The sequence below is a fragment of the Nocardiopsis sp. LOL_012 genome (genome assembly GCF_048060475.1).
Classification (GTDB): Bacteria; Actinomycetota; Actinomycetes; order Streptosporangiales; family Streptosporangiaceae; genus Nocardiopsis.
Genome location: NZ_JBHMIV010000008.1, coordinates 1 through 113,027 on the forward strand (window position 1 = coordinate 1; position 113,027 = coordinate 113,027).

The 113,027-nt window shown below is 70.8% G+C and carries 104 protein-coding genes and 2 pseudogenes (1 of these 106 running past the window's edge); 29 read left to right on the plus strand and 77 right to left on the minus strand.

Going from position 1 to position 113,027, the window contains the following annotated elements; translation table 11 throughout:
* Window positions 1–247: pseudogene (locus tag ACFHWE_RS07030) on the minus strand (GDSL family lipase); the annotation flags it as partial.
* Between the two features lie 27 nt (window positions 248–274).
* Window positions 275–1,075: a fumarylacetoacetate hydrolase family protein gene (locus tag ACFHWE_RS07035; protein WP_416599797.1), complete on the minus strand. Its 801-nt coding sequence runs from the start codon at window positions 1,073–1,075 to the stop codon at window positions 275–277.
* A gap of 249 nt (window positions 1,076–1,324) precedes the next feature.
* Here ACFHWE_RS07035 and ACFHWE_RS07040 point away from each other — a divergent pair, with 249 nt between their 5' ends.
* Window positions 1,325–2,212 carry a DUF3152 domain-containing protein gene (locus ACFHWE_RS07040; RefSeq protein ID WP_416599922.1) on the plus strand — a complete coding sequence of 296 codons (888 nt, stop codon included), beginning with the start codon at window positions 1,325–1,327 and terminating at the stop codon, window positions 2,210–2,212.
* A 66-nt stretch (window positions 2,213–2,278) separates the two neighbouring features.
* Here ACFHWE_RS07040 and cimA read toward each other — a convergent pair whose 3' ends face one another.
* From cimA to gatB, 15 genes are all read right to left on the minus strand, one after another.
* Window positions 2,279–3,889: a citramalate synthase gene (cimA, locus tag ACFHWE_RS07045; RefSeq protein ID WP_416599798.1), complete on the minus strand. Its 1,611-nt coding sequence runs from the start codon at window positions 3,887–3,889 to the stop codon at window positions 2,279–2,281.
* A 323-nt stretch (window positions 3,890–4,212) separates the two neighbouring features.
* Window positions 4,213–5,328: a branched-chain amino acid aminotransferase gene (locus ACFHWE_RS07050; protein WP_416599799.1), complete on the minus strand. Its 1,116-nt coding sequence runs from the start codon at window positions 5,326–5,328 to the stop codon at window positions 4,213–4,215.
* 198 nt (window positions 5,329–5,526) lie between these two features.
* Window positions 5,527–6,591, minus strand: coding sequence for a 3-isopropylmalate dehydrogenase (locus ACFHWE_RS07055; protein ID WP_416599800.1), 1,065 nt, complete (start codon window positions 6,589–6,591; stop codon window positions 5,527–5,529).
* 661 nt (window positions 6,592–7,252) lie between these two features.
* Window positions 7,253–8,842 (minus strand): phosphoglycerate dehydrogenase, encoded by a 1,590-nt coding sequence (serA, locus tag ACFHWE_RS07060; protein WP_416599801.1) that lies wholly within the window; start codon window positions 8,840–8,842, stop codon window positions 7,253–7,255.
* 195 nt (window positions 8,843–9,037) lie between these two features.
* Complete coding sequence (gene ilvC, locus ACFHWE_RS07065) at window positions 9,038–10,033, minus strand: ketol-acid reductoisomerase (protein ID WP_416599802.1); 996 nt, start codon at window positions 10,031–10,033, stop codon at window positions 9,038–9,040.
* Between the two features lie 70 nt (window positions 10,034–10,103).
* Window positions 10,104–10,628, minus strand: a complete 525-nt coding sequence (gene ilvN, locus ACFHWE_RS07070) for an acetolactate synthase small subunit (RefSeq protein WP_416599803.1) — start codon at window positions 10,626–10,628, stop codon at window positions 10,104–10,106.
* Window positions 10,629–10,645: 17 nt separating this feature from the next.
* Window positions 10,646–12,421, minus strand: coding sequence for an acetolactate synthase large subunit (locus ACFHWE_RS07075; protein ID WP_416599923.1), 1,776 nt, complete (start codon window positions 12,419–12,421; stop codon window positions 10,646–10,648).
* A 445-nt stretch (window positions 12,422–12,866) separates the two neighbouring features.
* The gene (locus ACFHWE_RS07080; protein ID WP_416599804.1) at window positions 12,867–13,103 is read right to left on the minus strand and encodes a DUF397 domain-containing protein; all 237 of its coding nucleotides are present in this window, start codon (window positions 13,101–13,103) and stop codon (window positions 12,867–12,869) included.
* Complete coding sequence (locus tag ACFHWE_RS07085; protein ID WP_416599805.1) at window positions 13,100–13,948, minus strand: helix-turn-helix domain-containing protein; 849 nt, start codon at window positions 13,946–13,948, stop codon at window positions 13,100–13,102. The genes ACFHWE_RS07080 and ACFHWE_RS07085 overlap by 4 nt, the downstream gene beginning before the upstream one ends.
* A gap of 459 nt (window positions 13,949–14,407) precedes the next feature.
* A complete protein-coding gene (locus tag ACFHWE_RS07090; RefSeq protein ID WP_416599806.1) occupies window positions 14,408–14,974 on the minus strand; it encodes a hypothetical protein in 567 nt (188 codons plus the stop codon).
* A 167-nt stretch (window positions 14,975–15,141) separates the two neighbouring features.
* The gene (locus ACFHWE_RS07095) at window positions 15,142–16,431 is read right to left on the minus strand and encodes a hypothetical protein (protein ID WP_416599807.1); all 1,290 of its coding nucleotides are present in this window, start codon (window positions 16,429–16,431) and stop codon (window positions 15,142–15,144) included.
* A gap of 49 nt (window positions 16,432–16,480) precedes the next feature.
* Window positions 16,481–16,792 (minus strand): DUF6507 family protein, encoded by a 312-nt coding sequence (locus ACFHWE_RS07100; protein WP_416599808.1) that lies wholly within the window; start codon window positions 16,790–16,792, stop codon window positions 16,481–16,483.
* A gap of 35 nt (window positions 16,793–16,827) precedes the next feature.
* Window positions 16,828–17,136, minus strand: a complete 309-nt coding sequence (locus tag ACFHWE_RS07105; protein ID WP_416599809.1) for a hypothetical protein — start codon at window positions 17,134–17,136, stop codon at window positions 16,828–16,830.
* A 228-nt stretch (window positions 17,137–17,364) separates the two neighbouring features.
* The gene (locus ACFHWE_RS07110) at window positions 17,365–20,064 is read right to left on the minus strand and encodes a putative bifunctional diguanylate cyclase/phosphodiesterase (RefSeq protein ID WP_416599810.1); all 2,700 of its coding nucleotides are present in this window, start codon (window positions 20,062–20,064) and stop codon (window positions 17,365–17,367) included.
* Window positions 20,065–20,283: 219 nt separating this feature from the next.
* Window positions 20,284–21,780, minus strand: coding sequence for an Asp-tRNA(Asn)/Glu-tRNA(Gln) amidotransferase subunit GatB (gene gatB / locus ACFHWE_RS07115; protein WP_416599924.1), 1,497 nt, complete (start codon window positions 21,778–21,780; stop codon window positions 20,284–20,286).
* A 276-nt stretch (window positions 21,781–22,056) separates the two neighbouring features.
* On the opposite strand from gatB, the gene ACFHWE_RS07120 reads away from it, so the two are divergent.
* Both ACFHWE_RS07120 and ACFHWE_RS07125 read left to right on the plus strand, forming a co-directional pair.
* On the plus strand, window positions 22,057–23,244 hold the full coding sequence (locus ACFHWE_RS07120) for a Cys-Gln thioester bond-forming surface protein (protein WP_416599811.1): 1,188 nt from the start codon (window positions 22,057–22,059) through the stop codon (window positions 23,242–23,244).
* A 358-nt stretch (window positions 23,245–23,602) separates the two neighbouring features.
* On the plus strand, window positions 23,603–24,802 hold the full coding sequence (locus ACFHWE_RS07125; RefSeq protein ID WP_416599812.1) for a Cys-Gln thioester bond-forming surface protein: 1,200 nt from the start codon (window positions 23,603–23,605) through the stop codon (window positions 24,800–24,802).
* 110 nt (window positions 24,803–24,912) lie between these two features.
* Here ACFHWE_RS07125 and gatA read toward each other — a convergent pair whose 3' ends face one another.
* The 7 genes from gatA to mnmA form a co-directional block, all read right to left on the minus strand.
* Window positions 24,913–26,409, minus strand: a complete 1,497-nt coding sequence (gene gatA / locus ACFHWE_RS07130; RefSeq protein ID WP_416599813.1) for an Asp-tRNA(Asn)/Glu-tRNA(Gln) amidotransferase subunit GatA — start codon at window positions 26,407–26,409, stop codon at window positions 24,913–24,915.
* A 2-nt stretch (window positions 26,410–26,411) separates the two neighbouring features.
* Window positions 26,412–26,711, minus strand: a complete 300-nt coding sequence (gatC, locus tag ACFHWE_RS07135; RefSeq protein ID WP_028646930.1) for an Asp-tRNA(Asn)/Glu-tRNA(Gln) amidotransferase subunit GatC — start codon at window positions 26,709–26,711, stop codon at window positions 26,412–26,414.
* Between the two features lie 95 nt (window positions 26,712–26,806).
* Window positions 26,807–28,846, minus strand: coding sequence for a putative bifunctional diguanylate cyclase/phosphodiesterase (locus ACFHWE_RS07140; RefSeq protein WP_416599814.1), 2,040 nt, complete (start codon window positions 28,844–28,846; stop codon window positions 26,807–26,809).
* A gap of 261 nt (window positions 28,847–29,107) precedes the next feature.
* A complete protein-coding gene (gene ligA, locus ACFHWE_RS07145; RefSeq protein ID WP_416599815.1) occupies window positions 29,108–31,312 on the minus strand; it encodes an NAD-dependent DNA ligase LigA in 2,205 nt (734 codons plus the stop codon).
* Between the two features lie 26 nt (window positions 31,313–31,338).
* Entirely contained in the window at window positions 31,339–32,418 is a 1,080-nt protein-coding gene (locus tag ACFHWE_RS07150; protein ID WP_416599816.1) for a methionine synthase, read from the minus strand.
* A gap of 31 nt (window positions 32,419–32,449) precedes the next feature.
* Entirely contained in the window at window positions 32,450–32,977 is a 528-nt protein-coding gene (locus tag ACFHWE_RS07155) for a DedA family protein (protein ID WP_416599817.1), read from the minus strand.
* A gap of 88 nt (window positions 32,978–33,065) precedes the next feature.
* On the minus strand, window positions 33,066–34,163 hold the full coding sequence (mnmA, locus tag ACFHWE_RS07160; RefSeq protein WP_416599818.1) for a tRNA 2-thiouridine(34) synthase MnmA: 1,098 nt from the start codon (window positions 34,161–34,163) through the stop codon (window positions 33,066–33,068).
* Between the two features lie 88 nt (window positions 34,164–34,251).
* Here mnmA and ACFHWE_RS07165 point away from each other — a divergent pair, with 88 nt between their 5' ends.
* Both ACFHWE_RS07165 and ACFHWE_RS07170 read left to right on the plus strand, forming a co-directional pair.
* Window positions 34,252–35,424, plus strand: coding sequence for a DUF695 domain-containing protein (locus ACFHWE_RS07165; protein WP_416599819.1), 1,173 nt, complete (start codon window positions 34,252–34,254; stop codon window positions 35,422–35,424).
* Window positions 35,425–35,548: 124 nt separating this feature from the next.
* A complete protein-coding gene (locus tag ACFHWE_RS07170) occupies window positions 35,549–37,309 on the plus strand; it encodes a hypothetical protein (RefSeq protein ID WP_416599820.1) in 1,761 nt (586 codons plus the stop codon).
* Here ACFHWE_RS07170 and ACFHWE_RS07175 read toward each other — a convergent pair.
* From ACFHWE_RS07175 to ACFHWE_RS07190, 4 genes are all read right to left on the minus strand, one after another.
* Complete coding sequence (locus ACFHWE_RS07175; protein ID WP_416599821.1) at window positions 37,272–39,401, minus strand: hypothetical protein; 2,130 nt, start codon at window positions 39,399–39,401, stop codon at window positions 37,272–37,274. The genes ACFHWE_RS07170 and ACFHWE_RS07175 overlap by 38 nt on opposite strands.
* 121 nt (window positions 39,402–39,522) lie before the next feature.
* Window positions 39,523–39,918 carry a hypothetical protein gene (locus ACFHWE_RS07180; RefSeq protein WP_416599822.1) on the minus strand — a complete coding sequence of 132 codons (396 nt, stop codon included), beginning with the start codon at window positions 39,916–39,918 and terminating at the stop codon, window positions 39,523–39,525.
* Between the two features lie 92 nt (window positions 39,919–40,010).
* The gene (locus tag ACFHWE_RS07185; RefSeq protein WP_028646938.1) at window positions 40,011–40,352 is read right to left on the minus strand and encodes a hypothetical protein; all 342 of its coding nucleotides are present in this window, start codon (window positions 40,350–40,352) and stop codon (window positions 40,011–40,013) included.
* A gap of 517 nt (window positions 40,353–40,869) precedes the next feature.
* Window positions 40,870–41,703, minus strand: coding sequence for an ion transporter (locus tag ACFHWE_RS07190; RefSeq protein ID WP_416599925.1), 834 nt, complete (start codon window positions 41,701–41,703; stop codon window positions 40,870–40,872).
* Between the two features lie 298 nt (window positions 41,704–42,001).
* On the opposite strand from ACFHWE_RS07190, the gene ACFHWE_RS07195 reads away from it, so the two are divergent.
* Window positions 42,002–42,553 carry a thymidine kinase gene (locus ACFHWE_RS07195; protein WP_416599823.1) on the plus strand — a complete coding sequence of 184 codons (552 nt, stop codon included), beginning with the start codon at window positions 42,002–42,004 and terminating at the stop codon, window positions 42,551–42,553.
* 12 nt (window positions 42,554–42,565) lie between these two features.
* Here ACFHWE_RS07195 and ACFHWE_RS07200 read toward each other — a convergent pair whose 3' ends face one another.
* The 4 genes from ACFHWE_RS07200 to ACFHWE_RS07215 form a co-directional block, all read right to left on the minus strand.
* Complete coding sequence (locus ACFHWE_RS07200) at window positions 42,566–43,339, minus strand: hypothetical protein (RefSeq protein WP_416599824.1); 774 nt, start codon at window positions 43,337–43,339, stop codon at window positions 42,566–42,568.
* On the minus strand, window positions 43,332–44,405 hold the full coding sequence (locus ACFHWE_RS07205; protein ID WP_416599926.1) for an NlpC/P60 family protein: 1,074 nt from the start codon (window positions 44,403–44,405) through the stop codon (window positions 43,332–43,334). Before ACFHWE_RS07205 ends, ACFHWE_RS07200 begins: the two co-directional genes overlap by 8 nt.
* A gap of 123 nt (window positions 44,406–44,528) precedes the next feature.
* Window positions 44,529–45,206 (minus strand): hypothetical protein, encoded by a 678-nt coding sequence (locus ACFHWE_RS07210; protein WP_416599825.1) that lies wholly within the window; start codon window positions 45,204–45,206, stop codon window positions 44,529–44,531.
* Between the two features lie 19 nt (window positions 45,207–45,225).
* The gene (locus ACFHWE_RS07215; protein WP_416599826.1) at window positions 45,226–47,526 is read right to left on the minus strand and encodes a conjugal transfer protein TrbL; all 2,301 of its coding nucleotides are present in this window, start codon (window positions 47,524–47,526) and stop codon (window positions 45,226–45,228) included.
* 631 nt (window positions 47,527–48,157) lie between these two features.
* On the opposite strand from ACFHWE_RS07215, the gene ACFHWE_RS07220 reads away from it, so the two are divergent.
* Complete coding sequence (locus ACFHWE_RS07220) at window positions 48,158–48,841, plus strand: DUF4333 domain-containing protein (RefSeq protein WP_416599827.1); 684 nt, start codon at window positions 48,158–48,160, stop codon at window positions 48,839–48,841.
* 274 nt (window positions 48,842–49,115) lie between these two features.
* Window positions 49,116–50,729, plus strand: coding sequence for a protein kinase domain-containing protein (locus ACFHWE_RS07225; RefSeq protein WP_416599828.1), 1,614 nt, complete (start codon window positions 49,116–49,118; stop codon window positions 50,727–50,729).
* 4 nt (window positions 50,730–50,733) lie between these two features.
* On the opposite strand, the gene ACFHWE_RS07230 is transcribed toward ACFHWE_RS07225, so the two are convergent.
* The gene (locus ACFHWE_RS07230; RefSeq protein WP_416599829.1) at window positions 50,734–51,171 is read right to left on the minus strand and encodes a hypothetical protein; all 438 of its coding nucleotides are present in this window, start codon (window positions 51,169–51,171) and stop codon (window positions 50,734–50,736) included.
* Between the two features lie 366 nt (window positions 51,172–51,537).
* Between ACFHWE_RS07230 and ACFHWE_RS07235 the strand changes: the two genes are divergently transcribed.
* Window positions 51,538–53,730 carry a protein kinase domain-containing protein gene (locus ACFHWE_RS07235; protein ID WP_416599830.1) on the plus strand — a complete coding sequence of 731 codons (2,193 nt, stop codon included), beginning with the start codon at window positions 51,538–51,540 and terminating at the stop codon, window positions 53,728–53,730.
* Between the two features lie 16 nt (window positions 53,731–53,746).
* Here ACFHWE_RS07235 and ACFHWE_RS07240 read toward each other — a convergent pair whose 3' ends face one another.
* The 3 genes from ACFHWE_RS07240 to ACFHWE_RS07250 all read right to left on the minus strand — a co-directional run bounded on the left by ACFHWE_RS07240 (window position 53,747) and on the right by ACFHWE_RS07250 (window position 58,790).
* Complete coding sequence (locus tag ACFHWE_RS07240; RefSeq protein ID WP_416599831.1) at window positions 53,747–55,054, minus strand: DUF6891 domain-containing protein; 1,308 nt, start codon at window positions 55,052–55,054, stop codon at window positions 53,747–53,749.
* A 60-nt stretch (window positions 55,055–55,114) separates the two neighbouring features.
* The gene (locus ACFHWE_RS07245; RefSeq protein WP_416599832.1) at window positions 55,115–56,185 is read right to left on the minus strand and encodes a hypothetical protein; all 1,071 of its coding nucleotides are present in this window, start codon (window positions 56,183–56,185) and stop codon (window positions 55,115–55,117) included.
* Between the two features lie 136 nt (window positions 56,186–56,321).
* On the minus strand, window positions 56,322–58,790 hold the full coding sequence (locus tag ACFHWE_RS07250; RefSeq protein ID WP_416599833.1) for an ATP-binding protein: 2,469 nt from the start codon (window positions 58,788–58,790) through the stop codon (window positions 56,322–56,324).
* Between the two features lie 685 nt (window positions 58,791–59,475).
* Between ACFHWE_RS07250 and thpD the strand changes: the two genes are divergently transcribed.
* Window positions 59,476–60,387 (plus strand): ectoine hydroxylase, encoded by a 912-nt coding sequence (thpD, locus tag ACFHWE_RS07255; protein ID WP_416599834.1) that lies wholly within the window; start codon window positions 59,476–59,478, stop codon window positions 60,385–60,387.
* Window positions 60,388–60,527: 140 nt separating this feature from the next.
* On the opposite strand, the gene ACFHWE_RS07260 is transcribed toward thpD, so the two are convergent.
* From ACFHWE_RS07260 to ACFHWE_RS07270, 3 genes are all read right to left on the minus strand, one after another.
* Window positions 60,528–63,977, minus strand: coding sequence for a TcpE family conjugal transfer membrane protein (locus ACFHWE_RS07260; protein ID WP_416599835.1), 3,450 nt, complete (start codon window positions 63,975–63,977; stop codon window positions 60,528–60,530).
* An 18-nt stretch (window positions 63,978–63,995) separates the two neighbouring features.
* Window positions 63,996–64,316, minus strand: a complete 321-nt coding sequence (locus ACFHWE_RS07265; protein WP_028646948.1) for a hypothetical protein — start codon at window positions 64,314–64,316, stop codon at window positions 63,996–63,998.
* A gap of 71 nt (window positions 64,317–64,387) precedes the next feature.
* A complete protein-coding gene (locus ACFHWE_RS07270; RefSeq protein ID WP_416599836.1) occupies window positions 64,388–65,317 on the minus strand; it encodes a conjugal transfer protein in 930 nt (309 codons plus the stop codon).
* Window positions 65,318–65,720: 403 nt separating this feature from the next.
* On the opposite strand from ACFHWE_RS07270, the gene ACFHWE_RS07275 reads away from it, so the two are divergent.
* Window positions 65,721–66,056, plus strand: a complete 336-nt coding sequence (locus tag ACFHWE_RS07275; RefSeq protein ID WP_416599837.1) for a hypothetical protein — start codon at window positions 65,721–65,723, stop codon at window positions 66,054–66,056.
* A gap of 29 nt (window positions 66,057–66,085) precedes the next feature.
* Here ACFHWE_RS07275 and ACFHWE_RS07280 read toward each other — a convergent pair whose 3' ends face one another.
* On the minus strand, window positions 66,086–66,364 hold the full coding sequence (locus tag ACFHWE_RS07280; RefSeq protein WP_416599838.1) for a type II toxin-antitoxin system Phd/YefM family antitoxin: 279 nt from the start codon (window positions 66,362–66,364) through the stop codon (window positions 66,086–66,088).
* Here ACFHWE_RS07280 and ACFHWE_RS07285 point away from each other — a divergent pair.
* The 4 genes from ACFHWE_RS07285 (at window position 66,363) to ACFHWE_RS07300 (ending at window position 68,210) form a co-directional block, all read left to right on the plus strand.
* The gene (locus ACFHWE_RS07285) at window positions 66,363–66,545 is read left to right on the plus strand and encodes a hypothetical protein (RefSeq protein ID WP_416599839.1); all 183 of its coding nucleotides are present in this window, start codon (window positions 66,363–66,365) and stop codon (window positions 66,543–66,545) included. The genes ACFHWE_RS07280 and ACFHWE_RS07285 overlap by 2 nt on opposite strands.
* A 10-nt stretch (window positions 66,546–66,555) precedes the next feature.
* The gene (locus ACFHWE_RS07290; RefSeq protein ID WP_416599840.1) at window positions 66,556–67,455 is read left to right on the plus strand and encodes a helix-turn-helix domain-containing protein; all 900 of its coding nucleotides are present in this window, start codon (window positions 66,556–66,558) and stop codon (window positions 67,453–67,455) included.
* 126 nt (window positions 67,456–67,581) lie between these two features.
* Complete coding sequence (locus ACFHWE_RS07295) at window positions 67,582–67,800, plus strand: type II toxin-antitoxin system VapB family antitoxin (protein ID WP_416599841.1); 219 nt, start codon at window positions 67,582–67,584, stop codon at window positions 67,798–67,800.
* On the plus strand, window positions 67,797–68,210 hold the full coding sequence (locus tag ACFHWE_RS07300; protein ID WP_416599842.1) for a PIN domain-containing protein: 414 nt from the start codon (window positions 67,797–67,799) through the stop codon (window positions 68,208–68,210). The genes ACFHWE_RS07295 and ACFHWE_RS07300 overlap by 4 nt, the downstream gene beginning before the upstream one ends.
* A gap of 24 nt (window positions 68,211–68,234) precedes the next feature.
* Here ACFHWE_RS07300 and ychF read toward each other — a convergent pair whose 3' ends face one another.
* On the minus strand, window positions 68,235–69,320 hold the full coding sequence (ychF, locus tag ACFHWE_RS07305) for a redox-regulated ATPase YchF (RefSeq protein WP_416599843.1): 1,086 nt from the start codon (window positions 69,318–69,320) through the stop codon (window positions 68,235–68,237).
* A gap of 140 nt (window positions 69,321–69,460) precedes the next feature.
* Here ychF and ACFHWE_RS07310 point away from each other — a divergent pair, with 140 nt between their 5' ends.
* Window positions 69,461–70,765, plus strand: a complete 1,305-nt coding sequence (locus ACFHWE_RS07310) for a DNA recombination protein RmuC (RefSeq protein WP_416599844.1) — start codon at window positions 69,461–69,463, stop codon at window positions 70,763–70,765.
* Window positions 70,766–70,949: 184 nt separating this feature from the next.
* Window positions 70,950–71,480 (plus strand): DUF6542 domain-containing protein, encoded by a 531-nt coding sequence (locus ACFHWE_RS07315; RefSeq protein WP_416599845.1) that lies wholly within the window; start codon window positions 70,950–70,952, stop codon window positions 71,478–71,480.
* Here the strand turns inward: ACFHWE_RS07315 and ACFHWE_RS07320 are convergent.
* The 15 genes from ACFHWE_RS07320 to ACFHWE_RS07390 all read right to left on the minus strand — a co-directional run bounded on the left by ACFHWE_RS07320 (window position 71,477) and on the right by ACFHWE_RS07390 (window position 81,580).
* Entirely contained in the window at window positions 71,477–71,737 is a 261-nt protein-coding gene (locus tag ACFHWE_RS07320; RefSeq protein ID WP_416599846.1) for an exodeoxyribonuclease VII small subunit, read from the minus strand. The two genes, ACFHWE_RS07315 and ACFHWE_RS07320, sit on opposite strands and share 4 nt — an antisense overlap.
* A 1-nt stretch (window position 71,738) precedes the next feature.
* A complete protein-coding gene (gene xseA, locus ACFHWE_RS07325) occupies window positions 71,739–72,965 on the minus strand; it encodes an exodeoxyribonuclease VII large subunit (RefSeq protein ID WP_416599847.1) in 1,227 nt (408 codons plus the stop codon).
* Window positions 72,966–72,976: 11 nt separating this feature from the next.
* The gene (locus tag ACFHWE_RS07330) at window positions 72,977–74,953 is read right to left on the minus strand and encodes a recombinase family protein (RefSeq protein ID WP_416599848.1); all 1,977 of its coding nucleotides are present in this window, start codon (window positions 74,951–74,953) and stop codon (window positions 72,977–72,979) included.
* Window positions 74,954–75,018: 65 nt separating this feature from the next.
* A complete protein-coding gene (locus tag ACFHWE_RS07335; protein WP_416599849.1) occupies window positions 75,019–75,561 on the minus strand; it encodes a hypothetical protein in 543 nt (180 codons plus the stop codon).
* 145 nt (window positions 75,562–75,706) lie between these two features.
* Entirely contained in the window at window positions 75,707–75,961 is a 255-nt protein-coding gene (locus tag ACFHWE_RS07340; protein WP_416599850.1) for a hypothetical protein, read from the minus strand.
* On the minus strand, window positions 75,958–76,113 hold the full coding sequence (locus ACFHWE_RS07345; protein WP_416599851.1) for a hypothetical protein: 156 nt from the start codon (window positions 76,111–76,113) through the stop codon (window positions 75,958–75,960). The genes ACFHWE_RS07340 and ACFHWE_RS07345 overlap by 4 nt, the downstream gene beginning before the upstream one ends.
* Window positions 76,114–76,363: 250 nt before the next feature.
* The gene (locus ACFHWE_RS07350) at window positions 76,364–77,464 is read right to left on the minus strand and encodes a hypothetical protein (protein ID WP_416599852.1); all 1,101 of its coding nucleotides are present in this window, start codon (window positions 77,462–77,464) and stop codon (window positions 76,364–76,366) included.
* A gap of 84 nt (window positions 77,465–77,548) precedes the next feature.
* Window positions 77,549–77,965, minus strand: a complete 417-nt coding sequence (locus tag ACFHWE_RS07355; protein ID WP_416599853.1) for a hypothetical protein — start codon at window positions 77,963–77,965, stop codon at window positions 77,549–77,551.
* An 86-nt stretch (window positions 77,966–78,051) separates the two neighbouring features.
* On the minus strand, window positions 78,052–78,519 hold the full coding sequence (locus ACFHWE_RS07360; RefSeq protein WP_416599854.1) for an NUMOD4 motif-containing HNH endonuclease: 468 nt from the start codon (window positions 78,517–78,519) through the stop codon (window positions 78,052–78,054).
* Complete coding sequence (locus ACFHWE_RS07365; protein ID WP_416599855.1) at window positions 78,516–78,728, minus strand: helix-turn-helix domain-containing protein; 213 nt, start codon at window positions 78,726–78,728, stop codon at window positions 78,516–78,518. Before ACFHWE_RS07365 ends, ACFHWE_RS07360 begins: the two co-directional genes overlap by 4 nt.
* Window positions 78,729–79,000: 272 nt before the next feature.
* Window positions 79,001–79,246 carry a WhiB family transcriptional regulator gene (locus ACFHWE_RS07370; RefSeq protein WP_416599856.1) on the minus strand — a complete coding sequence of 82 codons (246 nt, stop codon included), beginning with the start codon at window positions 79,244–79,246 and terminating at the stop codon, window positions 79,001–79,003.
* 158 nt (window positions 79,247–79,404) lie between these two features.
* Window positions 79,405–80,124, minus strand: a complete 720-nt coding sequence (locus ACFHWE_RS07375) for a HEPN domain-containing protein (protein WP_416599857.1) — start codon at window positions 80,122–80,124, stop codon at window positions 79,405–79,407.
* Between the two features lie 146 nt (window positions 80,125–80,270).
* Window positions 80,271–80,999: a hypothetical protein gene (locus ACFHWE_RS07380; RefSeq protein WP_416599858.1), complete on the minus strand. Its 729-nt coding sequence runs from the start codon at window positions 80,997–80,999 to the stop codon at window positions 80,271–80,273.
* Between the two features lie 81 nt (window positions 81,000–81,080).
* The gene (locus tag ACFHWE_RS07385) at window positions 81,081–81,386 is read right to left on the minus strand and encodes a hypothetical protein (RefSeq protein ID WP_416599859.1); all 306 of its coding nucleotides are present in this window, start codon (window positions 81,384–81,386) and stop codon (window positions 81,081–81,083) included.
* A 44-nt stretch (window positions 81,387–81,430) separates the two neighbouring features.
* Window positions 81,431–81,580, minus strand: a complete 150-nt coding sequence (locus ACFHWE_RS07390) for a hypothetical protein (RefSeq protein ID WP_416599860.1) — start codon at window positions 81,578–81,580, stop codon at window positions 81,431–81,433.
* 203 nt (window positions 81,581–81,783) lie between these two features.
* On the opposite strand from ACFHWE_RS07390, the gene ACFHWE_RS07395 reads away from it, so the two are divergent.
* Window positions 81,784–82,230, plus strand: a complete 447-nt coding sequence (locus tag ACFHWE_RS07395; protein WP_416599861.1) for a DUF4352 domain-containing protein — start codon at window positions 81,784–81,786, stop codon at window positions 82,228–82,230.
* A 182-nt stretch (window positions 82,231–82,412) separates the two neighbouring features.
* Here the strand turns inward: ACFHWE_RS07395 and ACFHWE_RS07400 are convergent, their stop codons facing one another.
* From ACFHWE_RS07400 to ACFHWE_RS07415, 4 genes are all read right to left on the minus strand, one after another.
* Complete coding sequence (locus tag ACFHWE_RS07400) at window positions 82,413–82,715, minus strand: helix-turn-helix domain-containing protein (protein WP_416599862.1); 303 nt, start codon at window positions 82,713–82,715, stop codon at window positions 82,413–82,415.
* A gap of 283 nt (window positions 82,716–82,998) precedes the next feature.
* Window positions 82,999–85,209, minus strand: coding sequence for an AAA family ATPase (locus tag ACFHWE_RS07405; protein WP_416599863.1), 2,211 nt, complete (start codon window positions 85,207–85,209; stop codon window positions 82,999–83,001).
* Between the two features lie 98 nt (window positions 85,210–85,307).
* Window positions 85,308–85,478 (minus strand): hypothetical protein, encoded by a 171-nt coding sequence (locus tag ACFHWE_RS07410; protein WP_416599864.1) that lies wholly within the window; start codon window positions 85,476–85,478, stop codon window positions 85,308–85,310.
* Window positions 85,475–85,696, minus strand: a complete 222-nt coding sequence (locus tag ACFHWE_RS07415; protein ID WP_416599865.1) for a helix-turn-helix domain-containing protein — start codon at window positions 85,694–85,696, stop codon at window positions 85,475–85,477. The genes ACFHWE_RS07410 and ACFHWE_RS07415 overlap by 4 nt, the downstream gene beginning before the upstream one ends.
* Window positions 85,697–86,189: 493 nt before the next feature.
* Between ACFHWE_RS07415 and ACFHWE_RS07420 the strand changes: the two genes are divergently transcribed.
* Window positions 86,190–86,405 carry a hypothetical protein gene (locus tag ACFHWE_RS07420; protein ID WP_416599866.1) on the plus strand — a complete coding sequence of 72 codons (216 nt, stop codon included), beginning with the start codon at window positions 86,190–86,192 and terminating at the stop codon, window positions 86,403–86,405.
* Window positions 86,406–86,661: 256 nt separating this feature from the next.
* On the opposite strand, the gene ACFHWE_RS07425 is transcribed toward ACFHWE_RS07420, so the two are convergent.
* From ACFHWE_RS07425 to ACFHWE_RS07435, 3 genes are read right to left on the minus strand one after another with little or no spacing between them, the layout of a single operon-like run.
* Window positions 86,662–86,877 carry a hypothetical protein gene (locus ACFHWE_RS07425; protein ID WP_416599867.1) on the minus strand — a complete coding sequence of 72 codons (216 nt, stop codon included), beginning with the start codon at window positions 86,875–86,877 and terminating at the stop codon, window positions 86,662–86,664.
* Window positions 86,878–86,887: 10 nt separating this feature from the next.
* Window positions 86,888–87,067, minus strand: coding sequence for a DUF397 domain-containing protein (locus ACFHWE_RS07430; protein ID WP_416599868.1), 180 nt, complete (start codon window positions 87,065–87,067; stop codon window positions 86,888–86,890).
* Entirely contained in the window at window positions 87,064–87,882 is an 819-nt protein-coding gene (locus ACFHWE_RS07435) for a Scr1 family TA system antitoxin-like transcriptional regulator (protein ID WP_416599869.1), read from the minus strand. Before ACFHWE_RS07435 ends, ACFHWE_RS07430 begins: the two co-directional genes overlap by 4 nt.
* A 24-nt stretch (window positions 87,883–87,906) precedes the next feature.
* Here ACFHWE_RS07435 and ACFHWE_RS07440 point away from each other — a divergent pair, with 24 nt between their 5' ends.
* Window positions 87,907–88,200, plus strand: coding sequence for a hypothetical protein (locus tag ACFHWE_RS07440; protein ID WP_416599870.1), 294 nt, complete (start codon window positions 87,907–87,909; stop codon window positions 88,198–88,200).
* Window positions 88,201–88,365: 165 nt separating this feature from the next.
* On the opposite strand, the gene ACFHWE_RS07445 is transcribed toward ACFHWE_RS07440, so the two are convergent.
* Window positions 88,366–88,827, minus strand: a complete 462-nt coding sequence (locus ACFHWE_RS07445; protein ID WP_416599871.1) for a DUF3060 domain-containing protein — start codon at window positions 88,825–88,827, stop codon at window positions 88,366–88,368.
* A 202-nt stretch (window positions 88,828–89,029) separates the two neighbouring features.
* Entirely contained in the window at window positions 89,030–89,668 is a 639-nt protein-coding gene (locus tag ACFHWE_RS07450) for a hypothetical protein (protein WP_416599872.1), read from the minus strand.
* Window positions 89,669–89,965: 297 nt separating this feature from the next.
* On the opposite strand from ACFHWE_RS07450, the gene ACFHWE_RS07455 reads away from it, so the two are divergent.
* On the plus strand, window positions 89,966–90,937 hold the full coding sequence (locus ACFHWE_RS07455; RefSeq protein WP_051415420.1) for a 4-hydroxy-3-methylbut-2-enyl diphosphate reductase: 972 nt from the start codon (window positions 89,966–89,968) through the stop codon (window positions 90,935–90,937).
* Window positions 90,938–90,998: 61 nt separating this feature from the next.
* Here the strand turns inward: ACFHWE_RS07455 and ACFHWE_RS07460 are convergent, their stop codons facing one another.
* A complete protein-coding gene (locus tag ACFHWE_RS07460; RefSeq protein ID WP_416599873.1) occupies window positions 90,999–91,544 on the minus strand; it encodes a DUF4245 domain-containing protein in 546 nt (181 codons plus the stop codon).
* A gap of 315 nt (window positions 91,545–91,859) precedes the next feature.
* Window positions 91,860–92,459: a TetR/AcrR family transcriptional regulator gene (locus ACFHWE_RS07465; RefSeq protein ID WP_416599927.1), complete on the minus strand. Its 600-nt coding sequence runs from the start codon at window positions 92,457–92,459 to the stop codon at window positions 91,860–91,862.
* Between the two features lie 174 nt (window positions 92,460–92,633).
* Between ACFHWE_RS07465 and glpX the strand changes: the two genes are divergently transcribed.
* Together glpX and ACFHWE_RS07475 are read left to right on the plus strand one after the other, a co-directional pair.
* On the plus strand, window positions 92,634–93,653 hold the full coding sequence (gene glpX / locus ACFHWE_RS07470) for a class II fructose-bisphosphatase (RefSeq protein WP_416599874.1): 1,020 nt from the start codon (window positions 92,634–92,636) through the stop codon (window positions 93,651–93,653).
* A gap of 368 nt (window positions 93,654–94,021) precedes the next feature.
* On the plus strand, window positions 94,022–95,485 hold the full coding sequence (locus ACFHWE_RS07475; protein ID WP_416599875.1) for a hypothetical protein: 1,464 nt from the start codon (window positions 94,022–94,024) through the stop codon (window positions 95,483–95,485).
* Window positions 95,486–95,527: 42 nt separating this feature from the next.
* Here ACFHWE_RS07475 and ACFHWE_RS07480 read toward each other — a convergent pair whose 3' ends face one another.
* A complete protein-coding gene (locus ACFHWE_RS07480; RefSeq protein WP_416599876.1) occupies window positions 95,528–96,349 on the minus strand; it encodes an ABC transporter permease in 822 nt (273 codons plus the stop codon).
* Complete coding sequence (locus tag ACFHWE_RS07485) at window positions 96,349–97,281, minus strand: ABC transporter ATP-binding protein (protein WP_416599928.1); 933 nt, start codon at window positions 97,279–97,281, stop codon at window positions 96,349–96,351. Before ACFHWE_RS07485 ends, ACFHWE_RS07480 begins: the two co-directional genes overlap by 1 nt.
* A gap of 197 nt (window positions 97,282–97,478) precedes the next feature.
* Between ACFHWE_RS07485 and ACFHWE_RS07490 the strand changes: the two genes are divergently transcribed.
* Both ACFHWE_RS07490 and ACFHWE_RS07495 read left to right on the plus strand, forming a co-directional pair.
* Window positions 97,479–98,081: a DUF1707 SHOCT-like domain-containing protein gene (locus tag ACFHWE_RS07490; protein WP_416599877.1), complete on the plus strand. Its 603-nt coding sequence runs from the start codon at window positions 97,479–97,481 to the stop codon at window positions 98,079–98,081.
* Window positions 98,082–98,186: 105 nt separating this feature from the next.
* Window positions 98,187–99,578 (plus strand): class II fumarate hydratase, encoded by a 1,392-nt coding sequence (locus ACFHWE_RS07495; RefSeq protein WP_416599878.1) that lies wholly within the window; start codon window positions 98,187–98,189, stop codon window positions 99,576–99,578.
* Between the two features lie 83 nt (window positions 99,579–99,661).
* Here the strand turns inward: ACFHWE_RS07495 and ACFHWE_RS07500 are convergent, their stop codons facing one another.
* The 3 genes from ACFHWE_RS07500 to ACFHWE_RS07510 are packed head-to-tail and all read right to left on the minus strand — an operon-like array spanning window position 99,662 to window position 100,771.
* Entirely contained in the window at window positions 99,662–99,874 is a 213-nt protein-coding gene (locus ACFHWE_RS07500) for a zinc ribbon domain-containing protein (protein ID WP_416599879.1), read from the minus strand.
* A 10-nt stretch (window positions 99,875–99,884) separates the two neighbouring features.
* Window positions 99,885–100,205 (minus strand): transposase, encoded by a 321-nt coding sequence (locus ACFHWE_RS07505; RefSeq protein WP_416599929.1) that lies wholly within the window; start codon window positions 100,203–100,205, stop codon window positions 99,885–99,887.
* Window positions 100,127–100,771, minus strand: coding sequence for an RNA-guided endonuclease InsQ/TnpB family protein (locus ACFHWE_RS07510; RefSeq protein WP_416599880.1), 645 nt, complete (start codon window positions 100,769–100,771; stop codon window positions 100,127–100,129). The genes ACFHWE_RS07505 and ACFHWE_RS07510 overlap by 79 nt, the downstream gene beginning before the upstream one ends.
* Window positions 100,772–100,793: 22 nt before the next feature.
* On the opposite strand from ACFHWE_RS07510, the pseudogene tnpA reads away from it, so the two are divergent.
* Together tnpA and ACFHWE_RS07520 are read left to right on the plus strand one after the other, a co-directional pair.
* Window positions 100,794–101,212, plus strand: a pseudogene (tnpA, locus tag ACFHWE_RS07515) (IS200/IS605 family transposase).
* 245 nt (window positions 101,213–101,457) lie between these two features.
* Entirely contained in the window at window positions 101,458–103,407 is a 1,950-nt protein-coding gene (locus ACFHWE_RS07520) for a serine/threonine-protein kinase (RefSeq protein ID WP_416599881.1), read from the plus strand.
* A gap of 130 nt (window positions 103,408–103,537) precedes the next feature.
* Here the strand turns inward: ACFHWE_RS07520 and ACFHWE_RS07525 are convergent, their stop codons facing one another.
* Entirely contained in the window at window positions 103,538–104,170 is a 633-nt protein-coding gene (locus ACFHWE_RS07525; protein WP_416599882.1) for a lytic transglycosylase domain-containing protein, read from the minus strand.
* Window positions 104,171–104,574: 404 nt separating this feature from the next.
* Here ACFHWE_RS07525 and ACFHWE_RS07530 point away from each other — a divergent pair, with 404 nt between their 5' ends.
* Window positions 104,575–106,857, plus strand: coding sequence for an SCO7613 C-terminal domain-containing membrane protein (locus ACFHWE_RS07530; RefSeq protein ID WP_416599883.1), 2,283 nt, complete (start codon window positions 104,575–104,577; stop codon window positions 106,855–106,857).
* A 39-nt stretch (window positions 106,858–106,896) separates the two neighbouring features.
* On the opposite strand, the gene ACFHWE_RS07535 is transcribed toward ACFHWE_RS07530, so the two are convergent.
* The 3 genes from ACFHWE_RS07535 to ACFHWE_RS07545 form a co-directional block, all read right to left on the minus strand.
* Window positions 106,897–108,282: a PhoH family protein gene (locus ACFHWE_RS07535; protein WP_416599884.1), complete on the minus strand. Its 1,386-nt coding sequence runs from the start codon at window positions 108,280–108,282 to the stop codon at window positions 106,897–106,899.
* 282 nt (window positions 108,283–108,564) lie between these two features.
* Complete coding sequence (locus tag ACFHWE_RS07540) at window positions 108,565–109,326, minus strand: isoprenyl transferase (protein ID WP_416599885.1); 762 nt, start codon at window positions 109,324–109,326, stop codon at window positions 108,565–108,567.
* Window positions 109,327–109,413: 87 nt separating this feature from the next.
* Window positions 109,414–110,025 (minus strand): RNA polymerase sigma factor, encoded by a 612-nt coding sequence (locus tag ACFHWE_RS07545; RefSeq protein ID WP_416599886.1) that lies wholly within the window; start codon window positions 110,023–110,025, stop codon window positions 109,414–109,416.
* A 249-nt stretch (window positions 110,026–110,274) separates the two neighbouring features.
* Between ACFHWE_RS07545 and ACFHWE_RS07550 the strand changes: the two genes are divergently transcribed.
* Entirely contained in the window at window positions 110,275–111,639 is a 1,365-nt protein-coding gene (locus ACFHWE_RS07550; RefSeq protein ID WP_416599887.1) for a serine/threonine-protein kinase, read from the plus strand.
* On the opposite strand, the gene ACFHWE_RS07555 is transcribed toward ACFHWE_RS07550, so the two are convergent.
* Window positions 111,626–113,027, minus strand: the 3' portion of a protein-coding gene (locus ACFHWE_RS07555) for a thioredoxin domain-containing protein (protein WP_416599888.1). It continues 644 nt past the right edge of the window; the window shows 1,402 of its 2,046 coding nt (coding positions 645–2,046); the start codon falls outside the window, past its right edge — the gene reads right to left on this strand; the stop codon is at window positions 111,626–111,628. The genes ACFHWE_RS07550 and ACFHWE_RS07555 overlap by 14 nt on opposite strands.

Below are 113,027 nucleotides of genomic sequence, written 5' to 3' on the forward strand. Positions count from 1 at the left end.
GTGCGGTGCCCGCCAGCCCACCACCACCCTCAGCGGACGGCCTGACGGCCGCAGCCCCCTCTATAGGGAACGGGAAGATCACGTCCTCGGCGGCGGGCGCGGTGTAGGGGCCGACGAAGTCCAGTCCCCGCACGTGCGGGGCGAGGTGGTTCCACAGGTGGTACCGCCAGGTCCGGTCGCCGTCGGCTCCCTGCGTCATGGAGTCGCCGGCGATCATGACGCGTCGGAGTCCGCTCACTGGGCCTCCCTTTCCCCCGGGTGAGGGGCTCGGCGGTCAGTCCTGGGCGACCACGCGGTTCCTGATCGTACCCAGGCCGTCCACGGTCACCGCGACCTCCTGGCCGGGCTCCATCGGCCCCACGCCCGCGGGGGTCCCCGTGAGGACGACGTCGCCGGGGAGGAGCGTCATGAAGGAGGTGACGTACTCGATGATCGCCGGGATGTCGTGGATGAGGTTCGACGTGCTGCCCCGCTGGCGGCTGTGCCCGTCCAGCTCGGTGGTGAGGGTCAGGTTCTGGGCCTCCTCGACACCCATCCCGGTGGTGATCCAGGGGCCCAGGGGGCAGAAGGTGTCGAACCCCTTGGCCCGGGTCCACTGCTTGTCCTTACGCTGGAGGTCGCGGGCGGTCACGTCGTTGGCGACGGTGTAGCCGAAGATCACGTCCTTGGCGCGCTCGCGCGGCACCTGTCGGCAGGGCCGGGAGACGACCAGGGCGAGCTCACCCTCGTAGTGCACCTCCCGGGACAGGGACGGGTGGATGACGGGGTCGTAGGGACCGCACACCGACGTGGAGGGCTTGAGGAAGACGACGGGCTCCTCTGTGGCCTCCCCGGTGACGTCCGCCATCTCCGCTACGTGGTCGGCGTAGTTCTTGCCGATGCACACCACCTTGGTCGGCAGTACCGGGGAGAGCAGCCGGACGTCGGCCAGCTTCGCACGCTCGCCGGTCACCGTGATGTCGCCGATCAGGGGGTGGCCGTTGAGACGGGAGACGTACTCCTCCCCGCCCTCGCCGTCGGACTCCACCAGCCCGAACCCGACGTCGTCCCCTGACGCGAAACGTGCGATGCGCACCCGGTGCCTCCCTCGTCGAACCACTTGCGCATCGAAGGCTATCGGCGCCGCGCCGCGAAGGCACACACGCGGGCGCGAGGCCCCGATCGGGAGCGCCCTGCGCTGGGGAAGCGCACAGCATGGCTTGGTTCCGGGTTGGAACGGGCTCTGGCATGCTGGACCCAGCATCCGATATCGGAGAGGTAACACCCCGTGCCCACATCCTCCTCGCCCCGGAAGGCCGCCCGGGACCGGCGCCGCCGCGGTTCGCTGGGACTCGCGCTCGGCCTGAGCCTGGCCATCGGCGCCGTCATCGCGCTGATGCTCGGGATGCCGGAATCGCAGCACACCCGGCTGTTCCCCCAGGAGACGGGCGCCTCCGGTCCCGCCGCCCAGGAGGTTCCGGCCGCACCGGGCACCGGTGAACCGGCCGAGGACGGGGACTCGGCGGGCACCGCACCGCGGGGCGGTGACGGTCCCGCCGCACCGGACGCCCCGGCCGACGGGACCGATCCGGTCGGGGAGGGGACGCCGACCGCCGGGGGCTCCCCGACCGGGGAGCCTGAGGCGACCACGGACGAGGAGGACAACGTCCTGCTCCGCTCCGTGGAGGAGGAGGTCGACACCGCCGAGGGCGAGTTCCGCACCATGGAGGGTGAGAGCGAGGTCATGGGCGAGGGCCCGCTGCTGACCTACGCCGTCGAGGTCGAGAAGGGGCTGCCCGAGGACCCCGAGGACTTCACCGCGGCCGTCGAGGAGATCCTCGGCGACCCGCGCGGCTGGACCGGTGGCGGGGAGCGGTCGGTGCAGCGCGTGGACTCCGATGACGCCGACATCCGCGTACTCCTGTCCGCACCGGACACGGTGGACCGCCTGTGCGCGCCGCTGGACACCAACGGATTCGTCTCGTGCGCCAACGGCAACCGCGCCGTCATCAACCAGAACCGCTGGGCCACGGGCGTGGACCACTTCGACGGCGACCTGGAAACCTATCGCGTCTACCTCATCAACCACGAGGTGGGCCACACCCTGGGGCACGGGCACGTCTTCTGCCCGAGTCCGGGCGAGCCCGCCCCGGTGATGCAGCAGCAGACCCTGTTCCTCCAGGGGTGCGAGCCCAACGGCTGGGTCCACCCCGACCCCGAAGAGACGGACTAGAGCGGGCCGCCGCTTCCCGAAACACGGAGGGCCGCCTCCCGGGGCGGCCCTCGGTGTCGTCCGGGCTCAGCCCTGCGGGTAGCCCTGCTGGCGCAGGCCGTAGGTGACCGCCTGTTCGAGGGCCACCCACGAGGCGTCGACGACGTTGGCACCGACCCCGACCGTGGTCCACTCCCGCACACCGTCGCTGAAGGTGATGAGGGTGCGTGTGATGGCGTTGGTGCCGGAGGTGCCCTCCAGGATGCGGACCTTGTAGTCGGTCAGCTCCAGCCCCGCCAGCGCCGTGTACACGCCCTCCAGGGCGCTGCGCAGCGCCCGGTCGAGCGCGTTGACCGGACCGTTGCCCTCGGCCGTGGCCAGGACGCGCTCACCCTTGACCTGGAGCTTGACGGTGGCCTCGGTGAGGCTCTCGTACCGGTCGTCCAGCGGTCCGGCGCCGTCTCGGGGCCGACGCTCCGTGATCACCCGCCAGGACTCGGTCCCGAAGTAGCGGACCGGGGCGCCCAACTCCTCCCACAGCAGCAGTTCCAGGGAGGCGTCGGCCGCCTCGAAGCTGTACCCGGAAAGCTCCAGGCCCTTGACCCGGTCCACCACACGGCCGGACAGCTCACGGTCCCCGGACAGGTCCAGTCCCAGCTCCTTGGCCTTGAGTTCGATCGAGGCGCGCCCTGCCATGTCGGACACGAGCATGCGCATACGGTTGCCGACCAGCTCGGGGTCGGTGTGCTGGTACAGGTCCGGGTCCACCTTGATGGCGGAGGCATGCAGCCCGGCCTTGTGCGCGAACGCCGACACCCCGACGTAGGGCTGGTGGGTGTCGGGCGCCAGGTTGACGATCTCGGCGATCGCCGTGGCGACCCGGGTCATCTCGGGCAGACAGCCCTGCGGCAGCACCTCGCGGCCGTGCTTGAGGGTGAGTGCGCCGACCACGGAGAACAGGTTGGCGTTGCCCACGCGCTCGCCGTAGCCGTTGGCGGTGCACTGCACGTGGGTGGCGCCGGCGTCGACGGCGGCGAGGGTGTTGGCCACGGCGCACCCGGTGTCGTCCTGGGCGTGGATGCCCAGGCGGGCGCCGGTGGCGTCGATGACCTCGCTGACGACACGGGTGATGTCGGCGGGGAGCATGCCGCCGTTGGTGTCACACAGGACGACGACGTCCGCGCCCGCTCCGGAGGCCGTGCGGACCACGTCGAGCGCGTGTGCGGGGTCGTGGTGGTAGCCGTCGAAAAAGTGCTCACAGTCGACGAACACCCGCTGCCCGTGCTCGCGCAGATGGGAGACGGTGTCGGCGATCATGGCGAGGTTCTCGTCGGGGGTCGTGCGCAGTGCGCGCTCGACGTGGCGTGAATCGCTCTTGGCGACCAGGACCACGACCGGTGCGCCGCTCTCGCGCAGGGCGGCCACCTGCGGGTCGTCGGCGGCCCGCACACCGGCGCGGCGGGTCGCCCCGAACGCGGTGAGCAGCGCGTGCTTGAGGTCCAGCTCGCGTACGGCCCGCTGGAAGAACTCGGTGTCCTTGGGGTTGGCCCCCGGCCACCCGCCCTCGATGAACCCCACCCCGAAGTCGTCGAGCAACTGGGCGATGGCCAGCTTGTCGGAGACCCGTAGGTTGATCCCCTCGCGCTGGGCTCCGTCGCGCAGCGTGGTGTCGAAGACGTGGAAACTGTCGTCCCTCATCGGTGGAACTCCCCTGGATGCTGTGGTGTGGCAGTCGGCCCCAGCAACGAAAAAGACCCCTCGTGGACACGAGAGGTCAGCGCGCTGGCAGGGTCCGTGGGGCTGCCGGGATACGGACGGGCAGCCGTTCAGCCAGCGCGCCTCACGATAATGAGCACCTGAGACGGCATGGGGACAGTGTGCCACACGAGGTTCGGGTCACCGCACGCCGGGGCAGGAATATCCCACGATCCGAGACAGGCATATCTCACTGCGGACACCGGCGGCTCTGACCACGGGGTGCCCGAGAGCGTCGGACACCCCGCTCCGCGGCCCGCGGCGGCTCAGAAGCGGGTGATCCACCCGTACTTGTCGGCGCGGTGGCCGGTCTGCAGCCCCACCAGTTCCTCGCGCAGGCGCATCGTGACGGGGCCCGGGGTGCCGTCCCCGATCCGGAACTCTCCCTCGTCGCTCTTGACCCGTCCGACCGGGGTGATCACGGCGGCGGTGCCGCAGGCGAACACCTCGGTCATCTCGCCGGACTCGGCGGCCTCACGCCACTCCTCGACGGACAGCGGCCTCTCCTCGGCCTCCAGCCCCAGGTCCGGGGCCAGGCTCAGCAGTGATTCGCGCGTGATGCCCGGCAGCAGCGTGCCGGTCAGGGCGGGGGTGCGCAACCGAGCGTCCTTCCCAGAGCCGAACACGAACCACAGGTTCATGCCGCCCATCTCCTCGACCCAGCGGTGCTCGCGAGCGTCGAGCCAGACCACCTGGTCACAGCCCTGCTGGACCGCCTGGGCCTGGGCCAGGAAGCTCGCGGCGTAGTTGCCGGCGAACTTCGCGGCCCCGGTGCCGCCCGGCGCGGCGCGCGTGTAGTCCTTGGACAGCCACACGGTCACCGGCTTGACGCCGCCGGAGAAGTAGGAGCCGACCGGGGAGGCGATGAGCAGGTAGAGGTAGCTGCGGGAGGGGTTGTTCACCCCCAGGCCGACGTCCGTGGCGATCATGAACGGACGCAGGTACAGGCTGAAGTCGGTCTTGTCGGGCACCCAGGCGCCGTCGTGTTCGAGCAGGAGCCCGATCGACGCGAGGAAGAGGTCCTCGGGCAGGTCGGGCATCGCCATCCGTGCGGCACTCCTGTTGAACCGCGCCGCGTTGGCCTCGGGGCGGAAGGTGGCGAGTGAGCCGTCGGGGTGGCGGTAGGCCTTCAGGCCCTCGAAGATCTCCTGCGCGTAGTGCAGGGATGCGGTGGCCGGGTCCAGGCTCAGGGGCCCGTAGGGTTCGAGCCTGGCGTCGTGCCAGCCCTTGCCCTCGGTGTAGCGGATCGTCACCATGTGGTCGGTGAACACCTGGCCGAACCCGGGATTCTCCAGCAGTGCCTCACGTTCGGCCGGGGTCCTCCGCCGGTCGGAGAGCTGGATGTCGAACGTCAACCCGCTTGTGGTGGTGTTGGTGTCCATGTCGTCGTGGGTCCTCTCGGGTGCATCGGGTCGACGGCGGCGTCGACCCGCTCTCTAGTCTGACGGAAAGAGCGCACCCGTTGCCACGGTGGTGGCCCGGCGGCGGGCGCGCGTCGGTGGTTCCGGGCGCGCCCGCCGGTGTGTCGGATCATGGGCCGCCGGCCGCGCCCGGGGGTGGGCAGGGCCGACCGCCTCGTGTCAGCCCTGCTCGGTTACTCGGGCGGCGAGGTCGTCGCCGATGCGGGTGGTGGAGCGCACCGCGGTGCTCTGGGCCCGGGTCTTGAGGTCCGCGGCGACCGCGGACTCGATCCGGCGGGCCGCCTCGGTCTCGCCGAGGTGGTCGAGCATGGTGGCGACCGACAGGACCGTGGCGGTCGGGTCGGCCTTGCTCTGGCCCGCGATGTCGGGCGCGGAGCCGTGCACGGGCTCGAACATGCTCGGGAAGGTGCCGTCTGGGTTGACGTTGCCGCTGGCGGCCAGGCCGATGCCGCCGGTGATGGCGGCGCCGATGTCGGTGATGATGTCGCCGAAGAGGTTGTCGGTGACCACGACGTCGAAGCGGGCAGGCTGGTTGACGAAGAACATCGCCGCCGCGTCGACGTGGCAGTAGTCGACGGAGACCTGCGGGTAGGCCGCCCCGACCTCCTTGACGGTGCGCTGCCAGAGCTCACCGGCGAAGGTGAGGACGTTGTCCTTGTGGACCAGGGTGAGCCGCTTGCGCGGGCGGGCGGCGGCCTTCTCGAAGGCGTAGCGGACCACGCGCTCGACCCCGAAGCGGGTGTTGACGCTGTCCTGGGTGGCGATCTCGTGCGGGGTGCCCTTGCGGAGCACGCCGCCGGCGCCGGCGTAGGGGCCCTCGGTGCCCTCGCGCACGACCAGCATGTCGATGTCCTCGGGGGACACGCCCGCCAGGGGGCTGTCCACGCCCGGGAAGAGGCGGACGGGGCGCAGGTTCACGTAGTGGTCGAAGTCGAAGCGCAGGCGCAGCAGCAGGCCGCGCTCCAGGACACCGCTGGGGACGCTGGGGTCCCCGACGGCGCCCAGGAGGATCGCCTCGTGTCCGCGCAGTTCCTCCTGCACCGGCTCCGGCAGGGTCTCGCCGGTGCGGTGCCACAGCTTCGCGCCCAGTTCGTACTCGGTGGTCTCGAAGGCGAGGCCGTACCGGGAGGCGGCGGCCTCCAGGACCTTGAGCCCTTCACCGACCACCTCGGGGCCGATCCCGTCTCCGGGGATGACGGCCAGTTTCACCGTGCGCGCTGCCATACGGACTCACTTCGACTCGGATGCGACCTCGCATGTCTCACATAGCGAGATCTGAATGAACAGTGGATGAGACAAGACTAGGGCATGCGCGACGGCGGCCGATCCTGTCCCCCGACCCGGCCATACGAGTGGTCCGCGGGCCGGCACCGTTCAGAACCGCATCGGGTCGCTGTTGTCCCGGCGGTCCAGGGCTGCCTGGAGCGCACGGCGGACCTCGTCCTCGGAGTCGGGCGTGGACGGGTACTCGACCATGTCGTACATGTGATCCTCCGGTTGCGGCCGGTGACGCCGGGCGGCCCGGTCCGTCACGAACGTCGGTGCGAATACGCGGCGCGACCCCGGTACGGGAACGGCGGCGTGAGCCCGAGCGCTCGGGGCGCCGGGCGGTGCGAGCGGCGGTGGCCGCAGAAGGAAGGAGCGGGGCGCCCCGGCGGGATCGCCTGCCGGGTGGCCACCTGTGCGGTAGGGCGGTCGACCCCGGTGCACACAACTCCTAGGACGACAGAATATCGGAAGTCCAACTATACGGCCAGGATTTCTCAGTATCTGAGAAACACGTGTGCCCTCACCGCTCAGCGGCGGTACGCGGAAAGCCCCGGGAGACGGCGAGGGGCGCGGACACCCAGCGGTGTCCGCGCCCCCTGAACCTGCCGTGAGGGGCTCAGACCTCCAGGTCGGTCTGGCGGGTGATGTCGGCGTCGATCTCCGAGGAGATCGAGGACAGCGTGCCGTCGGGCACCGCGGAGTCGACCGTGAGCGCGATCAGCGCCTTGCCGCCCTCGGTGTCCCGGCTGACCTGCATGCCCGCGATGTTGACCCCGGCCTCGCCCAGCAGCGCGCCGACCTTGCCGACGATGCCCGGCCGGTCCTCGTAGGAGAGGAAGACCATGTGCTCGCTGAGGCCGATCTCCATGGTGTAGCCGTTGATCTCCACCAGCTTCTCCAACTGGCGGGGGCCGGTCAGCGTACCCGACGCCGACACGCGCGTGCCGTCGGCCAGGACGCCGCGCACGGTGATGAGGTTGCGCCAGTCGCCGCTCTCCTCGCTGGTGGTGAGGTTGACCTCGACACCGCGCTCCTTGGCGAGCAGCGGCGCGTTCACGAAGGTCACCGTCTCCTCGACCACGTCCGCGAACACGCCCTTGAGCGCGGCCAGCTCCAGGACCTTGACGTCGTGGGCGGCGATCTCGCCACGGACCTCGACGTCGATGCGGCTGGCGATCGCCCCGGCCAGGGAGGTGAACACCCGGCCCAGCTTCTCCGTGAGCGGCAGGCCCGGCTTGATCTCCTCGGCCACACCGGTGCCCTGGACGTTCACCGCGTCGGGCACGAACTCACCGGACAGCGCCAGCTTGACCGAGCGCGCCACCTGCGTGCCCGCCTTCTCCTGCGCCTCGGCGGTGCTGGCACCCAAGTGCGGCGCCACCACCACGTTCTCCAGCTCGAACAGGGGGCTGTCCGTGCAGGGCTCCTTGGCGAACACGTCGATGCCCGCACCGGCCACCCGGCCGTCCTTGAGGGCCCGGTACAGGGCGTCCTCGTCGAGGATGCCGCCGCGCGCGGCGTTGATGATCCGCACGCTGGGCTTCACCTTGCCGAGCGCCTCGTCGCCGATCAGGCCCAGGGTGTCCTTGTTCTTGGGCAGGTGGATGGTGATGAAGTCGCTGCGCTCCAGCAGCTCGTCCAGCGTGGCCAGCTCCACGCCCATCTGCGCGGCACGTGCGGGCTGCACGAACGGGTCGTAGGCGATGACCTTCGTGCCGAACGCCAGCAGGCGCTGGGAGACCAACGCACCGATCCGGCCCAGGCCGACCACTCCGACGACCTTCTCGTACAGCTCCACACCCGTGTACTTGGAGCGCTTCCACTCACCGTTGATCAGCGCGTTGTGGGCGGGGGCGGTGTTGCGCGCGCTGGCCAGCAGCAGGTTGATCGCCTGCTCGGCGGCGCTGATGATATTGGACGTGGGGGCGTTGACCACCAGGACGCCGGCCTTGGTCGCCGCGTCCACGTCCACGTTGTCCAGTCCGACACCGGCACGCGCCACGACCTGGAGACGGTTCGCGGCGGCGACGGCCTCGGCGTCGATCTTGGTGGCGCTGCGCACGATCACGGCGTCGACGTCGGCGATGGCCGACAGCAGTTGGGACCGGTCGGCCCCGTCGGCGCGGCGCACCTCGAAGTCCTCTTCGAGCAGAGCGATTCCGGCGGGCGAGAGTTCTTCCGCGACGAGTACGGCGGGTTTGGACACGAGGGTTCCTTTTCGGGTGGTGCGCGACCCGGTCGAACGGGCGGACGGAGTGGGCCCGGACCGGGTGTGATGGCCGATCAAAAGTCTATCGCCGAGGTAGGGAAGCCCGCTGGCGAGTCGTGGACGAAACCCCCGCCCCGGCCGTGGCCGCGTGTGTCGGGGGGCGGCTGCGCACGCCCCCCGACACGCCCGGGGTCAGGCCTTCAGCCAGCTCATGAGCGGACGCAGCTCGGCGCCCACCTTCTCGATCTTCTCGTTCTGCTCGGCCTCGCGGCGCTTGGTGAAGGTCGGCTGGCCCGCGTCGAACTCGTTCATGAGCTCCTTCGCGTAGCTGCCGTCCTGGATCTCACCCAGGATCTTGCGCATCTCCTCGCGGGTCTGCTCGGTGATCAGGCGCGGGCCGCGGGTGTAGCCGCCGTACTCGGCGTTGTCCGACACCGACCAGTTCATCTTGGAGATACCGCCCTCGTACATGAGGTCGACGATGAGCTTGAGCTCGTGCAGGCACTCGAAGTAGGCGATCTCCGGCTGGTAGCCCGCCTCCACCAGGGTGGCGAAACCGGCCTTGACCAGCTCCTCGGTGCCGCCGCACAGCACGGCCTGCTCACCGAACAGGTCGGTCTCGGTCTCCTCCTTGAACGTGGTCTTGATGACCCCGGCCTTGGTGCCGCCGATGCCCTTGGCCCACGACAGCGCCAAGTCCCAGGCCTGCCCGCTGGCGTCCTTCTCGACCGCGACCAGGCAGGGCACGCCGCGCCCGGCCTCGTACTGGCGGCGCACCAGGTGGCCCGGCCCCTTGGGGGCGACCATGGCCACGTCCACGCCCTCGGGCGGGGTGATGAGGCCATAGCGGATGCTGAAGCCGTGCCCGAAGAACAGGGCGTTGCCCGGCTCCAGGTTGGGCGCGATCTCCGAGGCGTACAGGTCTCGGTGGATGTGGTCGGGGACCAGGATCATCACCACGTCAGCCTCGCGAGCGGCCTCGGCGGGGGTTGTGACCCGCAGCCCCTCCTCCTCGGCCTTCGCGCGGCTCTTCGACCCCTCAGCGAGGCCGATCCGCACGTCGACGCCCGAGTCCCGCAGCGACAGCGCGTGCGCGTGCCCCTGGCTGCCGTAACCGATCACGGCGACCTTCTTGCCCTGGATGAGCGCGAGGTCCGCGGCGTCGTCGTAGTACATCTGTGCTGCCACTTGGCGTTACTCCTTGCTTCTTGCGTTCGTGGCCGGGGGACGGTGCCGAGGTCCCGTCCCCGCGGCCGGCTCAGGCGCTGCGGTCGACGGCACGCAGGGAGCGGTCGGTGATCGAGCGGGGCCCCCGGCCCATGGCCACGACCCCCGACTTGACGAGCTCCCTGATGCCGAACGGCTCCAGGTTCTTGACGAGGGCATCGAGCTTGCCGGGGTCTCCGGTGGCCTCGATGACGACGATGTCCGGGCTGACGTCCACGACGGAGGCGCGGAAGAGCTCGGCGGTCTGGAGCACGTGGGTGCGGCTGTTGGCGTCGGCCTTGACCTTGACGAGCAGGAGCTCGCGCTGGACCGACGCGGGGGTGTCCATCTCCACGATCTTGACGACGTTGACCAGCTTGTTCAACTGTTTGGTCACCTGCTCCAAGGGGTGGAGGTCGCAGTTGACCACGATCGTCATCCGGGACAGGCCCGGGTACTCAGTGGTGCTGACACTGAGCGAGTCGATGTTGAAGCCACGGCGGGAGAACAGGGCCGAGGCGCGCGCGAGGATCCCCGGAGTGTTCTCCACCAGAACGGAAAGCGTGTGACGGCTCATGGCGGGTAGGGCCTCTCCTAGTCCTCGTGCTCCCAGTCCGGCGCCATGTCGCGCGCGTACTGGATGTTGTCGTTGCTGATACCGGGGCCGACCATCGGCCAGACCATGGCGTCGTGGCTCACGGAGAAGTCCACGACGACCGGGACGTCGTTGATCGCCATGGCCTTCTCGATGGTGGCGTCGATGTCCTCGGGACGCTCACAGCGCAGACCGACACAACCGTACGCCTCCGCGAGGCGGACGAAGTCCGGGACCCGGACCTTCTCGTCCTTGGGCGCTGTCTGGAGGTCGGTGTTGGAGTAGCGCTGGTCGTAGTAGAGGGTCTGCCACTGGCGGACCATGCCCAGGTTGCCGTTGTTGACCACGGCGACCTTGATGGGGATGCCCTCGACCGCGCAGGTGGCGAGCTCCTGGTTGGTCATCTGGAAGCAGCCGTCGCCGTCGATCGACCAGACCACACGGTCGGGGTCGCCGACCTTGGCGCCGAGCGCCGCCGGGACGGAGAAGCCCATGGTGCCCAGGCCGCCGGAGTTGACGAAGGCGCCGGGGCGCTCGTAGTCGATGAACTGGGCCGCCCACATCTGGTGCTGGCCGACGCCGGCGACGTAGGTGGCCTCGGGGCCGGCGATCTTGCCCAGGCGCTGGATGACGCCCTGCGGGGAGAGGTGGCCGTCATCGGGCTCGTCGAAGCCCTTGGGGTAGGTGGTACGCAGGCGGTTGAGCTGCTTCCACCAGGCCGCGTAGTCGCCCTCGCGGCCCTTCTCCTGGTCGGCGCGGACGGCGACGACGAGGTCGGCGAGGACCTCGCGGCAGTCACCGACGATCGGCACGTCCGCGTGGCGGTTCTTGGAGATCTCCGCGGGGTCGATGTCGGCGTGGACGATCTTGGCGTCCGGGGCGAAGCTGTCCAGGCGTCCGGTGACACGGTCGTCGAAGCGCGCGCCCAGGGCGACGACGAGGTCGGCCTTCTGGAGCGCGCCGACCGCGGAGACGTCGCCGTGCATGCCCGGCATGCCGACGAACAGGGGGTGGCCGTCGGGGAAGACGCCCCGCGCCATGAGCGTGGTGACGACGGGGACGCCGGTGAGCTCGGCCAGGACCCGCAGTTCGGCGGAGGCCCCGGCGCGCAGGACGCCGCCGCCGACGTAGAAGACGGGGCGTTTGGCCTCGGCGATCATCCGGGCGGCCTCGCGGACCTGCTTGCCGTGCGGCTTGGTCACCGGGCGGTAGCCGGGCAGGTCGATGCGCTCGGGCCAGCGGAAGTCCGCCATGGCCTGGAGGGCGTCCTTGGAGATGTCGACGAGCACGGGGCCGGGGCGGCCGGTGCTGGCGATGTGGAACGCCTCGGCGATGGTCTTGGGGATCTCCCGGGCGTCCTTGACCAGGAAGTTGTGCTTGGTGATCGGCATCGTGATGCCGCAGATGTCGGCTTCCTGGAAGGCGTCGGTGCCGATCATCGGGGAGGCCACCTGGCCGGTGATGGCGACCATGGGGACCGAGTCCATGTGGGCGTCGGCGAGGGGGGTCACGAGGTTGGTGGCGCCGGGTCCGCTGGTGGCCATGCACACGCCGGGGCGGCCGGTGGCGTAGGCGTATCCTTCCGCCGCGTGGCCCGCTCCCTGCTCGTGGCGCATCAGGATGTGGCGCACCTTGGCCGAGTCGTAGAGGGGGTCGTAGGCAGGAAGGATGGCACCGCCGGGAATCCCGAAGACTGTGTCAACGCCGACGTGCTCCAGCGACCTGATCAGCGATTGTGCGCCGGTCATCTGCTCGGTCATCTCAAGATCCTTCAGCGAGGTCCCAGAGCCGCTGCGCGCGCTCTGGTCTGGTGGGTCTGACTCAAGGCCTGGTGTGGCAATAAAAAAACCCCCACCGCCAGTGCGGTTGAGGGGTGGCGCGCAGCAAAACCAGGTCAGCTGGCTGCGCGCCGACCAAGTACGAGAATCAGGGAGTTGCTCTGCACGATGACAACATTGACGGACGGGGTGGGCGTACGTCAACAAGATCGCAACATTGTCCCACCATGCGAGACGACCGTGTCAGCATCCGACCCTCCCCGGGGGCACGCTGCGGCGTTGAACAGGACGGATGCGGCCGAGACGCCCGAACCGTGTAACGCGGAACACGTTCGCGGGCCGGGGCCGGAGGTGTTTGATCTTGCTACCGGCACAGGGCTCGGATAGCCGACACCTGCGCTGGTAGCAAGATCACGTGCCGCAGGGCTGGGGGGAGGTCCGGTCAGGCACCCTTGGCGCTGGCCAGGAAGGCACGCCACGCGTCGGTACCGAAGAAGAGCGCACCCAACTCGCGGTGCCTGGTGTCGCGCACGGCAGTGACCGGCCCCTCGGCGACCTCAACCCATGCCGCTTCGCTCTGGGAGTAGCTGGCGGTGTGCCACCGGCCATCCGGTATATGGGCCGCCTCCACGCAGTCGTTGTCCCCGCCGCTGTAGCTGGACTTGAACCACTGGATCACCGGAACTCCCTTACCTCCGAGGCGATGGAGTCCATCGTCGCAGACGGTGAGAGAGCCGAATCGCACAGGCTCGTGAACGCCGTCCTGTACCTGGTGACGCTGTCGACGCTCTCCAAGTAGAGGTCCCCCATCATGCCCTCGATGTAGACGACGTCCGGGTACTGGCCCTCGGGGAAGGAGAAGACGGTGAAGGCGCCTTCCATGGCGCTGTGCGCACCGGCCTCGAAGGGGAGCAGCCGGAGGCTGACATCGGGGTTCTCGGCGGCCTCGTGCAGGGCCTGTAGTTGCTCGGCCATCAGCTCAGGGCTGCCGACCCGGCGAGTGAGTACGGCTTCGTTGAGGACGAAGTCCAAGTGCAGAGGCTTGTCACGCTTGAGGATCTGCTGACGTGCCATACGGGCCGCCACCCGGCGTTCGACACTCTGCTCGTCGTAGCGCGGACGCAGAGCCTGGATGACGGCGCGGGCGTACGCCTCGGTCTGGAGCAGACCAGGGACGAGCTCTGACGAATAGCGCCTGATGAGGTCGGTCTCGTCCTCCAAAGCGACGAGGGAACCGGTGAAGACATCCTGGTAGGAGGTCCACCAGCCACGCTTCTTGGCGTCCTTGGCGAGTTGGATGAGGGCTTCCCGCTGAGGGCTGGCCACGCCGTAGAGGTCGAGCAGCCCCTGGATGTCCAGCCAGTTCACACGGGGGCTCCGGGCGTTCTCCAAGCGGAAGAGCTTGGAGACATGCCAGTCCATGCGTGCTGCGACCTGTTCCTGAGTCATCTTGGCCTCGGCGCGGAGTTCACGCAGGGACTGCGCGAGTCGGTACTGCCGCACGGTGGGGATCGGTTCGGGCATCGCGTCCTTCACTCGTCAACGTTGCGGGTGCGCTCAGTCGTGCTTCTGAACTGCGCCTTATCGACCAAAGCGGATCTTCTATCGCAAGATACACGCCTTTAACTTGCAGGCTTGTAAGTTGATGCCTGCTGGGTTTTACTGTAGTCGGCTTCACACACTTCGTGGTGATGAAGCCCTCGATCCCGAGTGGAGGCCCGCATAGCCGTTGTCCTGATGCTTGCGCACAGGAAGCATCGGGCGGCGCCATTCAAGCTGGTTACCGTCGGGAGGGCTGCCCGACGGGCGGCCACACGAAAACGGGCTCTGGGAGCGATTGGCGCGCCCCCAGAGCCCAAGGCCGACGACCACCCACACGTTGAAGAAGAAGGAACCCGTCGACATGTTCATTGTGCCTCAGCCGCGTCCACCCCTGCACATATCCACAGCCGGGTTCGCGGGGCGGCGCTGGCCCTGCCGCCTCTACCCCGGCGACCTGGTCCACACCCGCGAGCTCCGCGACGACCTGCGCGAAGACCTCTCCCGCCCGTCCGACCCGCCGGTGCCGCCCGTACCACCCGTCGAACCGCCGTCCTGCCCATCAACGACGCGCACGCTGTCAGTCGGGGAACCGTCGGGCACGCTCTCAGGGCTGGTGCCGCTGTCGACGCTGTTGACCACGTCGGGGGTACGGTCGCCCGCTTCGACGTCACCGCGGCGATCACCATCAGGCCGGTCGTGGCCATCACCGTCGTCGCCCGCCAGGTCCACACGGCTCTGCGGAGCATCCGGCGACGCCGCAGCGTCCCCCGTACCGGCACGCGGGCCCAGCAGAGCGGGCTCGCGCACCTCTTCGGGCCCATCGCCCTCGTAGCGGCCCACCGGGGTGTCGTGGACCGTGGAGACGTCCTCGGGCACCTGGGCGGCCACCCACGCCTCCTCCTCCGCCGCCAGCCCCTCCTCGATCCGGCGGCGCGAGTCCGGGTCCAGCGCCTCCACCGCCGTCAGGGCGTCATCCAACTCCCCTGCGGTCGGGTCCTCCTCCCCCACACCGTCACCACGACCGCCACGGCCACCGCGTCCCTCAGGGGTTCCGGTCTCCTCGCCCACCGGGCGCGGGCCACCCGCCCCGCCCGGCCCCCCACCAGCGTCGCTCTCGCCACCGGTTCCGGGGCCGAAGCGGGCCGCCAGACGGTCCAACGCCCCCCGCACCTCCGTCAACTGGGCCGGGCTGAACCGGCCCGTATCGAAAGCGGAGGCATCCAGGCGCAGCAGCGGACGCGGCCCCCGGCGAAGTCCGGCAGGTTCAGGTTCACGTCGATACCGCTGCCGGGCAAGTCCACATCCGGCACCCGCCCGCCCATACCGCTCACGATGCTCGCCCCGCGCCAGGCGATCAGCGGCGCCCCCACCACCGCGCCCACACCCGTGGCCGACAGCGCCACCCCCGCGGCCGTCACCCCGAGGTTGAGCAGCGCCGTGCCGATCACATAGCCCGGCCGCTCGTCCCACTCCTCCCAGGGCACCACCGAGTGCGCCAGGTCCTTCCACGCCTCACCGGTCTGCCCCCAGCCCGCCCACCCCCACGTATCGGAGGAGGCGTCGTACATCCCCGCCAGCGAGGCCAGCGACTGGGCGGTGCCCTCCCACTGCTCCACCATCGCCTCGTCCCAGTCCATGGCGAACCAGCCCGCCGAACTGTGCGCGCCCACCATCGCGCCCGTATCCTCCACCGCGCCCACCACGAAGTCGCCCACCGCCGCGCCCACGTCCACCCACCAGTGTTCGTCTGTGGCGGCCGGATCCGCCTCCCACTCGGTGGCCAGCTCCGACAGGTCCTGCTCGTAGCCGTGGTAGAACACCCCCTCGGGCATCTGGTCCGCGCCCTCGGGCATCTCCACGAAACGGGTCCGGTCGGGGATGAAGCGGTTGATGCCGTTGGCGCAGGTCCGCTCAGCCTCGGCGTAGGCCTCGATCAGCGCCACGCCGCGGTCGTAGTAGCCCTGGTTCTCCGCCACGTTGGGCCCCTCACCGATCCCGAAGAACCCGGCCACGCCCTCCTCGGGTTCGCGCCACTCATCGCCCAGGGCGTCGATACGGGCACGGAAGTCCTCGGCGTCGGCCCGCAGCCACGCCCAGTCGATCCGCAACCGGCGCAGGGTGTCGGCGAAGTCCTCCAGCGCGTTCGCGGCGCGGTCGGCGGCCAGGGAGACGGTACGACCGTCGGTGGCCACCGGGTTCAGCGCGCTGTAGAGGTCGGCGGCCTCGGGGGCGTGGTAGCAGCTCGCCAGACCGCCCCAGGCGGCGGTGATGTCGCTGCCGGTGTCACCGATGCCGGCGCCGGTGATGCGCATCGATCCGGCCAGGGAGTCGATGTAGTCCGGCGAGGGGGTGAGCACCGGGAACGTGGCCGGGCTGATCTTGCCCTCGCCGTCGGTGAGCGGTCCGGTCTGCTCCTCGATGGTCAGCGGCGCTCCGAGCGGCATCGGGGAGGGGGCGTCGGGCATCGCGGAAGGGGTCCTTCACTACCAGGGGGCATAGGGGGGTGCGCGGAGGTCAGACCGGCCGGTGGGTGGGGTCCACGGTGTAGGGCGGCGGCGGGGGCAAGGGCACCGTCCCGGCGTTGTTCTGGGCCTCCTCGGCCATCTCGTACTGGCCGTCCATGTAGTGGGTGGTGGCCTCGCTCGTGCACTCCAGGGCGATGGTGACGGGGGTGCTGTTGATGTGGGCCTCGGTGAGGGTGGTGTCGAACTCCAGGCTCCTCATCTGTCCGAGCAGGCCGTCCGGTCCCTCCTCCTCGCCGATGTGGGAGGCGGTGGAGGACAGGACGCCGCCCACCTCCTGGGGGTCGATGTCCCAACTGGGCACAGGGGCTCCTCTGCGGTTCGGTGGTCTGGCGTCCGCTATCCGGACGCGCGGGGGCCGAACGCCTCGGGGCGGAAGAGTTCGGGCACCACCGCGCCGGCCGTACCGGTACCGTCGGTGCGGTCCGGGGCCTGGGCGGTCTCAATGGTGTGGTGCATCCGGTTCAGGGCCGAGCGGACCCGTGCGAGGTCGACGTCGGAGCGCGTCCGGGCGTAGGTGAAGACCTGGGACATGCGGGTGGCGGCGGCCGGGCGCCGGGGGCCGTGGCCGGTGTCCTCTTCGGCGACTTCCGGGTGCGGGTTCCCGTCCTCTTCCCCGGGGTCGGGGAGCACGACGTCGAACTTCATTCCACCCTCTCCTTGGCAGGCTGGCCACCACGCACACGGACACACCCCGCGTCGGGGGTGGAACCGTACGTATGAGTCTTGCCCGATTCTGTCAGGTTTTCAGGTGGTTCTTCATGGGCCGATGGTCCTGAACAGGGCGGCCAGCACGACCCGCCACGGACCGTCGCACCAGGTCAGAGAGCTCGCATGACCCCGGCGGGGCACCCGGTGGCCGGAACCGGTCACGTCCTACAGGGTGACGTCGGCCTCTCCACCGACGAGCGCCTCCACCCCGGCGGCGGGCATGGGCCGCGCCACCAGGAACCCCTGGCCGTAGTCGCAGCCCATCGAACGCAACTGCTCCAGTTGCTCGGTCCGCTCGATGCCCTCGGCGACCACCTGCACGCCCAGCTCGCGACCGAGCCGGACGATGGTGCGGGTGATGAGCGTGACCGTGTCGTCGCGGCCCAGGTCGGCGGTGAAGGACGGGTCCACCTTGATCTCGTCCACGCTCAGCTCTCGCAGGTGCGCCAGGGAGGCATAACCCATCCCGTAGTCGTCGATGGCCAGCCGCACACCCAGGGAGCGCAGCTCGCGCAGGCGCCGCACCGCCTCCTCGCCGTCGTCGAGCAGGAGTTCCTCGTCGACCTCCAGGGTGAGCACCTCGGCGGACAGGCCCGTCTCCAGGAGCACGGTCCCCACCGTCTCCACGAAGCGCGGCGACAGCACCTGTGTCGCCGACAGGTTCACCGACAGGCCGATGTCCCAGTCCGACACCCGCCACACGGCGACCTTCTCGCACGCCTCCCGGAGGATCCACTCCCCCAGCGGCACGATCAGGCCCGACTCCTCGGCCGCTCCGAGGAAGGCGTCCGGTCCGACCTCCTCGCCGTCGCGGTCCCACCGCACCAGCGCCTCGACCGCGGTGACGCGGGAGGTGCCCAGGTCCACGATCGGCTGGTACTCCAGGAAGAACTCGCCCTCCTCCAAGGCCCGGCGCAGCCGGATCTGCAACTCCACGCGGGAGACGACCATGTCGTGCATGTGGGCGGCGAACACCTCCACGTGGCCCGAACCGCGCTCCTTGGCCCGGGTCATGGCCACGTCGGCGTTGCGCAGGAGTTCCCCGCTGTCGCCACCGGGCGCGGCGAAGGCCACCCCGATGCTCGCGGTCAGGACGATCTCCCGGTCCGCCACGTGGAAGGGCTGCGAGGCGATCGACCTCCCCAGGCGCTCGGCCAGGTCGACCGCCTTCTGAGCGTGCGGCATCCCCTCGACCAGCACCGCGAACTCGTCCCCGCCCCAGCGCGCGAGCAGGACCGAGGAGTCCAGTTCGCCGCGGAGCCGGAGCGCCGCCTGCCCGAGCAGGTGGTCGCCGCGCACGTGTCCGGCCGTGTCGTTGACCGCCGTGAAGCCGTCCAGGTCGAGGAAGACCACGGCGACGTCGTCGGTGGGCTCGTCGCTGATCGCCCGATGGGCGAGCACGTCGCTGGTGCGCTCCTCCAGGTAGGCCCGGTTGGGCAGACCCGTGACACCATCGTGGAAGGTGAGGTGCTTGACCTCGTCCTCCAGGGCCACCTGCGCACTGATGTCGCGGGTGGTGACCAGCAGGCGCGGCGGGTCGCCCGGCTGTTCGTACAGGGAGACGGTCGACTCGGTGTGCCGCCAGGTACCGTCCGCCGCCCGCACGCGCAGCCGCAGGTGGACGCCCTGGCCGCCGCGTTCGGTGAACAGGTCGTCGACCGCCCGGGTGTGCGCCACGTCCTCCGGGTGGATGAGTGCGGTGACCGGTGCGGCCAGCACGTCCTCCAGGCGGTAGCCGAACGCCCCCGCGGTCCCCTGGCTGACGTGGTGCACGGTGCCGTCGCGGTCCAGGATGAGGATGACGTCACCGCTGTTGCGCGCCAGTTCGTGGAAGTGCCCCTCGCGGTTGTGCACCATGCGCGAGAGCGTGGCGTTCTCCTCCAGCATCCCCAGCACGCGTACCAGCAGCACCACGACGGCGGTCCCCGCGGCCAGCGGCAGGACCGGGGCCGTACCGGGCGTGCCGAGCGCGGCGCCGGTCAGGACGACGGTGGCCGTGAACAGGGCGCCGACCGCGAAGAGTTCGGGGGCGAACCGGTACAGGCCCTGACCGGTGATCCGCGCCGCCGTCCACCGGCGCTGCGCCAGCCACGGCAGGGCACCCAGCAGGGCCATCCCCGCGAAGGTGACCACGTATCCGATGCCCCCGGCGACGGGTTGTCCGGTGAGCCTGCCGACCGCGTCGAACAGGTCGGCGCCGGTGATGAGGGTCAGCGCCCCGATCGCGGGCAGGACCGCGCGCCGCGCACCGGGCGGCGACATGAAGGCCAGGGGGATCACCAGGCACAGCACGGCGATGTCGGCGACCGGGTAGACCAGGGCGAAGCCCAGGGAGCCCGAGCCCTCCCCCAGCTCCTCGTAGAGGGGGGAGAAGACCAGCAGCCACACCAGGGAGAACACGGCGGCGGCGCAGACGTAACTGTCGGTGATGTGGCGCGTGGCGGTCCTGATGCCCCCCGGCCACGGGGCGAGCCGGGTGAAGCCGACCACGAACAGCGGCAACGCCGCCAGCGTGAACAGGTCACCGAGCGTGAGGGAGACCACCGACCCCGGCCCCAGGAAACCGGTGACCCCGTAGGCCAGGGCGCCCGCGCACCAGGCGAAGGCGGCCCAGGCCAGGTTGCGCAGTGCCGAACGGACGTCGGGTCCGCCCTCGGCCGGCGCGTCATCGTCGTCGGGGCCGGTGCGGCGGTAGGCGGCCCACAGCAGGGAGCCGCCCGCGGCGCCCGCGGCCAGCGCGATGGGCCACTCGCCCAGAAGCACCGTGAGTGTGGACCCGCCCACGGGGATGAGGGCGGTGGCGGCGTAGACCAGGAACAGGGCTCCCATCACCGCCACCCACACCCGGCGTGCCCTGCCGTCCATCACCGACCTCCCAGGGCGCGGGACGCGCGGTCCGGCGCTTCGTCGCCGTCGCGCTCTCTCCTCGAACATGGGGGCACCGGCTCGATCACGGGTGCGACCGCGGCGCGCTGCCCGCCTGCGGCCACTCTACGCAACCAAGGTCACACACCGATTGAGGACCGGCTGAGAGTTGACGTCGAGACGGTGACCCTCGGTGAGAGGCGGTTCCCGGCACCGGGATCAGCCCGCGCCCAGCCGCTCCAGGATGAGTTCGCGGGCGCGGCCCGCGTCGGCCTGGCCGCGGGTGGCCTTCATGACGGCGCCGACCAGGGCGCCGGCCGCCGCGACCTTGCCGCCGCGCACCTTGTCCGCGATGTCGGCGTTGTTGGCGATCGCCTCGTCCACGGCGGCGCCGAGCGCGCCGTCGTCGCTGACCACCTTCAGGCCGCGGGCCTCCACGACGACGTCGGGTTCGCCCTCACCTGCCAGAACCCCCTCGACGACCTGCCGGGCAAGCTTGTTGGTGAGCGTGCCCTCGGCGACGAGCGCGATGATCCGGGCCACCTGGACCGGGGTGACGGGCAGGGCGGCCAGGTCGGTCTCCTGCTCGGTGGCGCGGCGGGACAGCTCGTTCAGCCACAGCTTGCGGGCCTCCGCCGACGGAGCGCCCGCCTGGACGGTCGCCTCGACCAGGTCGATGGCGTCGGCGTTGACGAGGTCGCGCATCTCGGTGTCGGTGAGATCCCACTCGGCGCGGATCCGGGCGCGCTTGGCTGCGGGCAGCTCGGGCAGGGTCGCCCGCAGTTGCTCGATCCACTCCTGCGACGGGGCGACGGGGACCAGGTCGGGGTCGGGGAAGTACCGGTAGTCCTGGGCCTCCTCCTTGCTTCGGCCGGAGGTACTGCGGCCGAGGTCCTCCCGGAAGTGGCGGGTCTCCTGCACGACCCGCTGCCCGGCGTCCAGGACGGCGGCCTGGCGCTCGATCTCGGAGCGCACGGCGCGCTCGACCGAGCGCAGGGAGTTGACGTTCTTGGTCTCGCTGCGGGTGCCCCAGGTGTCGGCGCCGCGCTCGTTGATGGAGACGTTCACGTCGCAGCGCATGGAGCCCTCCTCCATGCGCACGTCGGAGATGCCCAGCGAGCGGGCCAGGTCGCGCAGTTCGGCGGCGTAGGCGCGGGCGACCAGGGGCGCGAGGCCGCCGGTTCCGGTGATCGGCTTGGTGACGATCTCCAGCAGCGGGATGCCGGCGCGGTTGTAGTCGACGATGGAGTGGTCGGCGCCGTGGATGCGGCCGGTGGCACCGCCCACGTGGGAGGTCTTGCCCGTGTCCTCCTCCATGTGGACGCGCTCGATGTCCACCCGGAACACCCGCGGGCCGTCAGGAGTGTCGACGGTGACGTCGAGGTGGCCGTCCACGCAGATCGGCTCGTCGTACTGCGAGATCTGGTAGTTCTTCGGCATGTCCGGGTAGAAGTAGTTCTTCCGGGCGAACCGGCCCCAGGAGGCGATGGAGCAGCCCAGGGCCAGCCCCAGCCGGATGGCGCTCTCGACCGCCGTCCGGTTGACGACCGGCAGCGAACCGGGCAGCGCCAGGCAGACCGGGCACACCTGCGTGTTGGGCTCGGCGCCGAACGCGGTGGGGCAGGGGCAGAACATCTTGGAGGCGGTTCCCAGCTCGATGTGGGTCTCCAGGCCGAGCACGGGCTCGTACCGGTCCAGGGCCCGCTCGAAGGGCACCGGGTCGAGGGTGCCGCTGTCGGTGCTGGGAGTTACCGCGTGGGACATCGCCGCAAACCCGTTTCAGTAGAGGACGTGCGTTCGCGCCCCAGCCTACCGAGGGCCGGGGGCTGCGCCGTCCCGCGCTGCCCGGATGTCACGGCGCGCGCACGATTGGGTCGCTATCGCGGGGGTTCGGCGCTCCGCACGGGTCGCCGACGGTTACGCTGAGGGGTCCGAGACCTGAGGTCCGGCGCACCGCCGCGCCGACCACCGCCCGATCTTCTGGGAGCGAGCATGTGGAGCATCCTGCGCCGATGCGCCGCCGTGCTGGCGTCGGCCGCCCTGGCGGGCGGACTCGGCGGAGCCCCCGCGGCGTGGGCCGACGACTTCTCCCGGGTGGACCGGGAGCCCGTGGAGGGTGTCGACGTGGTCCTCACCGACGGGAGTGAGGAGGGCACCGCGCTCTTCAGCCTCCGTGTGGCCGACAGCCAGTCCGTGGCGGCCTACCGGGCCACCCCCGAGGAGGGGGTGCTTCCGCGCGCAGCATACGTGGAATCACCGTGGAGCGACACCCCCCGATGGAACGAATCCCGTGACGCGGGCTCCGCCGGACCGGCGGACCGGGCCGCCTGGATCGTCGCCCACTCCTACCCGAACGCCGAGCCCGCGGAGTTGTCGCTGGCCGCGGAGGTCCTGCTCCTGAGCGAGGGGCAGGCCATCGCCGCCACCCAGGCCGCGCTGTGGCACGTGCTGCACGGGACCGGACTGGACGAGCTGAGCAACGACGCCGCGGTGGTCGCCCTCTACGACCACCTGGTGTCCGGGAGCGCGGAGGCGGATCCCGGTTCCACCGTGCGCTCCCTGGAGATCACGCCCGCACAGATCGACGCCGTCGCCCCCGGAGAGCCGCTCGGACCCGCGACCGTGACCGCGTCGGGCTCCTCCCCGGTACGCGTCTCGTTGCAGGGCGCTCCCGCCTCCTGGCTCGTGGACGCCAGGGGCGAGCAGGTCAACCAGGTGACGGACGGCGACTCGGTCTACCTGGACGTCGACCCGTCGGTCCCGGCCGGGGTGGTCACCCTCCAGGCGCAGGGCAGCGACGTCCCCCTGCCGGAGGGGCGCCTGTTCACCGGGCGGGACGGGGTGCGCACCGGGGCTCTGGTCACCGCTGAGCCGGGGACGACCGCACGCTCCACCACGGCGACCTTCACCTGGAACCCGGAGGAGCCGCTCTCCGTGGTCGGCCCCGAGGCGGAGGCGGCGGCCGCCGCCGAGCCCGGGGAGCCCGAGCCGCGTGCTCTGAACACCGACACGGACGACGACACCCGCCAGGAGGCCCGCGAGGAGGCCCCGGAGGGCGGGGACGGCGACGGGGGCCTGGCACTGACCGGAACCTGGGTGTCGGGGCTGCTGACCATCGCCGGGGCCTTGGTGGTATCCGGTCTGCTCATCCTCACTCTGGGCCGCAAGCGCCACCGCTGACCAGGTCGTTTCCCTGATAGGGACAGGTATTGACCCGGTTCCCGGACAGCCGATTTTGACCACATTTTCCGGAGTACCGGTTGGAAGTGAGCCCGGGGGTCGCTAGTATCAGCCGCGTAGCGGACATTCCAGGCGGTCTTCTCTCGCCACCACCGCGGCACGATCCACCGATGGCACCCGACCCTCGGCGCACGCGCACCGCGTTCCCCCTCATCGGATCCGCACCCCCCGGTGGCGGCCCGCACAACCCCCAGGAAGTCCCTTCACGCCCCGCTCCGCGTGAACCGCTCGCATGACCTCAACGTCCGTTCGAGGGTGCCCTCACACAGACACCCTCCGCACACCATGGGACACGGCTTTGACCAACCTCATCTCCTCCCCCCGACGCACCGTGCGCGGCGGCCTCGCGGCCACCGCCGCCGCCCTCCTGGCCCTCGGCCTCGGCGCGGCGCCCGCCGCCGCCGACCCCGAGGAAGGTGACAGCGCGGTCCGCGCGCAGTACACCGGCAACGCCGAGACCGGCTCCTCAGTCAAGATGGACGGTGCCAATGTCGGGACCGTGCTCTTCGAGCTCACCCTCGAAGGCGGCGAGACCCTCACCACGTACTGCATCGACCTCGAGACGAGCATCGTCGGCGACGCGTGGTACCTGGAGGACGACTGGAGCACCTACCCCGGCCAGGGCCACTTCTCCGACCCGCCGCTGGTCCACTGGGTGCTCCAGAACAGCTACCCGAAGGTGAGCGCCGCCGACCTGTCCGAGGACGCCGGCCTGGCCTCCCCCGCCTCCGACAAGGACGCCCTCGCCGCCACCCAGGCCGCCATCTGGCACTTCAGCAACGGCGCCGACCTGACCGACGCCGACGACGACGTCGAGGCGATCTACGACTACCTCATCGAGAACGCCGAGGTGCTGGCCCAGGACGAGGAGCCCGAGGCCACCCTGAGCATCACGCCCGCCGAGGCCTCCGGCGAGGCCGGTGAGACCGTCGGCGAGTTCCTCGTGGAGACCAGCGTCGAGGGCACCCTCACCGTCGAGGTGCCCGCGGGCAACCCCGAGGGCGTCGTCCTGGTCGACGCCGAGACCGGCGACCCCGTGACCGAGGTGGAGAACGGCGACACCGTCGGCTTCGAGGTCCCCGAGGGCACCGAGGCGGGCTCGGCCTCCTTCGGCCTGTCCGTGACCGGCATCGTCCAGACCGGCCGCCTGTTCCGCGGCGAGGACGAGAACAAGCCCACCCAGACCCTCATCACCGCCACGAGTGAAGAGGTCTCTGTGGAGGCCTCCGCCACCGCCTCCTGGACCGTGCCCACCGACGAGCCCAGCGACGAGCCCTCGGACGAGCCCAGCGACACGCCCAGCCCGTCCGACAAGCCCTCTGACAAGCCCAGCGACACGCCGTCCGACGAGCCCAGCGACGAGCCCGACGACCAGAACGAGCCGGAGCTGCCCCTCACCGGTAGCGCCCTGACCGGTCTGATCGTCGCCGGTGTCGCCGTGGTCGGTGCCGGTGCCGGTGCGATCTACCTGAGCCGCAAGCGCAAGAGCGCCGAGTAGGCCGCCTGTAGGCCGAACGGCCTCCGCGCCGCGGAGCGGCAGGGAACGCGACGAGGGCCCGTCCACCGGACGGGCCCTCGTTTCGTGCGCTGTGGACGTGAGAAGCCGGGTCAGACCACCGCGTAGGGGCTGCGGGCGAGCAGCGCGCCGCCGCGCTCGGCCAGGGCCCGCTCCACGGCCGCCGCCACCCGGTAGGTGCGGTCGTCGGCCAGCGGCGGGGCCATGATCTGGAAACCCACCGGCAGGCCGTCCTCGGGCGCCAGGCCGCACGGCACCGACAGCGAGGCGTTGCCCGCCAGGTTGGACGGGATGGTGCACAGATCCGCCAGGTACATCGCCATCGGGTCGTCGGAGCGCTCGCCGATGGGGAAGGCGGTGGTCGGCGTGGTCGGGGAGACCAGCACGTCCACGTTCTCGAAGGCGGCGTCGAAGTCGCGCTTGATGAGCGTGCGCACCTGCTGGGCGCTGCCGTAGTAGGCGTCGTAGTACCCGCTGGACAAGGCGTAGGTACCGAGCATGATGCGGCGCTTGACCTCGGGGCCGAAGCCCTTGGCGCGGGTCAGCGACATGACCTCCTCGGCGCTGCGCGTGCCGTCGTCGCCCTCGCGCAGGCCGTAGCGCATGGCGTCGAAGCGCGCCAGGTTGGAGGAGCACTCGCTGGGCGCGATGAGGTAGTAGGCCGACAACGCGGCGTCGAAGCTCGGGCAGGACAGCTCCACGACCTTGGCGCCCAGGGACTCCAGGAGTTCGACGGTCTCCTGGAAGCGCTGCCGCACACCCTCCTGGTAGCCCTCACCGCCCAGCTCCTTCACCACGCCCACGCGCAGGCCCTCGACACCGCCCGCACGGGCGGCGTCCACGACCTGGGGCACCGCGGCGTCGATGGAGGTGGAGTCGCGGGGGTCGTGGCCGGAGAACGCCTCGTGGAGCAGGGCGGCGTCCAGCACGTTGCGCGCGAACGGGCCGGGGGTGTCCAGCGAGGAGGCGAACGCGATGAGGCCGAAGCGCGACGAGCCGCCGTAGGTGGGCTTGGCGCCGACCAGGCCGCACACGGCGGCCGGCTGGCGGATGGAGCCGCCGGTGTCGGTGCCGGTGGCCAGGGGCGCCTCGAACGCGGCCACGGCCGCGGAGGAGCCGCCGGAGGAGCCGCCGGGGATGCGGTCGGTGTCCCACGGGTTGCGGGTCACCTGGTAGGCGGAGTTCTCCGTGGAGGAGCCCATCGCGAACTCGTCCATGTTGGTCTTGCCCAGGATGACGAGACCGGCCTCGCGCAGGCGCGCGGTGACGGTGGCGTCGTAGGGCGGGTGCCAGCCCTCCAGGATCCTGGAGGCGGCGGTGGTGGGCATGTCCTTGGTGGTGAACACGTCCTTGTGGGCGATGGGGACCCCGGCGAGCGGTCCGAGCTCCTCACCGGCGGCCCGGCGGGCGTCCACGGCCCGTGCCTGCCCCAGAGCGGACTCGCGGGCCACGTGCAGGAACGCGCCGATCTCCCCGTCCACGGCCTCGATGCGGTCGAGGTAGGCGGTGGCGGCCTCCTCGGCGGACACCTCACCGGAGCGGACGGCCGCGCCGAGTTCGGCGGCGGTCAGGCTGACGATGTCGCTCATCGCTACTCCTCCTCTCCGAGGATCCGCGGGACCCGGAAGCGCTGGTCCTCCACCGCGGGGGCCCCGGACAGGGCCTGCTCCGGGGTGAGGCAGGGCCGGGCCTCGTCGGGACGGTAGACGTTGGTCAGCGGCAGGGCGTGCGAGCTGGGCGGGATGTCGCCCTGGGCGACCTCCTGCACCTTGGCCACGGCGGTGAGGATGTCACCGAGCTGGACGGCGAGCGTGTCGAGCTCGCTCTCGTCGAGCGCCAGCCGCGACAGCCGGGCGAGGTGTGCGACCTCATCGCGGGTGATGGCGGTCATCGTGTGTGAACCGTTTCTTCGGCGGACTGGATTTACCGCACCAATCCTAGGGCTCCGCGGCCGTTCCCGGCGCCGGTGGCGGCGCGGGGCGGGTCTCACGGGCTGGTGAGGGTGCCGTGTTCGCGGGCGGCGATCCACCCGGCGACGTCGCGCGGGGAGAGCGGTGGGGAGAAGAAGTGGCCCTGGGCCGCGTGGCACCCGGTGTCGCGTGCGGCCGCGGTGAGCTCGCCGGACTGGACGCCCTCGGCGGTGGCCCGCATCCCCATGGCCTTGACCAGGGTGATGGCGGCGGAGACGACGGTGCGGCCGCCGTTGTCGTCAGCGAGGCGGGCGGTGAACGACTCGTGGATCTTGACCTCGTCCAGCGGGAGCCCTGCGAGCGCCGCGAGGGTGAAGTGGCCGGTCCCGAAGTCGTCCAGGGCCAGGCCGACCCCGAGGTCGCGCAGGCGTTCGACAGCGGCGGTCGCGGCCTCGGTGTCGGCGATGAGGGCCTGTTCGCCGATCTCCAGGACGAGGTCGCGGGAGGAGACGCCGTGTTCGCGCAGGGCGGTGGCCACCGTGGAGGGCAGTTCGGGATCGAGGAGTTCACGCATGCACAGGTTGACGGCGACCGGCAGGTCGATCTTCTGCTCGCGCCACTCGGCGACGCGGGCGAGGGTGGTGTGCAGGACCTGCCCGGTGAAGGCGCGGAAGAGGTTGGACTGCTCCACGACCGGGATGAACTCGTCGGGGGTGAGCAGGCCGCGGGTGGGATGGCGCCAGCGGGCCAGGGCCTCCAGGCCGACGGGGCGGCCGTCGGCGAGGGAGACCTTGGGCTGGTAGTACATCTCCAGCGCGCCCTCGGCCAGGCCGCGGCGGAGTTCGCTGTACAGGCTCAGGCGGGCGGTGGAGTTGCGGTCCTTGCCGGGGTCGTAGGACTCCACGCCGGTCCGACCGCCCTTGGCCACGTACATGGCGACGTCGGCGCGCTGCATGAGCAGGGCGAAGTCGGGGGCGTCGTCGGGGAAGAGCGCGATACCCATGCTGGCCTCCAGGTCGAAGTCCATGCCCTCCAGGCGCACGGGTTCGGCGAGGGCGCAGCGCAGGCGTTCGGACACCTCCCGGGCGGCTTCGGTGTCGCGGACCTTGGGCAGCAGGACGGCGAACTCGTCGCCGCCGAGCCGGGAGACGAGGTCGCCGGGGCGCACGCTGTGGGAGAGACGCCGGGCGACGGTCTGGAGGAGGCGGTCGCCGGTGGGGTGGCCGAGGGTGTCGTTGACCTCCTTGAACCGGTCCAGGTCGAGCAGGATCAGGCCGACCCTGCCGTCCCGCTGCCGGGCGTGGGAGATCTCCTCGCGGGCGCGGACGGTGAGGAGCTTGCGGTTGGCCAGGCCGGTGAGTTCGTCGTGGTTGGCCTGGTGGTCGCGTTTGACCGAGAGCAGGGCGCTGGTGTGGAGCGCGGCCAGGGGGACGGCGAACAGCGGTACGTACAGCACCGAGTGGGTCATGGCGGTGACGACCAGCGGGGCGAGGCTGAGCAGGACGGCGTTGACGTAGGCCTGCCGGCCGACCCCCTTGAACAGGACCTGGGCGAGGGGGACGCGTTCGTGCATGGCCACGGCGCAGATGACCAGGATGCGGTTGACGGCGAAGTAGGCGGTCCCGGCCAGGGCCATGGCGAGGAGCTCGCCGGCCGCGGGGGGCCAGGGCCCCCGGAGCAGGTACGGCAGGGACAGCCGCAGGACGGCGTCGGTGACGCCGAGGGAGAGTGTGTACTGGGCGGCGTTGAACGCGGTGCGGTGCGGTGCGTGGCCGCGGACGGTGCCGCCGACGGCGGTGGCGGCGGACTGCAGGACGGCGGCGACCGGCAGCCCGAAGAACACCACGACCGCGAAGGAGAAGGGCAGCGAGGTGGGCGTGCCGCTACTGCGCGGCTGGCCGGGCGAGTAGACGGGTCTGAGCTCGCCCAGGACGATCATGCACAGCAGGACCCAGATGAGCGGCTCGGCGGCCAGGCCGCGGAGTTCGGCCAGGCCGATCTCCAGACTGGCGGACACGAGCAGGGCGGTCCCGGCGAGCATGGTGCTCGCCGTGTACCACCACAGGGGTGTCCCCGCCCGGGGACCGATGTCCCGTGAGCTGTTGGGATCCTTCATGCAGGTCCTCTTGAGGGGGCCGCGGAGCGGTCCGGCCCGGGCGGCCGGCGCTCCTGTGTGTCGCGGTCCCCGGCCCGGTCGCCCCTCCACGACCGAATCGGGGGTCGGGATGCGTCCGCATCCGCGGTGGTGCCCAGCTTACGCCGCGGCATCACCAAACGTCGCATACTCGGGACTATCCGTGAAATACGGTGTGTAACAGGGGCAGACATCACGGGCACGGTCGACCGAGACCGGTGTACCCGCGATGCCCGGGAGGCGTCAGTCGGCACTCTCCTCGGCGGGCGGGTTGAGGCGCTCCCGTAGCGCGGCCTCGGGCCCCGCCTCCAGCAGGACGCCGAAGCCCCGTTCGTCGAGGATCGGCACACCGAGGGTGACCGCCTTGTCGTACTTGGAGCCGGGCGCCTGCCCCGCCACCACGAACCCGGTCTTCTTGGAGACCGACGAGGTGGCCTTGCCCCCGCGTTCGACGATGGCCTCCTTGGCGCTGTCGCGGGTGAAGCCCTCCAGACCGCCGGTGACCACCACGGTGACACCCGCGAGCGCGTCCGACCGGTGCTCGGGCTCCTCGTCCTCCATCCGCACCCCGGCCGCGCGCCACTTGCGGACGATCTCGCGGTGCCAGTCCACCTCGAACCACTCGCGGATGGACCGGGCGATGGTCGGGCCGATGCCGTCCACGGAGGCCAGTTCCTCCTCGTCTGCCTCCCGGATGGCGTCCAGGGAGCGGAAGTGGCGGGCCAGGTCCTCGGCCGCGCTGGGGCCCACGTGCCGGATGGACAGCGCGACCAGCACACGCGACAGCGGGCGGCTCTTGACCTCCTCCAACTGTTCGAGGAGCTTCTCGACCGTCTTCTTCGGCTCGCCCTCCTTGTTGGCGAAGAAGGACACCACCTTGGGCTCACCGGTAGCGGGGTCGGTCTTGGGCTCGGTGGTGTCCGGGTCGAGCACGTGGGTGCGGATGGGCAGCAGTTGGTCGACGGTGAGGTCGAACAGGTCGCCCTCGTCCCGCAGCGGCGCCTGGGCGGGCTCCAGCGGCTGGGTGAGCGCGGTGGCGGCCACGTACCCGAGCGCCTCGATGTCCAGCGCCTTGCGTCCGGCGATGAAGGCGACCCGCTCGCGCAACTGGCCGGGGCAGGAGCGGGCGTTGGGACAGCGCAGGTCGACGTCGCCCTCCTTCTGCTGACCGAGCCGGGAACCGCACTCGGGGCAGTGCTCGGGCATGGTGAACGCGCGCTCGGTGCCGTCCCTCTTGTCCAGGACCGGGCCGAGGATCTCGGGGATGACGTCACCCGCCTTGCGCAGCACCACGGTGTCGCCGATGAGCACGCCCTTGCGAGCGACCTCCTGGGCATTGTGGAGCGTGGCGAACTCGACCTCGGACCCGGCGACGGTCACCGGCTCCATCACGCCGTAGGGGGTGACCCGGCCGGTGCGGCCCACACCCACCTTGATGTCGACGAGCCTGGTCGTGACCTCCTCGGGCGGGTACTTGTAGGCGATCGCCCACCGGGGCGCGCGGCTGGTGGAGCCCAGCCGGCGCTGCAGCCCGAAGTCGTCGACCTTGACGACGATGCCGTCGATCTCGTAGGCGGGCACGTGGCGGTCGCGCTCGTAGCGGGCGACGTAGGCGCGGACCTTCTCCACCGAGTCCACGACCTCGTAGCGGTCGCTGAGCGGCAGCCCCCACGCACCGAGGAGCTCGTAGGTCCGGGACTGGCTGGTGAGAGCGGGTCCGTCGGCCGCCGGTTCGTAGGCGCCCACGCCGTGCACGATCATCGACAGCGGCCGGGCGGCGGCCACGCGCGGGTCCTTCTGCCGCAGCGAACCGGCGGCGGCGTTGCGCGGGTTGGCGAACACGTGCTCGCCCGCGTCGGCCATGCGCTTGTTGAGCTCGGTGAACCCCTGGACGGGGATGAACACCTCGCCGCGCACCTCCAGCAGCACGGGTGCGGGGTGCTCGGACTCGTCGAGGCGCTCGGGCACGGCCTCGATGGTGCGCACGTTGAGGGTGATGTCCTCGCCCACGCGCCCGTCGCCGCGGGTGGCGGCACGCACGAGGCGGCCCCTCTCGTAGACCAGGTCCACGGCCAGGCCGTCGATCTTGAGCTCGCACAGGTAGGCGTCCACCGGCACCTCGGCGCTCGCCCGGTCGGCCCAGGCGCCGAGCTCGTCGAAGTCGAAGGCGTTGTCCAGGCTCTCCATCCGGACCAGGTGCTCGACGTCGGCAAAGTCGCCGCTGATGGGGGCGCCGACCTTCTGCGTGGGCGAGTCCTGGGTCACGAGGAGGGGGAAGTCCTCCTCGATACCGCGCAGTTCCCGCATGAGGGCGTCGTACTCGGCGTCGGAGACGACGGGCCTGCCGAGGTAGTAGCGGTAGCTGTGGTCGTCGAGTTCCAGGCACAGCTCCTGGTGGCGGTCACGAACCCCGTCGGGGATGTGGGTGGTGCTCTCGTGTGCGCTCAAGGGCTGCCTTCCTCCTGCTCTCGTACTCACCTGCTGCGGTCGCGGACGGCGGCCCGCCCGCGGGGGTCGTCCCGCAGGACGCGGGCCCCGGCCCGCACTGTCTCCAGAGCGGCCCGGGCGTAGCCGGGCGAGGCGCCCGCCAGCCCGCACGCGGGCGTGGTGACCACCGTGCGGGAGAGCAGGTCAGGGTTGATGCCCAGCCGGTTCCACAACTCGCGTACGGGATCGACGGTAGCGGCGGGGTCGGACACTCGGGGACCGCCGCGGACCGTCCCCGCGGGCGGCGGGTCGATCCCCGGGACCACCCCGAGGAGCAGCCCGGTGCCCGCCTCCACGGCGGTGCCGAGCGCCTCGTCGTGGTCGCGGGTGAGCAGGCGCGCGTCCAGGCCGAGGGCGCGCGCGCCGCTGCGCCGCAGCAGGTCGACGGGGGCTCCCGGGGCGCAGCAGTGGACGGCGGGGACCGTGTCCGCCTCCTCCAGAGCGGAGAGGAGCGGGCGCAGTACGGCTTCCGCGTCCACGCGGTCGACGGCGGGCAGGCGACCGTAGCCACTGGCCGTGGGCAGGGAGCCGAGCAGGACGGCGGGCAACGAGGGTTCGTCGATCTGCACGAGGAGCCGGGCGCCCGGAACACGCTTGCGGACGTCGGCGACGTGCGCGAGGACGCCCTCCAGGTGGGACTCGGCCAGGTCGCGGCGGGCCCCGGGATCGGAGACCAGGCGCTGACCGCCGCGCAGTTCGACCGAGGAGGCCATGGTCCAGGGGCCGGCGGCCTGGATCTTGAGGGTCCCCTCGAAACCGTGGGCGTGCTCGGTCAGGGCGTCCAGGTCGTAGGACATGAGGCTGTGCGCCCGTGCCAGGTCCCGGCCGGGGCTGTCTGCCACCCGCCACCCGCTGGGCTGGACCTCGACGGGTAGGTCCACCAGGAGTCCGGCGGTGCGTCCGACCATGTCGGCGCCGACACCGCGGCCGGGCAGTTCCGGCAGGTGGGGCAGGTCGGGGAGTTCGCCGAGGACGGTGCGCACGGCCTCGTGGGGGTCCTCCCCCGGCCAGGACCCGACCCCGGTGGAGGAGGCGTCGGGCCAGGGATGGGAATACTGTTCGCTCACGCCGCCCAAGGTTAGGGCACCGGCGGTCCGCTCACACGGGACGCGCGGGTTCCGCCTCCTCGGAGGGCTCGGTGCCCGCGCCCTGGTCCCCGGCGGCCCTGAGGCGGGCGCGCACCACCAGCGCGCCGGCCCCGGCGACGGCGGCCGCGGCCACCCCGGCCGCGGTCCAGGGGGAGCGCAGGAACAGCGTCCACCAGGCGCCGACCATCCCGGACAGGACCACGCCCCACACGCCGGCCCAGATGAGGGAGCCGACGAACATGGCGGGGAGGTAGACGCCGAAGCGCATGCGCATCGCCCCGGCGGCGAGGTTGACCGCCGTCTGCACGCCCACGGTGAGGAAGCTCAGGGTGACGACGGGGGCGCCGTAGCGGTCGATGCGGGCCCTGGCGGTGTCGAGTCTGGTACCGAGGCGGCGCCCCATCGGGCTCAGGGACACCCCCGCGCCCAGGCCGCGGCCGATCCAGTAGGTGGCCTGCACGCGGCAGAAGATGACCGCGAGCAGCACAAGGTAGACGATCCAGAAGGGCCGCCCCTCAAGGAAACCGAACTCAGGCATGGACCAGGCCCCCTCTTCTCGCCCTTAACTATGGTGTGCCTTACCTAAATCTGGCAAGGGTGAAGGCGAAGAAGATACCGTTTCGCCCCTATCCGGCCGCCACCGGGCCCTCCGCCCTGGCACTCGCCGAGATCGTCGCCGACCCCAGCACGGTGTCGCCGTCGTAGACCACCACGGCCTGACCCGAGGCCACACCCGACGCGGGTTCGGCCAGCTCCACGTGCAGCTCCGGGCCGCCCTCCGCGTCCCGCTGCACGACGGTCGCCGGGTACACCTCGCCGTGGGCGCGCAACTGGACGTGGCAGCGGACCGGCTCGACCGGCGGCGCGCCTCCGCTCCACACCGGCCGTACCCCGGTGATCCGGTCCACCCTCAGCGACGCGCGCGGCCCCACGGTCACGGTGTTGTCCACCGGCTCGATCGAGAGCACGTAGCGCGGGTGCGGGGAACCGCCCAGCCCCAGCCCCTTGCGCTGGCCCACGGTGAACGTGTGCGCGCCCTCGTGCCGCCCCACCTCGTTGCCGTCCTCGTCCCGGATCGAACCCGGCCGGGCGCCGATCCTGCCCTGGAGGAACCCGGCGGTGTCGCCGTCGGCGATGAAGCAGATGTCATGGCTGTCGGGCTTGTCCGCCACGGACAGCCCCCGCCGCTCGGCCTCCTCGCGCACCTCGTCCTTGGTGCAGTCTCCGAGCGGGAACACCGCATGCGCCAACTGCTCGGCCGTCAGCACGCCGAGCACGTAGGACTGGTCCTTGCGCCCATCGATGCTGCGCACCAGGCGCCCGTCGACCTTGCGGACGTGATGCCCGGTGGCCACGGCGTCGAAGCCCAGGGCCACCGCCCGGTCCAGGACCGCCTCGAACTTGATCTTCTCGTTGCAGCGCAGGCACGGGTTGGGCGTGTGTCCCGCCTCGTACTCGGCGACGAAGTCCTGGACGACCTCGCGGTCGAACTCCTCCGACATGTCCCACACGTAGAAGGGGATGCCGATGACGTCGGCGGCGCGCCGGGCGTCGTGGGAGTCCTCCACCGTGCAGCAGCCCCGCGCTCCCGTCCGGTAGGACTGCGGGTTCTTGGAGAGCGCCAGGTGGACACCGGTGACGTCGTGGCCGGCCTCGGCCACCCGGGCCGCGGCCACCGCGGAGTCGACCCCGCCGGACATGGCTGCCAGTACACGCAAAGTCATAGTGCGCTCCAGCGTATGCGCCGTGCGGGGGTCCGCGCCACGGGGATACCGGGCAAGGGTGGTCACGCGCTTCTGCGAAAATCAGGGTATGGCTCTGTTCCGTCGTCGCCGCTCCACCGCCGACACCACCACCGCAGTGACCGCCTTCTGGGACGCCTGGCCCGAGCTCCGCGACGCGCTCGCGAGCGCGGTGGAGGCCGGCCGGGCCGCGCCACCCGACGTCGGCGACCGGGTCACCGCCCTGGTCGAGGCGGTCCACGGCGACCTGGACTGGGAGATCGGGCGCGCACCCGAGCAGAGGCCCGGCACGGTCGAGGACATCGACCTGTCCCCGGACGTGGACCCGGGCAAGCTCCTCGAACAACTGGCGGCGCTCGACGACCCCTCCCAGCTCACCGGCGGCCCCGCCTACGCGTTCACCCTCCGCCCGGGCATCTCCGACGAGGCTCGGGTCATGTCGGAGCGCTGGTCGCGGTCGGCCCCCGACGACGAGCAGTGGGTCTTCCGGCCCGCCCTGCCCGCCGACCACGGGAGGCTGTCCTCCGTCCTGACCCTGGACGACCACGAGCTCGACCTGTCGCACACCTCCGTCTCCCTGCGGGTGGACCAGGCCTCCGGAAAGATCGAGGCCGGCGTGTACCACCCCGACAACATGTTCCTGCCCGACGAGATCCGCCACAAGCTGGCCGAACACGTCACCATGCTGGCTCTGGGCGAGGACGACACCGTGCGGTGGATCGGGAAGGTGGAGGCACTGGAGGAGCGCCCGCTGGACCCGCTCCCGCCCACGTCGATGCCGGCGGTGGCCCGGCAGATGGCGGACATGCTCGGCGGTGTCGACGGCTGGGTGACGCTGGAGGGCGCGCACCCGCTGTTCGGTTCGGTGCGTATCCGGCTCCGGCACCCGCTGACACGCCGCGACTTCCCGGCGTTCTCGCTGTACGTGCAGGTGGTGGTGCCGTTCGCGACGATGGACGCGGACAAGCGCCCGGTTGACGCCTCCGAGGCCGCGCTGGCCGACCTGGAGTCGAGACTGGAGGAGACGCTCGGGGACAACGGCGCGCTCTTCGCGCAGAAGACCGAGCGCGGTGAGCGCCACTACCACTACTACCTCGACCCGGAGTCCGGGGTGCTGCCCTCCTTCGAGGAGCAGTTGCTGGGGTGGCCGGAGGGCAAGGTCAAGCTGCGCAGCCAGCTCGATCCCGAGTGGACCTGGTTCGAGGCGTTCAAGCGGCCCTACCGCCGCACCCTCGGTTCCTGACCGCGCGGCGGGCGACCCGGCCGGGCCGGCCGTCCAGGGACGAGCGGCCGGACGGCCGCCGGTCGGTGCACGGGGACCGGCCACTACCCTGGTGCGTCACGGCTCCCGAGGGCAGGAGCGACCTTTGCACCCATGCCGCACTCCTTGCCGCCCGGGCACGGAGAACGATCCCTGTCCCTGGTCGGCGCTGCTCCACTCGCCCTACGCGCGTACCGCCGCCGGCCCCGAGACCCACCTGTGGGAGACCCTGGCCGGCAGAGCCCCCGTCCTCGTCCTGGCCCGTACCTTCACCTCCGCCGTACGGGCCGTCGAGGGCCTGGCCGTCTTCCGGGGCGACGACCGCGTCAAGATCGTCTTCGCCCTCAGCGAGAGCACCGCCTTCAACGCCGGGACACGGGAGCTGCTCGAATCCCTCCAAGCGGCCCTCGTCCCCTGGAAGCTGCGCCACTGCGTCCGTCCGCGCCTGGTCCTCACCGCGTCCGAGAACGTGGACCTCACCGGCTTCACCTGCCCGGTCGCGGTCCTTCCGCACGGCATCGGATTCCAGAAACTCGTCCCCGACCACCGGACCGGCGGGCGCCGCCTGTCAGGGCTCGTCAGGGAGGAGTCCCAGAGCGCCGACAACGTCCACCTGCTGCTCTCCCACCCGGCGCAGCTCGCGCAACTGCGAGAGGCGCGGATTCCGCAGGCCCTGCTGGACCGCGCCCGCGTCGTCGGCGACCCGGCGCGCGACCGCCTCGTGGACGCCCGGCGCCTGCGCCACGGCTACCGAGCCCGGCTCGGGCTGCACCCTGGCCAGCGCCTGCTCCTGCTCACCTCCACCTGGGGACCCGAAGGTGCCATCGGCTCCCGCCCCGACCTGCCCGGGGCCCTGCTCGGTTCCCTTCCCCACGACCTCTACCGGGTGGCGGCCGTCCTGCACCCCAACATCTGGTTCGCGCACAGCCCCTGGTCGGTACGGCACATGCTCGCCGACGCACTGGACTCCGGACTGCTGCTGATCCCTCCGCACGCGGGCTGGGGCGCTGCCATGGTCGCCGCCGACTGCGTGGTCGGCGACCACGGCAGCGTCACCCTCTACGGTGCCTCCCTCGACCTGCCCGTCCTCCTCGCGGCGTTCGGGGAGGAGTCGGTACCCGGCACAGCCGCGGGCGCGCTGGCCCGCAGCGCCGTCCGGCTCGCCGCGGAGGACCTGCGCGGCCAGGTGGAGTCGGCCATCGAGGACCACACCCCGGACCGGCACCGCGCCGCCGCCGACCTCGCCTTCGGCCGCCCCGGGCAGGGCGGCCGCGCACTCGCCGAACTCCTCTACGGGTTCCTGGACCTCCTCCCCCCCGACGAGGACGGCACCGCGCGGACGCTCCCGTATCCCGTCCCGGACGGTTCCGGAACCCCGCCCCGCGCCTTCGAGGTCCACGGCCGACTGGAGGGGCAGGGGGAGATCGCACTCGAACGCTTTCCCGCGGCCTCCCGGCACACACCCGCGCCGCGTCCCGGATCCGTCCGCCACCTGTCGGTCCTCGAAACCGAGGAGCGGCACTCCCTGGCGCGCTCGGCTTCGGTGGTCTGCCGAGACACCGACGCCCACGACACCCCCGAGGCGTGGGCCGAGGAGGTCCTGGAGCTGCTACCGGGCGCCCTGATCGCCGCCTCGCCGACCGGCGACGGCACGCTCGTGACGATCCGCGGCCGCCGTCCCCTACTCGTCCGCACCAGCCTGCCCCTGGACCCGGTCCTGGCCTCCGGCGCGGTGTACACCCTCCTACGCACGGTGGACCGCACCGAGGGAACCTGGAAGCTGCACGTGGGCAGCCTGCCGAGGGAGTGCTCGGTGGAGGCGCTGCCCGTCACCCCTCCTCGGACTCGTCCTCCAGAGTCCGTGTGAGCGCCCTGGCGCGCGGGCTGCCCGCGTCCAGGTAGAGGTCCCGGGCCCGCTCCAGGTGCTCACGCCGCCCACGGGGGTCCCCCAGCCGGCCGAGGAGGTCGGCGAGTTCACCGTGGGCCTCGGCCGCGTAGTACCCGAGCCCCTGCGAGGTGAGCTCCTCCAGCGCCTCCGACAGGACGTCCGCGGCGTCCCGGTCGCGGCCGGCGGCCGCACGGGCGCGCCCCAGCATCACCCGGGCGCGCGCCGCCATCCGGCGGTCGGGCCCCTCAGGGAGGGCGAGCAGCGCCCCCAGAGCGGCCTCGATGCCGGCGACGGCCTCCTGCGTGCGGCCCGCCGTGGCCAGGGCCCCGCCCCGGAAGAGCAGGGCGAGTGCCGCGCCGCGCTCGGACTCGGGAGCGTCACTGGCTTTGTTGTGGCGTATGGAGCGGTCGAAGGCGGCGATCGCCCCCTCCGGATCCTCCTGCTCCAGGTAGCGCCCGTAGAACTCCCAGACCGAGCCGCGCAGCAACTCGTCGTCGACCGGCTCCACCAGTTCGAGAGCCCGCGTGATCCGGGACCGTGCCCGCTCCCGACCCTTCCCGTCACGTGCCAGGTCCCGCAGCGGCCGAGACACCAGGGAGGACAGGCGGGCCTCCGCGGCGGCGTCGCCCGCCATCCGCGCGGCGTCGGCACCCGTCTCGCCGGTCACCGCCCAGTCGTGCACGAAACGCTGGTCGAGGTAGAGGGCCGAGGCGAGTTCGGCCAACCGCCACGTGTGCCCCCACAGCCCGGCGTCGTGGCTGCCCAGCACGACCGCCATGAGCGTGGCGCGCTGTCGCAGCAGCCACGCCCTGGCCCGTTCGGCGCTCCCCTCGAAGGGGTCCTCGGTTCCGTCGAGCAGGGCGTCCAGGTCGACCACACGCAGCCGCGGCCCGCGGGCCAGGAGTTCAGCGTGTCCGAGTGCGGTCATGTAGGCGTCGAGCATCCGGCGCAGCCGACCGCCGCGCTCCTCCTCCCCCTCCTCGTCCTCGACGCGCTCGCGGGCGTGGGTCCGGATCAGCTCGTGCCGGAACCGCAGGGCGCCGTGTCCGTCATGGGTGAGCAGGTTGGCGGCGACGAGTTCGTCGACCAGCCCCTCCCCGCCGACGGCCCCGACCACCGAGCGGTCCAGCTCCGGCCCCGGCCACACGCCCAGTGCCCGGTACAGTCCGGCGGCCCCGGAGGAGAGCTGGCCGTAGGCGTCCTGGAAGACCAGGGCGAGGTTGCCGCGGCCGTCACCGATGGCGCGCAGCCCGGTCCTGGCGTCCCGCACCCGGGCGGCGAGGGACCCGGCACCGCCCGGCCCCATGCGTGCGAGCTGGGCGGCGACGAGCACCAGCGCGAGCGGCAGCCCGCCGCACACCTCCAGCAGCCGCGCCACGGCCGCGGGGTCCTCCGCTGACAGGTCGGAGTCGGCCAGCTTTCCCAGCAGTGTGCGCGCGGCCCCGTCCTGGAGGGGTTCGAGGTCGCGGATCCGGGCTTGGGCGTCGATCGCCAGCTCCCCGAGATCGGGGCCGTCCCCGGAGACGAGGACGAGACTCCCCGGCCCGCTCGGGATCAGCGCGCGGACCTGGGCCGGCTCCCAGGCGCCCTCGACCACGACGAGCAGGCGCAGGCCGCGGGTGCGCGTGCGGTACTCCCCGGGCCAGTCCCCGGGGTCGGCGGGCAGCGCCTCCTTGGCGACCCCCAGGGAGCGGAGGAACTGGGCGAGCGCGGCGGCGCTGTCCTCCTGGACTCCGCGCGCGTACTCGAAGGTGAGCTGTCCCCCGGTGAAGTGGGACTCGGTGGCGTAGGCGATCTTGCGCAACAGGGAGCTCTTGCCGATGCCCAACGGGCCCTCCCACACGACGACCCTGGGCGGGGCGTCGGGGTCCAGGAGGCCTCGCACCCATCCGACGGCGGCCTCGTGGTTGACGAAGTCCGCCGGCGGCGACGGCACCTCCAGGGGCCGGGGAGGGCCGGCCGCGACGTGCTGGTGCAGCTCGTCGATCCGCCCGGCCTGGACGACCGGACCGCGGACGTCCCCGTCGAGGGTGTTGTGGGTTCCGCCAAGCCTGGGGGTCCTGCCGCTCATACGTCTCCTGGGGGTGGGGGCGGAAGATCCGGATCGACCGTTCCCACGGTACGGGAAGGCCGCTGCCGGGGGCCGGACAGGCGGCCTATGCGGCGCACGCATAACGGGTCGCGGCGGCCGGTCAGGGACTCGGGACCGGCCGGGACCCGGTGGGCGGGGAAGGAAGGGCGTCGACGCCGCCCTCGACGATGACCAGGTGCCGTCGGCCGGGCACGGTCTGGACGGTCTCCATGATGTGGATGAGCAGGAGCGACATCGCCGCCCGCAAGTGCGGCAGCGCGCGGCCCAGGGCCTCCTCCGCGTCGGGCTCCAGGACGCGCAGGTGGCGGCCGATCCTCTCGGGGCCGCCGTGGAGGACGAGCGGCGGGTCGAACCGCTCCGGCTGCTCCTCGCCGAACGCCCAGCCGGTGTGGATCAGGATCGAGGCACGGTCCGGCCCCGGTGTGGCGCGGACCCCCTCGGCGGCCAGCGAGGCGATCAACTCGTCGTACAGTTCCTCATCGGTGAGGTCGTCCATGACTCCCCCCTGGCCGAAGAAACCCGCTTGAGGCCGGTTTTCCCTGGTCTGCCCGGTGGAGCGCCCCGTCAATCCGGGGCCGGCGGCACGGGTCAGTTCGGCGGGTCGATGGTGAAGTGCCGACCGGGTTTGGTCTCGACGGCCGCCATGATGTGCACGAGGAAGAGGGACATGGCCGCGCCCAGCGGTGACAGCGCCTGCCCCAGTGCGTCCTGGGCCTCCGGCGCGATCGCGCGCAGGTGACGGCCGAGCATCTGCGGGCTCACCGCGAGTTCGAGCGGCGGGTCGAAGCGCTCCGGTGCCTCGTCGCCCAGGGCCCAGTCGTTGTGGATCAGGATCGAGGCACGGTCCAGCCCCGGTGTGGCGCGGACCCCCTCGGCGGCCAGCGAGGCGATCAACTCGTCGTACAGTTCCTCATCGGTGAGGTCGTCCATGACTCCCCCTGTGCCCGGTGGGGCATGTGAGTTACCCGTGCTCACTGGTGTTCCCTCTGGTCAGGGCACCTGAACACACGCGCACGGGCCGTGGACGATGCACGTTTCGTCTTTCTCACCCCCCTTTCGGAAGGGGTCCGCAGACGAATCGGCGTGGCGTTTTCCCGAAGTGCCACCCGCGAGGCGCATAGTGACAGTACTGTTGGTCATCAGATCCCGACAGGAGCGCTCCATATTGGAACAGGCGGAGGGCCCGTGTGGGATCAGGGTCGGCGCGGTGGCCTCGCCACCATCCCGGCCCACACGAACCACTCCCGGAGAACCGGTGCGCCGCTGTGAGCGCCGCGCACCGGGGGAACGCACTCGAGCGGTGAAGTAGGGGGTACCGCTCGATGGCTTCCCAGGAACCGGGGGCCGGACGGCATGGGGGTACGTCCGGCCCCCGGAACTACTCTCGGCAACCAGCCAGAAACCGAGGGCCGCGGCGGAATGGGTCCCGAGGGTACCGGCCCCTCCGTCAACTCCTCGGCCCCGGCTCGCTGACCCCCTCCGCCACGACCGGCTCGACGACCGGCGGGCGGTCCCCCTCACGCTCCCGCAGCAGGTGCTCCAGACGCTCCACCTGCCGCCCCAGTTCGGCCATCCGGTCCATCACCTCCCGGTGCTGGACCTCCTCCAGCCGCTGGTCCTCGTCCCAGCGGTTGCGGTCGACCTCCTCCTTCATCGACGCGACGATCACACCGATCACCAGGTTCAGGACGATGAAGGCGGTCACCACGATGTAGAGGACGAAGAAGATCCAGCCGCCCGGGTGGTGGGCGGTCACGGCGTCGGCCACGTCCGGCCAGTTCTCGGTGGTCATGACCTGGAAGAGCGTGTACAGCGACGTCCCGAGGTCCCCGAAGTACTGCGGCACGCTCGCGCCGAACAGCAGTTGGCCGAGGATCGCCGCCGTGTAGACGATGACCAGGAGGAGGGCGATGACCGTCCCCATCCCCGGGAAGGAGCGGAACAGCGCGGAGACGATCATCCGCATCTCGGGGACGGCGGTGATGATCCGCAGGATCCGCAGCACGCGCAGGACGCGGAAGACGGAGAACGGGCCGGCCACCGGGACGACCGAGACCAGGACCACGGCGAAGTCGAACCAGTTCCACGGGTCGCGGAAGAAGCCCCAGCGCCACGCGTAGACCTTGAGCGCCATCTCGACGACGAAGACGAAGACGAGAACGTGCTCCACCACGAGAAGATAGGGAAGAGCAGGCCCGCCATAAGTGGCCCATCCTAAAATGACCGCGTTGGCCAGGATGACCAGAAGTATCACTGTGGAGAACCGTCGGCTCTCGACCAGCCGGGCGACCCGATCACGCCGCAACGTCCCGTCCCCTTTCAAGCCGCCCTCGATTCGGTCAGGCGGCGACCCACTTATACCGGAATGTCGGCCGACGCGGTCACGTGCCCTATCCCACACCGGTTCCGCCGTGCCGAACAACTTTCGGAAACCGGGCCGTCGAAACCCCGTGTGAGGATGGAACGCCGGCGAGGCGGCCAGCGCGGTGCGCGGAGTGACCGGCTCCGCTGGTACCTTCGCTGTCGGCCGCGGCGAGGACCCCGAACGGCCGGAGCACGCCCGCGATCGAGGAAGAGGTATGGCGGAGCTGAAATACTTCACCGGGTCGATGAACTCGGGCAAGAGCACCATGGCTCTCCAGGAGCACCACTCTCGGGGCGGCGAGGGCGTGCTGTACACGAAGCAGGACCGGGCCGGAGAGGGCATCATCTCCTCACGGCTGGGCCTGGAGTCACCCGCCGTCGAGGTCGGCGACGGTCTGGACCTGTACGACGACATCGCCGAGCGCAAGGCCCGGTACGTGATCGTGGACGAGGCGCAGTTCCTCTCGGCCAAACAGGTGGGGCAGTTGGCCGGCGTCGTCGACGGGATGCGGATCGACGTGTACTGCTACGGCATCCTGACGGACTTCCAGGGGCGGCTGTTCCCGGGCTCCCAGCGGCTGGTGGAACTGGCGGACCGGATCGAGGTCCTGCCGGTGTACGCGCGCTGCTGGTGCGGCGACCGCGCCACGCACAACGCCAGGGTGGTCGACGGGGTGATGGTCTACCACGGCGAGCAGGTGCACATCGGCGGGAACGAGTCCTACACCACCCTGTGCCGACACCACTTCATGGCCGGCGTGGCCTGAGGCAGACCGGCCTCATTCTGGAATCCAATACTGGAATCCGTAACCGAGGAAGTTAGTAATTTTCCTCGCTTCATTCATAAAAGCATTCTCAGATATTTCGCCAACAGAACTTTCACCTTGACCGGAAAAACGAATCCGATAGACGGCACTACGAGTTCTCACCAAAGCTACATAGGTCGACTCTCCATCCACTCCAACCCCATAAACAGAGTAAGAATCCTCCCCAAACCCACCACTGACTTCCGATTCAACACTATCAAATTCGCCATTAACATCCGAACGGAGATCATCAAACCTGACCATGGCAATACCTTCTGCCGACTCCCCGCCCTCCGCATCAATAATGGCTTCATATTTGAATTCAAAGTTCCACGGAGTCGCGCCACCCTCTGGGATTATCTCCCAGTAACACTCATCGCGCACAACACGCGATGCTCCTTCGATCCCCGGATCACCTGCAACACTCGTATCAACGTAGTCATCGCCGCTGTCCTGCCGAGTGACATTAACCGTCGACAGAAATTCAAGGTTTTCATCACAAACGTTCATCTCTCCGAGACCCAAAGACGAACGCGAATCACCGATCTGCTCCGCAGAAGACGAATCAAAATCTCCTGAAGATAAGTCTAACCCTGAAGAAGTTGCGTCAATAAACAGGGCCACCACACCAACAAAAGCACCAAAGACACCAAAGGCCGCAAGTGTCCCGCAGCCGAAGACCGCTCCTGCGGCCTTCCAGCCGTGCAGCCCCTGCTTCTTCTGCGGCGATTCCTTCACGTCAGCCACGGCTATCCAGCGCCTCCAACTGGGCGATCACATCCGGGTGCTGCAAGGGACGTGTGAACCCCACGATGTCCGAACGATTGGGGTCATCGTACTCACGGACCGCGATCGGACCACAGTTGGTGCACCAGGCCTCGACCATCAGCCCGTTGCCGACCACCATTCCCACATGACCGGGGCTCGCTTGGCCTCGCGGCCTCGTATCGAAGAACACCAGGTCCCCCGGCTGTTCCTCACCCATCGGAATCTCGGGACCGAACTTCCACTGGGTCTGGGAGACCCGAGGGATGGCCGCACCGATACTCTCGTAGGCCTTGTACATCAGCCCCGAGCAGTCGAAACCATTCGGTCCGGTTCCGCCCCAGACATAGGGCTTCCCCCGCTGGGCCAGTGCCCAGTCGACCACCGCCTGGGTCAGATCGTCCGGGGCTCGCCCGATGAGCATCCCGTCCTCGTTCAACTGGCACAGCACCGCGGTACGCACCGAGCCCGAGGTGTCGAAATCACCGTCGGCGTACTGCCCGGCCCATTCCAGTACGTCGTCCACGTACCACCAGGCGTGGTTGTACCCGTAAATCGCCTGGCGCACGTCGTCCCGCAGTCCGTGCGCGATGAGGTAGTCCGCCGCCGCCGGGATGGCGTCGCCGGGATCATAGACGTTGACGATGCCGTCACCGTTGCCGTCAAGCCCATATCCCTCATCGGGGCGGTCCTCCACCGGCTGGATGGGTTCACCGCCCCAGCTGTTCCCCGCGGCGGAACCGTCGAGAGCACCGAACTGCATCGGTCCGGCGGCACCCCAGTCATTGTGCCCTTCGGTGATCCCCGGGCCGTCCCACCTGCCGTGGTGGGACTCCACCTGTCCGACCCCGGCGAGGATGTTCCAGGGGATGCCGCGGTCCTTCCCGACCTCCTGGTACAGCTCCAGATAGTTCTCCGGTATGGAGTCCATCGCGTAGCCGCTGGCATCGGGCTGCTGGGCATCGGCATTGGGGCCGCAGACGAGTCCGCTGGAGAGCAGGCTGCCGAGTTGTTGCGTCGAGTTCGAGACCAGGGGGACGACGACCATCGTCACCAGGATCGTCAGAGCGGCCAGGCCGGCGGCGATCATGGCGACCCAGAATCCGGACGCGCCTCTGTCCGCGGACCTCAGTGAGGAGACGGGGGTGGGGGCGGGGTGCGGGTTCAAGCTCTATTCCTCCCCGAACTGTCCTACGTCCGCGGGCTGGAAGTCGAAGACGCGCCACGTGCCACCGCTGCGGACCACGGTGACGGCGAACTCACCGAGTTCCTCGTCGAATTCGGCGTTCCCGGTCTCGGTAATGGACTGCGCCGTCACCACGAAGGTGATGGAGTCCTCACCGAAGCTTCGGATAGTGTCGATCTCGGCGCGCCCCTCGGCGACGGCCTCCGCCTCCGACATCTCCTGCCAGAAGGCCCCGACCCGACTCGGGTCGGAGAGCACGTTCGCGTACTCGTCGGTGGCCAGGTCCTCCAGCGCGGCGAAGTAGGTCTCGGGCGACCGGGTGTAGTCCATGGTTCCGTAGGACTCGGAGAAGGCCTGGGCCGTCGCACCCGCCGCACGGAGTTCGTCCTCGGTGAACGGAAACCATGTGAGGACGTCCGTGTCCTGGACGTCGCTGGTCTCGATCGGGCTCGGCGCGACCGTGGACAGGACGTCCGGTCCGGACAAGGGGGCAGGGTCCTCTGTCGTTCCCGTTTCGGTCTCGGCGGGGGCGGCCTCGGATTCCTCCGGATCCTCACCGCCTCCGAAACCGCCGAGGCTGAGGTAGATCCCGAACCCCACCAGGACCACGATCAGGCTGGCGAAGATGAGCCTCTGGGCACGTTCGGGCAGTGAGTTCGGCATCGCTCAGGGCTTTCGTCGATCAGTCGTCGTTCAGCCAGAACGGGACGTCGCGTCGACGGTCCCTATTCTTGGAGGAACTGCTCTCGCCCCAGAACGGGGTGATGGGTGCGTCGTTCCCGCGTCGGCCGGACCCGGAGAGCCAACTGCCCTCGCCGTCTCCACGGCGGCTCGCGCTGTCGGCCGGTGCCGGGCGCTGGGGGGCGGGGCGGTCCCGGCGATCCCTCGGTGCGCCCCACCGCGAACCCCGGTCGCCCACGCTCCCCCTGGGCGGGGTGGCTTCACGCCCGCCGAAGATACCGCGGCCTGTACCGGAATCCGGGCGCTCGGCGCTGGCGGCCCGGCCGCCCCCGAAGAGGGAGCCGCCCCCTCCACCGCCGTGGTCGTCTCGCCGAACGGTGGCCCCGCCACTGCCTGAAGCGGTTCCGAACACGGAGGCCCAGCCGCTGTCCCCGGTTCCGGTGTAACCACCGCTCGGCCGGGGCGGAATGGAACCCCCGTCACCGCCCAGACTCGGTGCTTCGTCGACGCTCCTGCTCTTCTCCGCAGGGCGGGTTCCACCAGGGGTGGACGACGAAGAGGTCCTGGTGACGTTGAGCGGAGGCGGTGCGCCGTCTCCACGGACCCGGCCGTATCCGGCCTGCCCGCGAGCACGTGCAGGACCGCCCTCACCGACGCTCTCCTCACCGGGGACGCTCTCGATGGCGACACCGTTCGCACCGCCCCCTCCAGCGGGCACCCCTGAAGCGACCGAGGCGATCTGCGAAGACCTGCGCAGCCCCCACGCCTGTGCCCTGAGGTTGGCGATCGGGGGCAGCACCGCCGCGCTCCTGCCGAGGGTCTGGCTCTGAGCGGCGTCGCTGACGATCCGCGAGGTGAAGGTGTTGGCGTTGACCGAGGAGAACAGGTAGGCGAAGGGCTTGCGGTAGATGAACAGGGCCAGAGTGAACAGGGCCAGCAGAATCATCTGCAGACCCCAGCCGAGGGTGCTCGACATGACCAGCCCGTAACACATGACCAACAGGGCGATCAACAGCACGACGAAGATCTGTTTGAGCAGGAATCCGACCATCAGTTCCACCCACCGGAGCAAGACCATGCGCCCGTATCCGGGGTGGATTCCGATAAGCAGAAATATCGGCGAAAGAAGAAAGAGAAGCAGAAAAGCAATCTTCAGGACGATGAGCGCAACGGAACCCGCAAGAATTAGACCACCTGCAAAGACCGACGCGAAAAGAGCCAGCGTGGCAACCCCTAGACGACTACCCTGATCCTGACCAGAGAAGATTGGATAGACACTGGGAAAAGAAGATTCCACACTTTCCGTTATGGATTCATAAGATTCTTGCTTGCCCTCAGACAAGACAGAAGCATCGACTTCACCACTTGATATTTGCTGCAGTTCGATCCTACTGATCCCCTGGGCGGCTATGAGATCAGTAGCATGCTCCTGAGTAGCAATCTCAGCAACGTCACCGCTCCCGAACTGTCCCGCTACCCAGGGCTGGCACACCAGGCTGGACCACAGCATGTCCGCGTTGCGCCTCACCTGGAAGTCCGACTCCGACTCCCAGTCGGCGCGTTCCGGCGCCTGGGCCCCCGCTGGACAAGCACCGGACCCTCCGCCGTAGGGCACCTGGCCGACCGTGCTCGTCACCAACTGGGTGCCGGAGTTCACCAGCCCGCTCGCCAGTCCCATGACCTGGGCGGGGTTGACCAGGATCCACATGCCCAGCGCGGTGGCGGCGACCATCCACACCGCGGACTCGATCGTGAGCGTCACCCGCTTGCGGATGAGCCCGTACCAGCCGAGCCACACCGCGCCGAGGATGACCACGGTGGGGATGAGCGGACGCCAGATACCCTCCCGCAGGGTGACCACGACGTTGGTGACGAGCTCGTTGAAGCTCGCGAGCAGGCCGTCGGAGGTGGCTGCCTGGTAGACGGTGATCGTCGACTGGTTGATGGTCTTGGACAGGTCCCACACCGTGTTGGCGAGGGTGGCCTGGGCTCCGTCGGAGATACCGTCGACGCACGACTCGGTGATCATGTGCCACTGGGTTCCGGCTGTGCCGTACTGCCCGTACATGCTGGCGTCGGGCGGGAGGCCGTCGGGCGATCCCTCGATCGCCGACTGCGACCTCGGTGGCACCAGCAGGCCGTCCGAGCCGCTTCCGGCGGACTCCGGCAGCGGGGCGGGCTCCCCGGGACACAGGGTGTTGGCGTGCGCGGTGGTCGGAAGCAGGACCATGAACCCGACGAGCAGGAGCAGCATCATCAGGGGCCGTCGCCATCCCGGCCGTCGGACATGCTGATGCGTCATCGGATGGGCTCCTACGTCGTGGTCGGCGCCGTGGGTCGTGCTGCGTGGCGGACGGTCGAAGGGGTCGTCCGCGCACACCCTCTCCCGGCGTGCGCGGACCCAGGCCCCCGCATGTCTTTACCCCATCCTCTATGGTGCTCCACCAAAGACCCGCCAGATGGGTGCAACGCCCGGAGATTTCCGATTCCTGCCCCTCTCATGCCACAACGCAGGCATGCAAAGCGGCCGTAATCTTACGTTTCCCCAGCTAGTGGACATCAACGGTCCTTCCGGAACTCCCATAATCCAGCAGTCCGCAATTAAGTATCTCAGACTTGAGTATGAGGGGCGTCACATGAACCTTGCCACAGAAAAAAGGACATAAAGGCACTAAACGGTCTTAACGCCCACCTGAGGCTCGGCTTCTGAGGTACCCGCAGCCCCTATTGCCGCTGGGCCGAAACCTCCGTGCCCCGCCCGCCCGGAGGACCGCGCCACACGGCTTCCCTCCGCACCGCGCGCCCGACGGACCACATCCCGCGGACACGGCACCCCGGGACGGACACCGAGCGAATATCAGGACTTAAGACCACAAAAGTGCATCAAGGTGCATTGCACTGAAACCAACCCCCGCTCCCGCGCGTCTGTCCGCATGGCACGTCAACAAGAGACCAAGGAGGCCGCGATGCGGCAGGTCAGCAGGAAACCGGTCATCGTCGGAGCGGCCCTGGGCGCGCTGCCCCTGCTCCTCACCGGCTGTTCGTTCAACTTCAGCATCGGCGGCCCCAGCGCCGTCGACGCCGAGCAGGTGGCCCAGGAGTCGAGCCGCATCCTGGCCGAGCAGGTCGGCGAGGCCCCGGACGCCTTCACCTGCCCCGAGGACCTCCCAGCCGAGGTGGGCGCCGAGATCCGCTGCGAACTCACCGACGGCGATGCGACCTACGGTGTGACCCTCACGACGACCTCCGTCGACGGCGGCAACGTCAACTGGGACGTCCAGGTGGACGAGGCCCCGACCGGTGCCACGACCCCCGCGGACGAGGGCGCGGCCCAGGACACCGCTGGGAACGACACCGTGACCGAGGACGCCCCCGCCGCGGTGAACGGATCGGTCCCCGCCGCGACGGTCGCCGAGCAGTCGGCGGCGCAACTGGCGGCGATCGGCCAGCCCTTCGAGGACTTCTCCTGCTCCGAGCCCCTCCCCGCGCAGGTGGGCGCCGAGATCCGCTGCAACCTCGTACAGGGCGGCATGAACTACGGCGTGACCGTCACGGCGACCTCCGTCGACGGCGACTACGTCGGGTGGGACATCCTGGTCGACGACGCGCCGCTGTAGCCGACGCACCGATGCAGCGGGCGCGCCGTCCGGCGACCAGGGCGTGAGCGGGGTCGGCGAAGGCGTCGGCCCCGTGTACCCGACGTACCCGACCGGCTCCGGTCAAGCCGGTGGCCTGGCCGAGGGAAGATCGGTGACGCGGTCTAGAGTGTGCAGAGCCGAGAAAACGGCATCTGATATCCCAGGTCAGGCAAAATCACTCTTTTCCCGATAGATTGTGGCCTGCACTTCCCCCGCTCCGACCGTCCCACCGCCAGAAAGGAACAGGCCGCACATGACTTCCCCCGGTCGCTCCTCCGTCGGCCGTTACGAACTGCGAGAACGACTCGGCTCGGGTGGAATGGGAACGGTCTGGCGCGCCTGGGACCCCTCCCTCCAGCGCGAGGTGGCCGTCAAGGAGGTCCGCCTCCCCGAGGGGATGGACCCCGAAGCCCGCACCGAGGCCTACGAGCGCACCATGCGAGAGGCACAGGCGACCGCGCGCGTCCACAGTCCGGCGGTCGTGGCCGTCCACGACGTGCTGGAGGAGGACGGCAGCCCCTGGATCGTCATGGAGCTGCTGAGCGGTGTCTCGCTCCAACAGCACCTGGAGGCCCTCGGCCCGATGCCGGCGGACCGGGTGGAGGAGACCGCGGTCTCGGTGCTGCGCGGTCTGAAGGCGGCGCACGCGGCCGGGGTCACGCACCGGGACATCAAGCCCGCCAACATCATGCTCACCGATGACGAGCGGACGGTGGTGACCGATTTCGGGATCGCCAACGTCGACGGGAGCACCGCCCTCACCCACACCGGCGTGTTCATCGGCTCCCCCGAGTACATGGCACCGGAGCGCTTCGAGGGCGAGCGCGCCCTGCCCTCGTCCGACCTGTGGAGTCTGGGCGTCACGCTGTACGCCCTGCTGGAGGGGCGCTCCCCCTTCAAACGGGACAGCATCACGGGGATCATCAGCGCCGTGCTCACCGCCCCGCTGCCTCCTCACCCGACCGGCCCTGACCTGCACGAACCCGGCGACGGCGCCGTGTCGCCCCTGCACGCGCTCATCGCGGCGCTGCTGGACCGCGACCCGTCCACGCGGCCGACACCGGACGAGGCGCTGGACCTGCTGCGGAGTGAGAGGGCGGCCCTGGCCATGGGCGGAGGCCCCGCGGAGGGGGCGAGCGGACCCCAGGCTCCGCAGACCGGACCGCATCGGCCGCAGAGCGGCCCGCAGGCGCCCGCCAGCGGCCCGCAACGGCCCCCGACGACCGGCCCCCGACCGGTGGTGCCGCCCACGACGCACCCGCAGCACTCCCCCGTGCCGCACCCGGTGTACCCGGGCGGTGCCGGGCGGCCGCAGCACCCCTCTGGACCGCAGGGGCCGCCGCGCACCGTCTCCACCGGCAGGTTCGGACCGGGCGCCCCCGTGAGCGGCGGTACGGGGTACGTCACCGCGGGGCCGCGGTACGGCTACCCGGGTTCGACCACCGGCGGCGGGCCGCTCCCCGGCGGGTCCGCCGGGGGCAAGCCCGGCACGCTGATCACCGCCTCGGTCATGCTGGGGGTCAACGCGCTCTACCTGATGGTGATCACGGCCCTCCAGGCCTTCTCCGTGGCGAGCGGCTCCGGTTCCGCCGGCTGGGGCACGGTCCTGCTCGTCGGGGCCTGGGGCCTGTTCTCGGCGTTCTCCGCGCTGGGCCTGATGACGGGCTCCCGGTCCCTGTTCGTGGCGGTGGTGGCCGTCCAGGTCCTGATGTCGGTACTGGTGCTGTTCAGCATGTTCTCGGTGCTCGTCTACTCGACCGAGCTGGTGCCCTGGTACCTGTTGCTCCTAGTCTTCAACCTGGTGATCGGCGGACTGCTGCTGATCCCGTCGCGCTCGCGCGCCTTCTTCGGGGTGGGCGCGGCCTGAGGCCCTACCGCCAGGCGGTGCGAGTGGCCTCGTCCTCACACCCCGCGGAGCCGGAGACGACACAGGCGCGGAACGCGTGGCCGGCCTGCGCGGCGCGTCCCCACGTCCATCCGGTGCCGCCGCCCGCCAGGTAGTGGGCGGCCCGGTCGTCCGGGACCCGGTCCCCATCGAGGTCGACCTCCAGGACGATCTCGTGCCGGGCCGTTCCGTTCAGCACGCGCGCCCAGACGTACCGGGTGCCCTCGCCGTCGACGCCGTGGCGGACCTGGACGGTTCCGACCGGGGTCTCCCGCTCCAGGGCGGTCCGCGGTCCGCTGATGGCGTTGACCCGATCCCGGTCGATCCAGACCCCGTCCGCCGACACCGGGGTCGCGGTACCCGCGACGCCCGTGACGGCCAGGGCCGCCACCGCCACCGACGCCATCCGCTCGACGATACCCATCCCGCTCCTCACGTTCGTGCGGCCACCGACCACACAATGGTCACCTTAAGCAATCGAAATGCTACCCAAAGGAGTGTGTCTTCCCGGGAGGCGCGAGGCGCACTCGCCACCGAGGGCGAATGCGAACTCCTATCGCGAAAGTCGTCTAGCACGGAAAATCAGACACAAGACAACAAAGACCGTATTTCACTCAGAAAGATGTGACCGTAGTGGCCACAAAGAGATAAAAGTCATGTACAGGGAAGCCTGCGACAGTGGTTGACTAAAGCCGCACCGTGACCATCGCCCTTCCCCACCGGGAGCAATCCTGTGCCCCCCATATCCGGTACTCCCCCCACACTGCCCCTGGAATCCTCAGATCCCAGAATGATCCCACCTTTCGAAATCCATGGTCGGCTGGGATCAGGCAGAACCGGCATCGTCTATGCCGCGAAGGCTCCCGACGGCCGCTGGAGCGCCGTCCGGGTCGCCCACCCCGAGCACGCCGACGACCCGGGGTTCCGCCGACGCTTCTCCCGGTTGGTCCAGGCCACGGGACGCATCCGGGCACGGTCCCTGCCCCCGGTCCTGTCCGGCGGCCCCGACGCCGCACGCCCCTGGATCGCCACGGCCTACCACGCCGGCCCGTCCCTGGCCGAACAGGTGCAGACCCGGGGCCCGCTGCCCGAGGCCCGGGTCCGCGTCCTCGCCGCGGGTATGGCCGAGGCCCTCGCCGCGATCCACACGGCGGGAGGCGCGCACCACGACCTGAAGCCGTCGAACGTCATCCTCTCCCCGGACGGGCCGAAGGTGATCGACTGCGGCATCGCTCAGGCACTGGACGGCCCCTCCTCCCCGCCCGAGACCGTCACCCCCTGGACCGCTCCCGAACTCCTCCGGGGCCGAGGCGGACCGGAGTCCGACGTCTTCGCCTGGGGCGCGCTCGTCGTCTACGCCGCGACCGGGACACCGCCGTTCGGCACGGGACCGGCCGAGCACGTGTCCTACCGCCTGCTCCACGAGGAACCCGACCTGCGCGGCCTGCCCGACCACCTGTGGGACATGGTGGGCCGAACCCTGGCCAAGGATCCCGGGGAGCGCCCCCGCCCCTCCGACCTGGTGCGCGCTCTGACTGCCACCGGTCCGGGCACCGCCCCCGCCACCCCCGAGGAGAGGGCCGACGCGGTCGCAGCGCTCGCAGACCGCGACTGGGCACCCTTCCCCGACACCGTCCGCGTCCCGGGCGGCCCCTCCGCACCGGCCGAGGCACCACCCCGCGCACGCGCCGAGGACCCCGGAACCGAGACCGAACCCTTCCCCGCGAGACGCGGCCGCCGCGGTCGCCGACGCGGGCGCACCGGCTGGGTCCTGGGTGCCGCCGCGGGCGCGCTCCTGCTGGTCTCGGCGGTCGGCGGCCTGGTGCTGCTGAACGGGGGCGAGGAGAACGGCGCGGCCGCGGTGGCCACGGACGACGCGCTGACGTTCGGGCTGCTGTATCCGCAGAGCGGTGCGCTGGCCGCACCGCACCTGCCCGTCGCCGCGCAGTACGCGATCGACGAGATCAACACCGCGGGCGGTGTGCTGGGCACACCCGTACCCGACGTCCACACCGCCGACGAGGGCGACGCGAGCGAGGGGCAGCAGGTCCAGGCCGAGGCCGCGGCCGTCGAGGGCGCTCGGCGGCTGCTGGCGGACGGGGCGCACGTCGTACTCGGTCCGACCCACTCCGCGCTGGCCACCCACACCGCCGTCACCGGAAAGCGGACGGTCCAGTGCGCGCAGGAGAACCTCGACTCCACCGTCGGCATCGACGACGGCGGCTACTACTTCAGCAGCAGGCCCGGGGTCGCGTTCCTGGCCCAGGCCCTGGGGCGGACGATCGCCGATGACGGGCACGACAGCGTCGCCATCCTCATGGACGAGAGCCGCAGCCTGTACGCGGACGCGCTCGCCGCGTCGCTGGACGGGCACGGGGTCTCGTACACCTACCTGCTCCACGACGGGATCACCACCGGCGCGGCCACGGTCGCCGGTGACGCGGCCGCGGTCGAGGCGGACGCCTTCGCGGTGCTCTCCTCGGTGATGGGCCCCGAGCTCGTCCAGGCGCTGGCGAGGACGGGGGAGGAGGCGGTGCCGCCGATCTACCTCGACCACTCCCACCTGTACGACCCCGCGGCGCTGCCCGACGGGACCACGGGTGTGGCCCGGGACGACGACGGCGGCCAGGGGTTCCGTCAGGAGCTGGCCGTCCTCGGGGCGGACACGGGGGACCTCCGGCACGCACCCTACGTGTTCGACTGCGTCACCGTCGCCGCGCTGGCCGCGGAGTCGGCCGGCAGCACCGACCCCGCCGTGTTCGTGGAGCACATGGCGCGGGTGACGCGGGACGGGACCGTGTGCGAGGACTTCGCCTCCTGCCGGGACATGCTCGCCGAGGGCGAGGAGATCTCCTACCGGGGTGCGAGCGGCCGGTTCGCCTGGGACGAGTCGGGGGACCGCGCGTTCGGCGTGTTCGAGGTGTCCGTGGCAGTCTCGGGAGGCTACGAGACGCGGGTCCTCGAACTGGAGGCCTCCGGGTGAGGCGCCGCCCTGGCGGTCACCTCCAGGAGGTGACCGCCAGGGCGCCCAGGTCCGCCAGGGCGACGCGGCCCTCCTCCGCGAGGATCCGCACCATCTCCTCCGCTTCGGAGGCGGTGACGTGGCGGCCGCGTGAGAGCGACTCCTCCGGGGAGGGGCTCTCCATCCACAGCCGGGGGCCGGCCTCCCACACCATCTGGACGACGGTGCCGCCGGGGGCGTCGAACACCGCGAAACTCCCCTCGGCGGGCGTCAGTCGGTGGACGAGGTCGCACGCGGCCGCCGTCTCCATGGGTTCGGGGTACTCCACGAACCCGATCCCGGTGCCGCAGGTGTCGCTGTACTTGACGTCGAGCACCCCGGTCCTCGGGGAGGACGCGTCCTCGGTCGGCCAGCAGCCGCCGACCGCCCACCGGCTGAGCGGCTCCTCCAGGCGCTCACGGGCCAGCAGCCGCCGCGGCCGGGAGACGCGCAGGAGGTCGGCGTCGCGCTCGACGGCGATCACGTGGCCCCGGTCGCTGGTCAGCGTGGCCGCGCACCCTCCGGGCAGCCAGGGCAGGACCATGCGGGCGAGTTCGCGGACGGTGACCCGGCCCTGGTAGTGGTCCATCCACTCGGGGACCCCGAACGGTCCCGGACCGGTGTAGGCGACCTCCACCTCCGGCTCGCCGTCGACGGGGACGCCCGGGCGGGCCGCGCCGCGGTCCCAGCGGCGGCGCCGCCAGTCGAGGCCGACCTCCAGTTTGCGGTCGGGGTCGCCGTCCCAGGTGACGGTGAGCCCGTGGGCCCGCAGTGTCTGGGCTATCTCGTCGCCGACGGCGGCGTGGCGGATCTCGTGCAGGGCGCCGAACCCGATCCAGAGCGACCCCCCGCCCATCGCGGACTCGGCGTCCCGCTCGTGGAAGAAGGCGTACCCGCGCACGTTCGGCCCCTCGGCGACGGCGCTGTGGGCCTCGGCCTCGGCCTGGACGGCGCTCCGGGCGCACCGGTCGCAGCAGGAGCAGTCCTCGCGAGCGAGGATGCCGGACTCGTCGAGGGCGCGAAAGGCCCGGGTGAGGCGTTCGCTGTCGGTGCGGGCGGGCCAGAGCCGCTGCCGGTGCAGGTGGTCGTGGAGGGCGCGGTCGACGAGGGCGTCGAGTGCGGCGGGGTCGGCCGGGGCCGCCTCCGGGCCGGTTCCGGAGGGGTCGTGCCCGGAGAGGCCGTGCACCGCCTCCCACGTCCCGCGGCGGATCTCGACGAACCCGCCCCGGCCCGAGGCGACCATGACGGCCGTATGCCTGCGTGCACGGGCGAGAGGACTGTCGTCGATCTGCCGGACTTCACTCATACGGCCAATATGCCAGAGGCCTTCGGCCCCTGTTCCCGAAGGGCCGCACGGGCTCGGCCGTCAGACGTCCCCGCCCGCCGCGGGTTCGGGGGTCCGATGCCCGGGACCGGACGGCGGGAGCGGGTGGCCCGCCAGGGCCCGGACCCGTTCGTCGCGGACGCGGCGGGCGAGCACGGCGGCGGCCGACAGGTCGCCGACCTCGGCCGACGGGGTGTCCAGGAAGGCGGCTGAGGCCAGGTGGTCGGTGTACTCGTCCATGGAGTCCAGCGCCTCCTGGCACTGCTCCCACTCCCGGTGGGCCTCCAGTGCCCGTTCCACGGCCGTGCCGTAGGCGGTGATCTGCTCCACCCGGACCCGCACGGCGCCGTCGACGGTGTCCAGGGCCTCCCGCTGGGCCTTGAGAGCCTCCCGGACGCGGGGTGAGGCCGCCCGCTGCCAGCGGCGCAGATGGGCCCGGCGCAGTTCCCTCTGCCGGGCCAGGAGGGAGGCGATGCGCCACTCCTGGTCGCGCAGCACCGCCAGAGCCCGTCCGGCGTCCAGGGAGGCGTCGCCGATCTCGTCGCGGGCCCGCTCCACCAGGGCGATCACGCGCTGGACGGCGGCCAGGCGCGGGTGGTCGGCGTCGCTGACGTCCTCCGCCGTCAGCACCAGATCCCCGTAGTCCCCGGGCTCCCTGTGCACGCGCCCGGTGGCCGCGTCGGCGCCGACGAGGGCGGTGAAGCAGCCGAACAGCAGCCACGGCAGCCCCGCGGGAACGTCGGCCAGGGCGGTGCCCAGGAACCACACGCCCACGGCCAGGGGGGCTCCCACACCGGTGAGCAGACCGAGGAATCGCATGGCGGGGTGGGTGCCGCGACCGCAGCACATGATGAGGGCGTAGGCCGCCAGGATCACGGCGGCGACGACCAGTCCCGGGGCCGGGCCCGCGGCGGCGCCCGCGACGGCGACGGTGAACCCGGCGGCGAGGACGTGGACGGCGCCCTCCCGGAAGCGGGCCGGCCGCGTGAGGGGACCGGTGTCGGTCCGCGGTGGGCAGGGGCTCGCGGCGGCTTCCCGCGCGATCAGCTCGCGCAGGTCTTCGGGAAGGGCGGGATCGACGACGGGCAGGGGCTGGACGACGTCCTCACTCATGGGCGGCCCTTGTGAGAGGTGGGTCGATCGGGGTGTGCCGGGGGAACCCGGTCGGAATAGGTCATCCCCATCCCGGGCGGGGCCCGAACCTGGCACCGGCGTCCCCTTCGCCGCGGCCGTCCGTGGCGGGTCGGTGTCAGTCCCCGTGGCCCGAGGCGGCCATCACCGGGTCCTCCTCGCCCTCGGGCCGGCGCCGGGTGGGGTTGGTGTCCAGCCAGCGCAGCAGGTCCTGCGAGACCAGGTCGACGCCGATGCGCGCCGCCCTGCCGTCGAGGTCGCGGAACAGGCACTCGCCATTGCCGAGGTTGCGCAGTACCGCGAGGTGGTCCTCGGTCGGTTCCACGCCGAGCAGCGACATGACGCTCCCCACCTCGTGCCGCTCGCTGGAGCGGAAGGCGAACACCGAGGACAGGCAGTTGGTGACCTGTTCGTTGAGCAGGTCGCCGGCGTTCTGCGAGACGAGGATGAGGGCGGTGTTGCGTGATCGGCCCATGCGCGACACCTCGGGGACGAGTTTGGCGCCCTCCGGGGTGGAGGTGACCGCCCACGCCTCGTCGAGGAAGATCGCCTTGGGCAGGCTGCGATCGAGTCCGTTCATCAGGCGGCGCGCGAACTGGGACACCAGGTACAGCAGGGCGACGGACAGCCGCTGCTCGTAGGAGTAGTCGTCGCGTCCGACACCGGAGTCGGGCAGGGTCAGCCCGCCAAGGGTGAACACTGTGGTCCAGCCCTCGGTGTCCACGCGCGCGTCGCCCTGGGGGTCGAAGCACAGGCTGGCCAGGCGCATCTCCGACATCGACTGCAGGACCGCACCCAGGTTGCGGGAGGCCGCCCCGGACGAGGAGACGAGGTGGTCGACGACCTTGGCCAGGGAGGGCCGGGGCTGGTTGGCGACCGCCGCGACCGCCTGGATCATGGCGGACTCGCGCTCCTCGCTCATCCTCGGCAGGAGGAGGCGGAGGGTCTCGGTGGCCATGGTCTTCTTGGCGGGCAGGTCGTCGCCGAAGGCGAACGGGTCGAGCAGGCCCGGCTGGGCCGACCCCAGGGACATCATGCGGGCCTTGCGGCCCCGCCGCTGGAGGAGTTCGACGAGGGACTCGGCGTCGCCCTTGGGGTCGATGGCGGCGACGGTGACGCCGCGCAGGGCGAGCTGGTAGATGAGCAGCAGGGCGAGGGTGGTCTTGCCGCCGCCGGGCTCTCCGGTGATCGCGATGGCGGTGGGGCGGTTGCGCGCCGCGGCGACCATGGGGTCGAAGTGGACGATGGCGCGGGCGCGGCCGATGGTCTCACCGATGTAGGGGCCCACCCAGCCGCCGGAGGAACGGCCGCCCCGGTCGCCGACGTCGACGGTGGCCGTGGGCATGCCGCCCGCGATGGTGCGCAGCGGCTGGCGCTGGGCGTAGGCGCCCAGGCGGATTCGGTCGCCGGGCAGGGACTCGCTGAACAGGGAGAACTGGTCGCCGGTGGAGTTGATGACGTCGATACCGATGTCGCGGTAGTGCTCGATGACCGCTTCGACGTGCTGGCCGAGCAGGCGCTCGCTCGGTGCGGAGACCATGAGCCGGTGCCAGCCGTAGACGAACGGAAGGCGCTCCTTGGTGATGCCGTGTTCGAGCATGCGGGCGGCGTCGATCTGCTCGGCGAGGGCGATGGGTGCTTCCACCCCGGCCTCGCGGATGTGGGCGTCCATGTCGCGGGCGTGTGCGAGCTTGCGGCCGACGTCCTTGCTGGCCTTGGCGGGCGGGATGAGTTTCATCCGCAGGGACATCTCGACGGGGAAGGGCAGCGCGTCGGCGTGGTGCATCCAGGGTTCGCCGTCCGGGAAGGGCATGAGGTCCGGGAAGCGGGCGAAGGACAGGAAGGCGACGTGGGTGGAGCCCGCGGGCTGTTCGAGGCGCAGGGCGGACCGGCCGTTGTGGACGACCCCGTCGACGAGCGCCTCGATCTCGCCCCGGCCCCAGGTGCGGCGGCCCGCGGCGGAGGGTCTGATCTCCTCGACCGTGCCGCTGACGGCGTGGCGGACGAGCCAGGCGATCTCGTCGGCGGTGGCGTGGCGGGCGTGCAGGGAACTGGCGGCGAGCGCGCGGCCGAGGCGTTCGGACTGCTCGGTCCAGCGGGCGATCTCCTTGTCGTCGAAGGCGTCGTCGTTGATGCCCAGGGTCTGCTCCGTGCGCTGGTAGGCGCCGAAGAGGTGGGAGAAGAGGCCGAGGCCCGCCCCGCCGGTGCGCTGGCCGAGGCGGACACCGAGGTAGACCTCCTTGGTCCAGAAGTCCTTGGCCCACACGTGGCGGTAGGTCTCGTCGAGGTAGTCGTACCATCCGGGTCCGGAGTCGGAGGTGGAGTCCAGGGCGGTGGCCCACGTGGCGGCCGGATAGGTGCGGTGGGCGATGCGGAGGTGGATCTCGGCGTCGTTCATCCGGATGGCGGCGAGCGCGATGGTGATGTTCGTGGCGAGGGCCTGGCGCTCCTCCGGTGTGGTGAACTCGTAGGACACCGTGGGCAGACGGAAGTAGGCCCAGGCCTCGGTGTCACTGAAGAGCACGCGGTCGTCGAAGTAACGGACCGCGAGGCGGGTCGCGCCTCGGGTTCCCCAGGTGCCGGCCATCTCGGTAACCCTCCTGATCGCTCTCGGCGGGGCGCCCTTCCCGGAACCTCCCAGGGCCTCCCCACCGCCTGTGCCACCTTCCCATAGTGGTGCATGGCGCTGCGGCAGAGAAGCGGACGGGGGTTCCGGCGTGGCCGAATCCGCAGCGCCAGGGGAACCCACCCTTTCCGGGCGAAGACGGACGCGGTGCGGCCCGGGGAGGGCACAGCGGTGTCGGTGGGGAGGGGGCGGCGACAGGCGAGGACCGGGTGGACGGTGGGGCTGCGGCGCGGAGGAATCAGCCCCGGGGAAGGCGACCGCCGCCGGAAAACCATATCCTGTAGCAGATTTCTGTGATGTAGCACACAATAAAAGTACGCCCCGAGGAGCAATCAAACCGCCCGGACACCATTGCAACGAGACGACCTGGGAAGACTCTCTTCGCATCGACCGGAGACCACGGTCCGCACGAGACCCCAGGTAAGGCACACCTTCACACGCCGAAAATTGAGAAAAAGGCCAAAAGAAAGGGATCCGATATTCAATTTTCGCCCATATAGTATTACTATCATACCCATAGGGTTAATAGGCAAACATCACGCCCGGCATTCTCGCCATAAAGCATCTGGGATATTTGTTAAGTTCACGTGTCGCAAGGACAACCGTCTACCCCAGTGAGAGGATGAGACCCGCAAGGGGATCGGCCATGACTCTGCAGATGGATGCTCCGACCACGACCACGGACGAGTACCCGACCCGGAAGACCGGCGAACCCGCCCTCCTGTACCGCAGGGACCCCGTCGTCTGGGGCTCCGGCGACAACGGCCCCTTCTCCTCCGACGAGCTCGGGGCCTACGACGAGCGTGGCTACACGCAGATCGAGGACATCGTCACCACCGACGAGGTCCGCTCCTACCAGGCCGAACTGGAGCGTCTCGGCTCCGATCCGCGACTGCGCGAGGACGAGCGGGTGATCGTCGAGCCGACCTCCGACGAGGTCCGATCGGTCTTCGAGGTGCACAGGATCAGCAAGGTCTTCTCCGACCTCGTCCACGACCCGCGCCTGGTCGACCGGGCACGCCAGATCCTGGGCTCGGACGTCTACGTGCACCAGAGCCGGGTCAACTACAAACCCGGGTTCGGCGGTGGGTCGTTCTACTGGCACTCGGACTTCGAGACGTGGCACGCCGAGGACGGCATGCCCCGGATGCGCGCCGTCAGCTTCTCCATAGCGCTGACGGACAACTTCCCCCACAACGGCGCCCTGATGATCATGCCCGGGTCGCACCGGACGTTCGTGTCGTGCGTCGGTGAGACCCCGGACGACCACTACCGGTCCTCGCTGAAGAGCCAGCACGTAGGCACCCCGGACCAGGGTTCGCTGACCGTGCTGGCCGAGCGGCACGGCATCGACGTGCTGACCGGCGGCGCCGGGGGTGCGACCGTCTTCGACTCCAACTGCATGCACGGATCCGGCGGCAACATCACGCCCTACCCGAGGTCGAACGTGTTCATCGTCTTCAACAGTGTCGAGAACGCCTGCGCGCGGCCGTTCGCCGCGAGCGGCCCGCGCCCGGAGTTCCTGTCCGCTCGGGACTTCGCCCCTGCGGGTCGCTGACCCGGCCGCCTCGCCCCGGCGAGCGGACGCTCAACGGGGCGAGGCCGCGTGCGGCGAACGGCGCGGGCGCCGGGACACACAGGGCCGTCCCCCCGGCACGGGGGCCGGATCCTCGGCGGCGCACCTGGCCCGCCCGACGCCTAGGCCGTCGGGCGGGCCAGGGCACTGACCAGCACCCCTCCCAGGGCCGTGTGGGCGCGCCGGGTGGCCGGGCGCAGAGCGTTCACGTCGATCCTGCTGTAGGAAGAGCCGAGGTGGTCATCCCACGGGATGCGGACGATCGCGCGGCACCGGCCCCGGGCCACCCGCTCGGCCGCGTCGACGGCCTCCAGGCTCCTCTTGCTCACCCCGTTGACCACCAGCACGGCGTTCGAGCGCAGGGAGCCGTAGCCGTTGCCGTCCAGCCACTCGAAGGTCATGGAGACGGCGCGCTCCGCGTCGGCGCTTGCCGGGGCCACCAGGACCAGGCCATCCGCGACCGGCAGCGCCCGCGCCACACCCGTGGCCGCGGGGTCGAGGAAGGTCACCCCGTAGAACCGGCCGAGCAGGTCGGTGAGCTGGCCGTAGTCGCGCTCGTCCAGGGTCTGGACATAGGGGTCGTCGAGGGTCTGGACCACCTCCAGGCCGCTGCCCGTCCGGGCCGTGTAGGCGTCCATCCGCTCGCGGTCCTCGATCCCCTCCGCGTTGGCCAGCAGGGCCGTGAGCGTCTCTGAGGTCTGTGCGCCCACGCGTCGGGAGAGCCCGTTGGGACCGGGGTTGACATCGACCGCCACGACCGGCTCGTCGCGGTGGGCGGCCAGGGTGTGCCCCGCCATCAGCGCGGTGATGCTCTGTCCCGCCCCACCGGTGCAGCCGAGTACCACGACGCTCCGCGGCCCGGGCAGGGCGGCGCGCAGCCGGGCTGTGTCGCTGTCCGAGACGTCGGAGCGGGTCGGCGCGCTGCCTCCGGTGACCACCTTGGCCAGGCGGCGCCAGCCGCGTGTGCCACCGGAACCGTCGGAGGCCCCCTCCTTACGCCCGGCACCGGAGGGCGCGGGGCTGCTGGAGGGGACCCCATGCGGAGTGTCGCCGAGCCGGTCCTGCTCGCCGGTGCCGTGGTCGAGTTCGAGGCCGTTCCCGGAGTCCCGGCCGGGGTCGGCGGAGGCGGATGCCCGGTCCCCGGTACCGCGCACGGGCTCCTCGCCCGGTGCCGGCTTGCCGAAGAGGTCTCCGAGGCGGCGCGCGTTCCGTGCGACCCGGTGGAAGGACTCGCTGTCGTAGGGCTCCGGCACGGCGTCGCGCCCCGCCTCCCCGGAGGCAGCCTCAGCGGCGCGCTGCTGGGCGAGCATGTTCGCCATGCTGGGGTTGGCGCGGGGGTCGCGGACGGAGCCCTCCGCTTCCCCGGCGGCCCCACGACGGCGGGCGAGGGCCTCGGCCTCGGCCTGTTCCAGGTCCTGTTCGGTGCGCCGCGCAACTGCGGAGGCGTCGGAACGGGCTTCCCGATCCTGATCGGGGTGGGCTGGGTGCGCGGGCTCCTCACGGACCTCGACGAAGCTGGCCAGCTCGCCGGTGCCGTGATCGAGCTGTGTGGGGGGTTTGGCGCTCTCAGCGGCGTCCCCGTCCGCTCCGGCCGCGTCGGGGCCCGCGGCCTCGGCGGCCCGGGGAGCGCCGTCTCCGGCCGCGTCGGCACCGGGGTCGGCGGTGCTCTCCTCATAGAGTTCGCTGGCGTGGATGACCGGGTTGCCGCGGTCGCCCACCTTGGGCTGGTCGGGGTGACGCCTCTTGGCGTCCTCGAACCATGCCTGGTCCTCCGCACCGCGTTCCTTGGCCGGTACGGCGTCGGCGAAGGCGGGGCGGGGCGGGGCGGGGGTGTCGGCCCTGCTGAGGTGCCGGTCGAGCACGGACAGGCGCTCGCTCCGCTCCTCCTCCCGGTCCGCGGCGGGCCCGGGGCCGCCGCCGTCCAGGGCCGCGAGAGCGTCCTGCTCACCGGTGCCGTGGTCCAGTTCCGGGACGGTTTCGGAGCCCGGGGACGCCTCAGCGGCCCCGGCGGCCTCCGTGGATTCGACGGCCTCGGGCGCGGTGGGCGCCCCGGCGTGGGTGTCCTCTCCGGGGCGGACGGTGTCCCGGGGGGCCTCGGCGGGATCGGCCGCCTCAGCGGAGGCCCCCTCCCCGGGAGACGCGGCCCCGGGTACCAGCCAGGGTGCGGCCGCGGGCTCCTCCTCGGCGGGACGGCCGGTGGCCGCGGCGAACCGCGCCGCGTAGTCGGACAGGTCACCGTAGGGGCCGTCGTCCGCTCCGGGGCCGGACGGATCGGTCCGCCGTTCGGGAGCGTCCAGTTCCCAGGGCGCTGCGTGCGGGCGCGGCCGGCGGCGCGGAAGCTCCGGTGGGCCGTCGGCGGGCAAAGCGGCTCCCCTGCCCTCCGCCGGGTCCCGGGGCGGGGGTTCGTACCCGGCACGGCGCTCGTCCAGTTCCCTGGCCACCCTGATGCCCTGGACGCGGCCGCGCAGGCGGCGTGCGGGGGCCGGGTCCGCGGGGTCGGGTTCCGGATCGGGCGCGGCCATCACCTCCTCGGCACGGCGGCGCTCGTCCGCACGCACGTCCTCGGGGGCGACGGCGTCGGCGAGTTCGGCTGAGCTCAGTGCCGCGGTGTCGCCGACCCGGTAGGCGTCTCCTGCGCTGAGTCCTACGGGGGTCTCCCCGGAGGAGGCGCGCAGGCGGGCGAGCCACTCCTCGTTGGGACGCCCGTCCTCGTCGTCCCCCGCACCGCCGGCGGCGGTCCGGACGCCGTCTGCGGGCGGCGGGGACCAGAAGGGGGGCGCCGCCTCGGAGCCGCGTGCGCGGCGGCCGGAGCGCTCGTCCGGGCCGGTCTCCTCCACCTCCTCCCGGGGGGCACGGGGAAGGGCGAAGCCGAAGTAGTTCAGGACGCGGCGGCCCACACCGCGCCGGTCCGCGGCGGGCCCGGTGTCGCGGGCGGCGACGAGTTCGGCCGCCGTCCCGGCGTGCACGGGCTCCCCGGCGGCGGGTTCCGGAACGGGAACCGGTTCGGGGGCCGGAACCGGTCCGGGAGCGGTCCCGCTCTCCGACGCGACCGGCTCGGGCGGCCCCGCCAGGGGCGGCGCGGCCTCCGCGGGGAGGCGTCCGAGCGCCTCCCCTGCGGGGAGCCCGTCGAGCGACACGGCGGGCCGGGCCGGCTCGGCTCCGCGCCGGCCGGCCCCGGGCAGCGGCCCGGCGTCCGGGTGGCGGTGCCACACCCGTACCTCCACCCGGACCTGGCCGGGTTCGTACTCGGGTGCCAACCGTGTGTACACCCGGGCCTCGGTGAGGAAGCGGGCCTGGGAGATGAGCAGTTCGGTGAGGCGCTTGCCCTCGATCACCGGCCGGGTGGCCAGGACGGTGATCACACCGGGCGGCACCACCCACAGCACGAGGTGCCAGCCGTTGCCGAAGGTGAACGGGGCGTTGAGGATGCTGAGCAGCACCACCCAGAGCGCGAAGACCCCCAGCGCGACCCCGAAGGTCCCCACGGGGAGCGGCATGGGCAGCCGGAAATCGTAGAGCTTGTACAGCCGCTTCTCGATACGCCAGATGTTGGTGTACGTGGGCAGATCCACGTTCCCGGCCTCCCTCGCCTATTCCGTCGTCACGCCCATGGCTCGGGCGAGCGCCACCGCGATGACCTCGATGATGCCGGGTACGTAGAAGACGATCCCGATGAAGATCGCCAGGATGATGAACTGCGCGAACCGCGTGATCTCCCGGGTGAAGAGGAAGAACACGGCCACGATGGAGACGATGACGAGGAACAGGGGGCCGAAGAAGCCGCGCAGGAAGTCGGCGAGGCCTCCGGTGTCGGGGGCCTGTGCCGGCGGGCTCTCCGACGCGAGGTGGAGGAGGCCGGGACCGGCCGCCTGGGTGAGGGCGTCGGCGGTGGAGGACAACAGGGGGAGCATGTCAGGCGTCGCCCTCCGGTGTGGTCGCTGCTGTGCGCATGGTTCTCCTCGTCTCCTTGCCTACGGCCCCGTCAGCCGCCGAACGAGTGCGGGGCACCCTGGATGTCCCGCACGTGCCACTCGTCGCCGGAGTCGACGACGGTGACCAGGTAGTCCTGTACCAGTTCGCCCGCTTCTCCGTCGTCGGAGCCCGGGACCGTCCAGTGGACGGTGACCGGTACCTGTCGTACGTCATCATCCCCGGTCGAGGACCGCACCGGCACAGTGATGTCGGACAGTTCGGCGAATTCCAGGCTGCTTTCCGGGAGCGGGGCGATCGAGGCGCCCTGCTCGACGAAACGCTCCAGGAACTCCGGCTGGCCCGCGTAGGCCTCGAAGAAGCCGGGCAGTACCTCCTGGAGCCGCTGCGCGGCGAGAGGGTCGGTCTCGAAGGCCGCCGCCTGGGGCAGGGTCGCGGTGGTGGGCGCGGCCAGCAGCGCCGGGCGCCCGGAGACCACCAGCGCGCCGCCGTCGGCGTACACGGGCACGTCGAGGCGCATGGGATCGCCGTTGACGTCGGCGCGGACCACGACGACGGCGTTGTGCTCGTCGAGGACGTCGACCGCGATCACGGTGAGGTTCTCACCGGTGAGGCTGTCGGCCGCGGTGTTGAGGCCGGAGGCCTCGCCCTCGGGTACGTAGGCGGCGAGTTCGCCGAGGCGCCGCTCGGGGTCGGAGGTGTCCAGGTAGACCTCGGCGAAGCGGAGCGCGAACGCCGCGGAGGAGGTCTCGGGATAGGCGTCGGGCGGTGTCGGCGCCGACTCCCCCGCGCCGCCGGACAGGGCGAGGCCGCCGCGCAGGGGAAACCAGATGCCGTTGAAGACGACGACGATGATGAACGCCCACAGCACGGCCCGCCCCACGCCGACCCACCAGCGTCCGCCCGCCCCCGCCTGGGGCCGTCGGGCCGGAGGGGCGTCGGACCCGGTACCGCTGTCGCCGTACCGCGACGGCTTCGCCATCCCCGCCTCCTGCGCTGTCATCGCCGCCCGGTGTGGACGGCCTCTTCGCCATGCCCTTGTCTACCCCATCCCTATAGTGAGCCATTGTGGGGGTTGGGCGCCGACATCGTCCCTTCGCGTTTCCGCAACTGTGGACAAGTCGTGCTTCCCAAAATACGCAAAGCACGCGCAAAGGGTAGATATCTCGGGCAACCGGAACGACCATCCTTCAGGTCAGGCAATTTCGGACATCCAAGATGGCCGTTACTGACTCGATAAAAACGAGCCGTCTCCCCGTCCGGCGGAAAAACGTTGACCGGATGTGACCCGTCTCCCTGCATGGACACCCCCGCACCGGTCCTCCCGTTGGCCGGATCCGGCCCTGCCCTACCCTCCGCGGTCGGCGGCGGGACACAATGCGCTCATGCGATGGCTGTGGACGGCGGTTCTGGGATCGGTGGCACTCGTACTCGCGGGGGCCTGGGCGCTGCCCCGGCTCCTGCCCGACCTGGACCTGGGACTGAACGACCTCTCCGACCTGTCCGGCATAGGCTCCCTGGCCATGGGCCTGGCAGCGCTGGCGGTCGCGGTGTGGACGGCGGTCGGCCAGCGCAGAGCGGGCGGCGGGCGGAGCGGTTCCGCCGGTGTCGGATCGACGAGGAACACGGTCTCCGGAGACGTGTCGGGCACCGTGGTGCAGGCCGAGACCATCCACGGCGGGATCGACCTCGGCGGCTCCGGCGACGCGGACCGCCGCTGAGTCTCCCGCGACCGCACGAACGCCTCACCTCATCCGGGGTCCCCGGTACGCACGGTGTCGGGGACGATCAGATCGCGCTCGGCGAAACCGGTGCCCCACAGCGCTTTTCCGTACGACTCGACCAGGCGGCGGGCGTTCTCCGGCGAGCGCAGAAGGTAGGCGCCCTCACGGAGCGCGGCGTAGTCCTCAGCGGAGACGAGGACCGCGTTTCCGTGCTTCGAGGCGATCTCGACAGCCTCGTGCGCCTCGTTGACCCGCCTGATCAGGGAGAGCAGCGAAGCACGTGCCTCACTCACGGTGATGCTCATGGGAGAACTCCGTTTCTCAAGACGGCGGGAGTCCGTGCTCGCCGGGTGCCTCTCTGAGGGCGCGGACGGCCTGGTGGAGAACGAGCGTGACGGCGGGCAGTACCGCGAGGCCCCGACCGCCGCGAAACCCGGCCACACCATCGGCACGATCGGTCAAGACAGCCCCCGCGAGCTGCCGTAGTGTCCCGTCCATGGGCACCGAACTGCGCCACCTGCTGCCAGTACTGGCGGCGTTGGCGGACCCCGGCTCACGGCACGGGCTCGACGAGGTGGGGGCGATGGTCGGCCTCTCGCCTTCGCGAGCCCAAAGAGTGATCACGGCGCTGACGGGCGAGAGCCCGAAGTCTCTCCAGCGCCGTACCCGCCTCGACCTGGGCGCCATGCTGCTGATCGCCTCCGAGGCCCGCGTGATCGACGTCGCTCTCGCATCCGGTTTCGACAGCCATGAGGGCTTCACCCGCGCGTTCCGCCAGCGGTTCGGCCGAAGCCCGACCGAATGGCGCCATGAACGCCGTTCCCTCTCGATGAACGAGGCCGACGCAGTGGTGTCGACCAGCCGTTGTGTCCGGCTCTACCGCCGCTCCATCACCAGAAAGGACCCTGCCATGAGCTACGACATCGAAACTCGCGCAGTGGATCCCGTCCCCGTCCTCTACCAGGCACGCAAGGTCGACCGGGACGAACTCGGGGCCGTGCTCGGCGAGGTGCTCCCCGTGGTGTTCGAGTACGCGGTGAAGGCCGGGCTGGCCCCGGCCGGACATCCGTACGTGCGCCACGTCGGGATGAGTCCGGCGTACCTGTCGATCGAGGCGGGCGTGCCCCTGGTCGAGGGGGCGCCCGACGAGCCTCCGGCCGAGAGCGGCATCGTGCGGGGCGAGCTGCCCGGAGGCACGGTCGCCGCCACCGTCCACCAGGGCCCCTACGAGGGGCTCGGCGACGCCTACGCCGCGTTGGAGCGGTGGATCTCCGGCACCGGGGCCGAGCCGACCGGCGCCCCGTGGGAGCTGTACCTGACCGACCCGGGCGAGGTCCCGGATCCCGCGCAGTGGCTGACGGAGGTGAAGTGGCCGATCGGCGAACAGCCGGGGTGAACCGTGGGCCGACCGACACCGTACTCGTCCGCCTCAGGCGTGGAGGCGAAACTCCACGACCTCGCCGGTCCGATGCGGCACAGGCACAATGATATATAATCACTCATATAAAGAGAGGGGCACACCATGGCAGTCACCAGTGTCGACCTGGACCCGCGGCTGATCGAGCGCGCCCGGGCACTCACTGGCGAGCGGTCGAACCGCGCCGTCCTCGATCTCGCGCTGCGCCGCCTCATCGCCTCGAAGCAGAAGGGCGCGATGATCGACGGCATCGCCGCGCTGAGCGACCTCCCCGCCGGCCTCGACGCACCGGTCGCCTCACCCCCGGAGAGCCAGGCCCCGTGACCGACTACCTGGTCGACAATTCGGTCTGGGCCAGGCTGGCGTCCGGCGACACGGGCATCGCGGCGAGGCTGCGCCGCATCGAGCGCGCGCCGTCGGACCTCTTCGTGACCTGCCCGCCACAGGTGCTCGAGTTCTGCCACAGTGCCCGGACACCCCAGGAGCACGGCCACTACCGCGAACAGATCTCGCTCGGCTTCCCGCTGGAGCACGCACCGGACGAATCACTGGTCCTGGGCATCCAAAACGCACTGTGGAACTCGGGCCTCGTCCGCGCGGCGAGCGCGGTCGACATCCTCATCGCGGGATACGCCATCACCAACGACGCGACCGTGCTGACCGCAGACCGCGACTTCGACCACATCGCCAGGGTGTCCGACCTGCGGCACGAGTACGTCGCACCCCAGCCGTGACCGCGCCCCCGCCGCTCGCCCGCCTCAGACGTTGAAGCGGAACTCCACGACGTCGCCGTCGGCCATCACGTAGTCCTTGCCCTCCATGCGGACCTTGCCCGCTGCGCGGGCGGCCTGCATGTCACCGGCGGCCATGAGGTCGTCGTAGGAGACCACCTCCGCCTTGATGAAGCCGCGCTGGAAGTCGGTGTGGATGACCCCGGCGGCCTCGGGGGCGGTCGCGCCCTTCCTGATCGTCCAGGCTCGCGCCTCCTTGGGCCCGGCGGTCAGGTAGGTCTGCAACCCCAGGGTGGCGAAGCCGACCCTGGCCAACTGGGCCAGGCCCGCCTCCTGCTGCCCCATGGACTCAAGGAGCTCCTGGGCCTCCTCCTCGTCCAGCTCGGCCAGCTCCGCCTCGATCTTGGCGTCGAGGAAGATCGCCTCGGCCGGGGCGACCAGCTCCTGGAGCTTGGCGCGCAGGGCCTCGTTGTCCAGGTCCCCGCTGTCGAGGTTGAACACGTAGATGAACGGCTTGACGGTGAGCAGGCTCAGCTCGCGCAGCCGGTCGGTGTCCACGCCCTCGGCCGCGTAGAGGGACCGCCCGGAGTCGAGGATGTCCTGGGCCTGGCCGGCCGCCCACAGCAGCTCCTGGGCGTCCTTGTCCTTGGCGTTGCGCTTGGCGTCCTTCTCCAGGCGTGGGAGGGCCTTCTCCAGGGTCTGGAGGTCGGCCAGGATCAGCTCGGTGTTGATCGTCTCGATGTCGCGCGAGGGCTCCACGTCGCCGTCCACGTGCGTGACGTCGGCGTCCTCGAAGGCGCGGATCACCTGGCAGATGGCGTCGCTCTCGCGGATGTTGGCGAGGAACTTGTTACCCAGGCCCTCACCGGTGGAGGCGCCCCGCACGATCCCCGCGATGTCGACGAAGTCCACCGTCGCGGGCAGGACCTTCGCCGAACCGAACATCTCGGCCAGCGCGCCGAGGCGGGCGTCGGGCACCCCCACGACCCCGACGTTGGGCTCGATGGTCGCGAACGGGTAGTTCGCCGCCAGAGCGTCGTTCTTGGTCAGCGCGTTGAAGAGGGTGGACTTGCCGACGTTGGGCAGGCCGACGATCCCGATAGACAGACTCACAACGTCAGAGTCTATGCGTCCCTGCGGCCGGTCCGTCCGGGGGCGGCGACAGACCCTGACATACCCGATCCGTCCGGCTTGCCGCACCGGAGCGCGTGGCTCACCCCCGATCACCGCCGATCCTGGCAGCATGGGGCGCCATGGACGGCCTCCCTTACGTCATCGTGCTCCTCATCGGCGCGGCCCTCGGCATCGCGGTCGGCTGGATCCTCGCCCGCGCCCGGGCCGCCGAGGAGCGCGCCCGCGCCGACGCCGCGCACGAGCGCGCCGCCTACGTCGAGGAACGGTTGGCCGACCGCTTCCGCGCCCTGTCCGCGCAGGCGCTGGACGAGACCAACCAGCGCTTCCTCGACCTGGCCGAGGGCCGCCTGCGGGCGGTCGGCGCCCAGGCCGGCGGCGACCTGGACGAGCGGCGGCGCGCGGTGGAGCGCATGGTGGAGCCGCTGACCGCCACACTCGACCGGGTGGAGGCCCGGCTGCGCGAGGCGGACGCGGGACGGGCCGCCGCCCACGCCGAACTGTCGCGGCAGGTGGAGATGGTGCGGGAGGGCTCCGAGCGCCTGCGCGACCAGACGCGTTCCCTGGTGGCCGCCCTGCGCCGACCGGAGGCACGCGGACGCTGGGGCGAACTCCAATTGCGCCGGGTCGCGGAACTGGCCGGGATGGGCCGCCACTGCGACTTCGACGAACAGGTGAGCGCGGCGGGCGGGGCTCGGCGCCCGGACATGGTGGTGCGGCTGGCCGGGGGGAAGAGCATCGTGGTCGACTCCAAGGTGCCCCTCGCCGCCTACCTGGACGCGGTGGAGTGCGTGGACGAGTCGGTGTCCGCCGAGCGGCTGCGCGCCCACGCACGGCACCTGCGCACCCATGTCGACCAGCTCGCCGCGAAAGCGTACTGGGAGTCGTTCGCCCCGGCACCGGAGTTCGTGGTGCTGTTCGTGCCCGGTGAGGCCTTCCTCGCCCCCGCCCTGGAGCACGACCCCGGCCTGCTGGAGCACGCGATGGCGCGGAAGGTGCACATCGCCACCCCCACGACGCTCATCTCCCTGCTGCGCACCGCGCAGTACGCGTGGCAGCAGCAGGCCCTGAGCGAGAACGCCCGGGAGGTGTTCGAGCTGGGCAAGCAGTTGCACGGGCGCCTGTCCACGCTCGGCGGCCACGTGGAGGGGCTGGGCCGGGCCCTGGGCAGGACGGTGCACGCCTACAACCAGACCGTCGGGTCCCTGGAGAGCCGCGTGCTGGTGACGGCCCGCCGGTTCCGGGACCTCGGGATCGTGGAGGCGGACCTGGAGCGCCCCACGGGGGTGGAGGAGGTGCCGCGGACCGCCTCCGCCCCCGAACTGCTGGAGCAGGAACGACCGGAACCCGAGTTCGACGAGATACGGACAGAGGCCAAAGGCCAGCAAGGACATCCCAAAATGAACGCCGAGGGGAGTGCTCACTGAGAGTGACCGGCACGCGATGCGCAACCGGTACGCCCCATACCGGTGCGCTGACGGGAGAGAACGTGATCACCTCGGAAGTCGTCGGCCGCCGAAACGACGACACGGCCCAAGAGGGAGTCACAAGATCCTCACGGCGAATGACACACTGAACACCGTGAGTAACACATTGGGAGGGCGAACCACGATGCCCCCGAGGAAAGCGGCGAAGCCCGGACACGCACCGCGCCTCGCGCGCCCCTGGGACCAGGGGCGCGGTGCCTCGCGCGGGAGGAGACCCGACCGGGTCGGTCCGCCCCCCGACACGGCCCCGGCCCGGGGAGCGCCCCGCCTGACCGGGCGCGGCGCCGTCCTCCTGATCTGCGTGCTCAGCTTCGCCGGAACGATGGTGGCGCACGCGGTGCCCGTGCCCGCCGTACCGGGCCTGGCCTTCACCGCGGCCTGCACGGCCACCGCGTCCCTGGTCCGCCCGAGCGACCTGCTGTCGCTCTCGGTCAGCCCGCCCATCGCCTACTTCGTCGCCGTGACCGCCGCCGAGGTCCTCATGGCGCTGGGCCACGAGGGCTTCTCCCGCGTCCTCCTGCTCGGGCTCGCCTCACGCCTGGCCGAGATCGCCCCCTGGCTGTTCCTCGGCACGGCCCTGGTCCTGATCATCGGTGTCTTCCGGGGGCTGCCCGGGAACATCCGCGAACTGAACGACCGGTTCAACGGGCGCTAGAAGGGCGTGTCGCCCTCCTCGTGTCCCTCGCCCCGGCGCTCGTCCATGGCCGCGGCCAGCGTGGCGCGCGCGCCCTCCAGCCACTGCTCGCACACACGCGCCAACTCCTCGCCGCGCTCCCACAGTGCAAGGGAGTCCTTCAGGCTGAGCCCCCCGGACTCCAGTCGGCGGACGACGCTGTTGAGCTCTTCCCGGCTCTCCTCGTAACTCAGCTCGGGCTCGTCCGCGGCCCGCTCCTCGGCCTTGTCCTGCGCCATGTCACTCCTCGCTCTCGTCGGTGCGGACCCCGTCCACGGTGGCGGCCAGGCTCCCCTCGGCCAGGCGTACGCTCAATGTCTCCCCCGGAGCCGTCTCCTGCGCCGACCGCACCACCGAACCGTCGTCGCGGCGCACGATCGCGTAGCCGCGCGCCAGAGTGGTGGCCGGGGACAGGGCGTGCAGACGGGCGCGCGTGTGCGCCAAGCCGTCGCCAGCCCGGTCCAGCGAGACCGTCAGGCTCCGTCTGGCGCGGTCGCGCAGTTCCAGGACCTGTTCGGTGAGCCGGTCGATCTCCTTGACCGGGCTGGCCAGCGCCGGCCGTGAGCGGATGCCCTCCAGCCAGGCGGCCTCCCGTTGCAGGCCGCCCGTGATCACGCGGCGCGCGCGGTCGCGCAGCTCACGGATGATCTGCATCTGCTCCCCCACGTCGGGGACGGTCCGCTTGGCCGCGTCGGTGGGGGTGGAGGCGCGCACGTCGGCGACGTGGTCGAGCAGCGGCGCGTCCTGTTCGTGGCCGATCGCGCTGACCACGGGTGTGCCCGCCGCCGCCACCGCGCGGACGAGCGCCTCGTCGGAGAACGGCAGCAGGTCCTCCAGGGAGCCGCCACCGCGGGCGATGACGATGACGTCGATGTCCGGATGGGCGTCCAGTTCCTTGAGGGCCTCGGTCACCTCGCGGACCGCGCGGTCGCCCTGCACCGCGACCGGCCGGACCTCGAACCGGACCGCGGGCCAGCGGCGGCGGCCGTTCTCCAGCACGTCGCGCTCGGCCGCGGAGTCACGTCCGCAGATGAGGCCGACCGCGTTGGGCAGGAAGGGCAGCGGCCGCTTGCGCGCGGCGTCGAACAGGCCCTCGGCGGTCAGGGTGCGGCGCAACTGCTCCAGCCGGGCCAGGAGCTCGCCGAGCCCGACATGGCGGATCTCCAGCGCACGCAGCGAGAAGGTGCCGCGCACCTCGTAGAAGTCGGGTTTGGCGTGCACGACCACGCGCGCGCCGGCCTCGGGCGGCGGGCTCTGCGCGTCCAGCACCGACGTCTGGCAGACCACGCGCACGGACACGTTGGCGACCGGGTCGCGCAGCGTGATGTAGGCCATCCTGCCGCGCCGGTTGAGCTCGGCGATCTGGCCCTCGACCCAGATGCGGCCCAGGCGTTCGATCCAGCCGCCGACGGCGCTCAGAACGGCGCGAACCGGCTGAGGCGCCTCGGCGGAACTCTCCATCCCCATACCGGTCGACCCTACGGGAGGGCGGTGACGATCCGGGGGACGCCTGTTTTCTGGGGTCCCGTTTCGTGTCCGGCTCCGGTGTCGGCGACCAGCCGAGGGTCTACGCGGCCCTCGATCCGGACGGGCGGAAGCCCGACCATGCCCAGGTGCGGCGTGCCGACGTTGGGCAGCGCGTCCATGACCCGGGCCCACGTGCCGTCAGCGTCCCAGCGCTTGAACCGCGTGTGGATGCTGTTCCAGTTCCCGTACCGCTCGGGCAGCTCGCGCCACGCGCAGCGCGTGCGCGCCTTGTGGAACACCGCGTTCAGCACCGCCCGCCCGTCCAGCATGGTGCCCGAGTGCGTGCGACGCCCGGCCTCCCACTCGGCCACAATCGGCGCCACCAGCGCCCACGCGCGGTCGCACAGCTCCGGCGGCACCAGGCGGTCGTTCTCGATGAACCAGCGCGACAGCGAGCACGGCGTGCCAATCTGCGGCTGTGGCACCGGCCCCGTGACGGTCACCCGCACGTCCAGCAGCTGGAGCACCTCCGCGCGCTCGTCGGGGCCCAGGTCGGCCAGCCGCGCCCGCGCGCCCGTGGCCAGCGCCTCCAGGTCAGTGGCGCGGGCGGTGGCCTGCTCGGCCTGGGCCTGCCACCGGGCGGCGTCGTCGCGCTCGCGCTTGAGGGCGTCCAGCTCGGCCCCCAGCTCGTCAGTGGCTGCCTTCACCACCTCTGGGGCCACCCCGGCGCGCATGTACTCGGTCGCCGTCCGGGTGAGGGTGGCCGAACGCTCGGCGATCTGCGCGTCCAGCTCGGCAACCCGCGCGGCGTGGTCCACGTCCGCCCCGGCCTGGCTGTCCACCCACTCGGCAGCCATGGCGCGCAACCGGTCGGCGTCGCCCAGCAGCGCCACCACCTCAGCCCAGACGCGCGCCTCCATCTCCAGGGCCGGGATGGCCGAGTCGTCGCACACCTGCGCCCCCCGGTGGTGGGCCACCCGCCCCTTGCACCGGTAGGTTGGGCCGACCCCTGCGCCGTTCGGCCGGTCCTTCCGCCCACCCTTCCCGCCTACGTAGTACGAACCGCACCGCCCGAACAGCCGCTTTGACAGCGGGTACGCCCTGCGCTCGGGGCCGGTCCCGGGGCGCGTGGGCCGCAGCGCCTGGCGCAGCTCGGCCACCTCGGCGGGGGTGAAGATCGGGTCAAGCGGGATGACCACGGTCGCGCCGTACTTGGGCTTGCCGTCCTTGTCGAGCTTGGCGCCCCGCCCGGCGCTGGCTCGGGCGGGGTTGCGGAACACCACGTGCGCCTCGCACGTGGACTCGGCCAGCAGCCGGGCCCGCAGGTTCACCACCGACCAGGGCTTGCCCGAGCGGGTCACCATCCCGCGCGCGTTGAGCCGGGCGGCGGTGTCGCCCACGTCCAAGCCGTCATCGACCAGGTACACGCGGGCGGTGCGCAGGACGGTGGCCTCGCGCTCGTCGATGACCAGGTACGAGCCCCTGCGCCCCTGGCCCTCGATGCGGTAGCCGTACGGGGGCTGTCCGCCGGGCCACCCGCCCGCTATCGCCTTCTGTTGAAGTCCGCCCTGGGTACGCCTGCGGATGATGGTCCGTTCGAGCTGCCCGAACGTGGACAGCACCCCGACCATGAGTTCGTCGTCCTCGGAGTCGGTGCTCACGCCCTGCGTCGCCGACACGATCGGCACGCCCAGGTCCTTGAACCGGCCCTCCAGCTCGAAGTACACGCGGTTGGTCCGCCCGATCCGGTCGAGCTTGTAGACCACGACCACGTCGACCAGTCCGGCCCTGGCGTCGGCCAGCAGCCTGTCCATCTCGGGCCGTTCGAGCAGCGACCCGGACACCCCGTCGTCGGTGTACAGGTCGACCAGGGGCCAGCCCTGGCGCTCGATGAGCGCCCGGCACTCGGTGTCCTGCACGTCCAGGCCGTAGCCCTTGGTCTGATCATCGGTGCTCACCCTCAGGTAAGCCGACGCACGCAGCGCCATGCGGTTCCCTTCTCAGTCGATTGATACGGAGCGGCCCCCGCCGGGGTGGGCGGGGGCCGGGGTGGTCAGACCAGCTGGAAGCGCTTCGAGCGGCGCTCGCCGGACTTGGTCTCGTACACGAACTCGCCGTCGATCACGCGGCCCTCGTACTCCCAGCGGCCCACCTTGGCGGTGACCATCGGGTTCTTCTCCTGGAAGTCGGCGACGGCAGCGGCCGGACCGACCAGCTCGGGGAGGGGCTCGTTGTCGGCCTTCTTGGCGGCTCGGGCGGCCTTGCGCTCGGCCTTCTCAGCGGCCAGGCGCGCGGCGCGCTCGATGCCGCTGGCCACCATGTGGGCGAACCCGTAGCCCTCGGCCGCCTTGACGGCGTCGCCCGTGAGCGCCATCCCGTCGACCACGCGCCGGACCTCGGCGCCCATCGCACCGGCCCGGATCAAGAGCGACTTGGCCTTGGCGTCGTGGCCGGGGGCAAACTCCCGGGTGGTGGTCTTGGTGCAGCCGGTGGTCTCGCCCGTCTCGGCGTTCTCGAACCGGGCGCAGTGGCAGGGGCGCTCGGTCTTGGCCTTGGGGGCGGTCTTGATCTCGGCGGGGGTGGCGGCGAAGTCCATTTCGCGTCCTTTCGGGGCCGAAAAAGCGGGGCCGGAGCGCCCCGCGTTGTTAATACAATTAAATCATTCCGATAATTACCCCCACAATTTCAAAAGGGCGCCCTGCGAATCACGGGCTTATAAAGCCTTTGTTGTCGGAGTGGGCCTAGTCAGCGAGGACGCGAGCCAGGCCGCGCGCGTCGGCCACGGGGTGCGTGAAGCGGCCCACCAGGTCGCCGAACTCGTCGGTGCGGTCAACCACGAACACGACCCCTCGCACCTGGACCACGACCGGCCCGACCACCAGCAGGGGCGCGTCAACGCCGTGAATGCCCGAGTCGATGACGCCGTCTCGCCTCCACGAGCGCAGCGCGCCGTTTAGCTCGATCAGCCGGGCCATGGTCTGCTCCCACTCGCTCATCGGGTGACCTCCAGCCACTGGCGCACAGCCTGGGCCAGGTCGGCCATGCCGGGGGCCGCGTGGGCCAGCGAGGGCCCGGCCGGGAGCAGCCGGGCGTACGGCCTGGGTCGGGCCGCGCGACGGGGGCGGGTCCAACGGGTAGAGTTGCGCATTGCTGACAGCCTTTCCTGTCGGCGCCGGGGCTGGCGGCCATCACCCGCCACCCCGGCTTTTTGGGCTCAAAAAAGGCGGGACGAGCCCGCCGGAATACCCAATTAAACTATTACCCTTTCCTCCCGCGCAATTACCCGGCGGATATGCACTTATAACCGCGCGCATAAAAGAGCCCCGGGGTTTTCACGAGATGAAACCCTCGGGGCTCGGCGGGGCCCGTATGCGCGGCATACGGGGCCTGGTGTGGGGTCAGGCTGGAGCGGGGGCGGACAGGCGCCGCACGACCCGGCGGACACTGTCCGGCTTGATGTCCGGACGGACGGACACCGCCACGGACACCAGGTCGTCCGGGGCCACCCCCCGCGCCTGGAGCAGCCGGACAAGCTCGGTCGGCCCGGACACGTCCGCAGCAGCAGCGGACAGCTCGTCCGGCTCCGTCCGCTCGGGCGGACGGGGGCTGTCCGGCTCGTCCGCGCTCGGGCGGACGGGGGCGGACGGCTGGTCCGGCTCGTGTCCGGCCGTGTCCTCGTCCGTCCAGGGCTGTCCGGCGCGGCGCGCCTCCCGCCGATACCTGCGGGCCGATGTCATCGAAACGCCTAGCTCGTCGGCCAGCTCGCGCGCGGTGAGGTTCGGGCGCCCCTGGAGCAGCTCGCCCACCCGGGCCACTCGGTCCGCCTTGGCTTCGGTGTCACCCGAGGCCGTGCGCCTTGGGGCGGGGGCGGTCTCAGGCCGGGGCTGGCCCGGGTGGGGCTGGTCCGGCCACAGCCGTGCCAGGGCGTTCAAGCGGTAGCGCCGCTTAAGCTCGGCGTCCAGCCGAAGCGCCCGCAGCTCGTCCACGCGGTTCGACACCGCCACCGCGAACAGCTCTTTAAAGGTGTAGGGGAACACGCACAGCAGCAGCCCCGCCCCCGCTCCAGCGGCCACGGTCAGGGCCGCGTCAAATCGCTGGCCCGGCTGGAGCAGGGCGGGCAGCACCTCAAACGCACCGACCAGCAGCAGCCCGTGGGCGAAGTTGAGCACCAGCGACGCCCAGTAGACCTGCTTGGCCAGTCGCTCGGCCCTGGCGAACTGGAACAGCCGGGCGGTGTCGTCCTGCCAAAGCACCATCAGCAGCACGCACGCCAGCCACGCGCCCTCGATGGCGGCGAACGCCGTCCAGGCGTACGCCGTGGGCACGCCCGGGATCTGGGCCACAAGGTGCCCGGCCGACCAGGCGGCCATGGTGAACGTGAGCGCCCCGGTTACGAGCACCACCGCGTTGACCAGCGGGCGCGCCCTGGGGCGCTCGGCCTCGGCCTGCTCTATCGCCTCCAGCGCCTCGGCGCGCCGGTCGGGTGGTTGAATGGACATCGACACTCCAAGGGTCAAAACAGCCCCGTGCCGACCGCCATCGGCCCGGGGCTGGTCTGTGGGCGCGGCGGTGCCGCGCCCGGGTCACTTGCGGGGCAGCGTTCGGCGCCCACCGGGCGGGCGCACCGCCTGCACGGTCACCTGGTCGCCGCTGGCCGCAGCCGCAGCCCGAGCCGCGCGACCCGTCCGGCCACCGCGCACCCGGTCGGCCACCTGCTCGCGGCTCAGTCGTTCGGCCTCGGGCTGGACCTGGGCGGCCAGCTGCTCGGCCGCGCTGGCGGCCAGGTCGGTTGCTGCGCGCCGGTCGCCGCCTGCGGCCAGCTCGGCCACGCGCCGCGCCGTATCGGTGGCCTCGTCCAGGACCTTGCCGTCCAGCCCCCGGCTGGCCATACGGTCGCGGGTCTGGCTGGGGTCGTGCCCGTCGCGCGCCTGGAGCAGGTAGGCGTACACGGCCTGTCCCCTGCGCTCGGTCTGGACCTGGGCCGGGTCATTGCTGCTCATGTCGGTTCTCCTCGCGTGCTTTCATCGGAAGCGGGATGCCATGGTTCCCACGGGCGGTGCGCCAGCTTGGGCGGCGTACCGCCCGCTCACGCGGTGACCCTGGCGCGCTCCAGGGCGTACCGCTCCCGCCTGCATGTCCGGCAACTGCGGCGTCCACTGGGGTCGACGTACAGGTTCGACCCCGCGTATTCGTGACCCCTCGGGCAATGCGTCCGCGACGCCCACGGGTGGGTCCCATGTCGCACGGAGTCCAACAGGTTGTCGCTGTTCGAGCCGTAAGCCAGGTTCGGGGCGCGATTGTTCAGCTTGTCCCCGTCCAAGTGCCTGGTTTGCTGGCCCTCAGGGCACGGCCCCAGCCACGCGGCAGCCACCAGGCGATGCACGTAGTGGTGGCCGTCGCGCCCCAGGGCGACGCGCAGGTAACCGTTCCGGTTCAGCCACGGAGTGAGCGGTTCGCCGTTCTTCCGTGGGGTCCACGACCGCACGTTTCCAAGCGACGACACCTCGTACAGGCCCTCGTAGCCGACCACCGCGCGCCACTCCTCGGCACTCACTGGTCGCCCCCCTCGCTGTCGGCCAGCTCTCGGGGGTCTACGTTGAGAGCCTGGGCCAGCTTGAGCAGGTACACGGCGTTCGGCTGGGCCAGGCTCCGCTCCCACTTGGACACCCGGAATTCGGTGGTGTCGATGGCTCGGGCCACGGCGCGCTGCGTGAGTCCGCAGCGCTCCCGGGCCGTCTTGATGCGTTCTCCTGCGATGCGCATCTACGCCCCTTCCTCGTCGTCTGACCCCACGGGACCAGCCGACAAGGATTTGCTGGAAGACACTAATCCCGCCTACCTCGGGCGTGACGCTGACCACGCCCCCGTGGCCGGCCGAACTCGTCGCTTATGGCCATTCGCTCGTCGTGACAGCGGCGGAGCCAGGCGGCCACCCCACCGCGCCCGGCGCTGCGGTGCGGCCTCTCTCCGGCTCTTTCTTGCGCTTCCTGAACGCGCGGGGCCGCGCCCCGGGCGCTGGGCCGGGCCGGGTGTTCTCAGGCCGCCGGAGCGGCCTCCGTGCGCGCGGCCCGGAAGGCCACCCGGCGGCGCTCCTGCGGGTTCAACCCGCCACGGATGCCGAACTGGTCGCCCTGCTCGATGGCGTCGGCCAGGCAGGCCGCGCGAACCGGGCACCGCCCGCACACCGCCCTGGCCCGGTCCTGGATGTGGCGCCCGTTTGAAAAGAACACATTGAGATCTGACCCCTGGCACGCGGCCCACTCCGACCAGTGAAAGTCCATGCGGCCCACGAAAACACAGGCGGCTCACCGCCGGGAGCCCACAGGCGGGGCGCCGCTCTCTCCGGCGCTCGGTGCGGCCTTCCTGAACACGGGAGCGGCCGGGGCGGGTGCTGGGCCCGGGGCGGGCGCCTGCGTCAGGGAAGAGCGGCGGAAACGCTCTACTCCAGCGCCAGTTCGAGCAGCCTAGTTCCCGTGTGCTGCTCAAGGAAGTCGCTGACAGCGATAGCGCTCTTGTCCGCCAAGCGTTGGACGAGGTCAAGCCCGTTCGTGGCGTCTCTCTTGTGTACTCCCCCCTCGGGTGAACCACGGTGGGCGATGGAGCCGCGTAGAGTGACGAAATCGTCCAAGCGTTGGGTAGTTTGGCTAGTCGAGTTCTTGTGCCACTTCCAATGTTTGGTGATGTCGGGTACGCCTACGTGCTTCTTGAAGAACTCTTTGACCTGCTTGGACTTTGGGGTGTTCAGAGAACGATCGTCCTCGGAGACCAGAACATCGGCCCGGTCACGCAGCACCTTCTTCCACCCCTCGTCGGCCAGCCGCCAAGCCGCCAGCTCGTCCTTGTCATCAGCCAAGTCCTTCACGAGACTCTTCTTGAGTTCCTTGGGGAGATCGGTACCGCACGCGGCGTAGTCAGCAAGGTGACGCAACGCCTCAGCCGCCAAGTCCTCACAGAAGGCTTCCCAGTAGGCGCACGTAAGCACTACGGCGGAGCGGCTGACCACCTGGATTTCAGGGCGCCTGCGACCGCGCCCCTCTCCCGTCTCCTTGGCGTGGAACTCCAGCAGTCTGCTGACGTCGGGGACACTGCTGTCGAGCAGAGTGCTGTGCGCCTTACCCCGCACGGCTTGGGGGGCGTCGGCGCCGGTTGTTGTTCCCAACTTGAACCTTCCTTGCTGAGCCTCATGTGGTTCTTGTTCGCTGTAGCGAACATCGATTCGAGTTGCTCCCGAGGAGCGTCATCAACGACACCAGGTCAACCGAGCACTGACAACGCGCGGTTGCCGTTGGTAACCCGGCAGGGCAGCTACAGCCCCGGCATCTGGTTCACCAGGTAGCCGATCGCCCCACCGAATACCAACCCGACCACGGTCCAGAACGCGGACACTCCGCCGTCCGCCACGAGCCGCTGCCCGAACGTTGGCCGCTCCGCCCTGGGCACGTTAAGGATGATGCTTCTCAAAAGGATGTCGTCCCTTGAGCTGGCAGGAGGAGCCGCCATAAACGCCGATCCGATCGCCGCAGAGTTCGACGGCACCGCCGCCACCGCCAGCAGCAGCATGAGGATAACGACTGCCCCGTACAGAACCGTCTCCTCCTGTTGCAGATGCTTCAGATAGCTGATAACCAAATAGCCACCCAAAAGGAGCAGATCGATCAGCAGAGTAGCCAAAACCAGGGGCCAGTACACCCTTATCCGACGGGGAGCGCAGATCTCCTTGATCCGCGTCAATACGCCACTGGCAGAGATATCCGGCTCGATGAGCACGACCTCGGCGCCCAACCCGAGCTCCACTCGGATGGACGATTCACCCCTGGTGGCCTCCATCCGAACCCGCTTCAGCCGCTCAGGAAGCTCGTCGCGCACCTTGGCGAAGTCCTCTGGCTCTGTGCCCGACACCTCGCCGTTCACGGTGAACTCGAGAGGCCCAAACTTGGCCAGCTCGCGGGCGATAGCCTCCAGTTCGTCGCGGTAGAGCCTGAGTTGGCCTAGCCGGTGAATCTCTTGCCGCTTCTTGATGCGCTCCACAGCCATGCCGAACATCCTGGCGGATATCTGCCCTGAGCGGCGTACCCTACCGGAAAGTGGGGCGTATCCGTTAGGTACGGCCCCGGGTCACCCCTTGAGGAACAGTGCGAGGTCGAGCGACCCCAACTCACGGTAGAAGAACAGCCCTGCTTCGTCGGTGTGGATGCGCTCGGGCCACCCCGTGGCCTCGAACCGGGCGTACAGGTCCATGTCGCCAGACGCGACCACGCGCGGACCGTCACCCGCGAACAAGGCGACCATGTGCACCTGCTGGCAGTTGCACTGGATACAGAACGCCAGGTCGGTTCCGGCGTTGGCGATGGCGTCGAGCGCGGCCGGGTACAGGACGGTGTGGCCCTGCTGACAGACGACGAGGGAGGAAGGTTGGTCCATGTCGGGACGGTAGCAGGCCACCGACCCGACATGGAGGGTTTTGTTCACTCCTGCTCGGCAGGCGGGGCCAGCGTCAGGTACAGGTTGTCGCCACGTGGGTTGAGGCTGGCGGCCAGCCACTCGCCCTCGATCTCGACCACGAACCACCCGGGCTTGTCCTGGTGGGGGCGCACGTTCACGTTCGGCTCGTCCATGCGGCCACCCTAGCCAGGTCGACCGGGCACGCGTAAAGCCCGTTGGGTCGCCAAAACGGGCCGACATAATGGTCTCCGCACAGACCATCCCCCTCCCGGAGGACCCCATGACGGCCCCATCCCCCACCCCGCCCGCTTCCAAGTTCCCCGCCGGATGGGCGCTTGGCTGCGGGTGCGGGGGCGCGATACTCGGCGCCCTGGCGATGCTCATCTTCGTACTTGAGACGTACCCGATGCCTGAGGACACGGCCACCGCCGGGCAATCCGAGGTACAAGAGCAGCAGGTCGCGGCAGACGAGGCGTTCGAGTTCGGCGGGTTCAGCATCGCCGTCGAAGACGTCGAGATGGACGCCACGCACTTCGACGGTGACCCGATCACCGCGCCGGGCACCTACGTTGTCGTGACGGTGAGGGTCGAAAACATCTCCCAGGAGCCCCAAGAGGCGGACCGGCGGTGGTTCCGGCTGGAGGACGCCGAAGGCGCCGTCTACGAGTACGACGACGACATGGCCATCCGGACGCGGCAGGACGTGAACCCGGGCAACACGCTGGTCGTGCCGAACCCCTACAGCGTTCCGGCCGACGCGGAGATCACGCACCTTGTCGTCGTGGACGAAGAAGACGGGGCAGTGGTCAGAGTCGAGCTGTAGGCCACCGGCGCCCGGCTCCGCGGCCAACGAGAGGTCATTGCTCCATAACGGCGAGTGCAGCCGGCCACGGGCCACTCTTCCTGGACCTGGCGCGGGCCGGGTGGGCCCGACACCCGCCCCCACCCGCGCCAGGCGCTCGGAGGCGCCCCCGGACGTCAGAGACAGGCCACCGCGCGCCGGGCTCAGCCCTGGGCCGCGTCCCGCTCGGCAGCGGCCCCCCGGCGCTCGCGCGGGGTCACCTCGTCGGTGGACCACTCCAGCAGGTCGGCCGGGTCGCACTCCAGCGCGCGGGCCAGTCTGCCGATGTTGCGCAGCTGGGGCGCGGACCACCCCGCCTCCCAATCGGTTGTCAGGTCGCTGGTCGGGCGCAGGCCCATGAGGGCCGACAACTCGGCGTGCGTCAGCTCGCGCTCGCGTCGCAGCCGCTTCATGGCCCCCCGGTCGAAGCTCAGGATCGGCTCGGGTTCAGGTTCGGTGTCGGTCATGGTCGTGTCCTACTCGTTGTTGGTTCAGCTGGCCCCGCGTAAAGCCCGTTGGGGTGGGGAAGCGGGGGGCGTGGGTGCTCGGGTACGCCGGGGGTGTGCCGAGTGAGTGTGCGTCTCCCCCTCCCCAGAGGGGAGACGCACACTCGCACACCCCCCTGTGCGCATACTGTGCGCACACCTGCACAGTCCCGTCCCGTCGGACACTTGGGGCTCTGCGGGGGGTGTGCACGAGGGTGTGCATGCACACCCCTCCGAGACAGGTCTCGTGCACACCCCTCTCGGGTCACTTCACGCGCCGGTACTGCTTGGGTCCGTCACCACTCGTCCAACCGGGCTTCTCGACCAGGTAGCCGCCATCGATCAGCTTCTTTACCGCGCGCGTGACCGTGCTGGAGTGCCGATCCGCTGCCCTGTCCAGCTCGTTCTTGGACACCCACTTGTTCTCCGCCTTCAACGTGGGCTTAGCGGTCTTCAAAATCCCCACCTCAACCGGCCCAAGCTCCTCCGCCCCCGGCTGCTCTGGCTTAGCGCTGTCGGGCTCGGTTCCCAGGTCGGACCAGCCGACGCGCAGGGGGGTGGTCCCGTCGCTGACGACCACGTCGCCGCGCCAGGTGTGGCCGGTGCTCTCGCCGTTACGGTGCTTGTGGATCTTGGCCTTGACCTGGCCGTTGCGGTCCTTGGCGAACTTGGTGACCGACGAGAGCTGAACGACGATGCTGGACTGCTGGGCCTTGACCGTCGCGCCCCGGGCGTGGCCGCTACCGCCGTGCCCCTGGTGGTCGATCAGCAGCACCGCCACGCCGGGGTGCTTGGCGATGAATCGCTCGAACACGGTCCACAGTCGCAGTGACCCGGCGTTGTCCTCCTCCAGCCCGGCAAGTTGCAGCAGCTTGGCAACCGAGTCCACGATGACGAGCGTGGTTTCGGGGTGCGCGTCCATGAGCTGGTCGAGCATCTCGGGTGTGGCGACCAGGTTCCAGCCCGGGTAGTTGTACGGCTGAAATCGGGCCTCTTCCTCATCGGTGAGTCGGAAGGCGTCGATCTTGCCCCACGTCTGATCGGTGCTCTCGTCCTCCTGGATGACGATCACCTCATCGCCCCTGCGGAGCCGATCAGCCGCCAGGCTGTAGGCCAGCATGGTCTTGCCGACCTCGTAGTCGGCCATGAACAGGGTGATCCAGCCCGGCTGGAGAAACACCCCCGGCGCGGTGGTGTCGTAGACGACGCCCGCGCAGTCGCTTCGGCGTGAGGGGCGCCCAAGCTCGCGGTTGCCCCCGGCGGCCAGAATCTTGGCGCGTTCTTCCCCCCGAGCGCGGGCGATCTGCCGGACCAGCTCGGCGCGGGCGTACGGGGTCTGGTCGAACGCTTCCGGGTCGCGTTCAGCGAGCGCAACCAGGTGGCCGTGGTACACGTCAAAGGCGTCGTCCCGGATGACCCATCCGGCGACGTCGTTGAACACCTTCTCGCGGTAGCCGTCCCACGATCGCACAACCTCGGCGGGGTCGACATCGCCCCGGAGCAGGGACGCGCCGAGCTTGGCCTCTGTCGACTCCTCGTCGCGCTTGGCCTTCTCTCGCCGCCAGATGCCGACCTTCTTGGCGACCTCGGCGTCCGTGAGCGGGTACCGCATACGGCTGTTGACCCACCAGAGGAACCACTCGAACATCGCTTCGGAGTCGACCAGCGGGGCGGCGTACCCGGCCACCCTGGTCATCTGGTTGTCGCGCCCGATGCCCTCGCCCGGCTTCATCGGCAGCAGCTCGTCCACTGCCGCGCGCAGCCGCTGCTCCATGCTGCCCTCGTACTGCACAGGGCTGGAGCCCCCGCCCGTGGTGGCCCCACCCTCCGGAGCGGGCTCGGGCAGCATGGCGCCCAGCTCGTCGGGGTCCCAGCCCTCGAACTCGGGGTCGATGTACTCCAGCACGACGGGGTTGGCGGGGTCGGTCTTGTGATTGAGCGTGCCCGGCAACCGCAGCACGTTCGCACCGTGGTCCTTAGAAGGGTCACCCGCGAACAGCGCGATGAGCTGGCGGTTGATTCGGTCGATGACCTCGCGCGGGACGTCCCGGTTCAGCTTGACGTACAGGTGGAAGTTGTCGCCTGTGCCCGACCGGACCAGAGCCGCGCGCAGCTTGCGCGCCCACTCGGACCGCTCGGCCCACTCCTCGGGGGTCCAGGTGTCGGTGTGGTCGGCGTCGGCCTGGCAGACGCGCCCCGGCAGCGGCGTGTCCTTGGACCGCTTCTCATCGGGGAACTGTGCGGGTGTGAACCACACCTCGCGGCTGCCCATGACCATCTCGGCGTACGCCGGGATCTTGTCGCGGTCCTGCGGCCACGAGTACCAGGCCGCATTGCGGAAATTGGACGGCTTGCGCCCCGACTTGATGTCGCGGAGGCGGTGGTCGGTCGCCATGCAGACCAACCCCGGCCGGTCACCCCACAGCCAGTCCAGTAGCACCAGGGCCGCGCTGGGGTCGGCTTGTTCGCTGGTCACCGGCACTGTTTCACTGGAGTCAGAGTTTCGGGGTTGTTCTGGGGTCTGGTGGTCCCCCGCCTGGGGCAGGGCGGGGGCCTCCTCTGTGTTCGGATGCGTCATCGCTGACCACCCCCGGTGTCATCGGCGGGGCGGGTCGGCTCCTCGGGACGCGGGGCGAACAACAGAGCCAGGAGCCTGCGATACGCGGCGTCGCTCATGGGCGCGGCGGTCCACTGAACGTCGGCGGTGCCCTCTTCATTCGGCACGGCGTCGGCAGAGGCGGTCACTGGTCGTCCTCCGCCCACTCGATGAGGGCGGTGTACTCGATACCGAGGGCGTCGGCGAGGCGCCCGATGGTGTCGAGCAGGGGCGTCTTGATTCCGTACTCCCACCGGTTGATCGATGAGACGTGACGGCCGACTCTGTCGGCAAGCTCCTGTCGGCTGAGTCCGCGCGCTTCACGGATTCGGCGCATGGCGGCGCGGTCGAATGTGAGGACAGGCATTACGGGTTCTCCGCTGCGGATGGTTCGCGCCCGCGTCGTGCAGAGTCGAGGCGCGGCAGCGGCCCGCTGTGTGCGTCCGCTCCCCGCAGGGGCCGACCCCTCGGCCACCCCCGCCCATCGGCAGTCTCCCCGCTCCCCGGTATCAATCACCCGCCCAGGAGGCGGGGGCCGGACGGCTGTGTGCCTGTCTGGCCCCAAGGGGAGCACGTGGGTCCCCTCGGGCACAAGTCGAAGAGATACCCAGCTACCCGGCTCCCCCAGTACCCCCACCCAGAGCGCGACACGCCGGGCCCCTGCGGGCATGTGACCTCGCGTGACGATTCGTGCGTTATCAGGCTGATATCAGTCGTTCGCCTCTCGTTCACCCGGAGCGCGAGGGCTACCAAATCTTGGTCTAGACCGCACCCCCGTGGTGACCGTGATCACAAGGGTGTGGTGGAATCTCTGCCTCTCCGGCATGCTGAGGCGAACACAGCCAGAGAGGAGCGCAGGCGTGGCCGACGAGCGAGACCTGATCGAGTACGACGAGCCCCGCGTCCTGAGCGAAGTCTTTCCCGACCGAGACACCTCCGTCCCCTGGGGGTGCACCGCATGCGGGGACGTCCTGCCCGCCGATCAGATGACGGTCATCAAGCGCCACCACGCCCTACAGCCGGAAGGGCATCTGTACACCTACTGCCCCTACCACTTCGCCCGCACCCAGGTCTGAGCCCCGCCCCCGGCCTGCGCGGTGCCTGGCACCATAGGCCCCCGCGCCCCTCCGTGGCGTCTCCGAGCGCCTCGGACGCCCCGCGCGGGCCCTGAGCCCCGCCCAGCCCACGAGAAAGCCCCGGAAGCCCAAGAGAAGGGCGTCCGGGGCGTGCCCGAGGGGTCAGCGTGCGCGCTTGCGCTCGATCTCGGACCGGACGGCGTCAGCCCACCCGAGGTCAGCCGCCCACCGCTCCGCCGACTTGGCAATCACGGTCTCACCATCCGACCAGCGCACCGGGTGGCCGTCCACCCCGGCTCCCACGAGCAGCTTTTTTCAGGACCGCATCGTGGCCGGGTGTGTAAGTGCTCTTGGTGGTGCCCGAGCAGTCGGTGGACTCGCGACGCCAGATGGCGTCGCCGTGGTCGTTGGTGTGCTGGGGGATCAGAACTTCGTAGCTGCCGCACGCGCACGGCTTTTCAGGGGTCGCCATGACCTGAATGTTAGAGCTGGTCGGCGCGCACGGTGGCCAACAGCCCCGCCCACTGGTCGGCGGGCAGCGCGAGGGTTGCGTGGGCCGGATTCTTGGAATCTCGCATCTCGGTGACCCCGGCCTGACCCCGGCACTCAACACAGTTCGGGGACGACCCGCTGTAGGAACTCTTGAACCAGTCGTCACTCACGCTGCCATCCTCCGCAGTTCAACCATGCTCGTCTGTGGGGGCAATGCTAGCGCCAGGGCGTCCCGCACCAGCTCGCGCGTCCGGGGGAGCGCGGAGTCGGGGTGCACCTGGGAACCCTCAAGGTGGTCGGACACGGCAACCTCGCGGCCCTCGGGAAGCTTGAACACTTGGAAGGGGCCGGGGAACCCCATCAGGATGGTCCCCTCGGGGAGCAGGTGGACGCGCACGCGGTCAGGCAGGTCCAACAGGTGAGCCACCTGCTCGGCGCGGACGTGGTCGGGGGCGTGGGTCAGCGCGGTCAGCGGGAAGACTGCGGAGACTTTCGCGGAGAGCTGTCCCAGCCGCTCGGATCGCAGCTGCGCGAGACGCCGGACGTCGCGGACCCTGCGGCCCGCCTCGTAGGCAAGTTCGGCGTATGACGGACACCAGAGCAGACCGGGGACCGTAAGCGGGGACACCAGGTCGATACGGACCGCCTCCCGCTCCAGCACGTCCACGTCAAGCAGAAACGGGGGCAAGTCGTCGGTGACGGTGTTCTCCCACCCGGCGAGCAGCGCCCCGCTGGCTCCGAGGGCGGTGTCCAGAGCGGCGACAGCGCCACGGGACGGCCTCGTCTTCCCGGACAGGTAGCGCGACAGCGACGCGGGCGAGACGCGCGACCTGGCGGACAGGGCTCGTTGGGTCAGGCCGGACAGTTCCAGGTACCGGGCGAGCACGGCGGGAAATCCAAGGGGGGCAGTCATGGAATTGTTGTACACCGCGTTGCCCGACCGCGCCCGCTGTTTCCGCAAAGTCGTCAACACGTGGCCCAACACCGCAGGTAGCGGGACGCTGGCCGCATGGAACTTGAAGATGAGCGCGTTACCTACCTGCGCGACCTCCAAAGCGCCCTGACCGCCCGGCAGCTCAGCAGCAGGCTCGCCGTCACCGTGTACCAGGGCGAGTTGACCCCCACCCTGTGCTGTGACCCGTACCTGGGCCAGGCAGCCGTGCGGGTGGTCGACGACCAGTTCACGTTTCTCGGCGTCACCACGCCCCGGGTGCGGGTGCCCGTCACCGACCCCGCAGAGTGCGTCAACCAGCTCGTGCGGCAGCGCGCCGGGAAGGTTGCCACGTTCCCGGGGTCGGTTTGAGAGCTGTCCGGCCTGTGGACACCCCGCACACGGCGGAGGGGTGTGCCATCTCGGCACACCCCTCCGCGTCGTTACTGGGCTGCTACGCCACGTCTAGCGCGAACGGAACCGGACCCAGAGCACGACCCGCCGTTACGGGCCTGGGGACGACCGGTCGGGGCGGGGTCAGCTCTGGGCGTTTCCGCCCTGGGAGACGTCGTTGTCGGCACCCAGGTTGTTCGTGGTGGGCTCGCCGCCGGAGTAGTAGACGGTGTTGTCGGTGCCCATCACGGTGATGGTCTCGACGGTGCCTATGTGGACGGTCATGTTGCTGCCGAGGACAGTGACCGCCGCGCAGTCGCCGTTGAGGACGACCTCTCCGGCGTTGGCCGTGATGTTGACGAAGCGGCCCTGGCAGTCCTCCGTGACGGTGCCGTCGGCGGTCGCGATGTTGAGGGTGTTCTCCCCCTCGCCGGTGATGGACGTGTTGCCGTCCTGGTCCATGGACACCGAACCATCGCCGTTGCCGACGCTGACACCGTCAGGGTCGAGGGTGACCTCCCCACCGCCGGGAAGGTCCGCGGTGCATCCGGTCGCCCAGAGCCCCGCCGCCAGGAGAGCCGCCGCGCCCAGGGATCGCTTGATCATGGAGAACCTTTCGGTCGGAGAGGGCACACGAACGCGCCCTGTCTGTCCGGGTAGACGTCCTCCGTCACCGGAGGGTTCCCGAACAGTGACCGAAACGAATCCTGCCCCGTTCCGAAAGAGGGGCCGCCGTCGACACGGCGGCCCCGATACCCGTATGCGCCCGATGTGCGCCCAGACCGGGAGCACGGGGACTGACAGGCCCCTACTCGGCGGCTTCGAGCTTGGTGATCCGGTTGTCGTACATCTTGATGAAGTCGGACCGGCCCTGGTGGGCGACCTCGTAGGCCCGCAGGTCGCGGACCTGGTCGACGGTGAGCTTGCGCAGCCGCGCCCGGACCGACGGAAGGGTGAGCTCGTCGTAGGTGGGGACGGCCAGCTCGTCGACGCTCGGGGCGTTGCCCTTGCGGACCTTCTCCAGCACATCGTCGCTGGAGACCGCCGTGTCGGCCTCGGCGACCGCGATCTCCTCCGCGATCTCCTCCGCGTCGGCGGGCTTGTCCGCGGAAGCCTCCGCCGCGTCGGCGGGCTCCGCCTTCTCCGCGGCCACAGCCTCGGGCCGGGGCTTCTCGGTGGTGGTCTCCGCGGCTTCGGCGGGCCTCTCGGCCTCCGCCTCAGCGGGCTTCTCTTCGGCCGGGGCCGCCGTGGAGGTCTCGGCGGCCTCCGAGGCGTTCGCGGTCTCGGAAGCCTCCGGGGTCCCCACGATCGCGGTGGCCGTGGCGGCCTCCGCCTTCTCGACGGCGGGCTCCGCGGCCGCGTCGGAACCCGTGGCGGACACGGACTCCTTGCGGCCGAAGATCCCCTTGACCATGGTCATGAGCTTCGTGACTGTCGGATTCGACATAGGACGGGGGCTCCTGATGCTCTCGGCTCGGTGGGCCGGCGGCGCGCGTCCATCAAACCAGGCAAGGCCGAGCTGAGGGCGAACCGCCTATGGACAGATGCGACGGTGAACCAGGATAGAGGAGGGGGAACGGCATGAGCAGGGGATAAGTGAACGATTTCGCCACTTCGAATCCGAACCGGATACGTCCTGTTCCCGAAGCGTCACCTAACGCCAGACGCACCCCGGATCCGCCCCCTCCGATGCGTTTCACCACATCCGCCCTGCGAGTGCCCCAAGGCACCTAGGATGTGGGGCATGACTGCTGCGACGACCGCGACGAACCAACGCCGTGTCCTGCTCGCCAACCCCCGGGGGTACTGCGCCGGTGTCGACCGCGCGGTCATCACCGTGGAGAAGGCCCTGGAGCAGTACGGCGCCCCGATCTACGTACGCAAACAGATCGTGCACAACACCCACGTGGTCCGCACGCTGGAGGAGCGCGGCGCGATCTTCGTCGAGGAGACCGAGGAGGTGCCCGAGGGGGCCATCGTCGTCTTCTCCGCCCACGGCGTCTCCCCGGCCGTCCACGAACAGGCCGAGCGCCGCAGCCTCAAGACCATCGACGCCACCTGCCCCCTGGTCACCAAGGTGCACAAGGAGGCCAAGCGCTTCGCCGCCGAGGACCGGGACATCATCCTCATCGGCCACATCGGCCACGAAGAGGTCGAGGGCACCAGCGGCGAGGCCCCCGAGCACATCCAGATCGTGGAGAGCCCGGAGGAGGTGCACAAGGTCGAGGTCCGCAACCCCGACAACGTCTCCTGGCTGTCGCAGACCACCCTGTCGGTGGACGAGACCACCCAGACCGTGGACGCGCTGCGCGAGCGGTTCCCCAACCTGCTCGACCCGCCCAGCGACGACATCTGCTACGCCACGTCCAACCGGCAGGACGCGGTCAAGGCCATGGCCCCGGAGTGCGAGCTAGTCATCGTGGTCGGCTCCGACAACTCCTCGAACTCCGTCCGCCTGGTGGAGGTCGCGCTGGACGCCGGCGCGAACGCGGCGCACCTGATCGACAACGCCTCGCTCATGGACGACTCCTGGCTGGAGGGCGTGACCACCGTGGGTGTGACGAGCGGTGCGTCCGTGCCGGACATCCTGGTGCGCGAACTGCTCGACAAGCTGGCCGGACACGGGTACGGCTCCGTGACCCCGGTGACCACCGCCGACGAGTCGCTCACCTTCTCCCTCCCCAAGGAGCTGCGCCGCGACCTGCGCGCCGAGTAGTCGGCACGGCATCTGACACGTGTATGCGGCCCCACCGGTTCGGCGGGGCCGCATACACGTGTCAGGCCTGTTCCGCCCCCGCGCCGTCGCCGGTCTCCAGACCCGCGGCGAGGTGGGCGAGTTCGTCGGTGTCGGCGCTGCCCGCGACGACCAGTGTCACGCCTTCCCCGTACATGACCAGGGCACCCCAGTCATCGGACTCGTAGTGGTCCCACTCGTGTCCGACGACGGCGACCGTGCCGACCACCTCGGCGCCCCGGACCTGCTTCCGGACGAACGCGACGGGGTCCCCGTCGCTCTGGACCAGTCGGGCGTGGCTGTCGGCCGCCGTGGCGAAGCCGACGCTCCACTCGACCGGCCCGGTCGTGTCCAGGTTCGAGCTCGTGGGGGTCCACCCCTCCTCCGACAGGTCCTCCGACGGCACCGCCACCGGGTAGTCCGCGGCCTCGCGCAGGGAGGTGAGGTCGAACCGGTAGTCGACCTCCGGGATGTGCTCCCCGGACCGGGCGGACACCACGAAGGCCATCAGCAGGAGGATGCCGACGAGGATGCCGAGCGAGACGGCGTAGTTGGAGAAGGTCGCGTGGGACCGGCTGCTTTGACTCATGGCACCTCTCAGCTTGCCTCAGGTCCGCGACCCCGCCGACCCGGGGTGGCCGTAGCGAGTCCCGCAGCCCCTCCACCCGCGTCCCAACCGCCGACGACGCCCCCTGAGGAGGCGGCGGTGACCGGACGATTCCAGCGTAGAGCCGCGGTGCTGACCGCTGCGGTGGAGCTGTCGGGGACGGGCACCTGGGCGGTGCCGGTTGCGGCGTGCGGATTCGCTTGAGGGTGGTGGTGGGCGACCGGCGGAAAACAGCGCCGCCAGGCGTCCGTTGAGGGTGGTGGTGGGCGACGGGCGGGCGAGGAACCACCAAAACGGTCAACGACCGGGCTCCAGGGCGCTGAGCACCCGGGCGATGTCGTCGGCGAACGCGCGGGCGTCGGCGTCCTCCCGGCCCAGCACCTCGGCGACGGCGAGCAGCATACCGCCGCTCACCACGGTCAGGAGCGCCTCGTCCACGGGTTCGTCCGCCTTGCGGTACAGCGCCACGTTGCGGTCGGTCCACTGGGTGAGCCGGACTCGCAACTGGTAGTCGAAGCCGGGAGGGCCGTCCCCGCTGAAGAACAGGCGCGCGGTGTCCCGCTCCTCGATGCATCCCAGCAGGTAGGCGTGCGCGGCGATGTTCATCAGCCGGGTGGGGTCGCTCTCGCCCTCGGAGCGCGCCTGGAGCACTGCGTGGTGGGTACGCTGCTGCTGGCGCCGCTGGAACTCCTCGTACAGGGCGAAGTACAGGTCGGCCTTGCCCGTGAAGTGGTGGTAGAGGCTTCCCACACTGGCCCCGGCGACGGTGACGACCTCGCTCACGCCGGCCTTCGCGAAACCGACGGTGCGGAACACCTGGGCAGCCGCCTTGAGCAAGGCACTGCGGGTGGCCGCGCCACGCGAGGACACCCGTGTAGGTTTGTCCGTTCTTTCCACTGTCTGCCTCACTCCACTCCGAATCCCGCCAGCCTAGACGGTACATCCGTCGCACGGTCGCCGCAGGGCCCCGCGGAACCGCCCGTCCGCACCCTCAGCGGCCCGGGGTCACATCGGGTGACTACTCTGGGGCAAAGCGCCCGCTCTGATTTCCCTGACGGAAGGTGTCGCCCTATGTCGCAGGCCAGTACCCCGCCCTCCCAACCGGCTCCCGACCGCAACCTCGCCCTGGAACTGGTCCGGGTCACCGAGACGGCCTCGCTGGCCGCCGCCCGCTGGGTGGGCAAGGGCGACAAGATCGGTGCCGACGGTGCGGCGGTGCGCGGTATGCGGCACATGATCAGCACGGTGTCCATGAACGGCACCGTGGTCATCGGCGAGGGGGAGAAGGACAACGCCCCCATGCTCTACAACGGTGAGCGCGTCGGCGACGGCGGCGGCCAGGAGTGGGACGTGGCGGTCGACCCGATCGACGGCACCACACTCACCGCCATGGGCATGCCCAACGCCGTCTCCGTGATCGCCGTGAGCCCGCGCCACACCATGTTCGACCCGTCCGCGGTGTTCTACATGGAGAAGCTCGCGACCGGGCCGGAGGCCGCCGACAGCGTCGACATCGCCGCACCGGTCGCCGACAACGTCCGCGCGGTGGCCCGCGCCAAGGGCAAGAGCCCTCAGGACGTCACGGTCGTCATCCTGGACCGGCCCCGCCACAAGCAGATCGTGCAGGACGTGCGGGACTCGGGCGCGCGCATCAAGTTCATCAGCGACGGCGACGTCGCGGGCGCGATCATGGCGGCCCGTGAGGGGACCGGCGTGGACCTGCTGTTGGGCATCGGCGGCACCCCCGAGGGCATCATCACCGCCTGCGCGATGAAGTGCCTGGGCGGCGTCATCCAGGGCCGCCTGTGGCCAAAGGACGACGCCGAGCGGCGCGGCGCCGTCGAGGCCGGCCACGACCTGGACCGGGTCCTGCTCACCGACGACCTGGTCGCCTCCGAGGACGTGTTCTTCGCGGCGACCGGCATCACCGACGGCGAACTCGTCGGGGGTGTGCGCTACGAGGCGTCCCGGGTCATCACCGACTCCCTGGTCATGCGCGGGCGCAGCGGCACCGTCCGCGAGGTGCGCAGCGAGCACCGGTTGAGCAAGCTGTCGGCCTACAGCGGCGTCGACCTCACCTCCGCCCCCTGAGCCTTCCGCGGGTCCGGCGCGGGTGTGCGCCGAGCCGGACCCGCGAGACGCAACCCCACGCGAAAGAGGTGGGAACCCGGGCCCACCGCACCGACGTCACAGATCATGTCCGCAGGTGCGCACGCCACGCCCCGTCTCTCTGTCCCGGAGGTCCGATGTCCTATCCGCAGTCCCCCCAGCAACCCCCGTGGCAGCCCGGACCGCCTGCCCAGGGCTTCCCACCACCTCCGGGCGGAACGCACGGGCAGCCTCCCTACGGCGGTGCCCCGATGGGTCCGGGCGGTCCCCCGATGGGCGGTCCGCCGTCCGTTCCCCCCTCCTACGGCCCCGGACAGCCCCCGCCCCCGGGAGGCGGGGGGCGCCGCAACATGTGGTTGATCCCCTCCGCGGTCGGGGTCGCGGTGGTGGTCATGGCGGGCACGGTGTGGGCCTCGGTCTCCCTCGTCGACTTCGGCGGCCCCCAGCCCGAGTCGGTCCTGCCCGCGAACTCGGTCGCCTTCGGCAGGCTCGACCTGTCCATCGACGGCTCGCAGGCGATCGACCTGCTGGGCTTCGTGGACCGGCTGCCGGACGAGCTCACCGAGGAGATGAACGAACCCTCCGAGGACATGACGGCCACCTTCGCCGAGGGGTTCGTCGAGGTCTTCCCGGAGGCGAGCCAGAGCGAGGTCGAGGAATGGATCGGTGAGCGCGTCGGCTTCTCCGTGTGGCCGAGCACCGACGAGGAGGCCTCCCTCGGGGTCGGTGCGGCCTTCGCGGTTGCGGTGGCCGTGACCGACGAGACCCTGGCGGAGGAAAACCTGTCCGACCTGGTCAGCGTCCAGGATGGCTTGGCCTACGAGATGGTGGACGGGTTCGCCGTCCTGACGGACAACGACGCGGCCCTGCGCGACCGGACCAGGCAGATGGAGGCCCACGGGGCGCTGGCCGACGACGACGTCTTCTCCGGGGACCTGTCCGATGTTCCCGGCGGCAGCCTCGCCGTGGCCTGGGCGGACGTGTCCGGGGCCCTGGCCACCGGGGAGCTGGCCACCGAACTCGAACTGGACGGAGTCGGCGACTTCGACGGCCGGATGACCGCGTCGGTGCGCGTGGACGGCGACTACCTGGAGGCGCGCATGGACGCCTTCGCCTTCCAGATGGAGGGCACCGACGTGGGCTGGCTGTCCGGTACCCCCGGGGCCAGCGTGGACGCGATGGCCTCCCTTCCGGAGAGCACGATCGTGGCCGTGGGCGCCGCCGGCCTGGACCAGGCACTGATCGACGCCTACGACAGCGGCGAGCTTCCGCTCAGCGGTGAGGAGCGGGCGGACATGGAGGCCACGTTCGACGCCTGGGGCGCCCCGCTCCCGGGCGGCTTCACCTCCCTGCTCGGCTCCTCCAGCACTCTGGGCATCACGAGCATGGACCTGAACGGCCTGTTCAACCAGAGCACCTACTACGGCGGCTTCGAGAACCCCGCGGACGAGGCGTTCTCCTTCGTGTACCGGGCCGTGGGCGCCGACGAGCAGGTACTGGACACGTTCGTGGAGCAGAGCGCGACGGACCCCTACTCCGACCCGCCGAGCGTGACCGCCGAGGGCGACACCGTGGTGGTCTCCCAGGGGGCCTCCGCCGCGGGGAGCCTGGGCGACGACCCGGTGTTCCAGCAGACGATGCAGGACATGGACGACGCGGTGATCGCCGGGTTCTTCGACCTGCGCCAGGCACTGGAGGGCACCGACGTGGCCGACGCCTCCCAGTGGGGGGCCCTGGGCCTGGCCGTGAGTGTCACCGAGGACGGCCGACGCAGCAGCCTGGAGCTGCGTTGGGCGCCCAGCGGCGGCGGGTAGGACCCTGGGGCGGGGCGCGACCGCGCGCCCCGCCCGCCCGGTTCAACTCACGACGCGACGGCTCATCCGCCGCACCGCGGCCCACCAGATCACGGCGATGAAGAGCACCAGCACACCCGTGTGCAGGAGTACCGCGTCCGTGGCGAGCCCGCCGAACACCGCCCCGCGGATGAGCTCCACGGCGTGGTAGAGCGGGTTGGCCATGGCGGCCGTCTGCGCCCACGACGGCAGTTCGGTGAGCGGGAAGAAGGTGCCCGCCATGAGGAACAGCGGTGTGAACAGTCCGCTGAACACGTAGTCCATGGAGCGGACCGAGCTGATCACCGCCGAGATCCAGATCCCGAAGAGCGCGAACGCGAACCCGGCGACGAAGGCGATGAGCGGCACCAGCACCACGCCGGGTCCCGGCCTCAGCCCGAAGCCGACCGCCACCAGCAGTGGAACGCAGCCGTACACGCCCGACCGCAGGGCCAGCCACAGGGCCTCACCCGTGACCAGTTCGCGCACGTCCACCGGTGCGGCCAGGATCCCCTCGTAGGTGTGCAGGAAGCGGCGTTTGATGAAGGTGTTGATCACCGCGGGCATCATCGACTGGAACATGACCGACACCGCCACGATGCCGGTGCCGAGGAAGTCGATGTAGTCGAACCCGGCTAGCGTCCCGATGAGGGCGCCCATGCCGAACCCGAAGGCGAGCAGGTACACGGTGGGTTCGACGACGGCGGCGAAGGTGGTCGACCGCCACGACTGCCCGTAGAGGATCCACTCCCGGGCGATCACACCCAGGACCGCGCTCGGCTCGAACCGTCCGGGCCGCCGGTGGGCCTCCGGGCGCGCGTCCTCGCGGGTCTGTTCCAGTGACATCAGTCGAAACTCTCTCCGGTCAGGGTCACGAACACGTCCTCCAGGTTGCTGTCGCGGCGCTGCGGGGAGCCGAGCCTCCCACGCAGGGAGTCCGGCAGCTCCTCGGCCCGCAGAACGGACAGGGTCGTGCCGGTGCGCCGGGTGGTGAAGCCCTGATCTCTGAGGAGGCGTTCGAGCGTGTCGACGCCCTCCTCCCCCGGGAGGTACTCCTCCACGGTCGCACCGGCGTACTTGGCGACGAGGTCGGCGGGGGTGCCGCGTTCGACGACACGGCCCCGGGCCATGAGGGCGACCTCGTCGGAGAGGCGCTCGGCCTCCTCGATGTAGTGCGTGGACATCAGGACGGTGACGCCCTCGTCTCGCAGGGCGGAGATGACGCCCCACAGGTCCTGGCGCACCTGGGGGTCGAGGCCGACGGTGGGTTCGTCCATGAGGACGAGTTCGGGCCGGTGCAGCAGGGCCCGGACGATGAGCAGACGGCGGCGCATACCGCCGGACAGGGCGTCGACCCGGGTGTCGCCGCGCCCCTGGAGCTGGGCGAGCCGCATGGCCCGGCCGATGGCCTCCTTCCTGCTCCCGCGCGGGACCCGGTACAGGTACGAGAACATACGCAGGTTCTGCTCGACGGTGAGTTCCTCGTCGAGGTTGTCGTGCTGGGGGACGACGCCCATGCGGGCGCGCGCCCACTTGGACTCGTCGGGGACCTTGTGGCCGAGGATGCGGATCTCCCCCTCGTCCGCCAGGGACTGGGCGGTGAGCATCCGCATGGTGGTGGACTTGCCCGCGCCGTTGGGGCCGAGCAGCCCCATGACGACGCCTCGGGGCACCTCCAGTTCGAGTCCGTCGACGGCGGTGAGGGGGCCGAACCGCTTGACGACCCCTCTCAGGAGCAGGGCGGGGTCCGGCGGCGCCTGGCCGCGGGACGCACTCATGGCGGCGCTTCCGGGCACGCGCCGACCGGGTGAAGGTGAGCTCATGGGCTCAACCGTAGGCTTTTCCCGCCGCAGATTTCCACCGCTTTTCCGAACCTGTGAACGAAGGACGGGGGCGGCACGGCCGCCAACGGCCCGCCCTCCGCTGCGACCAGACGGGAAACCCCGCCCCACCGCCGACGCCCTAAGGTGACCATGTGAGTGAGGAAACACCGCCCGCGCGGATTCGCGCCTCCCACAGGGACCGGGAGCGGGTCCTGAGGCTGCTCAGCGAGGCCGCCGCCGACGGCCGCCTGGACCTCGCCGAGTTCGAGGAGCGCAGCGAGCGGGCGCACACGGCCCGGACCCTGGGCGAGCTCCCCGCCCTCACCGGCGATCTCGTGCCCGAGGAGCTCCAGCCCGTGCGCCTGGCCGTGCGGCCCGCCGTCGCCCTGTTCTCCACCGTCGCGCGCCGCGGCCGCTGGGTGGCCGCCCCGGGCGAGCACGTCGCCGCCCTGGCCGGGAGGGTGGAGGTCGACATGCGCCAGGCCGTGCTCCCGCGCAACCACCACCGGATGACGGTGACCGCCGTCCTCGGTCGGGTGGAGATCACCGTCCCGGAGGGGGTCGAGGTGCGCGTGCGCGGCTGGTCGTTCCTGGGCCGGCGCTCCAGTACCGCCCGGCCGTCCCGGCTGTCCGACCCGCCGGTCCTGGAGATCGACGGTTTCAGCCTCCTGGGCGGGGTCCGAGTCCGCGCCCCCAGGCGCCGCCGGTTCCTGTCCTGGCGCGGGCGCACGCGCCGCCGCGGTATCGGGACCTGAGCATGACCTGGGCAACACCGTGAACACGGGGCGGAGTGATCGTGTGCGGATGTGGGTCTGGCAAGCTGTGGTTCACGAGTTTTCCCAGGAGGGATGGGTTCCAACATGAGTGAGTTCCGCATCGAGCACGACTCGATGGGCGAGGTCAAGGTCCCGGCCGAGGCCAAGTGGCGTGCCCAGACGCAGCGTGCCGTCGAGAACTTCCCGATCTCCGGCCAGGGCCTGGAGAACGCCCACGTCGCGGCCCTGGGCCAGATCAAGGCCGCCGCGGCCAAGGTCAACGCGGAGCTCGGCGTCATCGGCGACGACCTCGGCAAGGCCATCCGCGAGGCGGCTCTGGAGGTCGCCGAGGGCAAGTGGAACGACGAGTTCCCCATCGACGTGTTCCAGACGGGGTCCGGGACCTCCAGCAACATGAACACGAACGAGGTCGTGGCGACGGTCGCCAAGGAGCGCACCGGGCTGGACGTGCACCCCAACGACCACGTGAACGCGTCGCAGTCCTCCAACGACGTCTTCCCGTCCTCGATCCACATCGCCGCCACCTCCGCCGTGCAGAACGACCTGGTTCCGGCCCTGCGGCACCTGGAGGGCGAGCTCACCCGCAAGTCGGTCGAGTTCGCGACCGTGGTCAAGAGTGGGCGCACCCACCTGATGGACGCCACGCCGGTCACCCTCGGCCAGGAGTTCGCCGGGTTCGCCGCCCAGGTGCGCTACGGCGTCGAGCGCCTGGAGGCCGTTCTGCCCCGCGTGGCCGAGCTTCCGCTGGGCGGTACCGCGGTGGGGACCGGCATCAACACCCCGGAGGGCTTCGCCGCCCGGGTCATCGCCGAGATCGCCTCGAACACCGGTCTGCCGCTGACCGAGGCCCGGGACCACTTCGAGGCGCAGGGCGCCCGCGACGGCCTCGTCGAGCTGTCCGGCCAACTGCGGACCATCGCGGTGGGCTTCGCCAAGATCGCCAACGACATCCGCTGGATGGGGTCGGGCCCCACCACCGGCCTGACCGAGATCTTCCTGCCCGACCTCCAGCCCGGTTCGTCGATCATGCCGGGCAAGGTCAACCCGGTGCTGTGCGAGGCCATGCTCCAGGTGTCCTCACAGGTCGTGGGCAACGACGCCGCGGTGGCCTTCGGGGGCGCCAGCGGCAACTTCGAGCTGAACGTCCAACTGCCGGTGATCGCCCGCAACGTGCTGGAGTCGATCCGCCTGCTGGCCAACGTCTCCCGGGTGTTCGCCGACCGCTGTGTGGCGGGGATCAGGGCCAACGAGGAGCAGTGCCGCACCTACGCGGAGTCCTCCCCCTCGATCGTCACACCGCTCAACCGCTACATCGGCTACGAGGAGGCCGCGAAGGTCGCCAAGCAGTCTCTGGCCGAGCGCAAGACCATCCGCCAGGTGGTCATCGAGCGCGGCTACGTCGCCGACGGCAAGCTCACCGAGGAGCAGCTCGACACCGCTCTCGACGTTCTCAAGATGACCAACGCGCGGCTGTAGGCGCGGTGCGCCTCGCGGCGTCCGCTGGTTCCTGCTTCCCCCCACCCGAGGGGTAGTGGTCTTACCCAGCCTCCACAGGCGTTTCAGCTCTCCGCTTCCCGCGCTCGGGCGAGTTTCCGTCCAGCGGCGAGCACGATCCGGGACGCGTTGACGTCCCGGTCGTGTTCGGTGCCGCGCCCGGAACAGGTCCAGGTGCGCACGTGCAGTGGTTTGGGTCCGTCAACGATCCAGCGCTCCGAGCAGGTCTGGGAGGAGGGCAGGAACCGGTCGATCCTGTGGAAGGTGCGGCCTTGCACTCCAGCATGTTCACGAACGCCGACCATCCGGCGTCGTGCACGCTCTTGGCCTGCCGGGTGCGCCCGAGCCCCTGCACACACAGGTCCTCCACGTACACCGCTTGGTTCTCGCGGATGATCCGTGTGGACAGATGGTGTGGAACTCACGGCGGCAGTCGGCCACCCGGGCGTGGGCGCGGGCGACCCTGTGCCGGGCCTTGGCCCGGTTGGCCGATCCCTTCCGTTTGCGGGACAGGTCCCGCTGGGCCTTCTTCAGCTCCTTCCCGGCGCGGCGCAGGAACCGGGGGTTGTCGATCCTCGTGCCGTCCCACAGGACGGCGAAGTGCCCCAGATCCCCACGTCATCGGTGGTCTCCGGCAGCGGCTCGTCATCGGTCTCCACGACGAACGAGGCGAAGTACCGCCCGGCGGCGTCCTTGACCACGGTCACCGACGACGGAGGCGAGGGCAGGGGACGCGACCAGGCCACCTTCACCTCGCCGATCTTGGGCAGGGACAGTTGTCCCTGGCCGGTGATCTTCCAGCGGGCGTTGGCGGTGAAGCGGACCGACTGGCGGCCGTCCTTGCGGGGCTTGAACCGGGGCGGGCCCGTGCGGAGGCGTTTGCCTTGGAGGCCGTCGAAGAAGGCGCGGTAGGCCGTGTCGGCATCGCGTAGGGACTGCTGGGGCACTACGGCCGATACCTCGCCCAGCCATTGCCGCTCCGGGGTGCGCTTGGCGTCGGTGATCAGCTTCTTGGACAACTCACCCGTCTTCGGGAACGCCTCCCCCTCAGCGCGCGCGGTCTCACGGGCCCGCAGGGCGTCGTTGTAGACCACGCGGGCGCACCCGAACGCCCGGGCCAGCGCTTGGCGCTGGTCGGCGTCGGGGTACACGCGGAAGGAGTACCGGCGCTGCACACCCGCTTTCTGTCATTGGTTTATGGGCGATGAGAGCGATATCAGAACCGGTAGGCACTGTGTCTTCGTGATGCACGCACACTTGGTTTTCGCGACGAAGTACCGGCATGAGGTCTTCACCGGCCGCCACCTGTCGCGGATGGAAGAGATCATGCGGGCGGTGTGCGTCGGCTTCGAGTCGGAGCTGGTGGAGTTCAACGGCGAGAGCGACCATGTGCACCTGTTGGTGGACTTCCCGCCCAAGGTCGCGGTCTCGAAGCTGGTCAACAGCCTCAAGGGGGGGTGCCCTCGCGTCGGTTGCGCCAGGAGTTCCCCGAGCTGGAGCGCCACTACTGGCGGGCCAAGCGGTTGTGGTCGGGGTCTTACTTCGCCGGGTCCGTGGGTGGTGCGCCGATCAGCGTCCTGCGTCAGTACATCGAGGACCAGAAACGCCCGTCCTGATGGACGAGCGGGGGTTCGGGTCCGGTCCCCACCCCGGTGTGAACGCCGGGGCGCTCTCGGATGAGACAGGTAGCCCGCCGCCGCGTACCCGTCCCTGAGGGCGCACCACAGGTGCGGGGCGCCCTCAGACGTGCGCTGCGTGATCTCGGTTCGGTTCCGGCGTCCCGGAGCGGGGAACCGTTAGGCTCTGTCCGGTATCTGACATTCTTGCCGAAGCACCCTAGAGCCCGCCGAGAGGGCAGTACATGTCGAGCAACAGCGAACGCGTCGTCGCGGAACGCTACGTCCTCCGTCGCGAACTGGGTCGGGGCGGAATGGGAGTGGTCTGGGAGGCCTTCGACCCCTCCCTGGACCGCGCCGTCGCCATCAAACAGGTCCTCCTGCCCGACCACTTCACCGATTCCGAACGCACGGACGCCCTCGCCCGGGTGCGCCGGGAGGCCCAGTCGGCGGCACGCGTCAGACACCCCGCCGTGATCACCATCCACGACGTCTTCGACTTCGAGGGCAGCCCCTGGGTGGTCATGGAACTCATCGACGGCGGATCGCTCCAGGACCGCCTCAAGGCACGCGGCGCCATCGACCTGGACACCGCCGCGACGGTCGCCGAGGCGCTCCTGGAGGCCGTGCGGTCGGCCGACCGGGCCGGGGTCCTGCACCGCGACATCAAACCCGGCAACATCATGATGTCCGAGGACGGACGGGTCATCCTCACCGACTTCGGTATCGCCACGATCGAGGGCGGACCGAACATCACCCGCACCGGGGCGATCATCGGCTCACCGGAGTACATGCCGCCCGAGCGCTTGGAAGGCGCCCCGCCCGAGCACCGGGGTGACCTGTGGAGCATCGGCGTGACCCTGTTCGCGGCGGTGGAGGGCACCTCCCCGTTCCGCCGGGACACCATCACCAGCGCGATCGCCGCCGTCATCTCGGCCCCGCTACCCCCGATGACCCGCGCCGGGTGGCTGGAGCCGGTCATCTCCGGGCTCCTGGAGCGGGACCCGGACCGGCGCCTGAGCGCGGACGCCGCCCTGGCGCTGCTGCGCGAACGCCGGGCCGAGGGCGGCGGGAAGCAGCCCGGCGGCCCCGCGCCGGCCTACACCGGCGGCTTCGACACCACGCACACGGGCGGACCAGCCACCACCCGCACGGGCCCCGCCACCGCACAGCCCAGCGGCCCGAACCAGGCGCACACGGGGGGCTCCCCCGCCATGCGGCCGAGCGGGCCCCACCAGGCGCACAGCGGCGGTTTCGGCACCGGGCCCGTCACCCCGCAGCCGTTCCACCACGCGGCCAGCGGCGGGTACCCGGCTCCCGGCCGACCGCCGACCCCTCCCCCCGGTTACGGCACCGGCCCGGCCCCCGGCCCGCCACCGCCTCCCGCGCACCCGGGCGTGCCCGTGGCCACCCCCTCAGGGGGCGGCAGCGGCGGGGGCTCCGGTTCGACCGGCAAGATCCTGCTCGGCTTCGGTGCCGGCATGGTCGCCGTCCTGCTCGTCGCGGTGGTCGGGATCGTCCTCTGGAGGAACCAGGCCGACGGCAACGGTGCGGGCCCCTCGGCGAACGTCTCCCCCACCGCCGAACAGGCGGTCACCCCCTCCCCCACCCCGGAGGAGACCGCCGCCGCGGGCCCCGGAGGCGCACAGCCCACGGGCGAGGCCGACCCCTACGGCACCGAGGGTGAACCGCCCTCCTACGACGAGTGGGCGACCTTCAGCTCCCAGTGGTTCGACGTCGGCTACCCGCAGGGGTGGACCGTCAACGACGACAACATCGACGAAACCCTCGTCGCCTTCCAGGCCCAGGGCGGCGACCACCAGGTGTGGGTCACCGGCTGGACCCAGGAGGAGGGCGACGACCCCACCAGCGCGGAGTACCTGGAGCAGAGCAACGCCGGGACCGCCTGGGAGGAGGGCACCCGCGACTACGAGCAACTGTGGCTGAGGGAGGTCGACAGCGGCGACTACCCCGACGCCTGGAACGAGTCGTGGGACGCCGCCGTGGTGGCGGCCGACCTCGAACACGACGGCTGGCCCACCCCCGAGCGCCGGTTCTGGGCGTACGTGGTCAGCCTGGACCACGTTGACGGCCACGTCTTCTACCTCATCAGCGTCAACGTGCCGCGCGACCAGGCCGACGACTACGAGGACCTGCTGGACGAGGTCACCGAGACCTTCGTCCCGCACATCTGAAGCCGCGGGGCCGCCCGCGGCGGCCCCGCACCCGTCGTGCCGTGTACACGATGTGGGCCCCGCGGCCACCCTGGTCTCCCATGGTGGTCGCGGGGCCCTCATTTCATGTCGGCCGGTACCGGCCCCGCTGTCAGTACCAGCCCTGGGACTGGGAGGTCGCCCAGGCACCGCACGGGGTGCCGTAGCGGCCCTCGATGTAGTCGAGGCCCCACGCGATCTGGGTGGCGGGGTTGGTCCGCCAGTCGGCGCCGTGGCTGGCCATCTTGGACCCGGGCAGGGACTGGGGGATGCCGTAGGCACCCGAACTCGGGTTCTCCGCCAGGTGGTTCCAGTTGCTCTCCTTCTGCCACAGCGGTTCGAGGCAGTCGGTGAACTCGCTTGCGGGCCAGCCCTTGTCCAGGACCATCTGCAGCGCCAGGCCCCTGGCGTCACCCGTGAAGACGGGTGTTTCGGGCTCAGCGGGCGCGAGGGCGGTGCCCTGGGCCTGCGCGGAGGCGGTGGCCGCGCCCAGGGCCGCGTCGCGTTCCAGCCGGGCCTCGGCGCGCGACTCCTGGAGCTGAGCCGCCGAGGGCGCCCGGGCGGTGAAGAAGCCGTCCCCGCCCGCCGCCTCAGAGGGGGCCTCGGGTACCCGGGCGGTGTCGGCCGCCTGCTCCGGGCCGATCCCGCCACCGGAGAACGCGGAGACGGCGAAGGTCGCACCGGCGACCAGGGCGGCCGCGCCGACGGCCGCGGTACTGCGCAGCGACATGCGGTTGAGTAGCACGGTTGCCTTTCCCGAGAGGGGTGGTGGGGCGGTGAGGAGCTCCGTGAGCCGCTCACACGGGGCCGGGCACCGGGGGAAGGGCGCCGTCGCGGCCCGGCCGAGGACCCGCGGTGGGGACGGGGGCGCCGCCCCCACCGGGACCGGGGTCTGCGCTCTGCCTCCTCGCGGGAGGGGATGGTCCTGCGGCGCCTTCAGGTTGCATCATCCTTGCAGGGAACAAACCCCGGTTTTACTGTAACTTGGATCACAATACGGATGGTGAGTGCTATACGCGGCTTTGACCTGGAATCGGACACGAAAAGTGATCATTCGTGCCCCCGGATGCGCGGAGAGGCACCGCCGCCCGAACGGCATGAGTACGCGTACCGATGCCGCCGCCCCCCGAACCAGCCAGGATGATGCCTATGGAGCAGACCCCGCTACCGCGGCCGGCGCACTGGTGCCCGAGCTGCCGCCTCCCGCTGCCAACCGCCGAGTCCCCGCCCGCCTGCCCGCGCTGCCGTCTTCCCCTCGTGGGCCCCGACGCCCAGGAGCTGTGGCGTATCGACACGGAACTGGCCGGACTCGACGCGCGGCGGAGCGTGCTGCTCGGCGAGCGCTCCGCCCTGCTCCACCGGATGCGCGCCCCCTCGCCCACTGCGGCGGGCGTCCCCCGGCCTCCGGGCGGTGCCCCGGCGCCCGTCGGGCCCGCCGAGGTCACCGGGCGCTCGGCCCAGAACGCGATCCTCGGCGTGGGCGGCCTCCTCGTCGGCATCGCCGCCCTGGTCTTCGCGGTCTGGACGTGGAGCGACATGGGCACCGGAGCACGCGCCACCGTGCTCGTCCTCACCACCATGGCCTTCGCCGGGACCGCCAGCCTCCTGCTCAGGCGAGGGCTGAAGGCCACCGCCGAGACTTTCGGAGCCCTCACCTCGGGACTGCTATTCGTCGACGCCCTGGCCCTGTACCTGCTCTCGGACGGAGCCTTCGACGGCCTCGCCTACTGGTCCGTCGCCCTGGCCCTGGTCAGCGCCCTGATGCTGCTGTACACCCTGGCCGTCCCACTGGCCGTGCCCCGAATCCTCGCGGTCCTGTGCGCCCAGCCGGTCGCCGTGCTCGCGGTCCTCGCGGTCACGGACGGCGACGGGGAGGCCTGGTTCGTCCCTGCCCTCGCCGTGACCGCTCTAGTCGACGCTGCTCTGGCCCGTGGGCTCGGCCCGCCGCGTTCCGGCGTCCCCGTCCACACCCTCGGAGCCGCCTCCCTGGTCCTGGCGTTCTGCGCGGTCGCCCTCGCGCTGCTCTTCCTGCTCGTCGACTCCCCGCAGGTCCTCTCCACCGGGTGGTGGGCCGCGGCCTGCGCCCTGTTCCTGGCCGGGGGGATGTTCCTGTTCCACGCACGCCGCCCGGAGGGCGAGCGCGGCCCGTGGACGGCGGTGTCGGCGACCGCCGGACTCACGGTCCTGGCGGCGGTGGCGCCGATCACCGGAGTGACGGGGGCCTCGGGGTCCCTGGTGCCACACGTGGCGACGGTCCTCTCGGCGGCGATCCTGGCCGTGGGCCTGGTCGCCCTGCTCGTGCCCCGGATGCTGGCCCGCGCCGTCGCCGTGGTCGCCCCCTCGGCCCTGCTCACCCTGCCCCCGCTCCTGGAGACGGAGCCCCCCGTCTCCGTCGCCTGCGCGCTCGCGGCCGGTTCGGCGCTGGTGGTGTGGTCCGCGCGCCTCCGGGACCCGTGGACCGCGTGGGTGCCGATGGCGACGGGGCACCTCGCCCTGCTGACGGGGCTGGCATGGGCACTGCCCGGCACGGACGCCCTCACCGCCACCGCCGCCCTGGCCTGCGCCGTGGCGTGCGCGGCGGGCTGCGCCCCGGCCCGCACCCGGCTCGTGGCGGCGGTCACCTCCGCGACGGCGACGGTATCCGCGGGAGCCTTCGCGCTGGTCCTGCCGCTTTCCCTGGAGGTATCCGTCCAGTACGCCGCCCTGGCACCGATCGCGGTGGCGGTGGCGGTGGCCGCGGCGGCGTACCGGCTGCCCTCCCCCCGTCTGGAGTGTGCCGAGGCCGCGGCGGCCCTGTGGGCGGTGGCGGCCCTGCTGTCCGCGGTGGCAGTCGGCACCAGGGCCGAGCTCATCGCCTCGGCACTGGCGGTGGTCGGCGTGACCGCCCTGGCGAGTGCCCCCCGACCCCGACGCGGGTGGCTCGCCGCCGTGGGCGCCCTGCTCATGTTCGCCTCACTGTGGACGGTGCTCGCCGCGTGGGACGTGGACGTCCCCGAGGCCTACACCGCGGCGCCCGCCGCCACCGCGCTGATCGTGGGCTGGCTGTGGAGCCGCCGCGCGGCGTCCCCGCCGTCCAGTCGGGCGGCCTACGGGGGCGGGCTCGCCCTGCTGCTCCTGCCGACCGTGGCCGTGTTCCTGTCCACCGACACCGGGCTGATCTGGCGTCTGGCAGCCGTGGTGTCGGCGGGGCTGGCCGTGATGGTGTGGGGGCTGCGCGCGCGTCTGCAGGCCCCGCTGCTCATGGGCTCGCTGGCCCTGATCGCGGCCTCCCTGCGGGCCTTCGGACCGCCCCTGTGGGACCTGGTGGTGCTGCTGCCCAACTGGGTGCCGTTCGCCGCCGCCGGCGCGGTGCTGTTGGCCGTGGGCGCACGCTACGAGGCGCACCTGGCCCGGCTACGCCGCTGGGGTTCGGCCCTGTCCGACCTGAGGTGAGCGGGGGCGCGGACCCCGTGTCCGCGCCCCCGCCCCCGGTCAGTTCTCCAGCATCTCCGTGACCAGAGCGGCGATCGGGGACCGCTCCGAGCGCGTCAGGGTGACATGGGCGAACAGCGGGTGCCCCTTGAGCTTCTCGATCACCGCGACCACGCCGTCGTGGCGGCCCACACGCAGGTTGTCGCGCTGGGCGATGTCGTGGGTGAGCACCACCCGCGAGTTCTCACCCAGGCGGGAGAGCACGGTGAGCAGGACGCCGCGCTCCAGCGACTGCGCCTCGTCCACGATCACGAAGGCGTCGTGCAGGGACCGGCCGCGGATGTGGGTGAGCGGCAGGACCTCCAGCATGCCCCGGTCGGTGATCTCCTCGATGACGTCCTCGCTGGTCACCGCGGACAGGGTGTCGTGGACCGCCTGTCCCCACGGGTTCATCTTGTCGTTCTCGGTCCCGGGCAGGTAGCCCAGTTCCTGCCCGCCCACCGCGTACAGCGGACGGAACACCATGACCTTGCGGTGCCTGCGGCGCTCCAGGACCGAGTCCAGGCCCGCGCACAACGCCAGCGCGGACTTGCCGGTGCCAGCCCGCCCGCCCAGGGAGACGATGCCGACGTCGGGGTCGGTGAGCAGGTCCAGGGCGATCCGCTGCTCGGCGCTGCGCCCGTGCAGGCCGAACACGTCGCGGTCGCCGCGCACCAGGGCCACCGACTTGTCGGGGCGCACGCGCCCCAGCGCCTTGCCGTGCTCCGAGACCAGGACCAGCCCGGTGTGGCAGGGCAGGTCGCGGGCCTCCTCGATGTCGCTGCCGCCGTTCTCGAACAGTTCGCCGATCCGGTGCGCGGGGACGTCCAGTTCGGCCATACCGGTCCACCCGTGCTCGATGGCGAGCTCGGCCCGGTACTCGTCGGCCCGCAAGCCGATCGAGGAGGCCTTGATCCGCATCGGCAGGTCCTTGCTCACGAGGACGACGTCGCCCTCGGCCACCTCGGCCCGCGCCTCCCCGGGCTCGGTGCCGTGCGGCGAGAGCTGGAGGTTGCGCGCCACCGTGAGGATGCGGGTGTCGTTGTCGCCGAGCCGGAAGCCGGCGGGGAGGACACTCGGGTCGCTGTGGTTGAGCTCCACACGGAGGGTTCCACCGTGCTCGTTCACCGGCACCGGGTGGTCCAGGCGGCCGTGGGCGACACGCAGGTCGTCCAGCAGACGCAGGGCCTGGCGGGCGAAGTACCCGAGTTCCGGGTGGTGACGCTTGCTCTCCAGCTCGGTGATCACCACCACGGGAATGACGACCTCGTGCTCGGCGAACCGGCTCATGGCCAGCGGGTCGGCGAGCAGGACACTGGTGTCGAGCACGTAGACGCGCGTGCCCGCCGTCACCTCCGAGGCGATGGGGGACTGTGTGTCACGGCGATCGGTCGAGGAACTAGCCACTCGTTCTCCCCTTGGGCGCCGCTGGGGCGCCCTTGTGTCACGGGATCATGGAGGACCGGGACCTGGCCCCAGGGGGCCGGACCCGGCCCCCCTCGTTGACTTTCCGCGGTGACGGAGGAGTGCAATGAGTCGGGGCCTCCCGTACGGGTGGATGCGCACCACCCGTCCGATCCGACGCTACGCGCTCATCGTCCGGTTTTCCAGAGTCTCGACCCACATATGCGTGAACACCGGTTGACGCGGCGGCTCCCTGGTGGGTGGCCTCCCGCCGGGGAAACCGGGTCAGGAACCGAAACGCCGGTTGCGTGCGCCGTAGGAGCGCAGCGCGCGCAGGAAGTCCACCCTGCGGAAGGCGGGCCAGTGGACCTCGCAGAAGTAGAACTCCGAGTGCACGCTCTGCCACAGCATGAACCCGGACAGGCGCTGCTCGCCCGAGGTGCGGATGAGCAGGTCCGGGTCCGGCTGGCCGCGCGTGTACAGGTGCCGGGCGATGTCCTCGATGTCCAGGCGCTCGGCCAGCTCGCGGACTCCGGTCCCCTTGGCCGCCTCCTCGTGCAGGAGGGAGCGCACTGCGTCGGCGATCTCGCGCCTGCCCCCGTATCCGACGGCGACGTTGACCACCAGGCCCGGGTTCCCGGACGTGGCCGCCTCCGTCTCCTTCAGGGCGCGCGCGGTGGAGTCGGGCAGCACGTCCAAAGCGCCGACCGGGCGGGTGTTCCACCCCTCCGAGCGCAGCCGCTCCACGGTGCGCTCGATGATGCGCAGCAGCGGGCGCAGCTCGGACTCGTCACGGCTCATGTTGTCGGTGGACAGCATCCAGATCGTGACGACCTGCACGCCGAGCTCGTCGCACCAGCGCAGCAGCTCGAAGATCTTGTCGGCGCCGGCGCGGTGCCCCTCCTCGGCTGCCTGCTTGCCGCTGCTGCGTGCCCAGCGCCGGTTTCCGTCGAGGACGACTCCGACGTGGCGCGGCATCTCCCGGCTGCTCAGATCGCGTTCGAGACGCCGCTCGTAGAGCCAGTACAGGGGGTCGCGTAGCCCCATGGGCGAAACCTCTCAGAGCTGAATCGGGAACGGCGCGCCTGCGGCGGGGCCGGTGGGGATGCTCCCAGAGTAGTTCGCCCGCGGAAGCTACGTCACGGTCAGGGACTTGCGCACGTGTTTGCGTCCCTGGTGGATGCGGGACTTGACCGTTCCCAGCGCGAGGTTGAGCTCGGAGGCGATCTCGTTGTAGTCCATCTGGCACAGGTCGCGCAGGACCAGGGGCGCCACCAGGTTGGGGCGGTCCTTCTCCAACTGGTCGAGGGCCTCCAGCAGGTCGATGCGGGATCCGGCGATCACGCTCGTGGTCCGGGGGTCGCGCTGGTGGGGCATGCGCTCGGCCTCGGTGGGGAACTCGACCGAGCGGCGCTTCATGGAGCGGTAGGTCTGGCGGGCGGAGTTGGACACCACCGTGTACAGCCAGGTGGTGAACAGGGAGTCGCCCTTGAAGCTGTCGATCTTGCGGGCCACACGCAGCAGAGCGTCCTGACAGGCCTCCTCCGCGTCCTGGCGGTAGGGCAGGAACCGGGAGCAGCGGCGCATCACCTCGGGCTGGATACGGCGGAGGAGGTCGTCCAGTGCCGCGGCGTCGCCGTCCCTGGCCCGCAGCGCCAGCTCCTCAAGCTCCTCGTCGACGTTGCCGGCGACCCGGCGTCTGGGCGCGGGCTTCGCTTCGTGGTCCGGTCGGTCACTCATAGCCATACTCTGCTCTCTCCCTGAATGCACGTACCCGGGGGTCCTAAGGCACGTCCTCGAACGCGGGAAGCGGTCGTCCGTCGGCACCACAGGCATGGTGCACCGCCGACGTCTCCGGGGTCCAGCGGGTTCCATGCTCTGAGACGGTCGGCACCCTCGGGGGAGGGGGATCATATCGACGGAAGACAGCGCGGGGGTGAAGATGGTGTATTAGTGGGCAACGACCGCGTATCCCCCGACAGTACCGAGGCGAGCATGAGCCAACCGGAGGCATTCGGACGTTACCGTGTGATCCGGCGCCTGGGCTCCGGCTCCTTCGCGACGGTGTGGTTGGCCCAGGACGACCTACTGAATTACCCGGTAGCCATCAAGGTACTCGCCGAGAACTGGGCGCACCAGATGGATATCCAGCACCGGTTCCTGGAGGAGGCGCGCATTCTGCGCCAGACCGACTCCACGTGGCTGGTCGCCGTCCACGATGTGGACGTCCTCCCCGACGGGCGGCCCTACATGGTGATGACCTACGCCGACCAGGGAAGCGTCGCCGACCTGGTCCAACGCGGCCAACTGCCACTGGACGAGGCGCTGCGGCTGCTGACCGAGATCGGCCAGGGCATCACCGTGCTGCACAACCACGGCACGATCCACCGCGACATCAAACCGTCCAACGTCCTGCTCCAGTCCTCCCCCGTGGGCCAGCGCGTCCTCGTGGCGGACCTGGGCTTCGCCAAGTCGATCGACGAGGCCTCCGGGTTCACGGCCGCGGCGGGCACCCCCGGGTACATGTCCCCCGAGCAGAGCATCCCCGGCGGTGACCTGGACGTCCGGTCCGACGTGTACTCGCTGGGCGCGGTCGCCTACGAACTCATCACCGGGCGTCCGCCCTCCCGCCCCCCGGTCAGGACCGCCCCTGGCCGGATCCGGCCAGGACTGCCTCCGGCCCTGGACGAACTCATCCTCTCCGCACTTTCGGTCGACAGGGAAAGTCGTCCAGCGGACGCCAAAACCTTCACCGATCGGGTCAGGGCCATCCGTATGGCCCCCGACCTCCCCCGGGCGGAGCAGTGGTGGCGCCGCTACCGGATGCCGTGGCACAGGGTCGGCGCTCTGGTCGCCTCCTGCGCGCTGGTGCTGGCGGGCACCACCGCCGCAGCGGGCCACCCGGGGGCTGAGCTCACCACCGTGCACTCCCGAACCCACGGCTTACGCCTGGGCGTCCCCTCGGCCTGGACCGAGGAGATCCACACCGACCTGGAGGCCCTCGTGGCCGGGGACGGCGGCCGGGTCGCGGCGGGCCTGCTCGTGGCGACCGACGCCGACGCCTGGCGCTCCACCGACCGGTCGGCCTACGGCGTCTACGCGGCGGTGCTCCAGGAACCCCTCTCCCCGGAGAGGCTCGCCGACGCCGCACCGTGTTCGGGCGCGCCGAACGAACGCGGCTTCGGCGACGCCCGGTGGCGGGGCACCGTCTGGGAGTGGCCCGAGTGCGGCGTCGGCGCCTTCACGAGCGCGTCGGTGCGCGCACCGGACACCGACACGTCCGTCTACCTGGAGATCCGCCAGCCCGACTACCGGCCCGGCCTGGTCAACGAGATCATCGGGGCGCTCAGGAGCGGGTGAGCTGCTCCGCCAGCTCCTCCGGAGAGGTCACGGGCAGCTTGCAGGTGAACCCCTCACAGACGTAGGCGGTGGCCCTCCCCCTGATCGGGGCGCGGCCGCGCAGCAGTGGCACGCCGCCGTCCTCCCGCCCGTCCCCGCGCGAGAGCACGGTCCCCAGCGGAGCCGAGCGCAGCGCCGTGCGGACGAGCTCCTCCGCCGCCGGATCACCGGGCTCCCCCACCACCGCGACGGCGCGGGGGCCGCTCAGCAGGGCCTCACCCACCGCCAGGCCCCACCCGGCGAATCGGGGGGCCTTCTCCGCCAGGACCGGGACGAGGGCCAGGGCGCCCTCGGCCGCGGCGCGGTGGCGCTCGGAGCCGGTCAGGGCCGCGTACGCCAGCAGGGCCGAGGCCGCCGCGGACCGGCCCGAGGGGGTGACGTTGTCCGTGGGGTCCTGTGGGCGGCTGAACAGCCGCTCGGCGTCGTCTGCCGTGTCGTAGAACCCGCCATCCCCGTCACCGAAGCGGTCCAGGACGGTCTCCAGCAGCCGCCCGGCCTCGTGCACGTAGGCGGCCCGCCCCGTGACACCGTGCAGGACGAGCAGCCCCTCCGCCACGTTCGCGTAGTCCTCCAGCACGCCCGTGCCGGGCCCGGCACGCCCGTCGCGCGAGACGCGTACGAGGCGGCCGTCGCGCACGTGCAGGTCCAGGAGCAGGTCGGCCGCGCTCCGGGCGGCCGCCACCAGGTCGGGCCGGTCCAGCAGGGCACCCGCCTCGGCGAGCCCCGAGACGGCCAGGCCGTTCCACGAGGCGACCACCTTGTCGTCCCGGGCCGGGGCCTCCCGCTCACCCCGGACGTTCAGCAGGGCCTGGCGGACCCGTTCGTAACGTGCGGTGTCGGCGGGGGGCTCGCGCAACTGGAGCACGGAGGTGCCGCGTTCGAACGTGCCCTCTTCGGTGACGCCGAACACGCGCGCGGCGAAGCCGGCGTCGTCGGGGCCGAGGGCCTCGCGCAGGCGCTCGGGCGTCCACACGTAGTAGGTGCCCTCCTCGCCCTCGCTGTCCGCGTCCAGGGACGAGGCGAACCCTCCCTCGGGGGTGCGCAGGTCGCGCACCATCCAGTCCGCCGTCTCCTGCGCGATCCGGGACATGAACGCCCGGTCGGCGGACTCGGCGGGACCCTCCTCCCCCGGCACGAGCGGGCGCCGCGCCATCCGTGCGTAGGCGCGCACCAGCAGGGCGTTGTCGTAGAGCATCTTCTCGAAGTGGGGCACCACCCACGCCCGGTCCACCGAGTAGCGGGCGAAACCGCCGCCGAGCTGGTCGTACATGCCGCCGCGGGCCATCGCCAGCGCGGTTCCCCAGGCCATGCGTCCGGCGGGGGCGGGCCCGTCCCCGCCCTGGAGGGGG

Excerpts from the sequence above, each read along its gene's own strand:
- ACFHWE_RS07280 (WP_416599838.1), bottom strand. The coding sequence starts at position 66,364 with ATGAGCATCACCGTGAGTGAGGCACGTGCTTCGCTGCTCTCCCTGATC.
- ACFHWE_RS07440 (WP_416599870.1), top strand. The coding sequence starts at position 87,907 with ATGGAACTTGAAGATGAGCGCGTTACCTACCTGCGCGACCTCCAAAGC.
- ACFHWE_RS07450 (WP_416599872.1), bottom strand. The coding sequence starts at position 89,668 with ATGTCGAATCCGACAGTCACGAAGCTCATGACCATGGTCAAGGGGATC.
- ACFHWE_RS07270 (WP_416599836.1), bottom strand. The coding sequence starts at position 65,317 with ATGGCGAAGCCGTCGCGGTACGGCGACAGCGGTACCGGGTCCGACGCC.
- cimA (WP_416599798.1), bottom strand. The coding sequence starts at position 3,889 with ATGAGGGACGACAGTTTCCACGTCTTCGACACCACGCTGCGCGACGGA.
- ACFHWE_RS07205 (WP_416599926.1), bottom strand. The coding sequence starts at position 44,405 with ATGGTCGTCGTCCCCCTGGTCTCGAACTCGACGCAACAACTCGGCAGC.
- ACFHWE_RS07480 (WP_416599876.1), bottom strand. The coding sequence starts at position 96,349 with ATGTCACTGGAACAGACCCGCGAGGACGCGCGCCCGGAGGCCCACCGG.
- ACFHWE_RS07445 (WP_416599871.1), bottom strand. The coding sequence starts at position 88,827 with ATGATCAAGCGATCCCTGGGCGCGGCGGCTCTCCTGGCGGCGGGGCTC.
- ACFHWE_RS07235 (WP_416599830.1), top strand. The coding sequence starts at position 51,538 with ATGATCCCACCTTTCGAAATCCATGGTCGGCTGGGATCAGGCAGAACC.
- gatA (WP_416599813.1), bottom strand. The coding sequence starts at position 26,409 with ATGAGCGACATCGTCAGCCTGACCGCCGCCGAACTCGGCGCGGCCGTC.
- ACFHWE_RS07120 (WP_416599811.1), top strand. The coding sequence starts at position 22,057 with ATGTGGAGCATCCTGCGCCGATGCGCCGCCGTGCTGGCGTCGGCCGCC.
- ACFHWE_RS07195 (WP_416599823.1), top strand. The coding sequence starts at position 42,002 with ATGGCGGAGCTGAAATACTTCACCGGGTCGATGAACTCGGGCAAGAGC.
- ACFHWE_RS07370 (WP_416599856.1), bottom strand. The coding sequence starts at position 79,246 with ATGGACTTTCACTGGTCGGAGTGGGCCGCGTGCCAGGGGTCAGATCTC.
- ACFHWE_RS07095 (WP_416599807.1), bottom strand. The coding sequence starts at position 16,431 with ATGCCCGACGCCCCCTCCCCGATGCCGCTCGGAGCGCCGCTGACCATC.
- ACFHWE_RS07310 (WP_416599844.1), top strand. The coding sequence starts at position 69,461 with ATGGACGGCCTCCCTTACGTCATCGTGCTCCTCATCGGCGCGGCCCTC.
- ACFHWE_RS07315 (WP_416599845.1), top strand. The coding sequence starts at position 70,950 with ATGCCCCCGAGGAAAGCGGCGAAGCCCGGACACGCACCGCGCCTCGCG.
- ACFHWE_RS07225 (WP_416599828.1), top strand. The coding sequence starts at position 49,116 with ATGACTTCCCCCGGTCGCTCCTCCGTCGGCCGTTACGAACTGCGAGAA.
- ACFHWE_RS07320 (WP_416599846.1), bottom strand. The coding sequence starts at position 71,737 with ATGGCGCAGGACAAGGCCGAGGAGCGGGCCGCGGACGAGCCCGAGCTG.
- ACFHWE_RS07210 (WP_416599825.1), bottom strand. The coding sequence starts at position 45,206 with ATGCCGAACTCACTGCCCGAACGTGCCCAGAGGCTCATCTTCGCCAGC.
- ilvN (WP_416599803.1), bottom strand. The coding sequence starts at position 10,628 with ATGAGCCGTCACACGCTTTCCGTTCTGGTGGAGAACACTCCGGGGATC.
- ACFHWE_RS07425 (WP_416599867.1), bottom strand. The coding sequence starts at position 86,877 with ATGGCGACCCCTGAAAAGCCGTGCGCGTGCGGCAGCTACGAAGTTCTG.
- ACFHWE_RS07345 (WP_416599851.1), bottom strand. The coding sequence starts at position 76,113 with ATGCGCAACTCTACCCGTTGGACCCGCCCCCGTCGCGCGGCCCGACCC.
- ACFHWE_RS07230 (WP_416599829.1), bottom strand. The coding sequence starts at position 51,171 with ATGGGTATCGTCGAGCGGATGGCGTCGGTGGCGGTGGCGGCCCTGGCC.
- ACFHWE_RS07050 (WP_416599799.1), bottom strand. The coding sequence starts at position 5,328 with ATGGACACCAACACCACCACAAGCGGGTTGACGTTCGACATCCAGCTC.
- ACFHWE_RS07385 (WP_416599859.1), bottom strand. The coding sequence starts at position 81,386 with ATGGACCAACCTTCCTCCCTCGTCGTCTGTCAGCAGGGCCACACCGTC.
- ACFHWE_RS07460 (WP_416599873.1), bottom strand. The coding sequence starts at position 91,544 with ATGAGTCAAAGCAGCCGGTCCCACGCGACCTTCTCCAACTACGCCGTC.
- ACFHWE_RS07140 (WP_416599814.1), bottom strand. The coding sequence starts at position 28,846 with ATGAAGGATCCCAACAGCTCACGGGACATCGGTCCCCGGGCGGGGACA.
- ACFHWE_RS07275 (WP_416599837.1), top strand. The coding sequence starts at position 65,721 with ATGCGATGGCTGTGGACGGCGGTTCTGGGATCGGTGGCACTCGTACTC.
- ACFHWE_RS07180 (WP_416599822.1), bottom strand. The coding sequence starts at position 39,918 with ATGGACGACCTCACCGATGAGGAACTGTACGACGAGTTGATCGCCTCG.
- ACFHWE_RS07215 (WP_416599826.1), bottom strand. The coding sequence starts at position 47,526 with ATGACGCATCAGCATGTCCGACGGCCGGGATGGCGACGGCCCCTGATG.
- ACFHWE_RS07550 (WP_416599887.1), top strand. The coding sequence starts at position 110,275 with ATGAGCCAACCGGAGGCATTCGGACGTTACCGTGTGATCCGGCGCCTG.
- ACFHWE_RS07285 (WP_416599839.1), top strand. The coding sequence starts at position 66,363 with ATGGGAGAACTCCGTTTCTCAAGACGGCGGGAGTCCGTGCTCGCCGGG.
- ACFHWE_RS07110 (WP_416599810.1), bottom strand. The coding sequence starts at position 20,064 with ATGGACGGCAGGGCACGCCGGGTGTGGGTGGCGGTGATGGGAGCCCTG.
- ACFHWE_RS07380 (WP_416599858.1), bottom strand. The coding sequence starts at position 80,999 with ATGGCTGTGGAGCGCATCAAGAAGCGGCAAGAGATTCACCGGCTAGGC.
- ACFHWE_RS07520 (WP_416599881.1), top strand. The coding sequence starts at position 101,458 with ATGTCGAGCAACAGCGAACGCGTCGTCGCGGAACGCTACGTCCTCCGT.
- ACFHWE_RS07085 (WP_416599805.1), bottom strand. The coding sequence starts at position 13,948 with ATGCCCGAACCGATCCCCACCGTGCGGCAGTACCGACTCGCGCAGTCC.
- ACFHWE_RS07530 (WP_416599883.1), top strand. The coding sequence starts at position 104,575 with ATGGAGCAGACCCCGCTACCGCGGCCGGCGCACTGGTGCCCGAGCTGC.
- ACFHWE_RS07350 (WP_416599852.1), bottom strand. The coding sequence starts at position 77,464 with ATGTCCATTCAACCACCCGACCGGCGCGCCGAGGCGCTGGAGGCGATA.
- ACFHWE_RS07165 (WP_416599819.1), top strand. The coding sequence starts at position 34,252 with ATGGCTCTGTTCCGTCGTCGCCGCTCCACCGCCGACACCACCACCGCA.
- ACFHWE_RS07155 (WP_416599817.1), bottom strand. The coding sequence starts at position 32,977 with ATGCCTGAGTTCGGTTTCCTTGAGGGGCGGCCCTTCTGGATCGTCTAC.
- ACFHWE_RS07485 (WP_416599928.1), bottom strand. The coding sequence starts at position 97,281 with ATGAGTGCGTCCCGCGGCCAGGCGCCGCCGGACCCCGCCCTGCTCCTG.
- thpD (WP_416599834.1), top strand. The coding sequence starts at position 59,476 with ATGACTCTGCAGATGGATGCTCCGACCACGACCACGGACGAGTACCCG.
- ACFHWE_RS07290 (WP_416599840.1), top strand. The coding sequence starts at position 66,556 with ATGGGCACCGAACTGCGCCACCTGCTGCCAGTACTGGCGGCGTTGGCG.
- ACFHWE_RS07495 (WP_416599878.1), top strand. The coding sequence starts at position 98,187 with ATGAGTGAGTTCCGCATCGAGCACGACTCGATGGGCGAGGTCAAGGTC.
- ACFHWE_RS07390 (WP_416599860.1), bottom strand. The coding sequence starts at position 81,580 with ATGGACGAGCCGAACGTGAACGTGCGCCCCCACCAGGACAAGCCCGGG.
- ACFHWE_RS07265 (WP_028646948.1), bottom strand. The coding sequence starts at position 64,316 with ATGCTCCCCCTGTTGTCCTCCACCGCCGACGCCCTCACCCAGGCGGCC.
- glpX (WP_416599874.1), top strand. The coding sequence starts at position 92,634 with ATGTCGCAGGCCAGTACCCCGCCCTCCCAACCGGCTCCCGACCGCAAC.
- ACFHWE_RS07540 (WP_416599885.1), bottom strand. The coding sequence starts at position 109,326 with ATGGGGCTACGCGACCCCCTGTACTGGCTCTACGAGCGGCGTCTCGAA.
- ACFHWE_RS07355 (WP_416599853.1), bottom strand. The coding sequence starts at position 77,965 with ATGAGCAGCAATGACCCGGCCCAGGTCCAGACCGAGCGCAGGGGACAG.
- ACFHWE_RS07455 (WP_051415420.1), top strand. The coding sequence starts at position 89,966 with ATGACTGCTGCGACGACCGCGACGAACCAACGCCGTGTCCTGCTCGCC.
- ACFHWE_RS07475 (WP_416599875.1), top strand. The coding sequence starts at position 94,022 with ATGTGGTTGATCCCCTCCGCGGTCGGGGTCGCGGTGGTGGTCATGGCG.
- ACFHWE_RS07340 (WP_416599850.1), bottom strand. The coding sequence starts at position 75,961 with ATGAGCGAGTGGGAGCAGACCATGGCCCGGCTGATCGAGCTAAACGGC.
- mnmA (WP_416599818.1), bottom strand. The coding sequence starts at position 34,163 with ATGACTTTGCGTGTACTGGCAGCCATGTCCGGCGGGGTCGACTCCGCG.
- ACFHWE_RS07395 (WP_416599861.1), top strand. The coding sequence starts at position 81,784 with ATGCTCATCTTCGTACTTGAGACGTACCCGATGCCTGAGGACACGGCC.
- ACFHWE_RS07330 (WP_416599848.1), bottom strand. The coding sequence starts at position 74,953 with ATGGCGCTGCGTGCGTCGGCTTACCTGAGGGTGAGCACCGATGATCAG.
- ACFHWE_RS07245 (WP_416599832.1), bottom strand. The coding sequence starts at position 56,185 with ATGAGTGAGGACGTCGTCCAGCCCCTGCCCGTCGTCGATCCCGCCCTT.
- ACFHWE_RS07250 (WP_416599833.1), bottom strand. The coding sequence starts at position 58,790 with ATGGCCGGCACCTGGGGAACCCGAGGCGCGACCCGCCTCGCGGTCCGT.
- ACFHWE_RS07220 (WP_416599827.1), top strand. The coding sequence starts at position 48,158 with ATGGCACGTCAACAAGAGACCAAGGAGGCCGCGATGCGGCAGGTCAGC.
- ACFHWE_RS07175 (WP_416599821.1), bottom strand. The coding sequence starts at position 39,401 with ATGAGCGGCAGGACCCCCAGGCTTGGCGGAACCCACAACACCCTCGAC.
- ACFHWE_RS07055 (WP_416599800.1), bottom strand. The coding sequence starts at position 6,591 with ATGGCAGCGCGCACGGTGAAACTGGCCGTCATCCCCGGAGACGGGATC.
- ACFHWE_RS07185 (WP_028646938.1), bottom strand. The coding sequence starts at position 40,352 with ATGGACGACCTCACCGATGAGGAACTGTACGACGAGTTGATCGCCTCG.
- gatC (WP_028646930.1), bottom strand. The coding sequence starts at position 26,711 with ATGACCGCCATCACCCGCGATGAGGTCGCACACCTCGCCCGGCTGTCG.
- ACFHWE_RS07365 (WP_416599855.1), bottom strand. The coding sequence starts at position 78,728 with ATGCGCATCGCAGGAGAACGCATCAAGACGGCCCGGGAGCGCTGCGGA.
- ACFHWE_RS07335 (WP_416599849.1), bottom strand. The coding sequence starts at position 75,561 with ATGGACTTCGCCGCCACCCCCGCCGAGATCAAGACCGCCCCCAAGGCC.
- ACFHWE_RS07105 (WP_416599809.1), bottom strand. The coding sequence starts at position 17,136 with ATGAAGTTCGACGTCGTGCTCCCCGACCCCGGGGAAGAGGACGGGAAC.
- ACFHWE_RS07400 (WP_416599862.1), bottom strand. The coding sequence starts at position 82,715 with ATGACCGACACCGAACCTGAACCCGAGCCGATCCTGAGCTTCGACCGG.
- ACFHWE_RS07415 (WP_416599865.1), bottom strand. The coding sequence starts at position 85,696 with ATGCCTGTCCTCACATTCGACCGCGCCGCCATGCGCCGAATCCGTGAA.
- xseA (WP_416599847.1), bottom strand. The coding sequence starts at position 72,965 with ATGGGGATGGAGAGTTCCGCCGAGGCGCCTCAGCCGGTTCGCGCCGTT.
- ACFHWE_RS07240 (WP_416599831.1), bottom strand. The coding sequence starts at position 55,054 with ATGAGTGAAGTCCGGCAGATCGACGACAGTCCTCTCGCCCGTGCACGC.
- ACFHWE_RS07545 (WP_416599886.1), bottom strand. The coding sequence starts at position 110,025 with ATGGCTATGAGTGACCGACCGGACCACGAAGCGAAGCCCGCGCCCAGA.
- ACFHWE_RS07295 (WP_416599841.1), top strand. The coding sequence starts at position 67,582 with ATGGCAGTCACCAGTGTCGACCTGGACCCGCGGCTGATCGAGCGCGCC.